The following is a 115,343-nucleotide window of genomic DNA, read 5'->3' as shown; positions in this document are numbered from 1 at the left end:
AACTTCTCGATGCGCTCCTCGACCGAGCGGCGCGCCTCGACGACGGCCGGGTCGTTCTCGTCGACCTTCTCGAACGGCCCCTCGGCGAGGTAGTTGCGAATCGTGTTCGGCAGGACGAAATAGCCGTCCGCGAGGCACTGCATCAGCGAGCTGGCGCCGAGACGGTTGGCACCGTGGTCGGAGAAGTTCGCCTCACCCGTGCAGTACAGGCCCGTGATCGAGGTCTCGAGGTCGTAGTCGACCCAGAGGCCACCCATCGTGTAGTGCACGGCCGGATAGATGCGCATCGGCGTCTTGTACGGGTCCTCACCGGTGATGCGGGCGTACATGTCGAAGAGGTTGCCGTACTTCTCCTTGACGGCCGCCTCACCCATGCGCTCCATCGCAGCGGTGAAGTCGAGGTAGACACCGCGGCGCATCTGGCGCTTCTCGCCGTTCTCGTCGACCTCGTCGACGAGCGGACCGACGCCACGGCCCTCGTCGCACATGTTCTTCGCCTGACGTGACGCGATGTCACGCGGCACGAGGTTTCCGAACGCCGGGTAGATGCGCTCGAGGTAGTAGTCGCGCGCCTCCTCCGGGATGTCGCGCGGGTCCTTGTCGCAGTCGGCTGCGTTCTTCGGCACCCAGATGCGACCGTCGTTGCGCAGCGACTCCGACATCAGCGTCAGCTTCGACTGGTGATCACCGGAGACGGGGATGCAGGTCGGGTGGATCTGCGTGTAGCACGGGTTGCCGAAGTAGGCGCCCTTCTTGTGTGCACGCCACGTCGCGGTGACGTTGCAGCCCATCGCGTTCGTCGACAGGAAAAACACGTTGCCGTAGCCACCCGTCGCGAGGACGACGACGTCGGCGAGGTGAGTGTCGATGGCGCCGGTGACCATGTCACGCGTGATGATGCCGCGCGCACGACCGTCCTTGATGATCACCTCGAGCATCTCGTGGCGCTTGTACTCCTTGACGGTCCCCTTCGCGACCTGACGCTCCATGGCCTGGTAGGCGCCGATGAGCAGCTGCTGGCCCGTCTGACCCGCGGCGTAGAACGTACGCGCGACCTGCACACCACCGAACGAACGGTTGTCGAGGTAGCCGCCGTACTCACGCGCGAACGGAACACCCTGGGCGACGCACTGGTCGATGATGTTCGTGCTGACCTCGGCGAGGCGGTAGACGTTGGTCTCGCGGCTGCGGTAGTCGCCGCCCTTGACCGTGTCATAGAAGAGGCGGTACGTGGAGTCACCGTCGTCGTTGTAGTTCTTCGCGGCGTTGATACCGCCCTGCGCGGCGATCGAGTGCGCGCGACGGGCCGAGTCCTGGTAGAAGAACGTCTTGACGTTGTACCCGGCCTCACCCATCGTCGCGGCAGCCGAGGCGCCGGCGAGACCGGTGCCGACGATGATGACCTCGAGCTTGCGACGGTTCGAGGGGTTGACGAGCTTGTCGTCGAACTTGTGCTGCGTCCACATCTGCGCGATGTCGACGTCGGGAGCCTTGGTGTCCTTGATCGGCGCGCCCTCGGTGAAGAAGGCGTGGGCGTCGTTGCGCCCGCCCTTCTCCTGGGTCGTGGTCGGCGTGTCGCCGGAGCCGCTTTGCGCCGTTTCCCCCATGGGAGTACTCATGGTGTCTTGTCTCCTGTCAGATGAGGTGGAAGAGGACGGCGAGCGGCGGGATGAGGAAGCCGACGACGACGACGGCGGCCGTCAGGTGCGCCACGAGCTTGGCCTTCTTGCGTGCCGCCGGGGAACCGGTCCACCCGAGGGTCTGCGCCGCGCTCCAGATGCCGTGCATGAGGTGCATGCCGAGGGCAATCATCGCCGCGATGTAGATGAGGGCGACCCACCACAGGCGGAAGCTGTCGTGGACGAGCCAGTACGGGTTGTTCGTGTCGTCACCGTTGAAGTTCACCTTGGGCAGGGTGAACTGGATGAGGTGGAAGATGACGAACAGGAGCAGGAACAGCCCGCCCCAACGCATCGACTTGTTGGCGTGCCCACCGAAGCCGAGCTGCGTCTTCTTCACGGCATAGCGCTGCGTGCGCGCCGTGCCGGCGCGCTGCCAGAGCTTGACCGCCGAGTAGACGTGCCCGATCAGCGCGAGGACGAGGAGAACCTCGATGATGTCGAGAAGCCCACGATGCGGGAGCATGGGCTCGCCGATCGTGCGCAGGTGATGGGCGTACGTGTTGAACGTCTCTTCGCCCCACAGGAGCTTGAGGTTTCCGTACATATGCCCAAGAACGAAGAGCACAAAGAAGAGTCCTGAGCCCGCCATCAGCGTCTTCAGGAAGAGGGTGCTCCCAGCCTTGCCAGTCCGCTTCGCGGGGAGAGTATTCGTTGCCACGCAGGGCACTTTACGCCGTCCGGGCGACGCCTCGGAGGCCGGGTGTTCCCAACGTGCGCAAATCGTGACATATCACACAGACCTTAGGAGGACCTAACCACCGGCTGCGAGATGCCTCACGCTCGAGGCGCGTTCAGGACACTCCGGCGCCCGAGCCGCGGCCCTGCAGCGTGAACGACTCGACGGGCGACCACACGCCGTCATCCTCCTGGAAGTAGAGGTGGAACTCGCTCACCGTGAACGCCGCCTCGTAGTGCTTGTTCACCTCGAAGGCATGCGTCAAGGCGCCGTCGTCGACGTGGTGGGCGATCGTCACGTGAGGGTGGTAGCGGAACTCGAGGTCGCGGCCGATGGGTCCGCTGCGCACCGCCGATTCCAGCTGCTCACACGAGTCGACGCCCTGCGCGAGCTGGACGAAGACGACCGGAGAGGTGGGCCGGAACGTGCCGGTGCCGCGCAGGATCATGTCGAAGGGCGCGAAGTCGCGCGCCACGTCGTGCAGGTGAGTGGTGAACGCGGGGATCAGCCCGTCCGCCACCTCCGTCGGCGGCATGAGCGTGACGTGCGGCGGCACCGCGTCAGCCTGGGGGTCGCCCGCGGCGCGACGCATCTCGCGCAGCTGCGAGAAGTACGGCTCGGGGACGGCGATGCTGACGCCGACGGTGCGCACGATCCGTCCCGCTCAGCGCGTCGCCGGCACCAGGCCGACGGCGTCGTAGGCGCGGGCGAGCGTCGGCGCGGCGATCTCGCGCGCGCGGGCCGCACCGTCGGCGAGGATGCGGTCGAGCTCGCCGCGGTCAGCCATGAATTCGAGGTAGCGCTCACGGAAGGGGCCCTGGACGGAGGCGACCACCTCGGCCACCTCGGTCTTGAGCGCGCCGTACCGGTTCTCCCCGGCGAAACGTTCGACGAGGGTTTCGATCGACTCGCCCGAGATGGCCGAGTGGATGCGCAGCAGGTTCGCGATGCCCGGCTTGTTCTCGACGTCGAACGCCACGAAGTTGTCGAGGTCGGTGACGGCCGACTTGATCTTCTTCGTGTTCTTCTTCGTCTCGTCGAGCATGTTGATCGAGGCGTTCGCGTTCTCGTCCGACTTGCTCATCTTCTTCGTCGGATCCTGCAGCGACATCACCCTCGCCGTGCCCTCCGGGATGTACGGCTCGGGCACGACGAACGTCTCGCCGAAACGGGAGTTGAAGCGCTGCGCGAGGTTGCGGGTCAGCTCGAGGTGCTGACGCTGGTCCTCCCCCACCGGCACGTACTGCGCGTCGTAGAGCAGGATGTCCGCGGCCATGAGGATCGGGTAGGTGAACAGCCCGACGCTCGTGTTGTCGTTGCCGCGCTTGCCGGCCTTGTCCTTGAACTGCGTCATGCGCCCGGCCTCGCCGAAACCGGTGATGCAGTTGAGCACCCACGCCAGTTCGGCGTGCTCACGCACGTGGCTCTGGACGAAGACGGCCGAGCGCGCCGGGTCGACGCCGCCCGCGAGGTATTGCGCAGCCGTCGCGTAGGAGCGTTCACGCAGCAGCGCCGGGTCGGGGCTGACGGTGAGAGCGTGCAGGTCGACGACGCAGAAGTACGGCGTGAACCCCTCCTGCATCCTCACCCAGTTGATCTGCGCACCGAGGTAGTTGCCGAGATGCAGCGAGTCGGACGTCGGCTGCATTCCGGACAGGATGTGCGGGCGGGTCTGGCCCGCCACGAGGGGTGAGGTGTTGTCGGACATGTGCCCCATTCTGACACCGCCGGCGCGTCCGCGCGCGTTCGGATCGTCGACGTACCCTCCACCGCGGCGGCTCGAGGGGTGACGCCGGCCGGCTGCGGCGCGGGCTCACGCCCGCCTGAGGGGCGGGCATCGACGCACAGGTTCGCACTTGCGTCTATGTTGGTTTCTGTTGAATCGACCGAACGCTCCGAGCCGCGGTCGAGCACGAGCGGGGCGCGCTGCGCCCCGGACCATCGGGAGGGTGGATGCTCGCACGACAGCGTCAGGAAGCGATCCTGCGCGGCATCGAGGACGACGGTGGGGTGCGCGTCAGCGACCTCGTCGAACGGCTCGGTGTCTCCGACATGACGATCCGTCGTGACATCGAGTTCCTCGCCGGCAAGGGTCTCGTACTCAAGGTGCACGGCGGCGCGACGGCCGTCGGGGATCACCCCATCGACGAGCCTGGCTTCTGGGTGAAGTCGGCGATGAACCCCGTGCAGAAGTCGGAGATCGCCCGTACTGCCGCGAGCCTCATCGGCAACGGCCAGACGATCGCGGTCAGCGCGGGGACGACGGCCTACGCCGTCGCCGTCGAACTGCGTCCCGTCAAGCGGTTGACGGTCGTGACGAACTCCCCCCGTGTCGCGGAGCTGCTCTACGACCCGGTGCGTGAAGATCAGAACATCGTGCTCACCGGCGGCGTGCGCACCCCGTCCGACGCCCTCGCCGGCCCCGTCGCGAACCAGATGCTCGCCGACATCCACGTCGACACGCTCATCCTCGGCATCCACGGCATCGACCTCGACGCGGGGCTGACGACGCCCAACCTGCTCGAGGCGGAGACGAACCGGCTGCTCATCGCGGCGGCGCGCAAGGTCATCGTCGTCGCCGACCACACGAAGTGGGGCGTCGTCGGGCTGTCGACCATCGCTCCCCTCGAACGCGTCGACGTGCTCGTCACCGACGCTCAGCTCGACGTCGAGGCACGACGCCTCGTGAGCGACAAGGTCGGCCAGCTCATCGTGGCCAAGCGTGATGACACCCCAGGCGATCAGGCCGACGGGTGACCCCCACCCCCTCGAGCGCAAACGTGAGACACGCAACCGGGCCTTGAAGCACCCGCATTCAGACGGCCGTCCTAGACTGACCCCGACCCTTCTCACCAGTGATACGTCGCCACGGGGGCACAACGTGGGCGACGACAGGAGCACCCGTGACCATTCTGGACCTGGTTCGTATCATTCGGACGAACCTCAAACTGCTGCTGCTCAGCATGTTGCTCGGCATCGTCGTAGCCGCTGGCTACACCCTGACCAGGCCAGTCGAGTATCAGGCCACCTCGACGGCCCAGATCATGGCCGGCGCCTCCAATGATGCGAGTGCCGCCATGGTCAACCAGCAACTGGCCAACCAGCGTTCCGGTGCGTACGCCCAGCTGGCCTCAGGATCGGGTGTCGCCGACCGCGTCGTCGCACTGTCCAATGGGGCCCTCTCGCCTGGTGACTTCGTGCTCGCAGGCGCTGGATCTGAGGGCACCTCGAATCTGTCGCTGACCGCATCCTCGAGTTCAGCCGCCAAGGCGCAGCAAGCAGCCAACCTGGCACCCGCGGCTCTCTCGCAGGAGATCAAGCACATCGAGACCCTCAATGGCGCCAAGTCGACGGTGTACGACGCCTATCCTCTCTCACGAGCAGGCCTGCCGGCGTCGCAGACGTCACCCAAGTGGCCCGTCAACCTTCTCATCGGCGCCTTTCTGGGCCTGGTCGCGGGGACGGTCCTGGTCGTGCTGCGCAAGCAGCTCGACTCGCGCATTCGTCACACCAGCGACCTGGAGAAGGTCACCGGCGTGGGCACCCTGGGAGTCATTCCGAAGGCCAAGAACCTGCAGACCAAGAGTCGGGGAGGCCTGGGGGCGCTCGGCAGCACGTCTGAGGCCTTCCGAATGCTGCGGACGAATCTGCGGTATGTCTCGGCTGAGCAGCCACCCCGATCCCTCGTGATCACCTCGGCCGTCCAGAGCGAGGGAAAGTCCACGGTCGCGTCCAACCTGGCGCGCGTGCTGGCTGCCGCCGGCCAGCACGTCGTCCTCGTGGACACCGACCTCCGCCGCCCCGTGATCCACGAGACATTCGACGTGGACAACGCCGTGGGTCTCACGGAGGTGTTGACGGGCCAGGCCTCGCTACGTCAGGCGATCCAGCCCGGCGACCACAAGAACTTGTCGATCATCACGTCCGGACGCATCCCGCCGAACCCCTCAGAACTTCTGGGCTCGCGCCGGATGAGTGCCGTCATTGATGCCCTGGAGGAGGAGTACTTCGTGGTGCTCGACGCGCCACCACTGCTCCCGGTCACGGACGCCGGTCTGCTGTCGGTGGCGGCCAGCGGTGCGGCCGTCGTCTACCACCACGGCACCACGCACAAGGAGCAGATCGCTCTGTGCACCAAGATCCTGGATCAGGTGGGAGCCCACTACTTCGGCTCGATCCTGAACATGACCCCGCCGCGATCCATGGGTTCCACGGTCTACGGCTACGGCGCCGGCAACTACGCCACAGCCGGTTATGGATACGGCTACGGGTACGGATACGGACACACGGACGAGCCGGACGAGGCGTCCGCACTGACCCCGGCGCACGAGCTCGCCGACATCACTCTTCACGCACCCGAATCGACGCCCGCAGCGGGCCCCCAGGTGGACCGAGGCAACGCCGGGGTCCCTCTCGACACGACGAGGCACGACCCGATGCGGGGAGAGTCGTCGCAGGCGCCGAGCGCCTCTGCGAACGTTGAGCGCGCCCCCCGCCAGGCCACACCTGCGACGTCAGACTCCGACGGTGCGCCTCCGAGCCGCCGTGCTCGTCGGTTCCGCGCGAACGACGACGCCTGAGCCGGCTCAGCGCTCTTCGACCAGCTCCGTCAACCTCCGGATGAAGTTGTGCTCGCCGAACGCTTCGGCATGGGCACGAATGGCGTCCGGGTCCCACGGCTGGGAGCGCACGGCGTCCATTCCTCGGTTGATGTCGGCGGGAGCGGGCCGTTCGATGAACACGCCGTTGACTCCCTCTACGACGGTGTCGAGGTACCCCCCGGCGCGCAACGCGACGACGGGTTTGCCGAAGGCATTGCCCTCGAGAGGTGTGAGGCCGAAGTCCTCGTAGGACGCCGCGACGAGGGCTGCAGCATGGGCGTAGGCCCAGCGCAGCTCGTCGTCGCTGATGTCGGAGACGATCTCGACGTTGTCGGGGCGGCTCGCCCGCAGAGGCTCAGCCATCGGCCCTGCGCCTACCACGAGCAAGCGCTCGGAGCGCCCACGCATCGCTTCGATGACGGCGTCGACGTTCTTGTACGGCATGAGGCGTGACACCACGAGGAAGTACGGTGTCTGACCCCAGTGCGCAACGGCGGCGATGGGGGCTCGACGACCTGTCTCGTCCACGCCGAACGGCGGCGGGAGGACGGCGACGTCGTAGCCGTACGCTCGCTTGATCCGTGTGGCGATGACGTTGGCGTTGGCGACGTAGGCGTCCGCCGTGGCGGCAGCCTTCACGTCCCACGCCAGCAACGGTCGCTTGAGCACCTCGAGAGCCGCGCCCTTGACGCTGCGGCGGCCGCCCGCGCCGAGATACTCGTCTGCGGCGTAGAGCCATCGGGCGGGCGAGTGACAGTAGACGATCTTGTGGCCCGTCGTGGGAAATCCGTGAGCCCACCCGCTCGACGATGCCAGGACCACGTCGGCGTCGATCGTCATGCGGTTCGAGGCCCATGGGAGCAGGGGCAGGGCGAGCCGGTGGTATCGGCGCAGCACCCCGATTCGGTTGAGGGGGGAGACGACGATGTTCTTGTCGGCGAACTCCGGGAACGTGGTCGACGGGTTGTAGAGCGTCGTGTGGATCGGCGCGTCGGGGAACGCGCGGCTAATGGCCAGGACCACGCGTTCGGCCCCTCCGCGTTGCGTGAGGTAGTCATGTGCGATGGCGACGCGGGGGCGGCTCGCCTCGGTCGCCAACTGATACAGCTGGGCGGGACCCGGGCCTGCCGCGGACTCCTGCGGCACGACATCGTTCGGTGGCGCGTCGGTCATCGTCAGGCTCCTCGGATCGCGCGCGCAAGCGTGGCGGCGGGTTCTTCGTCGAGCGTGCGCCAAGGCGGGGTCGGTTCGCCGCCCCACTCGGCGAGGCCGTAGCGGCGCCAGAAGTCGCGCACCCATGGGGGTGGATCGGTGGTCGTGACCCAGGCGGGCAAGCCCCGCATCGCGGCTTCGAGTGTGCCTGTCGAGAAGATGGAGACGACGGGCTGCGTGAGCTCGGTCAAGGCGGTGCTGGTCGACGCGAACTCGACGCCTCGCCGCCGCATGACTGCGTGAAGGGTTCGCGAGACGGCGTCCTTCTCGTTCGGGTGCGGTCGATAGAGCATCTCGCCCTGGGCGCACGCATGGAGATAGGTCGTCAGCGTCTCACGCCGCGTCAGCTCCGTTCCGTGCAGCTGCCCGAGCATGACGGGTCGATCTGTCGTCATCCGTGGCCGACCTTCGTGGGAGGCTGCCCACAACATCTGAGATCCGACGACCTGGGCCGTGACGTCGGGGCGTCCGCGCGTCCAGTATTCGGCGTCACTGTCGCACCAGGCGAGCACATGCGCTCCGGCCGGTGCAGGTGGCGACCAGGGAGTGAGTAGACCGTGCTGGACGAGATGTACGGTGACGTCGCGTGCTTCCGCCCAGCGCACGGCACCCTTGCTCCAGTGGAGGTAGGCCCCGAGTGTGAGCACGGAGCCGATCGTGGCCGGCAGATCGGCGGGTCCGTCATAGGGCCGCGATTCCCACGCGCCGCCGAGGCCCTCGAGCGGATCGATGTCGAGGTCGCGTGGGGCGAGCACCGCCGTTCGAGCGAGATCCAGGTGGCGCAGCGGCTCGAGGATCGCCGCCCGGCAGCTCGGCGTCGCCTTGTCGATGACGACGAGGGTGGTGGCGGCGCTGCGCGGCAGCCACAGGCAGGCACGAGGCTCCGCCACCGGCCGGAACCGGCCCTTGGCTCGACGGACCGTCTCGACACCCCGCCGCCGGCAATCAGCCCACTGCTGCCATGCGGCCAGGTCGGGCATCAGACCCGGCACGGTCTTCGTCATCCTGTTTCCCCTCGTCGTCCGAACGGATCAGGGCCATTCTGGCGTACCTCACCCCCATGGCGTGCGTGGGCGATGCGAGAGGATGGCCACGTGAACGATTCGTCCGCACCTGACTCCCTGGCCGCCCTGATCGCGGAACGCGACGTGCTGGTCCTGTCGCCGCACATGGACGATGCCATGCTCAGCGCCTCGTCGGTGGTGCTCGATCACCCGTGCGAGGTGTGGACGGTCTTCACGGGTGCGCCGCGCCCGCCACAGACGACGTCGTGGGACCTGAGTTGTGGGTTCTCGGACTCGGACGCGACTGTGCGTGCGCGCCGGATCGAGGATGACACCGCCTTCGCCGGCGTCACTGCGAGCAACCGGCGGCTCGGGTACCTCGAAGGCGCCTACGCCTCCCGCGAACAGCGTCGCCTGGAGCTCGTCGACATCGAGGGGGCCCTGCAGGCGTGGATGGATCAGCATCCGCACGGCCTCGTCGTCGCGCCGGTGTGCGCCGGCCGCCACATGCCGCCCGCCCCATGGACGAGCACGCTCGAACGTGGTCGCCGCCTGCTGAACGGGCTCAAGGGAAAGAGGCCCCTTGCCACAGCGTCGCATGAGGGCGTCCACAAGAACCTGGGCGACTCGACCGGCGTCAATCCCCCGCGCCGCGACGCGCAACCCGCCGCCGTCGCGGGCGCCTCCCATGCGGTCGCCCGCCTGAGCGCCGGCGGGAGGCGGATCCTGCGCAGCGGTGTGCAACGCGTCCTGCACGCGGAGTATCTCCACCGGCGGGCGAAGGCGATGGATGGCGGGCTGGCCGCCAACCCCGACCATGTCGTCCTGCGTGATCTCGCGCTCGACGTCGCAGTCCGCCATCCCGGGGTACGCATCGCGTTCTACGAGGACTTCCCCTATCTCTGGCATGCCCGTGGTGATGACGAGATGGCGCGGCTGCGACACGGCCGCGGCCTCGAGGCGGACCGGGTGGTCATGCCCGTCGACGTGTTCCGCAAGCACCAGCGCCTGGCGTGCTATGTCTCTCAGCTCCCCGTCCTCGACACAGACGATCGCCTGCTGGACCCGAACGAGCTTCCGACCGAGGAGATCTACTGGCTCGTCGGCGCGTCCGACAGCCCGAGTCCTCGGTCCTGACCGACGGGACGGCCGACGATTCGGTACTCGACGAAACCGACGAACTGGCCGAGACGAAGCCCGGCGCGGCTCGCAAGCCCCCGGCGTCCGGACGCGGAGCGGTCGCGGATCGCGGTCGTGACGAGTGCTCCGGGCAACCGCAGGAGATCTCTCCACCACTCGGGGTCGTGCAGGTGAGGAGAGACCGACCACAGGTCGTGTCCTGCGCACAGCCGCATGTGCATCCGCCCCCCGTCGAAGGAGCGTCGGAAGGCCCCGGTGGCGTTGGCGCGGGGCCGCTCCGCCAAGGTCATGTCCGGCACCCGCAGGAGCGTGAAACCCTGGGCCAGAACACGCAGCCCGAGATCGTTGTCCTCCGCGCCCGGCACATACCCCTGGTCGAAGCCGCCGACCTCCATGAACGCCGCGCGTTCGACGGCGGAGGCTCCCCCCATGAAGACCGGGTAGGCGTCACGGACGACGTCCCGCGGTCCGGGCGTCGCGCTGAGGCGCGACAGCTCTTTCCACACGGCTGGGCGGCCCGAGGCGAATGATCTCCCGTTCACGGTGTGCACTCCCCCGGTGACGAAGGGCGCCGCCTCCAGCGCACTCGCGGCGGCCTGGACGAATCGGGGCCCCGCGCAGTCGTCCGCATCACAGAAGATGATGCGGTCGGCGGCCGAGCGACTCACTCCGACGTTGCGGGCGTAGGCCACACCCTGATGTTCGCTCGCGCGCACCACACGGATGTCGAGCACGTCCGACCAGCCGCTCACCACCGCATCGGGAGCTTCGGGCGAATTGTTGTCCACGACGAGCACCTCGAAGGCCGGCGCTCCTTCTTGATGGGCGAGGGCCTCGAGCTGAAGCCCCAGCGTGTCGTTCGCGTCGTAGCACGCGATCACCACACTGACCTGCGCCGTCATCAGACCCCACCCCACTCAGTACGCCCCGCCTCGGACGCCCTGCGGCGTCGGCCGTCGGTCCAGGATAGCCAGGCACGACGCGCGGGCTGTGCTCTCGCCTAGGCTGGGCTCATGGCGAACCCCACTCCGGCCATCATCCCCGCACGCGGCGGGTCGAAGGGCATCCCCCGCAAGAACCTGAAGCTGCTCGAGGGAAAACCTCTCATCGTGTGGTCGATCGAACAGGTGCTTGCGACCCGGGGGCTCACGCCGTATGTCTCGACCGAGGACGAGGAGATCGCCGATGTGGCCCGCGGCGCCGGCGCGCAGGTCATCGAACGCCCCGAGGCACTGGCGGGCGACGCGACGGCGTCGGAACCCGTCATCGAGCATGCCATCGAGGTGATCACCGCCGAAGCTGGTCGACCGGATCAGGTGATGTTCCTGCAGGCCACCTCACCCCTGCGCCTACCGGGCACGCTGGCACGCTGTCTCGACGAGTTCGCCGTGACGGGTGCTGACTCGATGGTCGGGGTCGTGCCCGCCGAGATCTTCATGTGGCGGCGCGTGCCGCACGTCGAGGCGTTGTACCCCGTCGACGCGCGACCACGCCGCCAGGACCTGAAGCCAGAGCAGCTGCGCTATCGCGAGACGGGTTCGCTCTACCTGACGCGCACGGAGATCTACGAGCGGCACCACAACCGCCTGGGCGGGACGATCGAACTGTTCGTCATGGATCCCCTCGAAGGCATCGACATCGACGCGGAGCACGACTTCACGCTCGCCGAGAGCCTCTGGCGACGGATGAGCTCGCGCGGTGCGTGAGAGCGCGCGAATCGTGACGATGACCCACGCGACGCCCGGCGAGCGAAGGCGGCGCCCTTATGATGGGAGACACCGGGCTGGCCGCCACGGCCCGCCCAGATGCGCGCGGGGGTACGCGCATCTTCGTGTCACGGCCCGCCACAGCGGCCGCGGTGCCGAACGAGCACAGGAGCTTCATGACGACGACCATCGCCCGGGAGATCGCTCCCTATGTGGTGTTCAGCGACGACACGATCCTCGCGGCGCTCAACAAGATCAGTGACAACAAGGCCGGCATCGTCTTCTGCGTCGACGCACACGGCATCCTGCAGGGCGCACTGTCCGACGGCGATTTCCGCCGGTGGGTGACGGCGCACCCGAGCGTCGACCTGAACGCCACCGTCATCGCTGCGGCTCACACGTCGCCGGTGAAGCTGGCGTACGGCACCGAGACGTCGACGATCTCCCAGGCGTTCCGCGACGGCGTGCGCGTCATCCCGCTCGTCGACGAGCGCGGGCACGTGCGTGCGGTCGCGCGCAACGCGCTCGGTAGCGAGATCCGCATCGGGCGGCACACGATCGGTGAGGGCAACCGCTGCCTCGTCATCGCCGAGATCGGCAACAACCATCAGGGCGACATGGAGCTCGCGAAGCGGCTCGTCGACCTCGCCAAGAAGTCCGGCGCGGACGCCGTCAAGTTCCAGCTGCGCGATCTGACGGGCCTGTACCGTCAGGGCGACTTCGCCTCCAGCGCGGGCGAGGATCTGGGCGCGCAGTACACGATGAACCTGCTCGCCAAGTACTCCTTCACGAACGAGCAGATGGTCGAGATCCTCGACTATTGCAAGAGCGTCGACATCGACGCGTTCTGCACGCCGTGGGACGAAACGTCGCTCAGGGTGCTCGCCGACTACGGCGTGCCAGCGCTCAAGATCGCGAGCGCCGACATGACGAACCACGACCTGCTGCGCGCCTGCGCGGCCGAGCACCTGCCCATGCTCGTCTCGACGGGCATGTCGACCGAGGACGAGATCGTCGCGAGCGTCGACGTCATGCGTCAGGCGGGTGGCGAGTTCGCGCTGCTGCAGGTGCAGTCGACGTATCCGGCGCCGTTCAAGGACATCAACCTCAAGTACATGGATCGGCTCGCCGAGCTCGGCGAGTGCCCGGTCGGCTACTCGGGTCACGAGCGCGGATATCACGTGCCGATCGCGGCGGTGGCTCGGGGCGCGCATGTCGTCGAGAAGCACTTCACCATCGACAAGAGCCTCGAGGGTAACGACCACCAGGTGTCGTTGCTGCCCGAGGAGTTCGCGGAGATGGTGACGAAGATCCGCGAGGTCGAGCTGGCGCTCGGCAACGGCGAGACGCGCGCGGTGTCGACGGGTGAGTTGATGAACCGCGCCAACCTCGCGAAGTCGCTCGTCGCGACGCGTGACATCGCCGCCGGCGAGAAGCTGACGCGCGCGGACGTGACGATCAAGTCGCCCGGCCGCGGGCTGCAGCCGAATCGGCTCGAGGCGCTCGTCGGGCGCACGATGCGTCGCCCGATCGAGTCGGGTGATTTCTTCTACGCCACCGACCTGACGGACGCCGTCGCGCACGGGCGCGCGTACGAGTTCGAGCGTCCCTGGGGGCTGCCGGTGCGCTACCACGACGCGCGCAAGCTGCTCGGCGTCGGCGAGACGCTGACGAACCCCGATTTCCTCGAGTTCCACCTGTCCTACAAGGACGTGGAGATGAGCCCCGAGCAGATCGCGGACGCGTTCGGCAACGCGAAGTTCGACGGCATGTTCCACACCGTCCACTGCCCCGACCTATATGCGGGCGACTTCATCATCAACCTCGCGAGCGACGACGAGGCGACGTGGGAGCGTTCGATCCATGAGGTGCAGAAGGTCGTCGAGATCACGCGCGACCTCGGTCGCTGGTTCGACGGCAACGGCGAACCCCCGATCGTCATCTGCACGATGGGCGGCTTCACGATGGACGCTTTCGACACGCCGGCGCAGCGCACCGTCAAGTACGAGCGCATCGCGAAGGCTCTCGGGCGCATCGACGACGCCGACGTGCGCCTTACCGCGCAGACGCTGCCGCCGTACCCGTGGCTCATGGGCGGCCAGCAGCACCACAACCTGTTCATGGACGTCGACGACACGGTGTGGTTCTGCGAGCAGTTCGGCCGCCGCCTGACGTTCGACCTGTCGCACTCGAAGCTCGCGGCGAACTTCACGAAGAAGCCGTTCAGCGAGTACGTCGAGAAGCTCGCGCCGCTCAGTGATCACCTGCACGTCGTCGACGCCGAGGGTGTCGACGGCGAGGGCCCGCAGATCGGCGACGGCGAGATCGACTGGCCCGCCACGGCAGCGCAGTTGGACCGTCTCGCCCCCGGCGTTCCGTTCATCCCGGAGATCTGGCAGGGCCATGTCAACAATGGCGAGGGCTTCTGGACCGCCCTGAATCGGTTGGAGGCCTGGCTGTGAACACCTCTGCCCCTGTCGCCCTGTGGGTCTCCCCCGTCTCCAACCTTGCAGGCGTGGCGCGACACATCCTGGATGTCGCGCGCCACGGTCTGCCCGGATGGCGACTCGTCGTCGCGGCGCCCGAAGGCCCGCTGCTGGATGAGCTCCGTGGCCTCGACGTCCCCATTCTCACCCTCGATGTCGACCAACCCGCCCATAGGGCTGTGGCGGATCTGCGCGGAATCATCAGGCGGATGGACCCGCACATCGTGCACTCGCACCTCGCGAAAGCGGACTTCCTCGCCACGATGGCGGCTGTCGGTCTTCCTGCCACCCTCGTCTCCACCGAACATCACATCCCCGAAGACCCGAGAGTCTTCCACTCGAGCAAGGCGAAGGCGTGGTCGCGGCAGTCCGCGCACCACGCCCGGACGCGTCGCGCCGCGCGGCTCATCGCCGTCAGTGAATCCACGAAGCGCGACATGGAGAGGTACTGGCGTCCGAGCGCGCCGATCACCGTCATCAAGAACGGTGTGGATCGGACGACGGCGCCTCCTCGCTCCCCCGGGTTGCGGTTGCTCTCCCTGGCCCGACTCGATGCCGAGAAGAACATCGATGCAACGCTGCGCATCTTCCGTCAGGTTCGCGCCCAGCAGCCGGGGGCCACACTGACGATCGCGGGCACGGGCCCTGAGGCCGATCGGCTACGCGCTGTGGCGCGTGAGCTCGGAGTCGACGACGCCGCCAATTTCGCTGGGTTCGTCGATGCTCGTGAGGCGCTCGGGTCGCACGACGTTCTCGTCCAGCCGTCGAGGGCCGATAATCTCTCGTACACCCTGCTTGACGCGGTGAACTCCGGTCTCGGTGTCGTGGCCAGCGACATCGGGGGCAATCCAGAGATCCTGCCACCTCGATGCCTCGCACCCTTGAGCGACGAGTCGGCCATGGCGGATGCTGTGATCGACCAGGGTCTCGACGTGTCGAAGCGCCCTCACCTACCCGATGACATCCCGACCGTGAGCGAGATGGTCGACGCCGTCCTCGACGTGTATGCAGAACTAGGACTTGCCCCCGCTGATCTCGGCCGTGAGCTGGCCACGCCGGTGCGCGCTGCCAAGCCGGCGGTGAGCGTCGTCACCGCGTACTACAAGAATCACGCCACGCTCGGCGAGCAGCTCGACGCCCTCGTCGCGCAGGTGGACGCGCCGCCCTTCGAGGTCGTCGTCGCCGACAACGAAGGCTCTGCGAAGCTGGCGCGGATCGTGGAACGCTACCGCGGCGCGCTCGACATCCGCGTGGTGTCGGCCAATGACGTTCAGGGCCAGTGCCACGCTCGGAACGTCGGAGTGACAGCGGCCCGCGCGGAAGTCATCGCGATGTCCGATGCGGACGACGTCGTGGGCGAGCGGTGGGTGGCGACGCTGCATCGGGTGGTGTCTCGGACCGATGTCCTCGCCACCGGCATGAGGCGTCTCGACGTCATCAATACGGAGTTCGTGTGCCGTGCCAAGGCGGTCGCTGGTGGGCTCGACCAGGTGCCACATCCGTACGAGCAGGGCCCGTTCTCCTATCTGGGCTACGAGGTGTTCGTCTTCGGCTCCAACATCGGAATCCGCCGGAGCACGTACCTCGAGCTTGGCGGCATGAACGAAGCCATGCTGGGCGGCAGTGAAGACGTCGACTTCTCCTGGCGGTTGTTGGAATCGGGCCGCACGATCGTCGTGGACCCCGACGCCACGGTTCATTACCGGCTCCGCGCCGGCACCTCCGACGCGATGACGCAGGGGTATCGCTACAGCCGCGCCCAAGTGGGTCTGTGGCGCCGCAGTCAGCTGCTGGGCCGCCCGGTGCGCGGTATGTCGTTCCTGTGGGCGGTCACGGAGACGGCGAAGCTGCCGCTGGCCTGGGCCAGGGCGCCTGGGCTCAGCGCGGAAGAGCGTTTTGCCCTCGCAGGCCGAACAGGCTGGATCACCGGCAATCTGGCCGGGCAGATCGCCGTGCGCGCTCCCTGGTATCGGCCGCCGGAGGAACCGTGCTCCATCTGAATCTCTGCGCCAACCAAGGTGCGGTCGGCGGCGGGGAGGTCATGCTCTTGGCGATCGCGCAGGCGGCCCGGAGCCTGGGTCATGAGGTCACAATCATCGCGCCGGAGCAGCCTTGTGAGGTCGCCCGTGAAGCCGCTGCTCTGGGGTTCAGCACCGTCGCCCTCCACGGGGACTCGACAGCCGGGTACATGCGCGGTCTCCGACGGTGGGATGCCCGTGAGCGCACGGGCATCCTGTGGTGCAACGGGCTGCGGCCCGCCGTGGCCACGGCCGGTCACAGACGCCGCATCGTTCATCTTCACCAGGAGCCCCACGGAGTCCAACGTGTCCTGATGACGATCGCACGAGTCGGCTCCATGGTGACCCTGGTCCCCTCCGAGTTCATGGGCCGCAGAATTCCCCGCACCCGGGTGTTGGAGAACTGGGTGGATGAGCCGCCCAGCACCAGGGACAGTTCGGTCCGCCGAGATCTGAAGTCCCCGGTCATTGGATACCTCGGGCGCCTCTCGAGCGACAAAGGCGTACCGATCCTTTGCAGGGCAGTCGCGACGCTTCGCGAGGGTCATCGCAACCCGACGCTCCTGCTCGCCGGCGAATCACGGTTCGTGAGCGAGGCCGACGCCACGCGCGTTGACGCGGCTATCGCTGCGCTGGGCGCGACTGCGGTCCGAAAGGGGTGGATGGAGCGCGCCGAGTTCTTCGAGTCTGTTGATCTCGCCGTCTTCCCCTCGGTGTGGGACGAGCCCTTCGGACTTGTCGTGGCCGAAGCCATGGCCGCGCGCTGCCCGTTCGTCGTGAGCGATGCCGGGGCGCTGCCGGAGGTTGCGGGACCGGGCTATCCGTTTGTCGCAGCACGCGACGATGCCGGCTCTCTCGCCGCCGTCATCGAAGACGCTCTGAGTGAACCCACTGAGGACGTCGTGGACCGCGCTCAACAGAGGTGGCACGTGAAGTATTCACCGGAAGGGGGCCGGGAGCGTCTGCACCAATTGCTGATTGACATCCTCAGGAAAGGCGACGGCAAATCATGAAAGCATCTGTCATCGTTCCGTCCCGCGGAGGAGCAGAGCGCCTACCTCGGCTCCTCGATGCACTGAGCCGACAGACTTACGAGTCGTGGGAGGCCGTCATCGTGCTCGATGGTGACATCGACGGCTCAGCATCGGTGGTCGAGCGCTACTCGCATCTCCCGGTGCAGGTCCTCGTCTTTCCAGAGAACAGGGGCCGTGTAGCAGCACTGAACGCGGGTTTTGCCGCCGCTGACGGCGACGTCCTGATCCGGGCGGATGATGATTTCGAACCCTCCCCAACCCATATCGCGGCTCATGTCGAACCTCATCGGCGGGGTGTGTGCGGGGTGATCGGCTTACCACTGAACATCGCACCGAACAATGCCTACATGCGCGCCTACGGTACTGTCGCTGACGAGCGGGGCCGACAGGATGCATACGGGACCGCACCAGAGGATCGTTGGCGGCTCTGGGGAGGAAATACATCCGTCCGGCGGGAGATCTTCGAAGAAGTGGGCGGATTCGATCCACGCTATGTGGGGTACGGCTGGGAGGACCTCGACCTCGGATATCGCCTCCGCCGCCACGGGATACCGCTGCTCCTCGTACCCGGAGCGGAAGTGCGACACCACATGGCTGCCGTGACGACGACGGCACGGGCGCGCCGAGCTTTTCGGTCGGGGCAGGGCCGCCGACGATTCGAACACATCCACGGTCGAGGCTCCTCATCCTCGCCCCACTCGTCCCCCGCGACCGTGTGGAACACGGCCGTGTCGGGCCTAGGACGCATGCTCACGTACGACCGCACCGAACATCTGGCCTCGACCATCGATCGAATGCTCCCCCTGCTGCCGCGACCGGCCGCTCACAAGGCGATCGCGCTCATCGTCGAGAGTGCGGCCCGGGCCGGGTTCGTCTCCGGGGAAGAGACGAGCCACCATGTCTGAATCGGTCTCACACATCCGTTTCGTCGTCCCGCGGTTTCCCGACACCAGTGGCGGAGCCACTGTCGTGGAGAACCTCATGACTGCATTCCGACAGCGCGGGATCACGGTCGACGTCGTATCGATCTACCCGGGTTCCAAGAACCAGGAGGGCGCATCGCCGGCGGGTGCAGACGACGTCGTCACCGTTCTGGAGCGTGAGGACTTGCATCGATACCCCGTCTCCATCTCATACGGCCCCTTGCGCGCTGCCCCTCTTGCCCTGTTCAAGCGATGGGACCGGTGGCGCCGACTCTCTGCTCTGCGACGCACCATGGCCACGTTGCCCGCCAACAGCGTCGTCATCTACACCCACGTCCTCGGCAAGATGATGGTCGACGAGTCCGGTTTTGAGCGATCCCCGACCGGCCCACTGTTCGTCGGGCAGCACCATTCGTCGTTCGCAAGTCTCGACGACGAGCCATGGCTCCGGGAGGCTCTTCCGAAACACTTCGCTGACTGTGATGCCTTCGTCGCGCTCTCCGATGAGGACGCAGCCTCCTTCGGCTCGCTGCTCGCCGTGCCGTGCGTCGCAATCCCTAACCCGGCACCAGAGGGCCGCACTCTCACCACGCAACTGGCGAAGAGAGCGGTAGCATTGGCACGCTTCTCGCACGAGAAGCAGATCCCTCTCATGGTGCGTCTCTTCGCCGCGGCGATCACCGTGCCTGAGGCAGATGGATGGTCGTTGGCCATCTACGGCGACGGGGTCGAGCGCCCCCAGGTCGCCGAGGCGGTCGAGCGCTCTGGCATGAGTACGCGGATCGAATTGGCCGGTGTCGTCGACGATTCAGCCACCGCACTGTCAGACGCGTCGTTGAATCTCCTGACATCAAGCCTTGAAGGCTTCCCCATGACGATCTTGGAGGCCGCCTGCTCAGCGGTCCCGTCGATTGCGTTCGACTGCTCCGCGGGTGTGCGGTCTCAGCTCGAGAACGAGGCCGGCTATCTCGTACATTCGCAGAATGAGGATGCCTACGTCGCGGCCTTGCGCGGCGCGATGCTGGATGACATCGAGCGGCGCCGCCGCGGGGAAAACGCGCGTGCGCGTGCTGAGCGCTATGCACCTTCACGCATCGTCGATGACTGGCTCGCTCTTACGGAGGGGAGCCGCCGGCCACACCGAGCCACGACCGTTGTATCAGCGCCACAGCTTCGCTCCTAGCCGACGAACGAGGTCGACCGAGCGAGCTTTCGCGTCCTCGAGACGGCCGTACCGACTGCGATAGTGGCGAAGCTGCCGCTGGATCTGCAAATGACGAGCCATGATGTCGACGGCGTGGTCGGCCCACACCTCCACGTTCCTTGTCACGAGTTCCAGTTGCCGGGCGTCGATGTCAGCCTGATCCATGGTCCGGGTGACCTGAGAAGCGTGCTGGCGATAGAAGTAGCGCGGCTTGGGTAGTTCGATGGCTGTGCCTCCACCTGCGAGGATCCGCACCCATAGGTCGTAGTCCTCGGCCCAGCGCACGGACTCGTCGAAACCACCGACCCGGCTCCAGTCCTCGCGTCTGATGACAGAAGACACTGGGATCTTGTTCTCGAAGAGCACGTCGACGACGCCGCGGGGCGCGCCACCGTAGCGAATGAGGCGGTCGCACACACCAAAACACTGAAGCGGGCTAGACACGATAAGCACCTCGGGCTGGTCCGCGAGTATCGCCACGGCCTCCTGCGCGTATCGAGGATCCATCTTGTCATCCGCGTCGAGAAAGAGGATGTACTCGTTCTGGGTCGATGCGACAGCGTGATTTCGCGCCGCCGAGACACCTCTGTTGCGGTCGAGCCGCAGAATCGTCACCCGTGGGTCACCTGCCGCAGCGACTTTATCAAGCACGATGCGAGTTTCTGCGCCGGTGGAGCCGTCGTCGCAGATGATGACCTCCACGTCGATCGTCTGCGCGAGAGCCGAAGCGAGCGCTTCCTTCAGGAGGTCGCCAGCTTCGTAACAGGGGATGATCACGGCTACAGATCCTGCCAGGTTCGAGTTCATCCCTGTCCCCCCGGGTCGTTCCTCCCGCAGCGAACACGCATTTGAAATTCTCGCAGGCCTCGAACGGCCGCCTCGCAAGCCGTGAGCCACGCTGGTTGTTGGCGTGCTCCACACCGTAGGAGGAGAAGTCGCAGGCGCAGTGCGCGCGACGGGGAGATAGCATGCGCCGTCTCCAGCGCTTCCTGCACCAGGGTAGGGTCGCCGCCGAACTTCCACAGCCGAATGGCGAGCGGGGTCATGGCCTCACGGATGTAGGCGTCCCCACCAGCTGAGACCCCTACTTGTTTGGCAAATATGCCCACTCTCGCTTGGAGGAAGCCGATATCGCCCTGCGTGAACCGTTCGTGGCCGAGGGAAGTCTGCAACTCGCGAAACTCGACAAGCGGCTGGTCGACGACCAGGAAGGAGCCCGTCGCGGCGAGACGTAGCCACAGATCGTGGTCCTCGAAGAACCATCGCTCGTCGTACCCCTGGACGGCGCGAACTGCCTCGGTCGATACCAGTACGGACGCTGCAGGCAACCAGCAATGACGCAGCAGACGCGTGTGGATGTTGCCTTCGAGTGCCTCAGGATCGGAGGGCCACTCGTGCAGTGTGCGGTAGTCCGGCTGCAGCAATTGGCCGTCAGCGTCGATCCGCCGTGCGTTCGAATAGACCGCAACGGCATGACCGCCATCCTTGGCCCAGCGGTCGATGAGCGCGTCCAACCGTTCAGGAAGCATTCGATCGTCTGCCGAGATATAGGTATAGAACGGGGTAGAAATCGTTGCTAAGGCTTCATTCAAACCACAGCACAACCCGGTGTTTTGAGAGTGTACGACAAGCTCGTAACCGGCCTCCGGATGTAGAGAAAGCCAAGATTCTATCCGCGAAACAGTACCATCTTCGGAGGCGTCGTCGATGATGAGAACACGCTCGGGTGTACGAGTCTGCGCGAGGATCGAGTCGAGCGACTCCGTCACATACCGCTCGTGGTTGTAACACACAACGACGACCGTGACTCCGAGGTTGCCATCCATTCGCTTCACCGCTCCTCGAGACGGCCGAGACGCACCAGGCGTGCGAACGCGGGACTCTGGTTTTGTAGTTCACCAAAGGTACCGGACCCTACGATACGGCCATCCTCCAAGTAGATCACACAATCGGCATGCTTGACGGTCGACAATCGATGGGCCACGAGAATCACCGTGATGCTTCCGTGTAGGTCACGGATGACCGTGCTGATCTTGTCCTCTGTCTCGTTGTCCAGAGCCGACGTGGCCTCGTCGAGAACGAGGACCTGCGGGCGCCGATACAGTGCCCGCGCGATACCGACGCGCTGCTTCTGCCCACCCGACAATTGGGTTCCATGGAACCCGACGATGGCGTCCATACCCCCGGGCAGGGAATCAAGAAGCTCGCCGAGTTGCGCCAGGCGAAGGGCCGCTTCAACAGCGGTTCGGTCGACAGACTGCTCATCGGCCCCGAACGCGACGTTCTCCCACAAGGTGGCGGCTAACAGGTAGACGTCCTGCGGAACGTAAGCGACCCTGTCGAGCCACTGCGCGTGATCGGCGACGATGTCGAGCCCATCGAACGACACACGCCCAGTATTAGGTTCTATCAGCCCGAGGACGATGTCGATGAGGGTTGTCTTTCCCGAGCCGGACAGTCCGCACACGGCAAGTGACGATCCCTCCGGAACGACGAATGACACGCCCCTCAAGACGTCGTCGACCCCATCCGGGTAACGGAACCGCACGTCATCGACGAAGAGATCGCCGGATCTCATCGCACTCACCGCGTAGTCCGGGTTCGAGGCCACCTGGGCATCGCGCCGCCCGGCTTGCGTGCCCCCCTTGCGGGGGGCTTCGCTCAGTCCCCGCAAAGCTGTCGTCGTGACATAGAGGCCCTCGATGCCGAATCGGATGTTCCCCAGCGTGGCGGTGAGCGCTGTCAGCGACGGCAACAACTTCACGGCGGCCGCGACGAAGAGGGTGATGGTGGGCATTGTGTTGTCCGCCCCGCCGCTCAGCGCGCTCGAACACAGCAGAACCGCGATCCCGAGAATCGTGACGAATTCGAGGACATACTTGGGAGCCTGGGCATAGAAGTTGGCGTCCCGAGACGCGGCGGCATTACGTGTGGCCGCATCACTGTACGTCACGAGAAAGTGCTGCTCAGCCTTGTGCATTCGCACTTCGCGGGCCCCATAGATCGCTTCGAGCAACGCATGGCTCATCTGCCCCGCGGCCTCTTGCGCAGCGATACCCGCCCTTCGATTCCTCGGCGCCAAGAATCGCTGGACCAGCGCGACCGCCACGAGGGAGTACACGATGACGCCCAGGGTGGTGCCAGGGGCCACGGCGAAGAGGAAACCGGCAATGAGACTGATTGACAGGAGCTGCCCGAACACCCCGAGCACGCCTCCCAGAACGTTGGCGTGGGCGGCCTGCACCGCGGCACCCACCGTACGGACGACCGCGCCGACATCCCGTCGTCGTTGCACGAGATAGCTGTCGCTCAAGTAGCTGTGCAGCAGCCTGGTCGCTGTCAGGACTTGGAGACGGGCCACCAAGTCGAAGGACCAGCGCGCGACCGCGAGGGCAAAGATGCTCTTTGTCAAGAAAGCCAGCACCATGGCGACGCAAAGCATCACGGCGAAAGGGCCACGCTCAGGCGTGCCCGCAAGGCGATGGATGACCCCGAGGTATCCGGCCTCGAGGCTCGCCCCGGAAAGCACCTGCATGACGGGCAGGACGACTGCCAAGCCGGCGAGATCGAGCAATGAGACCACGAACTGCAGTGCAGCGTACAAGCCGAGCTGTGCGCGGGTGCCGCGTGGAAAGCTGGAGACTAGGTAGCGCAACTCGCGCACCCAGGAGGTCTCCGGTTCAACAGAAGTAGTCATGAACGAGGACTCCCGGTTTCGATGAGGGTCAGGAGGCGTGTCGCGAACGCGGCCTCGGAGAATTCTGCTGCTCGCCGCTGCGCGGCTCGACGCAAGCTGGCCATGTCTGTCGGATCGGCGCGGGCAATATTGCGTGTAGCCAGCCGCAACTCCTCCAAGCTCGTCCATCGCACGGTTCCTGGCACGTCTGCGACGACTTCTGCCGGGCCCGCGGTGTCGTACACCATGGCGATAGCTCCCGCGGACATGGCTTCCACGGTCGTGATGCCGAAGTGCTCCTGTGACTGCGGTGCCATGAGGTGTGACTCTCCGAAACCCTGTGCGTGCCAGTACACCGACGACTCGCGATAAAGCGTGTGCAGTTCTTCAAGAGAGGCATTGGGATGAAACGCGACGGGCAGGCCAACGGACATCTCACGCAGCCTGGCCAGCTCTGCCTCTGAACCAACACTCCCAGCCAGATGCAATTGCCAGCCTTCTGCGTGCAGGTCCGCCATTGCGCGGAAGGCCACGATGAGGGCTTCCTGGTTCTTGTACGGGTGACCCGGCTGCCGGTCCTGAAATCTTCCGACTGCGAGGATCGAAGGCTGCCGCCAAACCCGTCCTGCCCCGACGCCGCAACAGGGCGGGTAGAGGACGTAGGGGTCGACACCCCAACGCTGTCGCGCGTGAGAGGCGGTGAACCGTGAGTTGGCAAGGAATGACGTGTAGGTGGCTCGAAAGTCGCTCCCCCGATTCTGCAGGCGGCGCGCGTACTGCGTCCAGGAGACGTAACGTGCACGAAGACCCGTGAGCCCGGGCGTCGTCAACTGGTGCGGGAAGTGGATGTAATACAGACTGCGCTCGGCGAGTCCCGGCAGAGTCGCGCCGTACATGCACGTGAGAAAGACGTCCGGCTGCATCGAGCGCACGATGCGGGCCCAGACTAACTCTTCGATCACCGTTCGCAGCGCCTCGAAGCGTCCCATCCTCCCGACGCTGGGAAGTTCCTCGTACGCAACGCCGTCGAGGTCGATCCCGAAGTAATCGGCGTAAGCCCCGAGGTCATCAACCTGGCCGGGAGCCACGATCACCGTGTCGTAACCGGCTGCCTTGAGCGTTTCAGCTGCGACGAGCGCTACGCGCTCGGCGCCGCCGCGCGCGGCAAGCATCGGGGCGAGGACGACCGCTCGGCCCCTGTCACTCACGACCACGCCTCCAATAGAGCGTCCGCGCGGTGCGTGAAGGTGTGTTGGGCGAGAGTACGTCGACGTGCCCTCTCGCGCAGCATCATGAAGTCCTGCGGACGCGCCACCGCGTGTCGGCACAGGTCCACGAGCTCCTCGTGGCCGTCGTACACGAGGATCTCTTCGCCTGGATCGTAGAAATCCGCCACGTCGGCACGATCAATGATCTGCACCGCACCCACCCCGGCGGCCTCGAACGTTCTCATCGTGAAGCCGTCCTGATCCCCGTGGATGTTCAAGGTGGCCCTGCCGTTCCGCATGATGGCGTGCGCGGATGGGCCGGCCACGTCGCGTCTGGCCGGGATGCCGAGTGAGCGCACACGCCACGTGCGCGCGCGGTCGAACACGTGATCCGACCAGCCCCGCCCCCATGCCTGAACGGGGACACCCGCAGAGACAAGCGCCGCGAGCGCAGACTCTCTCTTGGGCAAGGGCGCACCGACGAAACTCACGAGCCCGGCGCCCGCAGTTGTGTTGTCGATGACGCTCGATGCATCGAAACCCAAAGGCACCTGCGCGATACGATGACCAGCCGCCCGGAGCGTTGCAGCGTCCTGGGCGCTGTACGTCGCCAACTGGGCATACCGCCCGACGAGGTCCGCGTCAAAATTGGTACGGCGGATCTCGTCATACATCCACACTCCGACGAGCCGGTCGTTCTCGGCGGCGAGGGCCCAGAACTCTTCTGTCAGAACATCCCCGCGAATGACGAGGACGAAGTCTGGAGACACTTCGCGAACCCGGGCCATGGCGCGGCGCGAGACCGTGGCGCCGGACAGATGCCCTCCGTCACCTCGAAGTTTGCCGGCTAGTTCGTGTGCGGTCTTGTTCCAGAGCTTCTCAGCGGGCGACGCGGCGACGTCGTAGCAATGGGTGAGCACCTCGTACCCCAACTCACCGAACGCCCGCCCGATGGCTGCGTAATAGCCGTGGAATGAAGGAGAGATGATGAGCAGTGACCGCGAGCGCGTCACGCTTCACCTCCCATCACGCGCGCAGGAACGCCGCCCACGACGGCGCCCGGCGCCACATCCTTGACGACGACGGCGCCGGCTGCAACAGTCGCCCCTCTGCCGATGGCTACTCCTCCGAGCACCACGGCGTTCTGGCCGATGAAGACGTCGTCCTCGATGAGGACGGGCCCGGTGCCGCGGACCTCATGCCGTGAGCCTCCTCGGGCATGGTCGGTCGACGTCACCATGACGTTGTCCGCGAAGACACAACCGCGACCGATGCTCACCGGGTCGATCGAGTGCAGGTGTACGCGATGGCCGATGTAGGTGTCCGCACCGATGGCAAGGTGCCCCGCGGGGCCTTCCGCCGCCAGCCAAGCGCCGTCTCGAATGATGACCCGATCCGCGACGCTGATCCTGTCGGTCCCCTGGATCATGAGAGGCGAAACCAGCACGCTGCCCGACCCGAAGTGCGCGAAGGCCCGTCGATACAAAGGGATCAGGAGTTGGGCCCGCCGATAGCGAACACCTGGGGTCTTCTCGATCAATGTTCGTGTCATCTTCACGCCTGGACCTCCGATCGCGAGGCGCCGACTGGAGCGCCGCGATGCAGCGGCGCCGCGCTGGATGCGCGTGGCGGGGCCATCTCGGCGGCCCGCCACGCAAGATTCGACGCGGCGGCGGGTTTGCCGAGACGGTAAGCGATGCAGATTCCGAGCACGATGAAGGCACCCACCGTCATGAACACCTCTCCCAGTTTCCACGCGCAGACGAGCACGACGATGACCGTCGCCTCTGCTGTGAGCATCTCCCATGAGACATGCAGTCGTCGATCGAGCAATCCCAGGCCGAGGAGGACGAAGGCCAGAACGGTTGACCAGAGAAAAACATGACCGCCCTCGACGAAAGCCTGCAGATACGAATCATGGAACCATTGCCGTCGATCACCGATCACCACGAACCCCTGATTGAGACCGAGGCCCGTCCACGGCGTCAGGGATGCTTTGATTTCCATCGCCTGATCGATCTGCGCCCTGTACCAATCGGTGCCTGTTCGGTCACCGAACGCGGAACTGGAGGCATAGTTGTTGATCGAGAAGACGAGAACCGCATACCCGATCGCCGCGAGGGCGATTCGATAGGCCACACCGATCCGGTTGCGGAGCAGGACCCACAGGGCGGCCAGCACGATACCTCCGAGCGCGGTTCGCGATCCGGTGAGAAAGACGAACCACGTCGAGAGGAGGAACCACGGTATGCGCCAACGCGGGGACAGAACCGCAAGCCCGAGGATCCCCCATATCGCGTAGTACATCCCTGCAACGTTCTTGTCCCCATAGAAACCGGTCAGATATGGCGGGTAATTATTCTCCGTCAGCCCGGCATAGAACAGGAGGACGTTGGCACATGCGCTCATGCATGCTCCGATGACGAACGACCGAATGTCGATCCGCCCGGTCGCGATGACAACGCACACGGCGAAGAGAATGAAGAACTTCAGGAGGCGCTGCTGCCACGGCATGCCGTGGAAGACGGAAACCAGGACGAGGAAGGCCATGAGTGCCAGGAAGGCGATGACCAGGAGACCACCGCCCGGTACGGTCAGCTTCGCTCGCCGGCAGGCACTGACGGCCACCATCACGACACCCGTTGCAAGACCGCCCACAAGACCCCCAGGCAGGGCGGTGGTGACGAACATCAGCGAGAAACCCATGACGAGGTCCAGGAGAACCACCGGCCCCCAGAAGCCGGCGACGGCCTGCCCGACCTTTTCCACGCGCGTCGAGGCGTGCGGTCCTTCCGTTGCGGCCTTGACGTTACGGGATTCAGGCACAGACGCACTTCGGCGGGTCTCAGCGCCGAGCAGGTGCTGCCACTCGGGAGCCATCCCCTCAGTTCGATTCATGGCCCGACCTCTCCTCCAGCAGGCCGTGATCGACCAAGGACATCACGAAGTTCTGCACGGGCTGCGCGATCTCGTAGGACGGCCATCCGTGCTCAGCAGCCAAGAGCGCCACGAGCCCCTCCGTGTCGGAGACCCGCGGGGACGCCCGCCAGACCAGCAACCCTACCTGCGGCAACCGCACGATGACTCCTCGAGACGCCCTGAGCACCCACACCGCAGATCGATCATCGGGGTCCGTCTCCACAGCGATGTCCTCAGGGATGGCCCATCGGCCCTGGGTTTCTTCACGGCGAGTCATCGCTCGGCCCTCGTACGCAGCCGCGTTTCAAGCCGGTGAAGCACATCACCGAGGGCCGTGACGAATCGCTGCCGGAAAGCGTGCACATATTCACGGCGCGTGGGAGGGTGGCCCAGCTCGTCGCTCAAGAGGCCCTTGTTGACCATGAAGAATGCACGGAAGACCCGCCCCTTCGCCAGTGGCCCGCGTGCCGCCCGGAAACGCCCGCCCCACTCGTCCAGACGTGATCCTTGCCCGCTGGAGAAGTACTTCCACAACGCGTAGGCAGGCAGCCCACGGAATTCCTCGAGACCACCGACGGCGGCAGCCAGCGCCAGCCGAGCCTCCATCTCGTCGGCGCGCCGTACCACTGCGGCGCGGCTCCCCTCCTCAGCCCCGCCCCAGGCAGCCTCGAGGTCCTCGATCCGGTGGCCGCCGCTACGCGCGAAGTGAAGAAGCAGCACCAGTCGCTGATCGTTCAGCGACGGCACATCACAGGCCACCCCGGCGAGGGTCCGGGTTGTGCGCTGTCCCCACATGGCTTCGAAGGCCGTCGCGGGCTCGACATCGAACCCGGGCCACCAGCGATGTACATCCAGAAGGCCGAGCTCGTGGCGGAGGTTCATCGCGTGACCGAAAGCGGAGCCTTCGTCGAAACCTGTGATCTCGCGCCAACCTCGCGCCCGGAGCGCCTCGACGAAGGCAAGCACGTGCTGGGGGCGAACGAGGACGTCCACGTCAACGCTGTGCCGCGCCGCCCGCTGCAGGCGGAGATCCACTGCTGGGCCTTTGACGTGGAGAAGGTCGCAACCGACCTCGTCAGCGATGAGCTGTACATAAGCATGCAGCAGCCGGACACGGACTGTCTGAGGGACCTCGACGCAGTTTGCCGTCATCGTGTCCATTCGTCATCCCCTATCCTGGCCTTGCACGTTTCACCACACAGGCGCGTAGCGCCATCTCGCCCTGCCTCACGGCGAACTCAGCTCGTCAGCCCCCGCTGCCGCAATTCGCGCAGGGCGACGTCCCATGCCTCCGAATCGGCGCCCGGCATGTCCCACGATCGACCGATGAAGTCGGCCACGGCCTGCTCACTGCTCATCAGAGGCAACGGCGCGCCTGCGCACCGGAGACCCTCCAGAGAGGCGACGGCGTGCTCGATGTCCCCGGCCCGGCCGACATCCACATACTCCACCGGCGCACTCGCGACCGGGGCCGCAGCAGCAGCGAACCGAGCCAGGTCAGTCAACGACGTACGCTCACCGGTGCCACAGTTGAGGACCCGCAGGCTCCCGAGTCGACCCGGGTGATCGATGCACCAGGTGATCAGACGCGCAACATCGTCGACGTGCACGAAATCCCTCGTCGCAGAGCCATCGCCATAGACCGACAACGGTCGACCCTCGCGGAGGCGCGCGAGGAACGCCGCCAGAACCCCCGTGTAGGGATTGTGGAGTGCCTGTCCGAAGCCCACCACGTTCTGCGGTCGTAGAACAGTGACCGGAATCGCGGCGGCGTACTCCGCGAGGATGGCCTCCGCCTCGGACTTGGTTTCTCCGTAGACGGAGACAGGGCGATGCGGGTCCTCCTCCCGGGACGGCGCGGCCTCGGCCTGGGGACAGCAACGTCCACCGAACCGAGTGCCGTGGCGCCGACACTCGTACCGTCCCTCGCCGTAGACAGCTCGGGACGACAGTGCGACCAGAGCGGCACCCCAAGAAGCCGCCGCAGCAGCCGCGAGCCGCGTCCCCTCCACGTTGACAGCCCTGTAGCGCTCGGCCTCGTACATGGATTGTGCCGTACCGGTTTCAGCAGCCAGATGAACGACGACATCGAACCCCGGCAATGCGTCCCACGTGCTTGCCTGACTGACGTCTGCGATGACGACTTGCCCCGGAAAGCGCTGCACGGCAGCTTCTGCATGCTGGTGCACCTGGGCATTCAAACTGTCGACGGCGACCAGTTCATGCTCCGAGGCCAGCATGACGGCGACATGTTGACCGATGAATCCGGCCCCGCCGGTGATGAGTATGCGCATGGCGCCCTTCGTTGTGACCCGTTGCTTCGTGCCACTCTAACGCCCCGGCATGACGGGCGTCAGAACAAGACGCCCCCGTCACATGTCCTTGAACACGCGACGGAGGGCGTCACCGGTGAGACCGCCGTGATCAGGCAGCCATGGCCTTGCTGAGGTTCTCGTCGATGGCGGCGAGGAAGTCCTGCGTGTTGAGGTACGGCTGGTCCTTGCTGATGAGCAGCGCGAGGTCCTTCGTCATCTTGCCCTCCTCGACCGTCTCGATGCAGACGCGCTCGAGGGTCTCGGCGAACTTCGTCACCTCGGGCGTGCCGTCGAGCTCACCGCGCTTGGCGATGCCGCGCGTCCAGGCGAAGATCGACGCGATCGGGTTGGTCGACGTCTCCTTGCCCTGCTGGTGCTGACGGTAGTGACGCGTGACTGTGCCGTGCGCAGCCTCGGCCTCGACCGTCTTGCCGTCGGGCGTCATGAGGACCGACGTCATGAGGCCGAGCGAACCGAAGCCCTGCGCGACGATGTCCGACTGCACGTCGCCGTCGTAGTTCTTGCAGGCCCAGACGTAGCCGCCCTCCCACTTGAGCGCCGCAGCGACCATGTCGTCGATGAGGCGGTGCTCGTAGGTGAGGCCGCGCTTGTCGAACTCGTCCTTGAACTCGCGGTCGAAGACGTCCTGGAAGATGTCCTTGAACGCACCGTCGTACGCCTTGAGGATGGTGTTCTTCGTGGACAGATAGACCGGAACGTTCCGCTCGAGGCCGTAGTTGAACGACGCGCGGGCGAAGTCCTCGATCGACTTGTTGTAGTTGTACATGCCCATCGCGACGCCGCCGTCCTCGGGGAACTCGGCGACCTCGTAGACGACCTTCTCGCCGCCGTCGGCAGGCGTGTAGGAGATCTCGACCTTGCCGGCGCCGGGAACCTTGAAGTTCTGCGACTTGTACTGGTCGGCGTGAGCGTGGCGACCGATGATGATCGGCTTCGTCCAGCCCGGCACGAGGCGCGGCACGTTGCTCATGATGATCGGCTCACGGAAGATGACGCCGCCGAGGATGTTGCGAATCGTGCCGTTCGGGCTCTTCCACATCTCCTTGAGGCCGAACTCCTCGACGCGGGCCTCGTCCGGCGTGATGGTGGCGCACTTGACGCCGACGCCGTACTCCTTGATCGCGTTCGCCGCGTCGACGGTGACCTGGTCGTCCGTCGCGTCACGGTTCTCGATGCCGAGGTCGTAGTACTTGAGGTCGACGTCGAGGTACGGGTGGATCAGGCGGTCCTTGATGAACTGCCAGATGATGCGCGTCATCTCGTCACCGTCGAGCTCGACGATGGGGTTCTTGACCTTGATCTTCTCCATGGCCTGTGCTGGCTCCTTCGATCAGTTGGTGCGACGAATGTTCGCTGGCCTCAGGCTATCGCCATCCCACCGGCTCCCCGCAACGTCATCCTGGCGCGCGCAGCGCCTCCCACCTGCCGGGAGGCGACGCACAACAGCGACATGATGTGACCTTCATCACCATACCTGCGGGTAGCCCATCTCACTCACACCCATACCCGCTCGCCCGACATGGCCAGATGCTTGGCAGACGCTGCGAAAACCCTTGGAACCCCATGCAACTCGCGACGAGGCACACTCAAGGGTGAGGTCGACTTAGTGTCATGACCACGTCAATGAATCAGGTCAGTTGTCCTAGATACAGACTTTGGTGTGGGTCACAGCCAGTCCGTAAGGTCTCCATGACACTCGCGCGCAGTGCGCGAACACAACAGGAGGCACTGGGTGGATCTTCAGTCGTACATGCGCGCCATCGTGAAGCGCTGGCGCATCATTGCCGGCTGCGTGCTCATCGCACTCTCCCTCGCCGTGCTCCTCACTCTCTTCACGCACAAGACGTACAGCTCGTCGGTGCGCTTCTTCGTCTCGACCGCGGATGCGTCGAACAACTCGCAGCTGGCTCAGGGCAACACGTTCACGCAAGATCGCGTCAAGAGCTACACCCAGCTCATGAAGACGCCGAAGGTGCTCCAGCCCGTCGCAGACGAGGTTAAAATGCCCGGCGGCGCGGCGGCGATCGAACCCAAGGTGACGGCCAAGGCGGCGCCGGACACCGTCATCATCGACACGAGCGTCGTCGACACGAGCCCGAAGCGCGCGCACGCCATCGCGCGGTCGCTCGGCGAGCAGTTCCCCAAGGCCGTCGACGAGCTCGAGAGCGTCTCGAAGGACAAGCCGAGCCCCGTCAAGGTGACGCTCGTGCAGCAGGCGACCACGAGCACGAAGGTGGGCCCGAGCTGGCCGACGAACCTCGTCCTCGCGGGCCTGCTCGGCCTGCTCGCCGGCACCGCGCTCGCGCTGTTGCGTGAGCGTCTCGACACGAAGCTGCGAACGAAGGACGACGTCCTCGAGGCCGCTGACGACGTCACCGTCCTCGGCGCCGTGCCGTTCGACAAGGACGCGAGCGCTCACCCGCTCATCGTCGCCGACGACCCGCACTCGACGCGTGCGGAGGCGTTCCGCTCGCTGCGCACCAACCTGCAGTTCATCGACGCGACGGAGCACCCGCGCGTCATCACCGTCACCTCGTCGCTGCCCGGTGAGGGCAAGACGACGACGACGGCGAACCTCGCGCTCGCGCTCGCCGAGTCGGGTGCCAGCGTCTGCCTCATCGAGGGTGACCTGCGTCGTCCGCGTCTGCTCAGCTACATGGGTCTCGAGGGTGGCGTCGGCCTCACCGACGTTCTCATCGGCCGTGTCGCCGTGCGTGACGTCGTGCAGCGCTTCGGCGAGCGCCGTCTCATGGTGCTCGGCTCCGGTGCGACACCGCCGAACCCGAGCGAGCTGCTCGGCAGTGAGCCGATGCGCGCAATGCTCGAGGATCTGCGCGGCCGTTTCGACTACGTCATCATCGACGCGCCCCCGCTGCTGCCCGTCACCGATGCCGCCGTCCTCTCGCGCGTCACGGACGGCACGCTGGTCATCGCGGGCGCCGGGATCGTCAAGCGCGACCAATTCCTCGACGCGCTCGACCACCTCGATGCCGTCGACGCGAAGGTGCTCGGTGTCGTGCTCAACCGTGTCGAGCGGGGCCCGCGCGGCAACTACTACGACTACCGCTACGACTACTCCCCCTCCACCGCCGCCGACGACGACAAGGGCCGCACCTTGATGAGCCGTCGCTCGCGAAAGGGCAACTGAGGCGATGTCTGCGCCGGGGGGATCAACCCAACTGCCTCTGAGGGAACGTGATCGCGCCGTTCGTTACGGCTGGTTCGCGACCGACCTCGTGCTCGTCCTGTGCGCCGCCTATGCCGCGGCGTGGCTGCGCTTCGACCTCGACGTCTCCGATTCGGCGTCCGTCGAGATCGCCATGTTCGCGTTGCTCGCGGTCGGGTTGTATGCCCTCATCGGCCTCGCCGTCGGCCCGTACCGCATCGGGCACGTGCGCGGTTCGTTCGAGGAGACCGCCGACATCGCCCGTGCGACGGTGGCGATGGGGCTCGTCCTCGCCGTGCTGCGTCTGGCCCTCGGGGTGCCGCACGTGCCGCGCAGCATGCCGTTCACGGCGCCCATGTTCGCGCTGCTCGGAATGTTCACGCTGCGTTTCCTCGTGCGCTCATGGCGCTGGGGCCGGCGCGTCTCGCGTGAGCAGGACGTGCAGGCCATCGTCTTCGGCGCCGGCCACAGCGGGCGTCAGCTCGTGCGCGGCTTGCACCGCGACACCTCGGAGGGCACGCGCTACGTGCCCGCCGCGCTGCTCGACGACGACCCGGGCAAGCGCCGCTTGAACGTCGACGGTCTGCGCGTCACCGGCACGCGTGAGGCCATTGCACGCGAGGCGGAGCGCACCAACGCGAGCGCGCTCATCATCGCGGCGTCCACGATGCAGGGCGAGGACGTGCGTGACGTCACCGAGCGCGCCCGTCAGGCCGGTCTCGACGTGCTGATCATGCCGCCGCTCAACGAGATGTTCCACTCCCCACGCGGCGCGGATCTGCGTCAGCTGAACCTCGAGGATCTACTCGGGCGTCAGAGGATCGAGTTGGACCAGACGGCGATTCGTCAGTCGATCGCGGGCAAGCGCGTACTCGTCACGGGTGCGGGCGGTTCGATCGGTTCGGAGCTGTGCCGTCAGCTCGACAAATACGGCCCGGCAAAGCTCGTGCTGCTCGATCGCGACGAGTCGGCGATGCATGCGGCGCAGATGTCGATGACGGGGCGGGCGCTGCTCGACGACGGCACGCTCGCGCTGTGTGACATCCGTGACCCGCAGTCGCTCGCGACGGTGTTCGAGCGGGAGCAGCCGCAGGTCGTGTTCCACGCCGCGGCGCTCAAGCACCTGACGTTGCTCGAGCAGTTTCCGATCGAGGCGTGGAAGACGAACGTCCTCGGCACGCTCAACGTGCTCGAGGCGGCGCAGGCCGTCGGCGTCGAGACGTTCGTCAACGTCTCGACCGACAAGGCGGCCTGGCCGTCGTCGGTGCTCGGGTATTCGAAGCGTCTCGCGGAGCGTCTGACAGCGTCGTTCGCGAGCGCGGCTGACGACACGTATGTCAGTGTGCGATTCGGCAACGTGCTCGGCTCGCGCGGCTCGGTGATCACGGCGTTCACGGCGCAGATCGAGCGCGGTGGGCCGGTGACGGTGACGCACCCGGACGTCGAGCGGTTCTTCATGCTCATCCCGGAGGCGTGTCAGCTCGTGCTGCAGGCGTCGGCGATCGGCACGGACGGCGAGGTCATGGTGCTCGCCATGGGCAAGCCGGTGAAGATCGTCGACGTGGCGCGCACACTCATCGAGATGGCGGGCCAGCACGACATCGAGATCCAGTACACGGGGCTGCGCCCGGGTGAGAAGCTCTCGGAGCAGTTGTTCACGCCCGGCGAGGAGATCAAGACCTCCGAGCACCCGCTCGTCTCGCACGTCGACGTGCCGGCGATCGACCCGCAGCTCGTGCGAGCGCAGTACTTCGACACGGACGCCGACGCACTCGCCTGGATGGTCGAGCAATCAGGCGGTCACCGCGACCACGACCCGAGCAAGGACATCGACATCACTGCCGGGGCGCCCAACGGCCCCGAGCCCTCATTTTCATCGATCGGATAGCTAAATGGACGACATTCCTTTTTCACCGCCTGACATCCGACAGGAGGACATCGACGCCGTCATCGAGGTGTTGAACTCCGGGTGGATCACGACCGGGCCGCGCACCCGGGAATTCGAGGATCGTCTCGTCGCGCTGTCCGGGGCGCAGGGCTGCTTAACAGTTAATTCAGCGACTGCGGCTATGACCGCGTGCCTCCGCTTTCTCGGCATCGGCGAGGGGGACGAGGTGATCGTCCCCGCGTACACCTACACCGCTACCGCGTCAGTCGTCCATCACGTCGGGGCAAGGGCAGTCATCGTCGACAGCGACCGGGACAGCATCCACTTGACGGCAGCCGCGGTCGACCGGGCAATCACCGATCGAACAAAAGCCGTTATCGCGGTCGATCTTGCAGGGGTACCCGCCCCGGTGACTGAGCTGCTGGCACTCTGTCGCTCGCGTCGTGCGACTTTCAGCCCATCCTCGCCCGCGCAGGAAGCACTGGGACGAATCGCTCTCGTCTCAGACGCCGCCCACTCTGTCGGTGCTGCAGCGGCCGAGGGGCGCGTCGGGACGCTCGCTGACTTCACGTGTTACTCCTTCCACGCCGTCAAGAACTTGGCGACGGCGGAGGGCGGCGCCATCGAGTGGCGCAGCGCCGAGGCCTTTGGCATCACAGGCCCCGAGCTGTACCAGACTCTCCGCCGCGGTGTGCTGCATGGGCAGACGAAGGACGCCCTGGAGAAGAGCCGCGGTGGCGCTTGGGAGTACGACATCGTCGAACTGGGTCACAAAGCAAACATGACTGATATCCAGGCTGCTCTCGGCGTTTCGCAGCTGTCGCGCTTGCCGCAGATGCTCGCTCGACGGCGCGACATCCTGCGTCGTTACCAAGCCGAGCTGGAAGGGAGCGGCGTCGAGCTCATCGACCACTTCTCGTGCAGGGAGTCAGCCGCGCATCTTGCATTGACCTTCTTGCCCGCGCAGATGGCCCCTCGACGAGACGGGATCATCGAGCAGCTCGCTGCCGCAGGAATCTCGACGAACGTGCACTACAAGCCACTCCCCTTGCTCACCGCGTACCAGAAACTGGGGTGGCAGCCCGCGGACGTGCCCAATGCACGACGAACGTTCGAACGAGAGGTCACGCTGCCGCTGCACACCCTCCTGACGGATGAGCAAGTGAGCCGCGTTGCTCAGGCATACCGAAGGGCGGTGGACGCGCAGTGAGCCGCATCCTCATTCTCGGGGCTGCGGCCGTCCAGGCCGACGCCGTTGCCTCGGCGAAGCGTGCCGGGCACACAGTCCACGTGTGTGCTGCGCTTCCCGGCCCGGCCACTCCCTTGGCGGACGCGACGGCCGACTTCTCCTTCACTGAAATCGACGACCTCGCCCGGTACGTCCGTACCCACGGCATCGACTGCGTGTATTCGGTCGGTTCTGATATCGCGATGCCGATCGTGGGGTGGGCCGGTGAGAATCTAAACCTGCCCTATTTCGTCGGCGAGAGTATGGCCCGTTCCTGCAACGACAAGACGCGAATGCGGGAACGGCTCGGGGCCGCTCACTTCGTCGGGAACCCATGGTTTCGACGTGTGGGCGCGGGTGAGGAGGCACCAGAGTTTCCGGGCTTTCCCGTCGCCGTGAAGCCCGCGGACTCACAGGGTCAACGGGGAATTTCGCGTGTTGAATCGAGTCATGACCTGCGAGGGGCCGTCAGTACAGCGCAAGGGTTCTCCCGCACAGGCGCCGCGATCGTCGAAGAATGGCTGGAGGGACCTGAGGTTTCGGTCAACTGCTACCTGCGCGGCGGGGAAACTATGTTCCAAGCAGTCAGTGACCGGCATGTCTGGTCTGACTACGTCGGTCTTGTCAGTGGCCACACCATGCCTCCCACAACGATCACGGCCGAGCAGAGTGAGCAGGCCGCTGCGGTCACGACGCGAGCAGCTGCCATCCTCGGTATCACAGAGGGCCCCGTGTATGCGCAGGTGAAGGTGTCACCTCCGGGAGCTCGGATCGTCGAGATCAGCCCACGTTTCGACGGCTGCCATATCTGGCGTCTCGTGGAGCGCACCTACGGGGTCAATCTTCTCGACGCCTTGTGGCCGCACCTGCTCCACGGGACTCCCCCGGAGCTGTCGCTCCGACCGGGAGGGCAGTGGAGCATCGATTTCATGTGCATCCCGCCGGGCAAGACCGCCGTGTACGACGCGCCGGCAAGTGAGGACATCGTGCGCTACTACGAGCCCGGTCAGATCGTGCGCGCCATCAACGGACGCTACGAAAAGATCGGCTACCAACTGCGAGCCGGGGCATGAAGCTGCTCGTCACGGGCGGCTCCGGGGCCGTGGGGCGTCGTCTGCTTCCTCAACTGCGCAGTGCTGGGCACGAGACGGTGTCTCTGACTCGTTCGACCGCGATCTCCGAGCACGAGCGTTCCACGGCGTACACCTTGGACGATTTACGCGAGCGCTGCGACGGGGTAGACGCGATCGTTCACTTGGCCTGGCGGCGAACACCGTCGCCGCGCCTCGACAGTTGGAACGCGAACGTGGCTGAACTCGACAACCTGCTCGAAGCAGCTCTGGACGTCGGAGTAAAGCGCATCATCGGCGCCAGTTCGATCTCTGTGTACTCCGGCGAGGACCTGCCCTGGACGGAAACGGGGCCCGCAGCGCCAGCCACCGCGTACGGCGCGAGCAAGATCACCGCGGAGCACGCACTGCGCTTGGCGGGAAGCAAGGGCATCTCGACGCTCTCGCTCCGCCTGGGACACATCTACACCGATGACGAGGACAACGACTACGCCGTCAACACATTTATCCGGAAGGCGGAGGCGGGTGATGCCATCACCGTCACGGGCGACGCAAATCGGCGGCGAGACATGGTGTATGTCCAGGACGTGTGCGATGCCATCCGTCAGTCGCTCGAGCGCCCGGATGTCACCGGCATCCTCAACGTCGGCTCTGGTACCAACGTCACCATGAGTCACATCGCGAAGGCTGCGGTCGATGCGTTCGGCGACCGCAGTGCCCTTGACCTGAACGAGACACCAGGTGCGGGGGCTCTCAGCACGCTGATGGACATCACCGAAGCCACCCGGCGCTTGGACTACCGTCCCCGTTACAGCATCCAGGACGGTATGCGGGACATCGCACAACGGAGGAAGAATCGATGAGCTTCTACCGCAGGGGCGGAAAGCGCGCCCTCGACATCGCCCTCGCACTCGCCGGGCTTCCGGTCGTAGGCACGACAGCTATCATCGCCGGGCCTCTGCTGCGCCGCGACGGCGGGCAGGCACTTCACCGCTCGACGCGTCTAGGGCTCGGCCAGGAACCTTTCACTATGTTCAAGTTCCGGAGCATGATCGTCAACGCACCAGATTTACGAAACGCCGACGGCTCGACGTATAACGCCGAGGACGATCCGCGTGTCACCCCTGTCGGCCGTGTGCTGCGGCGAACCTCCCTGGACGAACTCCCGCAGATCTTGAACGTCCTGCGCGGGGACATGAGCTTCGTCGGCCCCCGCCCGAGCCCCACCGGTAACCAATCTCGCTATGACGAGGTTGCCTTGCGCCGTTTCGAGGTAAGACCGGGGATCACCGGCCTGGACCAGGCCCTGAACCGAAACTCCGGCACGCTCGAGGAACGCTTCGCCAATGACGCCCGCTACGTCGAGGACTGCTCCTTCGCCCTGGACCTTTGGATTTTAGGACGCACATTTCTGGGCGTGGGACGTCAGGAGGGGCTGTATCGCAATGCCTGACGAAAAAAGCTTATTGCTAGTCACAAACCGTTACCCGTTCGCCCCCGGCGAGGAGTACTTGCACACCGAACTGCCCCACCTCGCGGAAGCGTTCGACAATGTCGCCATCCTTCCGCTCATGCGAGCACCGGGTTCGATGCTCGACCGCTCCCTACCGAGAAATGTCACAGTTCTGGATCTGTCCGTGCAGCACGGCTGGGGCAGCCGTCTCGCCCTCCTGGCGCGGGGCGCCTTGGCGCGCGACCTGCCAGCCGAAGCGCAGACGGTCAAACAACGCCTGTATGAGCGGTACTTCGCCGCTCGCACAAGCGCTCTCGCTCGGGCTGCGCGTCCCCATTTAGAGGACTACCTGAGAGAACATGACGTTCACACCATCTATGCGTATTGGTTCTACGTGACCACATCAGTTGCTATCCAGCTGCGTGACTCGGTTCCAGGACTAGCAGGGGTGCCGATCGTGGCCCGCGGTCATGGCTACGACGTCAACGAAGCGGCATCGCCCGTGCGCTACCTCCCCCACCGCCGGGCGCTCTTGGAAGCAGTGGAGCGGCTGCACCCCACTGCGGACACCATCACCGCTCGCATGCAATTGGAGTGGCCTGAATATGCGCATAAAATTAGCACCCGCCGTCTCGGAGTGGTCGCGCCTGGGCAACCCGCGCAGCGCGACAACCTCGGGCCGGTGCACCTGCTCTCCTGTTCGTCGCTGCACCCGCTGAAGCGCCCTGAACTCATAGCTGCAGGTGTGGCGACTTCGCGACGCCGAGGGCACGATACGCGATGGACGCACGTGGGCGAGGGCGACCAAGCGCAGGAAGGTCGCTTTACGCGTGCCATCCGAGCTCAGGGAATCGAGAGCGCCGTGACCCGTGCTGGCCAATTACCCAACGCCGAGGTTTATGAAGTGCTTCGCGACCCCCAGTACACGGCTTTCATCAATGCGTCGTCATCGGAAAGCGTTTCGTTCTCAATGTCGGAGGCGATGGGAGCCGGGCTACCCGTACTGGGAACGGATGTCGTGGGAACTCACGAGATTCTGTCGGACAAAAAAAACGGTCGATTGCTGTCGGCCGACCCGTCGCCGGACGATATTGCCGACGCCATCGACTGGGTTGCTGCCCTCCCACTTGAGGAGTATCGCGCGCTGTGTGAAGAGTCCGCGAGGGTGTGCGGTGCACTCTTCGATCCTGAAGAGGTATACACCGTCTTCGCCCAGGATCTCCGGCGCGTAGAGAGGTCCTAAGTAATGAGTGCATCCACCTCCCGTCGAACATATGCCGAACCACCGGTCAGAACTGCCGAGTTGACACTTCTCGCTCCGTTCTTGTTGGGGTTGGATCTCGTTGCATGGTTCAGCGATGCTCCGCAATGGGCTGTCGCCTCGACACTACTGTTGCAACTCGCCCTGTTCGCGATCGGCGTCCGAGCTCGGCCTGCCGGTTTGCTCCTATCCCTGTTTGTCGCGTCGATGTTCACGTTTCTAACCGGTCGAATCGTCGCAGTCGGCATCTTGGGGTATAAGGCGCAGTCGGCCGACGACTGGGGCATGCACCTGAACGATCCGGCCCTCGTGGCGCGCAGCCTATTCATGCAACAAGTGTTTTTGCTCGCAGCGCTCGCAGGCGTTGCGATAGCGACTAAGCGCTGGAGTGCAGGGGGCTTGGTGAGCCGCACTACGAGGGACATCCCGCTCCAGTACGCGGGGATAACTGGCATGCTCGCAGGCGTTGCCTTGTACATGGAGAACCGCATATCGGTGGTTTCTTCGGTCAATCAGACCTCATACCTCGACTACTACTCGTCACAGTCTTCCCTAGTCTCCACCACGGGAAGAATCGGCGAATCACTGATGATCGTTGGCTACGCCTTCGTCTTGGCCGCCATCCCAAAGTTCAGGGTCTTCGTGGGGGCGTCACTCGTCATTGTTGGCGCCCACGGATTCGACTTACTCATGGGGCGCAGGGCCCCTTTCGTCCTCACGCTGCTCCTCGTGATTTTCTACTCTCTGCTGCGCAGCGCGATCGCCGAAAGATCTGACATGGCCCAGCACTGGCCCACGATTGGAAAAATCGGCTTGGGAGCTCTTCTCTTGGCGCCCTTGCTCGAGCTGCTCAACGCCATAAATCAAACTCGTGGCGACGGCGCTACAGCAACCGCTGGGGAGTCGGGCAATCCCCTAGTGGAATTTTTCTATTCACAAGGGGTTAGCGCAAATCTTCTCGTGTATGCACAGACGGATGTTCTCAGCATCCCCCACGACAAAATCTATACTTTCGGCCCGTTAATCGAGTTCATCCAGGCTCGACTTCTCCCAGGCTTCGACAGTTCCGTTTACGACGGCCAGACGGCTGTCCGCGCGGTCGAGGGCTACAACTTCGCCGATATCGTGTCGTTTCGAATCATGCCCTCCATCTACCTCAGAGGTGGTGGCTATGGCTCGTCAGCTCTTGCCGAGCTCTTCTGGGACTTCGGGTGGGCTGGCCTCTTCCTGGGGGGTCTGGCGTTCGGGCTTATGTTCGCCTTCGGTGGCCGGGTCCTCTCGTTGAGCCCCCTCCTCGCCGCTGCCGCGCTCATCATGAGCCGGCAGCTTCTCTACGCGCCGCGGGCCCCCTACCTCGATTGGCTGGTTGGCACACTCAACGTCTTTAACATCGCAGCCTTCGCCTTCCTCGGGATGCTGTACAAGCTCCTACAGGAGCATGGACGAACAGAACGCAACAGCGCCAAGCACATGCCCCGGCTCCGGGCCGCACACTATGTCGAGTGAGCCGGAGACAGCTGCGAGGAGTGGCCGCGCTGGCCTCCTCCGAGGCTTGCCTTGGATATTCGTCGGCACCTCGGGGTACATGCTCTCCTTGGCAGTTCTCACCTTTGTCCTACCACGCTTCTTGTCGCCCTACGAGTTCGGCGAGTGGCAATTGTTTCAATTCTACGTTCTGTACCTGGGGTACATTACGTTCGGCTACTCAGACGGTCTCCTCCTTCGTCTGGCCGGCAAACCCTGGGGTAACTTGCCACACGGCCAGGTGGGTCCTGGCTTATTATTCCTGGCAGTGGCTGAAGTGGCATCGTTTCTTCTTCTGTCGGCAGTTCTGTGGTTCGTGTTGACGGAGTCCGACTGGCGATGGTTCGCCGCGGCCTGCATAGGAGTCGCCTTCTACGTCCCACGCGTTACTATCACGTTCCTCTTTCAAGCGACAGGGCGGGCGCAAACGGTGATGATTTCGATGCTCGTCGAGCGTGCCGTTCTTCTCGGCGCGGCTGTCGCGTTCTGCCTGCACCCCGGGCTCGGGCTTCCAGTACTGGCTTTAGGCGACATCGTAGGGAAAGCGATAGGGCTGACCTGGTCCCTATTCAAGGCTCGCGATGTAATAAGCCTCTCAACCTTCGACGAGGTGCGCCGCGCCTGGCCTGCGTTCCTCGCAGACTGCCGGTCCGGCATGTTCGTGGTGTTGAGCAACCTCAGCGCTCTTGCTCTGAACGGTGCGGTCCGTCTCACGATCGCTACGACCCTCGGAACGGTAGCCTTCGGGCAGGTCTCGCTAGCACTCCAGTTCTCCACCATCTTCCTCGTCGTGGTCAACGCGGTCTCTGTGGCGCTATTCCCCAACCTGAAAGCCGCTCACGAGTCTCAGTGGCCCGCACACTTCTACGCCATGTCTCGGGTTACGCTGCCGCTCGCGATGGTCTCGCTGTGTCTGGCGCTGCCCATCGGCTGGCTCTTGGATTGTTGGATGCCGGGTTTCGAGCGCGCTGTGACGTTGCTTATCCTTCTCATGCCCGTCGGGTATTTCGAGATCAAAAGCCGCGGAATCTTGTCAGTCTTTATGAAAGCGGTGCGCGCTGAGAAAGCGTTGTTCGTGGCCAACGTCATCTCAGCCGTGGTCGGCGCGTTAGCCTGTTACATCGCTGCTCGCTACCTCGAGAGCCTGACAGTTGCTGCTTGCACACTGGTTGGGGCGCTATGGCTCCGCTCGCTGGTAGTTGAACGCATGTTGCATAAGCGGCTCGGAGTCGGCCCACTGCCGACCTTATTGGAGGCGGCCTGCCTGGGGGCTTACTACATAATGGCCACGGTGTCGACGGCTGCGGGTTTTGCAGGCTTGTGCGTGCTTTCGGCATTGTTCCGCCGCCGCTTGATCGCTCCCGCGGACTACCGGGCATAGCTCCCGCCAACACGCTGGGTTGTGTCGCCGCCCCGATCACGACGCGAGGGGCTGAACGCCTGTTCTGGCTATTCGAACGCCATTACGCGTGGACGAGTTCGCCCATAACGCGGAAGGTGTCGATCACAACGCCCATTGGCGGCAGCGTCTGGCGCTTCATCTCGGCAAACACGTCCGGGCTCCGACGGAACGGGTCGACGATGTCGGCGTCCTCGTCGGTGCGGGGGTGCACGAGGTAATGGCGGTCTGCCGCGGCCGCGGCGACGCGGGCCACGAGCGAACGTCCACGCACACGCTCGATGTCGTCGGGCTGCAGTTCGGCGACGAGGTCGGCGAAGTCGACCAGCGTGAACGTCTTGCGCAACCCCAACGGCGCCTCCTGCACCACCGAGCGGCGGTGCGCGCGCGTCGCGGTCAGCACGAGGTCGGCGTCCTCGACCATGTCCACAGTGAGCTGCCGAGCCCGAAACGCCGTGGAGTCGATTCCTGCCGCGTCGAGAAGCGCCACGGAACCCGGGTCAACCGGCCACCCCGCCAAGGCGCCGGTTCCCGCGCTCGCCACCTCGATGCCCAAGCTTTCCAGCTCGGAGGCCAGACGTAGATGGATGTACGGCGAGCGACACACGTTGCCGGTGCAGACGACGAGAATGCGACCGCCCGGCGACGGAGAGGCATCGCGCTCGCTCCCCTGCCCCACGCCGCGATACAAGGCCAACGACGCGTCGTACTCCTGCCACATCCCGCCGAGACCGGGTGCGTCGGTCGAGAGCTCCAGACCGTGACGCGGCCGCGAAGCCCGGATCGGCAGGTCGGCCCACGGGTCGAACGACTGCTGCGACGGCTCCTGCTCGTCCTCCCGCCTGGGTGGGCGGGAACGCGGCGCGTCGGCGAACGGGTCGAAGTCGTCGCTCACGCGTCTGCTTCTCGATGCTCGCCGCCCTCGCTCTGAGCCGCCGCCATGCGCTCCGGGCAGAGCTCGTGGACGAGCGGCACGACGTCGGCGATCGATTCGCAGATGCGCGTCGGCACGAACGGGTAGCGGTCGACCTGATCGGGCTTCGTCGACCCGGTCAGCACGAGGATACTGCGCAACCCCGCCTCGAGGCCGCTGCGCACGTCCGTGTCGAGACGGTCACCGATCATCACCGTCGACTCCGAGTGCGCGTCGATGCGGTTGAGCGCACTGCGCATCATGAGCGGATTCGGCTTGCCGACGTAGTACGGCTTGACGCCCGTCGCCGCCGTGATGAGCGCCGCAATCGACCCCGTCGCCGGCAACGGCCCCTCCGTGCTCGGGCCCGTGACGTCCGGGTTCGTCGCGATGAACCGCGCGCCACCCTCGATGAGACGGATCGCGCGCGTGATCGCCGTGAACGAATACGTGCGCGTCTCCCCCAGCACGACGTAGTCGGGCTCGCGCTCCGTCATCGTGTAGCCGACGTTGTGGAGCGCCGTCGTCAACCCCGCCTCACCGACGACGTACGCGCTGCCACCGGCGCGCTGATCGGCGAGGAACTGCGCCGTCGCGAGCGCCGACGTCCAGATCGCCTCCTCCGGCACGTCGATGCCCGACGCGAGCAACCGCGCGCGCAGATCGCGTGGCGTGTAGATCGAGTTGTTCGTGAGCACGAGGAAGCGACGCCCCGTCTCCTGCAACGCCTGCAAGAACTCCGCAGCCCCCGGAATGGCGCGTTCCTCGTGCACGAGAACGCCATCCATGTCCGTCAGCCAGCACTCCACTGCGTGGTGGTTGCTCATCCGATCATCCTCACTGTCGTGCCGAATCGTTCAACCCATGATGCGACGAACGGCCGCCGCCACCGTCGCAAGCGCCGGATCGGCCTGCGCCGCCATCCTCGCAAAGACCTCGGGGCCCTGACGGAACGGGTCGAGAATCTCCGCCTCGACGTCCGATCGAGTGCTGTGCCGCTCGACGCTGCCCGCCGTCGACTGGGCGACGAACTCGCGCAGCCCGTGGACGCCCTGGGCTCGGGGCACGGGGGCCACGGTGCAGACGTCGGCGAAGTCGAGCAACGCGAAGATGCGCGACGCCGCCGTCGGCGCCTCTTCGGCGAGGACGCGCCGATGCTCGCGCGATGCCGTCAGCACGAGGTCTGCCTCGCGCACGAGCGCGGGCGTCACCTGACGCGGACGGTAGCGCGCGCCGTCGAGGCCGCGCTCACGCAGGAGAACCTGCGTCCCTGATGACATCCTGTCGATGAGCAACGCGCCCGTCCCGGCGCCCTCGACGCGTACCGGCAGGCCCGCCAGGTCGGCAGCCAGCACACGCTCGAAATACGGTGAGCGACAGACGTTTCCCGTGCACACGCCGAGGATGGTGAAGGTCTCGCGATCATCCCCGGTGGCCAGGCTGTCGACCTCATGGCCCGCCTGCTGAGGGCGAACCGGCGCCGGCCCAGCATCGCGGCTGAGCGAAACGTCCGGGCGGACTCGCGCTGCCTCACGCTCGCGCTTCGCGGCCTGCACCTGCGCGAGCCGTCGCTGATCGGCGCGCGTGCGGAACGTGCCCCACTGCCCGGGCGTGACGGGCTCGACGGCCTCGTCAGCCTGTGCCGGTTCGCCCGACGACGCGGCGTCGCGCGGTTCGCTCACGTCACTCCCCCGTCGTCTCGAGCGCGGCGAGGTCGTAGTCGACGACGACCGCCGCGTGGTCGCTCCACCGCTGATCGTAGGCTGCGGCGCGCCCGATCCACGGTTCGCGGGCGACAGCGGCGAGCGTCGGGCTCGCGAACTGGTAGTCGATGCGCCACCCGGAGTCGTTGTCGAACGCCTTTCCGCGCCACGACCACCACGAGTACGGGCCTGGCACGTCGCCGTGATTGGCGCGCACGACGTCGACCCAGCCGTTCTCGGTGAGCCGCGTCAGGTACGCCTGCTCGTCCTCGAGAAACCCGGCCTTGCCACGGTTTCCCTTCCAGTTCTTGAGGTCGTTCACCGTGTGCGCGACGTTGAAATCGCCCATGACGAGCGCCGGACGATCGACGAGCTGCGCCATCCGCGCCTCGAGCGCGTCGAGGAAGGCGTACTTCGCAGTCTGCTTGTCGGTGCCCGCCTCGCCGGTGTGCACGTAGACGCTCGCGATCGTGACGCTGCGCCCGTCGACGACGACGTCAGCCTCCACCCAGCGGCCGATCTCGTCGAAGCCGTCGATGACGCAGCTCGACGACGCGAGCGCATGCTTCGTCAGGATGGCGACGCCCTCACGGCCCGCAGCGGCCGACTCGGCGTGCGCGAGTTCGTACTCGGCGAGAGCCGAACCGTCGAGTGCGGTCGCGAACTGCTTCGCCGACGCGCGCACCTCCTGCATTGCGACGACGTCCGGCTCCTGCTGCGCCAACCACTCCAGACCCCCGCGACGCCGCGCTGCCCTGATGCCGTTGACGTTCGCCGTGATCACTCGCATGGGCTCATCGTTTCAAGGCCGCATGATCGTGTCGAACCCACCGACCGCAACCGCGCCCAGCCCGAAACCCTGCGTCCTGCGTCCAGGTGCACCCGCGTGCATCTGGACGCGGGGAAGAGGTCAGCTCGCGGGCGTGATCGTCGGGCGGCCGAGGGCGTGGACGGTGAAACCCGCCTCAGCCCACCGCCGACGATCCAACGCATTCCGCCCATCGATGAGCACACGACCCGCGACCTGCTCAGCAACATCGGCCGGGTCGAGATCGCGATACACCTGCCACTCCGTCAACAACAAGACCACCCGCGCCCCCACCAACGCCTCATCAACCGTGTCGACATAACCCGGCCCCGGACGCTGCGCCCGCGCCACAGCCAGTGCCTCCGGATCATGCACCCGCACATCCACACCCAAGGCCACCAAACGCTCAGCCACGTCCAACGCCGGACTATCCCGAATATCGTCCGAATTCGGCTTGAACGCCGCCCCCAACACCGCCACCGGCGCCCCCACGACGTCCTCACCCAGCACGTCACGCACGAGCTCCACCACCCGCGAACGACGACGCACGTTCGTCGCATCCACCGTCCGCAAGAACTCCACCGACTCCGCCAGGCCGAGCTCCTCACCACGCGCCATGAACGCACGAATGTCCTTCGGCAAGCACCCCCCACCGAACCCGACACCCGCACCCAAGAACTTGCGCCCGATGCGCTCGTCATGCCCGATCGCATCCGCGAGCGCGACGACATCACCGCCGCTCGCCTCACACACCTCAGCCATCGCATTGATGAACGAGATCTTCGTCGCGAGGAACGCATTCGCGCTCACCTTGACCAACTCAGCCGTCGCGAAATTCGTCACCAACCGCGGCGTACCCGCCGCCAATGCCCGCGCATACACCTCATCCAGACGCGCGACATTCGCATCCGCGAACTCCCCCTCCACGCCGTACACGAACCGATCCGGCGTCAACGTGTCCTTCACCGCGAATCCCTCACGCAAGAACTCCGGATTCCAGATCAGACGCGCATCCACCCCGTCACACACGCCGGCCTGCAGCACCTCCAGCACGCGCGGCACCGTCCCCACCGGCACCGTCGACTTGCCCACCGCCACCGACCCCGCCTTCATGTGCGGCGCCAACGACGCGAACGCACCGAACACATAATCCGTGTTCGCCGCATACTCCCCCGGCTTCTGCGGCGTCCCCACACACACGAAATGCACATCAGCATCCGCCACATCAGCGATGTCCGTCGACCACCGCAACCGACCCGACGCCTGCGCACTCACCAACAACTCCGGCAACCCCGGCTCGAAGATCGGACTACGCCCCGCTGCCAACGCCTCGATCTTCAACACATCCGTGTCGACACCCACCACGTCGTGACCCAACTCAGCCATGCACGCCGCATGCACCGCACCCAGATAGCCCGTGCCGATGACCGAGATCTTCAAACCCATGCCGCAGATTCTAGGGTGCCGCCCCTGCTGCGACGCTCATTTGCTGCGCGCGGCACCCGTCACTGCGTCGTTGTTCGTCGCGCGTCCACCGGACGGCGCGCTCACGCACTCGTCGGTGTGCTTCGGTATCTCGGGTACGCGTGCGAAACTGCGCCGCACACCGAACGAGCACCCGAGCAACACCGGGTACGTCCCCCTGCGGCATCTCGCGTCACCTGATCGGGTTGCGCGAGATACCGCGGCAGCCACCCTGCGAGCGTCGCCCACGCATCGCGGAGTGCACGATCCAGCTCGTCCGACGTGAACGGCAGCTCGCCACCACTGAACATCGGATGCGCGTCGAGGGCCATCGCGCCGTCACGCACCCACGTGGGGCCGACGACGTCGTCGGCGTCGCAGAACAGCAACCTCTCGGTGGTGGCGCGTTCGATGCCACGGTTGCGGGCGAACGCGGTGCCGGCCTGCCTGGTCGCGTCGACGACGGTGACGGCGAGGTGCGGCGCATGCACGCCGGCGAGCGCTCGCAGGTCGACGTTGCGCCCGTTGTCGACAAGGACGCGGACGATCGGCGGCGCGGCGAGCACGTTCAGCTGCACGGCCTCGCTCGCTCGCCTCACGGACGGGGATGATGACGCTCACCTCGACGTCCGAGGGACGTGTCATCGGCTGCGACCTAACCGAGCTTGACGCCCGTGAAGGCGACGAAGGTGACGATCGCACCGAGCGCGTACAACGCGACGTCCGTGCCCCTCGAACGCACCTTGAGATCGGGCACGACACGCTCGGGGAAGACGGCGCGCATGATCGCCCCCAGCAGCGGACCCACGGCCATGAGGATGCCTCCGACGCGCACATGCCCGCCGAAGACGACGGCGAGGCCCAACGCGACCGGCAGCACGACGACGAGCCACGGGACGCCGACCTTGAAGTGACTCACCGACCCCGAGCCTCGGCCTCACGCTCGGCGGCCTCCACGACGTTCGTCAGCAGCAGCGCACGCGTCATCGGGCCGACGCCGCCGGGGTTCGGCGACATGAATCCGGCGACCTCAGCGACGTCCGGTGCGATGTCACCGGCCACCTTGCCGTCGACGCGGCTGACTCCGACGTCGAGCACTGCGGCACCCTGCTTGACCATGTCCTTCGTGATGAGCCCCGGCACACCGGCGGCGGCGACGATGACGTCCGCGTTCTTCGTGTGAGCTGCGAGATCCTTCGTGCCGGTGTGGCACAGGATGGCCGTCGCGTTCTCGCTGCGACGTGTGAGGATGAGACCGAGCGGGCGCCCCACCGTCAGCCCACGCCCGACGACGACGACCTCCGCGCCGTTCAGCGGCACGTCGTAACGGCGCAGCAGTTCGATGACGCCCATCGGCGTGCACGGCAGCGGCGCCTCCTCGCCGAGCACGAGCTTGCCGAGGTTGACCGGGTGCAGACCGTCGACGTCCTTCTCCGGCTTGACGCGTGAGAGCAGCGCGACCTCGTCGAGACCCGTCGGCTGCTGGATGAGGAAGCCCGTGCAGTTCTCGTCGTCGTTGAGCTCGTCGATGACGGCCTCGACCTCGGCCTGTGTCGCGGTGGCCGGCAGATCCTTGCGGATCGAGGTGATGCCGACCTCCGCGCAGTCCTTGTGCTTGGCGTTGACGTACCACTGCGAGCCTGGGTCATCGCCGACGAGCACCGTGCCGAGGCCCGGCGTGATGCCGCGCGCCTTCAACGCAGCGATGCGCTCACGCAGTTCGCCCTTGATCGTCGCGAGGGTGGCCTTGCCGTCGAGCGTCGTCGCAGTCATGGCCCCAATCCTGCCAGACGCCCCGGGCGCGGTCGGCGCTCACACCGGGGTGTGACGGGACGCTCGTGATCGACCTGGGCTCACGCGTACGGTCGTCGTATGACACGAGCGTGCCGAGCGGAAAGTGGCGTGGCGCGTTCCCGCGCTCGTGGCACTCGTCGTCGGGGTGCTCGTCGTGGCGTTGTTCCTCGTCGTCGACCGCCGTTCGTCAGCCCCGGTCGCCGACGCGCCCTCACCCAGCCTGAGCGGACGCCCCGTGGTGGCCTTCGTCGGCGACAGCTACTCCGCCGGCTCGGAGGCGAGCTCACCGGACAAGCGATGGACCACCGTCCTGAGCGCTGAGCGCGGGTGGAACGAGATCAACGTCGCCGTGCCTGGCATGGGCTACGACGTGGGGCGTCCGACGCAGCACTACGCTTCCCAGGTCGCACGAGCCGCAGCGTCGAAGCCGGGCACGGTCATCATCTCCGGCCGATGGAACGACGTCGCCCGCGGCGTGCCGACGGCGACCATCGTCGAGGGCCTGCGCGAGACGCTCGCGGCGGTGAAGAAGCGTCCCCGAGGCGCGCGTCGTCGTCATCGCACTGATCGGACCGGCGAGTTCTCCCCCACCCGACCTCGTACGGCTGCGCGATGCCGCCGCACCCGTGGTGCGCAGCTCAGGTGCGACGTGGCTGGATCTCGACTTCCCGCTCACCGGTCACCCTGAGTGGATCAGCCCTGACGGCCTGCACCCCAACGACGCGGGCTACAAGCGCCTCGCCGAGCTCACGAACGCGCGTCTGAAGTAGCCCGTCGGCCACCGGAGCGTGCCGCCATGGCTGCCGCCGCAGCGGTGACGACCATGCCGACGACGGTGCGCACACCGACACCTTCGCGCGCCACCGGGTCGAGCAGGTCGATGACGAGCGCCGCGACGAGCTGCCCCATGATGCCCATGAGCCCGAGCACGAGCACGCTGATGTGCTCCGTCGCCCACGCCGACAACCCGATGAACGCGATGCCCAGCGGCGCACCGAGCCACGCCCACCAGGGAGCGTCGTGCGGCCACTGCCACTGCGTGAAGCCGAGGAGCACGCGCGCACCGGCGAACACCACGAGAGCGATCACGCCGACGAGGAAGTTCTGCAGCGTCGTCGCGTACGAACTACCTGCCCGCGCACTGACGCGCCCGTTGAGACCCTGCTGGAACTGCGTCATGACGCCCGCGATGATGACGGCGAGGGCCGGCAGGACCGCGATGCCACCCGGGACGTGCTGGCCGCTCACCGTGATGCCGACCCCGACGACGGCGAACGCTCCGGCGAGCGCGCGAGCGGGGGTGATCGGCGTGCGCCCCTTGGGGCCGGCACCGACGTGATCGGCGAGCAGCCCGCCGAGTGCCCGGCCACCGACGCTCGCGACGATGAAGACCGCTACCCCGAGGATGGCGACCGTGCTCGTCTGCACCGCCACGAACGCACCGCCGAGAACGCCGCCGAGGCACTCCCACCAGCGCAGACGCCCCGCCCGAATCGCGTCGACGAGCCGACCGGCGCCGCGGCGCAGGCTCGGCACGACGAGCGTCAGCACGAGCAGCGCGAGCCCCGAACCGAAGCTCCACACCGCCGCGACGAGCGGCTCGGACAACGGCTCACCGAGCGTCCCGTTGAAGCGCGCCTGCAACGACAGGCACGCCCCACCGAAGAACGCGGCAGTGAGGGCAAGCGCCTCGGAGGAGGCTCTGGCGTCACGCTTCATCGCAGGGCACCGCGACGATGGCAGGTTTGGCCGAAGATGGGGCCGACGTTCAGGCCATCTTGAGCCAAACCCGCCACCTGGGGGTTGTCGATCATAGGTGTCACTCAGTGCGCGAAGTGACGCGTACCGGTGAAGTACAGGGTGACGCCGGCCTTGTTCGCGGCGTCGATGACCTCGGCGTCACGAATGGACCCACCCGGCGCGACAACGGCCTGGACGCCCGCGTCGAGCAGGATCTGCAGGCCGTCGGCGAACGGGAAGAACGCGTCCGACGACGCCACCGAACCACGGGCCCGCTCGGCGCCCGCACGCGTCACGGCGAGGTTGCACGAGTCGACGCGGTTGACCTGGCCCATGCCGATACCGACCGACGCACCGTCCTTGGCGAGCAGAATCGCGTTCGACTTCACGGCGCGCACCGCACGCCACGCGAACTCGAGGTCACGCATCGTGGCCTCGTCCGCGGCCTCGCCGGCGACGAGCTGCCAGCGCTCGGGGTCGTCACCCGTGGTGCGACCGTCCTTGTCCTCGCCCTCTGCGTCGATCATGTCGCGCTCCTGCACGAGCAGACCGCCGCTGATCGGACGCATGTCGAAACCACCCGCAGTGGGCGCGGGCACGGTGACGAGGCGCAGGTTCTTCTTCGCGGTGAGTACCTCCAGGGCGTCGTCGTCGAACGCCGGCGCGACGACGACCTCGGTGAAGATGTCCTTCACCGTCTCGGCCATCGCCTTCGTCACCGGGCGGTTCGTCGCGATGATGCCGCCGAACGCGCTCGTCGAATCGCACTCGTGCGCCTTGCGGTGCACGCGTGCGATGTCGTCGCCGTCAGCCCCGACGGCGATGCCGCACGGGTTGGCGTGCTTGATGATGGCGACGGTCGGCGCGTCGCCGTGGTCGTACGCCGCACGGTAGGCGGCGTCGGCGTCGACGTAGTTGTTGTACGACATCGCCTTGCCGTGCAGCTGCTCCCCCTGGGCGATGCCGGCCTGACCTTCAGCGGTGTACAACGCCGCGCCCTGGTGCGGGTTCTCGCCGTAGCGCAGGCTCGCGGCCTTCGTGAACGTCGCGCCCATCCATTCGGGGAACTGATCGCCCGTCGCCTCGTCGTCCGAACCTGCGAGGTTCTCCCCCATCCACGTCGCGACGGCGACGTCGTACGACGCGGTGTGGACGAACGCCTCACGTGCGAGCTCGGTGCGCTGCTGCAGCGTGAAGCCGCCACCGTTGACGGCGGTGATGACGTCGTCATAGCGCGACGGGTCGGTGACGATCGCGACGGTGGGGTGGTTCTTCGCGGCCGCGCGCACCATCGTCGGGCCGCCGATGTCGATCTGTTCGACGCACTCGTCGATGCTCGCGCCGGACGCGACGGTCTCGGCGAACGGGTACAGGTTGACGACGACGAGGTCGAACGGTGCGACGCCGAGCTCACGCAGCTGCGCCAGGTGGTCGTCCTTGCGCGAGTCGGCGAGGATGCCCGCGTGCACCTTGGGGTGCAGCGTCTTGACGCGACCCTCGAGGCACTCGGGAAAACCGGTCAGCTCCTCGACGGGCGTCACCGGGATGCCGAGACCGGCGATGAGCTTGCTCGAACCACCGGTCGAGACGATCTCGACGCCGGCGTCGGCCAGGGCGCGTGCCAACTCCTCCAGACCCGTCTTGTCGTACACCGAGACGAGGGCCCGCTTGATGGGGCGCAAACCGTCACTCATTGATCAAAACCGTCCTGCCGTTGATGGACCAACCACGTGCGAACCTGCGGACGACGTCCACAAGCATGTCGCGCTCCTCGACCTTGATGCGTTCGTGGAGCGAGTCTTCGTCGTCATCGGCGCGCACCTCGACGGCGCGCTGCGCGATGATCGGGCCCGTGTCGACGCCGGCGTCGACGACGTGACACGTCGTACCCGTGATCTTGACGCCGTGGGCAAGGGCATCCCGCACACCGTGCGCGCCGGGGAAGCTCGGCAGCAGCGCCGGATGCGTGTTGATGACGGTGTGGCGCGCGAGCGTCGTCGCACCCAAGATCTTCATGAAGCCGGCCGAGACGACGAGGTGCGGCGGCGCATCGGGGTCGTCCGAGTCGTCGTCGAAGCTGCGCTCGATGGCGTCGGCGAGCGCCTCGTCCCAGGCGTCGCGGTCGGCGAAATGGGCGGTGTCGACGACGAACGTCGGGATGCCTGCGAGCATCGCGCGCTCGAGACCGGCGCACTCGCGGTCGGCACCGACGGCGACGATCGTGAACGGCGAGCGCTGACCGCGAGCGGCCGCGTCGGCCTCTGCGTCGATGAGCGCCTGCAGCAGCGAACCGCTGCCGGAGACGAGGACGACGACCTCGAGCGGTCGGGTGTCGGGGCGCAGCTGCGGCGTGGCACTCACGTGCATAACCCTACCGACCGTGCTTGACGAAGCAGCGACTGCGAACCCGGTAATCCTGAGGGGTGGAAAGCTGCACGCGCCCGCTCGTGAGGCACGGCTGCGACCTGCTGTGATGGGCGCAGCATTTCATGCTTCATATCGGCTCGACTCGGCCTATGCCGAGTACGCATCGCACGAGACAGGAGACGACCTCGAGCATGTTCGGAGCAATCGGGCGCGCCGCGATCAGCGCGAACGGCGTCGCTCGAACGACGAACACGCGGCAGGCTCACAGCGGTGACGATGCACCGGGGCCCGATCTACAGGTGCGACCTCGGCCACGGGGAGAAACCCTGGCCCGTCGCCTCGAACAACGCCCGTGACACCCATCTGCGCAGTGCTCTCGTCGTGCGCGTCACGACCTCGACGAAGCCGCCGCTGCCGAGCATCGTCCCGATCGAGCTCAGCGGCGCGAGTCGCGCGGGCCAAGAACTCCTCGGCAGCGTCCTCTGCGACGACATCGAGGTGCTCGACGACGACCACCACGTGCGCCCCGGGAGCGGGTTACCACCGCACATCATGCAGCGCGTCGATGCTGCCCCCACGGTGGCTCTGGCCCTCACGTGACCAGGCGATGATGCCGAGGACGCCACGCGGGGCTCAGTTGAAGAAGAACCTCTCGACCTCGTTGGGGTTCTGGCTGTAGGAGCTCTCGCAGGATTCGCGCGCCTGGTTGGTGTTGGCGCCCCACAGGCACTCTTGATAGCTCTTCGTGCGTTCGTAGTGCACGAGCGGCGCGGCCGTCATGGCGAGCAGGAGAGCCGTGAGCACGAGGCCGACGAGGTTCGGCCCGAACGCACCCGCGACGCCGGCGCGGCGCACGTCGCGCAGGTAGCGGATGCCGTAGAAGAGCGACAACGCCAACGGGATGGCGGCCAGGCCCGACGCGGGCAGCGGCAGCCACGACAGCAGGAACCCGAGCAGCAGATACCGCAGCGACAGGACGTTGTTGCGCAGACCGGGCGGCAGCTGGGGCATCTCACTCACAGCACTCCCAACGATCGAGAACGACGATTTGATCCCGCCGCGCGGGCCACGTGCATCGCGTCACTTCTGGTGGCTCGAACGCCAATGACGCGCCGCCGCCGTCGCGAGCGCGGGCAGCACGAGCAGTAGCGGCGCGACGAGCCACGCCTGCCACGACGGGCCGGCGTACTCGAGCAGCCCCCGCGACACCGAAGCCGTCGAGAACCACCACAGCAGCCACATCGTCACCGTCGTGACGGCGGCGGCGCTCGCCGCGACCGTCAGCTTCGCACGTAGACTCGCGAACCGGGTGAGTGCCCGGCCCGAGGCCCAGCCGATGAAGACGCCGACGCCGATGGGCACGGCGAGCGCCGCCCAGGCCCACGGCCCGACGTGGTCGGGCAGCGCCCCGAGGACGGGGACCATCGGCAGGGTGCCGGGCGTCATCCCGGAGTGGCCGATGCTGACGGCACCCGCCTCGAACGGCGCGCCCGTCGTCCACCCCGCCATGTGGGCGAGAAGGTTGGGCAGGGCCATCACCTGCCCCAGCACGAGCAGGCAGCCGCCAACGACGCCGGGCGCGAGCGCTTGGTGAACCGCCCACACACGCGGCGCATGCCAGGCGATGAGCACGACGAGCAGCAGCAGCGACAGCGCGGCGAACAGGCCGGCGCCGCGCAGGCCCGCAGACAGCGAACGGCGCAACAGCAGCGGGGTGGCCTCGACGACGACCTCGTCGAACGCCGCGAGTTCGGGCGAGTGCTTGCGTTCGTGCCAGGCCGTCCACGCCACGCCGAGCGCGGCCACGAGCGCCGGGCCCACGATGAGCGACCACCAGTGGATGTGGCTGTGGCCGAGCCCCGCGACGATGCCGAGCACCTGTGCCGCGACCACGTATCCCCCGACGTACGCGAGCATGATGGCGCGCAGGTCCGCGGCGCGCAGCCGTTCGTCGGGGAACGCAGCGCGCGCGCCGAAGCAAGCGGCGAGCACGCAACCGAGCGTCAGCAGCAGCGGGCTGAAGACGACCGTGATGCCGTCGACGACGACGTGCCCGCGATGTGCGAGCGCCCACAGGTCGATGGCGACGCCGAGTGTGTCGTTCCACGACGACGTCGACTGTGCATCGAGCGTCCATGCGGCGAAGACCGGGACCATGAGGACGATGAGTGACGCGAGCGCCGCGACGATGCCGTACCCGAAGGCGAGCGGGACGTGCGGGCGCCCGGCCGGTCGCGATTCGTTCGTCGAGCGACCATTCGCCCCGGTGCGCGCCGCATCTCGTTGAGACGGTCCTGTCGAACCTCGTGACGCCGAGTCACGAGACGCTGCGCTCTGTCGCGGCGGGCGGGAGCCGCCACCCACGCCGTCACGGGCACCCGCGCGCGCGGGTGAACTGCCGCCCGCACGCTGCGGGCGCTGCGGTCGAGGGCGTTTGTTCGCCGGAGACGAGGCGGACGAAGAACTGCGGGGGCGACGATCACTCATGGCCCGGCCATCCTCTCAGGCCGCGCTGGGCCGATGCTCGAGGCTCGCCGCAGGAACGACTGATCCCGCCACTTAGAGCAGGTGGCGGGATCAGCGAGAGGCGCGAGCCTCGGCCGCACGGGTCGAAGCCATATGGCGCCGAGAGCGCTCAGACCTGACGGAACGCAAACGTCACTTGGCCTGGATGCGGATGGCCTGCTCGTCGCCGTAACCGCACTTGACGTCGATCGTCTTGATCTTCTTGCCGTTCGGCACCTTGTAGACGACGTCACCCGTCGTCGTGTCGCCCTTGTAGAGGGTGCCGTAGTCGAGACGCTGCCCGTACGAGGCGAAGTCCTCGCGAGCGGACGTGTTGTCGTCGAGCCTCACCTTGAGGCACGTCGCGCCGGCGTTGAGATCCTTGTCGCCGAGGTTCGTCATCGTGATGTTGACGGCGACGAAGTGCTTGCCGTTGCCCGGCTTGTCGAAGTCGTTCTCGGGGGTGATCGGGTCGGCGATCTTGTTGACCTTGGCCGACATCTCCTTCGTCTTGACCTCTTCACCGACCTTGCCGGTCTTGGGGCCCGACGTGTCTCCCGAGTCGCCCGTACCGGTGTCGGAGGACGGGGACTCGCTCGTCGTGGGTGCAGCCGCGCTCGAGCTCTGATCCGGCGTGGAGGCCGGTGACGTGGCACTCGGGGCCGCCGAGGTGGCCTCGCCCGCAGCCGACGACGCGGCCGAGGCCACGGACGGCGCCGCGCTGTTCGCGGCCGACGTGGCCTGGGACGCGCCGCCCTCGACCTGGGTGCAGGCGCTCATGCCCAGCGTCATCGTTCCGGCCAGCAGGGCCAGGCCCATCCTGCGTGCGGTGGTCTTCATCTGGGTGTTCCTTTCGGTGCGTCCGAGCCGCGGCGGGCCCGGGCTGAGAGTGAAGTGGTCAGTGGGCGAGGTCGACGCGGATGGTGCGCTGATCCCCGGCGAAGTCGAGAGAGCATCGCACGTCGACGGACTTGAGCTTCTGGTCCTTCGGCAGCTCGAACGTCACGTCCCCGCTCGCGGTGTCACCCTTGTGCAGGGTGGACGAATCCATCGGCGAACCGTGATCGGCGAACAGTGACGCCGACGCCGCCCCGTTCGTCGTCGTCTTGGCGTTGATGCACATCAACGGGCTGAAGTTGATCGGCGTGCCGCCGACGTTCGTCACCGTCATCGACACGGCCGCCCACTTCTTGCCGGCCCCCGGCTTGAAGACCGCCGAATCGCCGACCGGCACCGGGTCGACGAGCTTGGTCACCTTCACCGACAACTTCGAGGTCTTCGCCTCTGCACCGACCTTCGTGGTGACGAGCCCCCGCTGGCCGGAGCCGAGCAGATCGGACGCCGGCGCGGACGACGCGGCCGCCTCGCTCGACGCGGCACCAGCGGACGTGGCGGGCGCCGACGACGACACGGGCGCGGCAGCAGACGTCGCCGCGCTCGGAGTCTGCGCGGCCGCGTTCGACGACACGGCGGCACTCGGCGGCGCAGACGCGCTCGACGCCGACGACGAACCGTCGACGCTCGTGCACGCACCCACCGACAACGTCACGCCCACAGCTCCGACGAGACCGCACCCCCGCTTCAAGTCCATGACGATCCCTCCCGGGTCGACGGGCTCCCGCCCGCGTGATAATTCATAACTTAACCGTCACTGGGACGCCGCTGCATCATCATTGGTTCCATTCGCGCGCCGATATCTCGCGGCCATGTCGCCGGCAACTCGGCGACACGACGAACGCCCCCGCACCAGCGCGAGCCGATGCGGGGGCGTTCGTCGAGATCACCGAAGCGACGTTCGGTGCATCCGCCTCACTTGCTGAGGTTGTTCATGATCTCCGTCATGAGAGCGGCCGTCTCGGACGGCGTCTTGCCGACCTTGACGCCGGCGGCCTCGAGGGCCTCCTTCTTCGCGGCAGCCGTGCCCGCGGAGCCGGACACGATGGCGCCGGCGTGGCCCATCGTCTTGCCCTCGGGGGCGGTGAAGCCCGCGACGTAACCGACGACCGGCTTCGTCACGTTCTCCTTGATGTACGCCGCAGCGCGCTCCTCGGCGTCGCCGCCGATCTCACCGATCATGACGATCGCGTCGGTGTCGGGGTCGTTCTGGAACGCCTCGAGCGCGTCGATGTGCGTCGTGCCGATGACCGGGTCGCCGCCGATGCCGATGGCCGTCGAGAAACCGAAGTCACGCAGTTCGTACATCATCTGGTACGTCAGCGTGCCCGACTTCGAGACGAGGCCGATGCGGCCCTTGCCGGCGATGTTCGCCGGGATGATGCCGGCGTTCGACTCGCCGGGGCTGATGATGCCCGGGCAGTTCGGGCCGAGCAGGCGCGTCTTCGAACCCTTGCTCAAGTTGTAGAACTCGGCCGAGTCCCTCACCGGGATGCCCTCGGTGATGACGACCGCCAGCGGCATCTCGGCCTCGATGGCCTCGACCGCGGCGCTCTTGGCGAAGGGCGGCGGCACGAAGATCACGGAGACGTTGGCGCCCGTCTCGGCCATGGCGTCCTTGACGGAGCCGAAGACCGGAACCTGCTTGGTCTCGCCGTTGACGTCGAAGTCAACCGTCTGGCCGGCCTTCTTCGGGTTGACGCCACCGACGACGTTCGTGCCCGAGGCGAGCATGCGCGCCGTGTGCTTCATGCCCTCGGAGCCGGTCATGCCCTGAACGATGACCTTGGAGTCAGCGTTGAGAAAAATCGACATGGAAGTCAGATCCCTTTCAGTTGGCCGCGGCCAGCTCGGCAGCCTTGCGGGCTGCGCCGTCCATGGTGTCCACGACCGTCACGAGCGGGTGGTTGAAGTCGGAGAGGATCGCACGGCCCTCTTCGACGTTGTTGCCGTCGAGGCGCACGACGAGCGGCTTCGTCGCCGCGTCGCCGAGCTTCTTCAGGGCGCCGACGATGCCGTTGGCGACGGCGTCGCACGCCGTGATGCCACCGAAGACGTTGACGAAGACGCTCTTGACCTGCTCGTCGTTCAGGATGACGTCGAGACCGTTGGCCATGACCTCCGCCGAGGCGCCGCCACCGATGTCGAGGAAGTTGGCGGGCTTGGCCTTGCCGCCGGTGAAGTCCTCACCGGCGTAGGCGACGACGTCGAGCGTGCTCATGACGAGGCCGGCACCGTTGCCGATGATGCCGACGTTGCCGTCGAGCTTCACGTAGTTGAGGTCGAGCGCCTTGGCCTTGGCCTCCAGCGGGTCGGCCGCGGCCTTGTCCTCGAGAGCCTCGTGGTCGGGGTGACGGAAGCCGGCGTTCTCGTCGAGCGTCACCTTGCCGTCGAGCGCAATGATGTCGCCATCCTCGGTCTTGACGAGCGGGTTCACCTCGACCAGCGTCGCGTCCTCGTCGCGGTAGGTCTCCCACAGCTTGACGAGCACGGGAGCGACCTTCGCGGCCGTCTCGTCGTCGAACCCGGCGGCCTTGACGATCTCGTCAGCCTTCGCGCCGTCGATGCCGACGTTCGGGTCGACCTCGATGCGCGCGAGTGCCTCGGGACGCTCGACGGCGAGCTGCTCGATCTCGACGCCGCCCTCCTTCGAGCACATCGCGAGGTAGCTGCGGTTCGCTCGGTCGAGCAGGATCGAGAAGTAGTACTCCTCGGCGATCTTGGCGCCCTGGGCGATCATCACGGTGCCCACGGTGTGGCCCTTGATGTCCATGCCCAGGATGTCCTTGGCGTACTGCTCGGCCTCGTCAGCCGACTTGGCTACCTTGACGCCGCCGGCCTTGCCGCGACCACCGGTCTTGACCTGGGCCTTGACGACGGTGACACCGCCCGACTTCGCACCGATCTGCTCGGCGGCTGCCTTGGCTTCTTCCGGGGTGGTGGCCGTCTGGCCGGCCAGCACCGGAACGCCGTGCGCCTCGAACATGTCGCGCGCCTGGTACTCGAAGAGATCCACGCGAATCCATCCTCATCGTTGAAAGGAGTGTTCCTCTTGTGACTTTAACGCGCTTTGCCGTGCGGGGGTAACCAGGGGTTCGCGCCGGTGCTCTTAGGCGTGTGCGGACGCCGCGTCCCCGACGTTCTCGCGCACCCACGCGACGACCTCGTGCGTCGGCGCACCGGGCGTGAAGATGCGCGCGACACCCATGTCGAGCAGCGGCTTGATGTCGCCCTCGGGGATGATTCCGCCACCGAAGACGACGACGTCGTCGATGCCCTGCTCGCGCAGCAACGTCATCAGGCGCTCGAACTGCGTCATGTGCGAACCGGACAGGATCGACAGGCCGATCGCGTCGGCGTCCTCCTGCACCGCAGCCGTGACGATCTGCTCCGGCGTCTGGTGCAGGCCCGTGTAGATGACCTCCATGCCGGCGTCGCGCAACGCCCGCGCGATGACCTTCGCACCACGGTCGTGGCCGTCGAGGCCCGGCTTCGCGACGACGACGCGGAGTCGATCGGAGCCGTTCGTGGCGGCATTCGTAGGGGTGGCGTTCGTGGCAGGCGCGTGCTGGACCATGACTCAATCCTCTCGGGCGGTTACTCGCACTGTAACGCCCGCCACAACCTCCGCTCAGTTGATGATCCTCAACTCATGCGTGTCACAGCTTCGTGACGGGCGCGTAGCGCAGGAGCAGGCGCTTGGGTGGGCCGTCGCCGAAGTCGATGTGAGCCATCGCTCGGTCGCCCTGACCCTCGACGCGCACGACGGTGCCGAGGCCGAAGCTGTCGTGCGTCACCTTGTCGCCGGCGTCGAGGTTCGGGATCTCGCGCATGCCGCGGCCGACGGCGGAGTTCTTCGTGGTCGAGAACGAACCGGCCCCGGAGCTGCGACCGCTCGACGACATCCGCGCCACCGGCGCGGAGCCGCGCCCGATGACGGGGCCGTCATCGTCGTGCCTGCTGCCACCCGAGCCGTAGGGCGAACCGCCCCCGCTGCCGAACGCGGCGTACCCGCGCGGCTGGGACGACGCGAACGCCGTGGCCTCGCGCTCCCAGTGGACGAACTCCTCCGGGATCTCGCCGAGGAAGCGCGACGGCGGGTTGTACTGCGGCGCACCCCACGCGCTGCGCACGGCAGCGCGTGACAGGTGCAGGCGCTCGCGCGCCCGGGTGATGCCGACGTAGGCGAGGCGCCGCTCCTCCTCGAGCTCCTTCGTGTCGCCGAGAGCGCGCATGTGTGGGAACGTGCCGTCCTCCATGCCGGTGAGGAATACGACCGGAAACTCGAGGCCCTTCGCGGTGTGCAACGTCATGAGGGTGACGACGCCCTGATCTTCGGCGTCCTTCGGTATCTCGTCCGCGTCGGCCACGAGGGAGACCTGCTCGAGGAAGTCCTCGAGCGTCGCGCCCGGGTAGTTGTCGTCGAACTCGTTGGCGACGGCGACGAGCTCGGCGAGGTTCTCGATGCGCGTCTCGTCCTGAGGATCCTTGCTCGTGCGCAGCTCCTTCAGATACCCCGTGCGCTCGAGGATCGCCTCGATGAGGGGGCCGACGCCGCTACCGGACTCGCGCGTCTGCCGCAGGCTCTCGAGGATCTCGGTGAAGCCCTTGACGGCGCTCACCGACCGCGTCGCGATGCCCGGTGCCTCGTCGGCCCGCGCGAGCGCCTCGATGAACGTGATGCGCTCCCGCTCCGCGAGCGCGCCGAGGCATGCCTCGGCGCGGTCACCGATGCCGCGCTTCGGCGTGTTGAGGATGCGGCGCAGGTTGACGGTGTCGGCCGGGTTCGAGATGACGCGCAGGTACGCGAGCGCGTCCTTGATCTCCTTGCGCTCGTAGAACCGCGTGCCACCGACGACCTTGTACGGCAGGCCGACGCGGACGAACACCTCTTCGAGCGCGCGCGATTGCGCGTTCGTCCGGTAGAACACCGCGACGTCCTTGGGCTTGACGCCGTGATCGTCGCCGAGCTTGTCGATCGTGCGCGCGACGAACGCGGCCTCGTCATGCTCGGAATCGGCGACGTACCCGACGATCTTCTCGCCGTCGCCCTGATCGGACCACAGGTTCTTCTTGCGACGCTCCGGGTTGCGCTCGATGACGGAGTTCGCCGCGCCGAGGATGTTCTGCGTCGAACGGTAGTTCTGCTCGAGCAGGATCGTCGTCGCGTTCGGGTAGTCCTCCTCGAACTCGACGATGTTGCGGATCGTCGCCCCACGGAAGGCGTAGATCGACTGATCGGCGTCACCGACGACGCACAGGTCGGCCATGGGTACCGCGCTCGTGGCGCGCGAATCGCCCTCGGCGTCCTGGCTCGCCATGCCGCCCGAGGCGTGCTCCCCGCCGGCGAGCTCGCGCACGAGGACGTACTGCGCGTGGTTCGTGTCCTGGTATTCGTCGACGAGGATGTGCCGGAAGCGGCGCCGGTAGTGCTCGGCCACCTGCGGGAACGCCTGCAGGATGGTGACGGTCGTCATGATGATGTCGTCGAAGTCAAGCGCGTTCGCCTGCCGCAGGCGCTGCTGGTAGAGACGGTAGGCCTCGGCGACCTTGCGCTCCTGATCCGTCTCGGCGCGCTTCGCGGCCTCCTCGGCGTCGATCAGCTCGTTCTTCAGGTTGCTCACCTGGAAACTGAACGACTTCGGCGGGTAGCGCTTCGGATCGAGGTCGAGATCGCGCGTCACCATCGCCATGAGGCGCTGACTGTCGGCCGCGTCGTAGATCGAGAACGTCGAGCGCAACCCCACATGCTTGGCTTCACGGCGCAGGATGCGCACGCACGCGGAGTGGAACGTGCTCACCCACATCGCGTTCGCCGCACCCCCGACGAGCTGCTCCACGCGCTCACGCATCTCGGCGGCCGCCTTGTTCGTGAAGGTGATCGCGAGGATCTGGCCGGGCTGCGCGCCACGCGCCGCCATCAGGTAGGCGATGCGATGCGTCAGCACGCGCGTCTTGCCCGAACCGGCGCCCGCGACGATGAGCAACGGCGTCCCGAAGTGCTCGACGGCCTGCGCCTGCTGCGGGTTCATGCCCTCGAGCAGGCTCGCAGGATCGGCCTCGAAACGTCGCGTGCCGCGCCCCGAATCGGGGCTACCCCAGTGCGATCCGCGACCCAGCATCGGCGCGTCGTCGCCCCATGTGCCGGCGTCGGCGGGGGCCTCGTCGGGCGGCGGTTCCTGCAGGGCCCACAACGGGATGCCGGACGCGTCGACCGCCCCCGGATCGACCGCGGCGGCCCCGGGAGCCTCCGTGCTCGGGGTACGCGACGGCGACGCGCCGGTACCGCTCCTGGAGGAGGGACGGGAGGCGTCGGCAGCGGTCAGCGGAAGGTCGTCGAAGAGGCCACTCATGATGAGGCCAGTCTAGGAGTGAGAAGCGACAACCGCTCAGTCGACGAGCGCGGCGGCCGCGCGGCCGAGGACGGCTGCGGGCATCGGGCTCGAGGCGGCAGGGGCGGGCGGCATCGTCGCCTACCCTTGGGGCGTGGATGTTCAGGCGATTCTCGATGCGATTCCGGCCCCGGCCGTCTACGTTCTGACCGGTCTCATCATCCTGCTCGAGAGCGTCGGCATCCCCCTGCCCGGCGAGATCATGCTCGTCACCGCGTCGCTGTTCGCCTCAGGGCCGCACCCGCACGTCAGCATCCACCTCGTCGCACTGGCCGCCATCCTCGGCGCCGTCATCGGCGACTCGATCGGCTACTACGTCGGTCGACACTTCGGTGAGCGCCTGTTCGCGTGGCTCGGCACACGCTTCCCCCATCACGTCAACGACGAGACGATCGGGTACGCCAAGCACGCCTTCCACACCCACGGCATCTGGGCGGTGTTCTTCGGACGCTTCGTCGCGCTGCTGCGCATCTTCGCCGGCCCGCTCGCCGGCTCGCTGCACATGAAGTATGCGCGCTTCCTGGCCGCCAACGTGCTCGGCGCCATCTGCTGGGCCGGCGGCACCGCCTACGGCGTCCACTTCCTCGGCAAGATCGCCGAGAAGTGGATGAAGAACTTCTCCTACATCGGGCTCGGCGCCGCCGTCGTCCTCGGCATCGTGTTGACGACGGTCGCCCGCAAGCGCATCAGCGCCAACGTCGCCGAGTACGCCGAACGCAAGCGCGCCGCCGGTGAAGAGATCAACCCCGCCGATCCGCGCGCGGTGAGCTGACGGACGCTCACCCGAGCATGGCTGGAGCGACGAACGCCTACCCTTGTGGCATGTCCACGCTCAACGAAATCCTCCTGCTCGTCCACCTGCTCGGCATGGCCGCCATCGTCGGTGGCTTCCTCGCTGTCCTCAAGGCGCCGCGCGCCATCCCCGCGATGGTGTGGGGCGCGCGCCTGCAGCTGCTCAGCGGGCTCGCGATGGTCGGCGTCGCCGAGTCGCAGCACTGGTCGCTCGACCACACGTGGGTCGCGGTGAAGCTCGTCATCGCCCTCATCGTCGCAGGTCTGCTCGAAGTCTCCTCGTCGAAGGAGAAGAAGGGCGACAGCGCCGCGCCGCTCGTCCAGGCCGCCGCTGCGCTCGCCGTCATCAACGTCATCGTCGCGATCTTCTGGCACTGACCGACCACCCCGCATGACGAGCGGGTGCGACGACGCATGAGGCGTCGACGCACCCGCTTCGTCGTCGGTGGCCACGCCCCGTCGACGCATCCGGTCGCCGGGCTCGGCTCGTGGGTGGCTCGGCGTCAACCTGAGGAGCCGAGCACCTGCCGCACCGATTCGAGCGCCCAGGGAGCCATGCCGCCGCTCGGGTAGCCGTCGGAGGTGGGGTCGACCACGTCGGCCGCCGCGAACCACGCCGCGTGCTGCGTCGAGCCCCCGACGTCGTGGACGGTGGGTTCGCTGGGCTCGTCGCAGCGGGCCGAGTAGATGAGGCGGACGGCGTGGAAGTCCTCGACCATCCCCTCCCTGCCATCGCCGACGCGGTGCGAGGACGAGACGTCCCACAACCGCGCGTCGCTGATGCGCTGCCCGGCCTCCTCCCAGACCTCGCGCGCGGCGGCCGCCTCGGGCGCCTCGCCGGCCTCGACCCCGCCCCCGGGCAGGATCCACAGCCCCGGACGCCCCGTCTCGCGCGACAGCTGCGTCAGCAGCACGCCCCTCTCGCTCGTCACGACCGCGTACGCAGCCAGGCGTTGGCGCACCAGATCGACCGGGCCGGCGGCGCGCGCGACACCCGCGAGGCGATGATGAGCCGCATGCATGCGCGCGACCTCGAACGTCAGCTCGACGCCGTCATGCACGAGTGTCGCCGTGCGTAGGGCGACCGGTTTGAACCCCGCGTCGCGCACCTGACGCCGCGGCGCGATGCCCTGCGCCAACCGGGCACGCAGCACCTCGCGACCGTCCTCCAGACCCCGCACGAAGATCGGGATGTCGGGGACGCCGTCGCCCTTCATCGCGCCGCTCGCAGTGCCGCGGCCCGTGCGTACTCGGCCTCGGCGAGACGGACGACCTGATCCCACGTCTGCGCCGGGCGATGCGTGCGGTTGTACTCGGCCATCGTCCGGCGCAGGTCGGTGTCGAGAGCGAGGCGGATGATGGCCTGCGCGAGGTCGTCGTCATCGCCCGCGAGCAGCCCGTTGACGCCCGAGGTGACAAACTCCGAGACGCCGCTCGTCGACGGCGCGACGACGGGCAGCCCTGACGAGCGCGCCTCGAGCGCCGCGATGCCGAACGACTCGAGCCGCGCCGGCGCGACGTACAGGTCTGAGGCGCGGTAGCGGTCGTGCAGTTGCGCGCGCGTCATGCGTCCTGGCAAGGAGACCCACTCGTGGGCGTCGGCGAGGTCGACGGCGCGCACGAGCTTCGGGCGCAGGTCGCCCTCCCCCGCGATCTCGAGCCGGACGTTCGGTGCCTCGCGGTGCACCGCCTTCATCACCGAGAAGAACTCGAGCGGACGCTTGCGCGTGGCCAGCCGCATCGCCGAGATGACACGCACCTCGTCGCCCGTGCGCGGCTCGCCGGGCGTCCACGCGTCGGCGTCGATGCCGTTCGGCAGCACGACGACCTCGTGGCCGCGGCCGGCCATGTCGCGGATCGGGCGCGCCGCGACCTGCGAGACCGCCGACAACGCAGCGCCGCCCTTGGCCCAGCGGCGTACGAAACCGAGCGGCTTGAGCAGCGGACCGGCCCACGCCATGACGGAGTGCCACGTCACCGCCGTCGGCAGGCCCAGATCGAGGGCGAGGCGGACGGCGTCGAAGGAGAACACGCTGATGACGCCGATGTGCGCGTGGACGACGTCGAAACCGCCGTTCGACAGCGCCAGGCGAAGCTGCGAGACGGCCATCGGATTGAGCGCGACATCGTGCGGCAACCCGAGCGAAAACCGATGCACCGGGATGCCGTCGACGATCTCGAGGCCGCTGTGCTGCTCACGGTGAGCCGGGGTGACGGTGTACGCAACGACCTCGTGCCCCTGCGCCACCAGGCGCTGCGCGAGGTCGTGCACCTGCACCTCGATGCCGCCCAGACGCGGCAGATAGCAGTCGGACACGAGGGCGATCTTCACGGCACGAGTCTTTCATGCGAGAGGATGAAGACGATGATCACCACCCCAGACGGCCAGCCGCGACGCACCCTCGTCGCATTCCATGCCCACCCCGACGACGAGGCGCTGCTCACCTCCGGCACCATGGCGAAGGCCGCGGCGCAGGGGCATCACGTCGTCCTCGTCGTGGCGACGGACGGCGCGCTCGGCCTCGCCGGGTCGGAATACGGCACGGCTGACGAGCTCGCGGCGCGACGTTGGGACGAAGTATCGGCCAGCGCCCGCGGGCTCGGCGTCGCCCGGCTCGAGACGCTCGGCTACGCCGATTCGGGCATGGGCCCGCAGGTGTTTCCCGACCCGCCGGGCAAGCGGCGCTTCGTCACGGTGCCCGTCGAGGAAGCAGCCGAGGCGCTCGCCGTCATCCTGCGCGAGGAGGACGCCGACGTCCTGCTCACCTACGACGCGGCCGGCGGCTACGGACACCGCGACCACGTGCGCGTCCATGAGGTCGGCGCGCGCGCGGCTGAGCTGGCGGGCACGCCGCGCGTACTCGAGGCGACGGTGCCCCGCGACCTGCTCGTGCGCGCGCTGCACCTCGTGGCGCGTTTCTACCGTTTCCCCGACGACTTCGACATGGCCGGCTTCGAACGCGCCTACTCGGCCCGCAAGGACATCACTCATCGCGTCAACGTCCTCCGTCAAGCGGGCGCGAAGCGAGCGTCGATGGCGGCGCACGCGTCACAGGCGAGTGCTGACGGTGACGCCGACCGCACCCTCGCCGCGTTCCTGCGCATCCCGCGGCCGCTGTACGACATCGTCTTCGGACGCGAATGGTTCCGCGACCCCGCCCACGTCGGCCCCGTCAGCCACGACATCTTCGCGGGGCTGACCGAGCACGAGGACCGCGCCGAGTGAGTTCGCCCTCGTCGTCCCGTCAGCCCGGGAGCACCTCGCCTGACGCCTCGTCCGGCCATGGATCCCGTTCCGAGGATTCACCTCTGTCGCCCGCGATGCCGCGTCCCAACGCGTGGCAGAGCGCGCAGGCCGTCATCGGCATCGGCCTGGCCGCGGCGATCCTGTACTGGGGCGTGCCGTGGTTCGGCGAGACGACATGGCCCGAGATCGGGCGGCATCTGCAACTGCTCGGGTGGGTGAGCAGCCTCGAACTGTTCGCGCTCGTCGCGTTCGGGCTGTGGCTCTACACCTTCGCGCTGACCGGCTCCATACCCGGGCTGGGGCACGTCAAGGCGCTCATCGTCAACGTCGCGGGGTCCGCGGCCGGCAACCTCCTGCCCGGCGGTGGCGCGGCCGGCGTCGCCGCGACCTACCTGATGCTGCGCTCCTGGGGGTTTCAGGCCGCAGCGATCTCGACGTCGGTCATCGTCACCGGCGTGTGGAACCTCGTGGCGCGCCTCGCGATGCCGCTGCTCGGCGTCGCGCTGCTCAGCTCGACGGACGCCCTGCCGAAGGGAGTGCGTCGCGGCGCGCTGACCGGCGGAATCGTCGGGCTCGTCATCATCGCCGCGTTCGTCGGTGTGCTGCTCTCCCCCGGTCTGACGCAGCGGTTCGGCGCGTGGCTCGATCGCCGCGTCGGTGGACGTGTGCGACGTCGCCGGCCCGGTTTCGAGATCGAGGCCACGCTCGTCGATCAACGACGCCGTCTGGCGGGCGTGACGGCGCACGGGTGGGCGCCGATGACGGTGGGCGTCGTCGGGTACCTCGCCGTCTATTTCGTGCTGTTCTGGCGGACGATGGAGGCGGTCGGCGTCGACATGCCCCTGAGCAAGTTGTTCGCGGCATACGCCGTCGGGCGCCTGCTGACGACCGTCGGCGTGACGCCAGGCGGCCTCGGCGTGACGGAGGCCGGCACCCTCGCCGTCCTCGTCGCATGGGGCGCTGACAAACCCGCCGCAGCTGCGGGCGTCCTCGTCTTCGCCTTGTTCACACACCTGCTCGAGGTGCCTCTTGGCGCACTGGGCTGGCTGGCGTGGTGGCTCATGCCGAAGCAAGCCGTCCTCGATGCCGCGACGTCGCCCAGGTCGTCATCGCCGACCTGATATGACCAAGAATCGCGAATGTGGACAGGATTCGCGGTTGCGTCAGGGCCCCACCCCACCTGCGATTCTCGACCTCATTCGCGAATCTCGTCGGCCTTCACGGCTGAGGTACACCCGACGTGGCGGGGTCAGTTCTTCTTCGTCAGACGTGCGACCTGGCGGGCGCGGGCTTCGTCGGCGAGGTGGTCGTCGATCTCGCCCGGCTCGAACGGACGGCCCGTCGCGCGCTCGGCGGCGACGGCGATGAGGAAGTCCGCGAGCTTCGGGTTCGACGGCAGGATCGGGCCGTGCAGATACGACCCGATGACGTTGCGCGTGCGCGCGCCCTCCTTGCCGTCCTCGCCGTTGTTGCCAAAACCGGAACGCACGTCACCGAACGCACGCTGGCCGTCGCCGAGCACCGTCGAACCCGAGTGATTCTCGTACCCGACGACGTCGCCGAACTCGGTCGACAGCACGACGGGCCCGATCATGCGCTTCGCGTTGCCCTGCGTCGTGACGTCGAGGATGCCGAGACCGGGCAGCGTTTCGCCCTCGACGGTGCGGAACGCCTTGCCGAACAACTGGTACATGCCGCAGATCATGAGCATCGGGACGCCGTCCTCAGCCATGCTGACGAGGCGCGGGCCGATGCGTTCGAGATCGGCCTCGACACGCGCCTGCCCCGAATCCTGGCCGCCACCGCCAACGACGAGGTGGATGCCGTCGGGCAGTTCGTCGCCGGGGTTGTGGCTCACGACGTTCGGTTCGTAACCGTGCCAGCGCAGGCGTGCCTCGAGGCAGCGCGTGTTGCCGAGGTCGCCGTAGATCGACATCTCCCGCGGGTACAGGTGCACGAGCGTGACGCGGCCCTTGCTCGGGCCACTCGGATCGCCCAGTGTCGTCGGGACGACATCCATCGCCGCCGGGTCCTCGTTGACCCGCGCCTGTACCTCACCCGACGTCGACGAGTCGGCTCGCACAGCATCCGTCGGCACCCCGCCCATCGCCGCGGGGTCGTCGTCGATCCGAGGGGCAGCCGTCGGCTGGGGGTTCGTCTGCTCGCTCATTCGGCGGCGTCCTCTCCGAAGTCGGGCAGGTCGTAGCGCTCGGCGAGCGTGCGACGCAGCGTCATCATGGCGGTGTACGTGCAGAAGATGCGCTTCGGTTCGTCGGCGTGCTCGGCGAGGAACCGATCAAGAGCGGCGTGCAGGTCGGGTTCGACCGCGCGCACCTCGACGCCGTCATAGGCGAGCCGCAGGGCCATGTCATAGGCGCGCACCCCACTCGTCAGTTCGACGCCGCGCTCGCGCAGCGACGCGAAGTTGACGTCGTAGAGCCATGAGACGTCGCGTCCGTCGGCGTAGTTGTCGTTGATCGCGACCATGCTCGCGACCGGCCGGCCCCCGTACGTCGACAGCGCGACGGTGAATCCGGCCGGGTTCTTGACGAGCACGAGCTCGAGTTCGGTGCCGTCGGCGTCGATCACCTCTCCGCGCCCGAACGGCGGCTGCACGGCTTCGAGTGCCGTCACCGCCGTCTCACCGCGGAACGCGTGGCCGAGCAGGCGGCGCGCCATCGACGTCGCCGCGGTCGCGTTGATCATCGCGGCCAGACCGTGCTGACGCATCTGCATAGGCCCCACGTTGCCGCTGCCGTCGGCACGGTCGGCGAACGTCACGAGGAAGCGACGTTCGTCGAGCGGCTTGAGCAGACCGTCACCCGGGCCGACGAGCGGCGCGACGAAGTCGTCGTCGCTGCGCACGTCCTGCTCCATGAGCTCGCCGAGGCGGTCGGCGATCGTCTCGTCGACACCGAAGTACGACACCTCGACGCCATCGGCCAGGCGCCCCGCGATGCGCGCGACGAACGAGTCGTCGCGGTTGAGGACGACGCCCTGCGTGGTCTGTTCCGCCAGCTGTGCGAGCAGTTTCGCCGTGTAGTCGATCTCGGCGAATCGGTCGAGCTGGTCGCGTGCGACGTTGAGTAGCAGCGCATGCGTGGGCTTGACGACCTTCGCGAAGTGCAGCGAGTGCGCCTCGTCCAGCTCGAGCACCGCGATGTCGGCGTCGAGACCACCCTTGAGGGAGATCTCTCCGAGCACCGACGAGATGACGCCACGCGTGAAGTTCGAGCCCGTCGGGTTCGTGAACACGCGCAGACCATGCGCGCGCAGCAGCGCGACGAGCATCTTCGTCGTCGTCGTCTTGCCGTTCGTGCCGGTGACGACGACGATGCCCTGCGGCAGTCCCGCGAGCGCCTGGGAGAGGAAACGCGGATCGATCTTCTCGACGACGAGACCGGGCAGGGCGCTTCCGCCCCCACGCAGCCTCGTCGCGATTCGCGCGGACTTGCCCGCGAGCACGGCAGCAGCAGTTCTCAACACCCGGCCAGCCTAGTGCGTGGTCCGCGCGACCTCCCGGACGGCACGCGCGGCGGAGGCGACGATCATCGTGACGCCCAGCGGGACGGCGACGAGTTCGAGCACAGCCGCGCCCACCCACCACGCACCGAAAGCGTTGACGTCCGTGCCCCACCCGAGGAACGTGACGACGACCCACGCGGCGCCCGCAGCCGCCGCGAGCACGTCGTGGGGCGCCGGGCGGGGCCAGGCACCCAACGTGCCACCCGAGGCCGGCCGGCTGACGGTGGCGCCACCGGGGTGCGCTGGGGTGCGGCGCTCCCCGCGCTGTCCAAGGCGGACGCCGGCGTCTTCCTCAGCATCGACACCTTCGTCAGGGATCGCCAGGTCGCCCAAGAACGGGTGCGGCCCACCCCCACCGCCTCGAGGCGCCAGCAGCAGATGCGCAACGCCCAGCCAGGCCGCGACGACGGCGATCGCGGCGACGACGTCGCCCAGCGCGTGCCAGTACGCCGCAATGACGCCGAGACACCCCAGCGTTCCCCAGGCTCCGGCGCCGACGAGCGCCGCACGCCGCCATCGCGGGGGCGTGAGGAGGACGACGGCGGCAGCGCTCGTCAGCGCGAGCGTGGCGTGCCCACTGGGCAGCGTCGCGACCTCAGGCGTGAGCGCCCGGGCGAGCAGCAACTTGGCCGCCTGCGTGCTCAGATTGGCGCCGGCGATGACGAGCAGAGCGGCGGCGGCGCGCGGGGGCGTCACGGCCCATGCGCCGCCGCGGCGCAGCAGCGAAACCGGGAGCGCCACGACCGCCACGACAGCGACCACGAGCGCCCCGCGCGGTACCCACCCGACGCAGGCCGCGATCGTCTCGAACGTGCGGCCCGTACCACTCAACGCGTGCATGCCGTCCCGGGCCCTGCTGACCCCGCCCGGGAGATCACGCGCCATCGCCACGATGCCGACCACGACGGCTGCGAGCAGCATCATGAACGCGGCCGGCACGAAGCGCCGACCCCACGACCGCACCGCGTCGCGCGTCACACGGGCCACCATGGTCTGCTCGAGACCTCAGCCGACGGCGTCGTCGGCGGCGGCGCTGATCCACGCCAGCGTGAGCGCCGCCGTCACGGCGATGCTCACCAGGGAGACGAACGCCAGGACGAGCGAGACGTCGTGATCGAGCGGACGCACCCCGAGCGCGACGAAGATGAGGCCGACGCCGATGCTGCCCGCCAGGCTGAGCACGGGTCGCACCGCGTACGACGTGTCGCGCGGATGACGGCCGTGCTGGACGCGCTGCACGACGCCCAGCGCGATCGCTGCGAGGAACGTGGTCAGCAGAAAGGCCGCGATGACGTCGGCGGGCCGGTGCCAGTGTCCGACGAGCGTGCCCGCGCCGACGAACGTCACCCCGAAGCCGGCGAACGGCAGCAGCCATCGCCTGGCGCCCACGGGCGCGACGATGAGGGCAGCCGTGGCGATGCTCATCGCTACCGTCGAGTGCCCACTTGGCAACGAGTTCGACCACCAGTGTGGTTGCGTGGGCCAATAGGCCTTGAACAGCTGCGTCGTCACGTTCGCCACAGAGACGACGCAGACGGCCGCCGCCGCGAGAGCGAAACGGCGTCGCACGAGTGCGATCACGACGAACGCGAGCAGGAACGCGCCTGTGCTCGCGATCGTGATGTACGTCAGGGGGTCGACGATGTGCGCCCAGGCTCGCGCGCTGGAACCGGTGCTCAGGCGCGCGCGTTCGTCCCACATCTGGCCGCGTGCCGTTCGCGTGAACACCCACAGCACCAGAAGGAACCCGGTGAGCGATACGAGCGCCATGGTCGTCACCGAGCAGACGAGACGGCGCACGGACTCCGGGATGTCGCCGGCCGGCTCGGCGTCGTCGCCAGCCCGTGTCGCGCCCACGAGGTCATCGGCGCTCATCGCGCACCACCGCCGGGGCGTGCCGACCCGACGGGCCGATCGTCCTGACCGCGTCGAGGACCACCGGGATGCGACGACGGCGCAACCGTGCGGGCTGCGCCGTCGTCGTGCGTGAGCTCAGGAGGCATCATGCCGTCACCTTCGAACTCACTCCCACTCGATGGTGCCCGGCGGCTTGCTCGTCACGTCGAGCACGACGCGGTTGACGTCGGCGACCTCGTTCGTGATGCGGTTCGAGATCTTGGCGAGCACGTCGTAGGGCAGGCGCGTCCAGTCGGCCGTCATCGCGTCCTCGCTCGATACGGGGCGCAGGACGATGGGGTGACCGTACGTACGGCCGTCGCCCTGCACGCCGACGGAGCGCACGTCGGCGAGCAACACGACGGGGCACTGCCAGATGTCGCGGTCGAGACCGGCGGCCGTCAGTTCTTCGCGGGCGATGAGGTCGGCAGCGCGCAGGATCTCGAGGCGCTCGGCCGTCACCTCGCCGATGATGCGGATGCCGAGGCCGGGGCCCGGGAACGGCTGGCGCCACACGATCGCCTCGGGCACACCGAGCTCGAGACCGACCTGACGCACCTCGTCCTTGAACAGGGAACGCAGCGGCTCGACGAGCGTGAACTGCAGGTCGTCGGGCAGGCCGCCGACGTTGTGGTGGCTCTTGATGTTGGCCGCGCCCGTGCCGCCGCCGGATTCGACGACATCGGGGTACAGCGTGCCCTGGACGAGGAACTCGACGGGGTGCTCGCTGCTCGACTCAGCGCCGACGATGTCGCGCGCGGCCTGCTCGAAGACGCGGATGAACTCGCGACCGATGATCTTGCGCTTCGTCTCCGGGTCGCTCTGACCCGCGAGCGCGTCGAGGAACTGCTGCGACGCATCGACGACGACGAGGTCGACGCCGGTGGCGGCGACGAAGTCCTCCTTGACCTGCTCGGCCTCACCGGCGCGCAGCAGGCCGTGGTCGACGAAGACGCACGTCAGTCGGTCGCCGATCGCCTTCTGCACCATCGCCGCGGCGACCGAGGAGTCGACACCACCGGAGAGGCCACAGATCGCGCGGCCCTCACCGATCTGCTCCCGCACCTGCTCGACGAGCTCCTCGGCCATGTTGGCGGCCGTCCACGTCGCCTCGAGGCCGGCGCCCTTGAGCAGGAAGTTACGAAGCACCTCCTGGCCATGGGCGGAGTGCAACACCTCGGGGTGCCACTGGACGCCGAACAGCTTGCGCGCCGGATCCTCGAACGCCGCGACGGGCGCGCCGGGTGTGCGGGCACACACCGTCATGCCCGCGGGAGCCTCGGTCACGCCGTCACCGTGCGACATCCACACGTTCTGCTCGGCGGGCTGCCCCGCGAACAGGACGGACTCGGTGTGCGTGATCGTCGCCGTCGTGTTGCCGTACTCACGACCACCCGTGTGGCCGACGGTGCCGCCCAGAGCGTCAGCCATCGCCTGGAAGCCGTAGCAGATGCCGAACACGGGCACGCCGGCCTCGAGCAGCGCGACGTCGAGCGACGGCGCCCCCTCGGCGTACACCGACGACGGCCCGCCCGAGAGCACGATGGCCGCGGGCTCCTTGGCCAGCATCTCGGCGGCACTCATCGTGTGCGGCACGACCTCGGAGTAGAGGGCGCACTCACGCACGCGTCGCGCGATCAGCTGCGCGTACTGCGCGCCGAAGTCGACGACGAGAACGGGATGATCCTGCAGATTTTCGGTCACGTCACTCATCCTATCGGCCGGGGCGACAACCCCGGAATCACGCGGTTATCGGACGCTGACAGCCGCTCAGCGGGTGGGGAGTGCCTCGAGATCGCGCTCGACCTCACCGCTGATGCGGCGCTCCACCCAAAAGGACAGGAACGGGACGCAGCCGGCCAGGATGACGAGCACCATCTTGCCGATCCCCCAGCGCATGGCGAAACCCAGATTCGCCGTCGCGGCGACATAGACGAGGAAGAGCAGACCATGCGGTTGCGGCCACCAGTCGAGGGCGTGGTTGTCGAAACCGTAGTGCAGCACCATCTCGAGCACGAGAACGAGCAGGCCGATACCGACGATGAACGCGGCGACCTTGAAGAACTTGAGGGCAGAGCGAGCCTTGAGTGCGTCGATGCGCACCACGGGGCGGCCGGGGGTGGGAGCAGGCTTTGTCACGGCGTTTCCTTTCGTGTCGCCGGGCGCATCGCGCCCTGTTCGGCGAGGGTTTCGGGAGCCGACGACGCCCGGGCGGCACCATCGTCGGGCTGGTCGAGATCGTCAGCGGCGTCGCCCTCGCTGCGTGCGGCGCGCACGTCGGGCGCATCTGTTGCCTGCGGCCCGTCGGAGATCGCGGCTTCGGCGGCCGCCCGGTCGTCGAGGTATTCCTCATGCAGGATTCGCAGCCACATGAAGACGGCGAAGATCGCGAAGATCCACCACTGCCACGCATAGGCCGCGTTGCGCAGATCGACCTTCGTGGCTTTCGGCACCGGCGGCGGAATGTGCTGCACGACAGCGGTTCCCGACTGCGGCGCCGCGGCCGGCACCTGCTTCGTCGAGAAGACGAAGCCGTTGTAGACCTTGCCGCCCCACTCGTTGAGCAGCCGGCCCATGTCGATCGTGCCGATCTGCCCCTCGGGAAGTTCACCGAGCGTAGAGACCGATTCCCCGGGCGCGAGCGCGCCCTCGATCGTCACCGTGCCTGACGTCGGCGCGGGCAGCTTCGTCGTCTGCGTGACGAACCCGCGCACCACCGGGATGCGCGCGCCCGTCGTGTCGACGACGAGCGGTGTCATGAGCCAGTAGCCGTTCTTGCCGTCGAGTACGCGGCCGGCGACCAGTTCGGTCTTCGCGGCGTCATAGTGGCCGGTCGCACGAATCGGCTGCAAGGAGCGCCCGTTGTCGAACGTCGTCTGCGGTTTCAGGACGTCGTCGAGTGGTTCCACAGCGCGCCCGTTGCTCTCCTCGAGGACCTGCTGGTTGGCCCTGTTGTGGGCCGTCTGCCACTGCCAGTTGCCCAACCAGACGAAGGCTGCCGTCAGAACGAGCATGACGACGAACAACCGCAGGAGGCGGGGTTTCATCGCGGTTCGCAGCACCGACTCAGCCTACGGGGTCGAACTGAACGTTGCCTCAGACGGGTCGCTCTGCATTGTGGAGCGTCATGGCGTCACCTCGACGGCGCCCCTTTCACCGCCGGCAAGCCCACCGATGCGCGGCATCCCGACGTCGACGACCTGCCCGGGCACACGACCCGGCGCCATGTCGAGCCTGACGTACTCCTCACCCGGCGCCGGGCGCTCGTCCCGCTCCCCCTTGGCCGGCCACGCACTCATCGCACGTTCGGCCTGGGCGGTGATCGTCAGCGAAGGATTGACGCCAAGGTTCGCGGAGACAGCCGAACCGTCGACGATCGACAGAGTCGGGTAGCCGTGGACGCGGTGATACGCGTCGATGACGCCCGTGCCCGGCCCGTCGCTGATCGGTGCGCCGCCGAGGAAGTGCGCCGTCATCGGCACCTCGAACAGCTCGTTCCATGTGCCGCCCGGCACCGCGGTGCCCTTGACGGCCTTCTGCAGCTCGCTCGCCATCGCGTGAATCGCCTTGTGCCCGCCAGCAATCCACGACGGATTGGGTTCGCCGTGGCCCTGCGCGGACGTCAGCTTCCATCCGCGGCGCGTGCGCTGCGGTGAGACGTCGATGGAGTTGTCGAGCGTCTGCATGACGAGGGCGATGACGGTGCGCTCACTCCATCTTCGCGGCACGACGGTCTTGAGCAGCGTGCCCGGGCGCTTGATGAACTCTCGCGCGAAGGCACGCGTGCGGCTCGGCACGTCGCCGGGGATGAGCAGGGTGGAGAAGAAGCCCATCGCGTTCGAGCCCTTGCCGTAACGGCAGTTCTCGACGTGCGTCGTGGCGTCGACGTGAAAGCTGGAGGTGATGGCGACGCCCTTCGTCAGGTCCGCGCCGCGCGGTACGTCGACGAGGGCCGCGCCACCGAGTTCTTCGGAGTTGGTACGCGTCAGCTTGCCCAGCCGCGGCGACAGGTGCCGCAGGCGTCCTTCGGCCCGCAGCGTGTGCAGCAACGACTGCGTCCCCCACGTCCCGGCGGCGAGGACGACGTGGCGGGCCGTCATCGTCCGGCGATCCCGACGCAGCCACGCGCCGGTGCGCTCACTCGTCACGCGCCAGCCGCCTTCGCCGTGCTCACCGATCGGTTCGAGATCGACGACGGTGCGCATCGCCTCGATGCGTGCGCCGGCCCGTTCGGCGAGGGGCAGGTAGTTCTTGAGCAGCGTGTTCTTCGCGCCGACGCGGCAGCCGACCATGCAGTTGCCGCACTCGGTGCAGCCGGTGCGCGCCGGGCCCTCGCCCCCGAAGTAAGGATCGTCGACGCGCTCGCCGGCGCGTCCGAAGTACACGCCGACCGGCGTCTTGCGGAACGTGTTCTCGACACCGAGGCTGCGGGCTGCGTCGCGCATGACGTTCTCGACGACGCCCTCGCACGGGTTGGCCTCGACGACGCCGAGCATCTTCTTCGCCACGGTGTAGTGCGGCGCGAGTTCTTCCTGCCAGTCGGTGATGTGCGCCCACTGCGGGTCGTCGAAGAACGTCTTCGGCGGCACGTAGAGCGTGTTCGCGTAGTTGAGGCTGCCGCCGCCCACGCCCGCGCCGGCGAGGATGACGGCGTGCGGCAGCTTGTGGATGCGCTGCACGCCGAAGCACTTGAGCTTGGGCGCCCAGACGTAGTTGCGCACGTCCCAGCTCGTCTTGGCGAACTCGTCGTCACGCCGCCGCGGGCCGGCTTCGAGCACGACGACGTCATAGCCCTTCTCAGCCAACCGCAGCGCCGCGACCGAGCCGCCGAAGCCGGAGCCGATGACGGCGACGTCGACGTCCATCGCCTGATCGCGCGAGGTGGTGTTCATGACAGGCCCGCCTTCTTCATGACGCGCAGACCCGTGCTCAGGGCGCGAGCGAACTGTCGCTGCGACACGCCCTTCGGCACGCCGAAGCCCTGCAACCGCTGCACGCTGACGTTCTGGATGTCGGTGTACTTCGTGATGCCCTCCGCGCCGTGACGCCGCCCGAGACCGGAGGCCTTCATGCCGCCCATCGGCGCGCCATTGCTCGCGTAAGCGGCCGCGTAGCCCTCGTTGACGTTGACGGTTCCGGTGCGGATGCGGGCGGCAATGGCGCGCCCGCGCGCGACGTCCTTCGTCCAGACGGAGGCGTTGAGGCCGAAGTCGGTGTCATTGGCGAGGGCGACGGCCTCGTCATCGCTGCTCACGCGGTACACGCTGACGACGGGCCCGAATGTCTCCTCGTCGCGGCACAGCATGCCGTCCGCGACGCCGTCGAGGACGGTCGGTTCGTAGCAGTACGGGCCGATGTCGGAGCGCGCCTTGCCTCCGGTCAGCACCGTCGCGCCCTTCGCGACGGCGTCGTCGACGTGCTGTGTGACGCGTTCGAGCTGGTCGGCCGAGATGAGGCTGCCCATGTCGTAGCCCCAGTCGAGCGCCACGCCGATCTTCATCGCTGCGACGCGTTCGAGGAAGCGTCGCAGGAACTCGTCGGCGATCTTCTCGTGCACGACGAGACGCTCGATCGAGATGCACAGCTGGCCCGCGCTCGCGAAGACGGCGCGCTGCGCGCACTCGGCGGCGCGCGTCAGGTCGGCGTCATCGGCGATGTACATGGCGTTCTTGCCACCGAGTTCGAGCGACGCGCTCTTGAGCCGCTCCCCCGCGTCGCGCGCGACGATGCGGCCCGTCTTCGTCGAACCGGTGAACATCACCGAGTCCGCGTGCTCGAGCACCGCCCCGCCGACGTTCGGCCCGTCGCCGAGGACGACCTGGAGCAGCCCCTCGGGCAGGCCCGCCTCGTCGCACAGTTCAACGGCGCGCAGGCACGTGAAGCTCGACTTCTCGTCCGGGCGCAGGACGACGGCGTTGCCCGCCGCGAGCGCCGGCAGCGCGTCCGTGATCGACATCGACAGCGGGTAGTTCCACGGCGCGACGATGCCGACGACGCCCTTCGGCAGATAGTGCGTGCGCGCCTGCGTCAGCACCGGAAGCGCGCCGAGGGCCTTGCGCTCGGCGAGATAGCTCGGCGCCTTCTTGGCGTAGTGACGGCACACGCCCGCGGTGTCGAGCACCTCCTCGAACGCCTGGATGCGCGCCTTGCCCGACTCGATCTGGATGAGGTCGAGCAACTCGTCCTGGCGATCGAGCACGAGGTCGTGCAGCCTCGTGAGGAACTCGACGCGTTCGCGGACGTCGCGCTGTGCCCATTCCTGCTGCGCTGCGCGCGCCCGTTCGTAGGCGGTGACGACGTCGTCGGGCGTCGACGTGGGCAGCGCGCCGATCGTCTCCCCCGTCAGCGGCGTCATGCGTTCCTGCGCCGGGCCGCTCGCGACGACGCGGGCGCTCATGCGTCGGACGGTCGCCTCGTCGAGAGCAAGCGGACGCTGAGGGCGCGGCTGGGTGTGCAGTGAAGGCGTCATCCCCCCACTGTAGATGTGACCTCCGACACCGTGGTTACTTTCGCGTACACCGTGCACATGGCGGGCGCCGTCGTGCGCTCTGCCGACGCGATGCCTCCCTCGACGCAGCACGCCCCCGCTCTTCGAAAGAGCGAGGGCGTGCCGGGTGGGGGGTCAGCTGCGCTGGTAGGGCGCGACGACGAGTTCGACGCGCTGGAACTCCTTGAGGTCGGAGTAACCGGTCGTCGCCATCGCGCGCTTGAGGGCGCCCATGATGTTGGTCGTGCCGTCGGCGCTCTGGCCGGGGCCGTCGAGGATCTGCTCGAGCGAACCGACGGTGCCGACCTCGACGCGCTCACCGCGCGGCAGCTGGCTGTGGTGCGCTTCGGGGCCCCAGTGGAACCCGCGGCCCGGCGCCTCCTCGGCACGCGCGAGGGCTGCGCCGAGCATGACGGCGTCAGCGCCGCACGCGACGGCCTTGACGATGTCGCCGGATGTGCCGACGCCGCCGTCCGCGATGACGTGGACGTAACGTCCGCCCGACTCGTCGAGGTAGTCGCGGCGCGCCGCAGCGACGTCGGAGATCGCCGTCGCCATGGGCGCGTGGATGCCGAGCGTGCGGCGCGTCGTGTGCGCGGCGCCGCCGCCGAAGCCGACGAGGACGCCGGCCGCGCCGGTGCGCATGAGGTGCAGCGCAGCGGTGTAGGTGCCCGCGCCGCCGACGATGACGGGGACGTCGAGCTCGTAGATGAAGCGCTTGAGGTTGAGCGGTTCGGACGCGCCGGAGACGTGCTCGGCCGACACGGTCGTGCCGCGGATGACGAACAGGTCGACGCCCGCCGCGACGACGGTGCGCCAGTGCTCCTGCGTGCGCTGCGGTGTCAGGGCGCCGGCGACGGTGACGCCCGCGTCACGGATCTCCTTGAGGCGTGCGGTGATGAGTTCGGGCTTGATGGGCTCGGCGTAGATCTCGCGCATGCGGGCGGTGGCCTCGTCAGGGCTGCACGTCGCGATCTGCGCGAGCTGCTTCTCGGGCTCCTCGTAGCGCGTCCACAGGCCCTCGAGGTCGAGCACCGGCAGGCCGCCGAGCTTGCCGAACGCGATGGCCGTCGCGGGCGACATGAGCGAGTCCATCGGCGCGGCCATGACGGGCAGCTCGAAGTGGTAGGCGTCGATCTGCCACGACGTCGACACCTCCCGCGGGTCGCGCGTGCGGCGCGACGGGACGATCGCGATGTCGTCGAGTGAATACGCGCGGCGACCGCGCTTGCCCTTGCCGATCTCGATCTCAGTCACGCGTCGATCCTATTCCCTCGCGCCGTCTTCCGGCGCCCGCCCGGGGGCGGGTTCGTCGGGCCACTGGCGCGCGACCTGCGCGCAGACGATGAGTTGCAGCTGGTGGAACATCATGAGGGGCAGCACGAGCAGTCCGACGCCGGAGGGGAACAGCACCGTCGCCATCGGCAAGCCGGACGCCATCGACTTCTTCGATCCGCAGAACACGATGGCGACCTGGTCGGCCCGCGAGAAGCCGAGGCGGCGCGCCGTCACGTACGAGCCGACCATGACGACGGCGAGCAGCACAGCGCAGATGAGAAGCAGCGCCACGACCTGCCACACGGTGACGTGACTCCACATGTGTTCGCGCATGCCGGCGCTGAATGCGGAGTAGACGACGAGCATGATGCCGCCGCGGTCGAGGTACGTCAGGCCCTGCTTGTGTTCGGCGAGGAAGCCGCCGAGGCGCTTGTGGCAGAACTGGCCGAGGATGAACGGCAGCAGCAGTTGGACGATGAGTTTCTCCGCCGAGTCGAGGCTGAACGCGGCCTGCCCGCCCATGACACCGATGACGAGCAGGGGCGTGAGCACGACGCCGAGCATGTTGGAGAACGAGGCGGCGCAGATCGACGCGGCGACGTTGCCGCGCGCGAGTGAGGTGAACGTGACGGACGACTGCACGGTCGACGGCAGCAGCGTCAGGTACAGCAGTCCGAGGCTGAGGGTGTGGGGCAGGAACGTGTCAGCGATGGGCCGGATGACGAGGCCCAGCAGTGGGAACGCGACGAACGTGAACGCGAGGACGAGCAGGTGGAGGCGCCAGTGGCGGAAGCCCTCTTTCGTCTCCTCGGTCGAGAGGCGCGCGCCGTAGAGGAAGAACAGCAGCCCGATGGCGATGTTCGTCGCCCATTCGACGGGCGCGACGGCACCGCCGCGTGCCGGCAGCAGGCACGCCAGGGCGACCATTCCGAGCAGGGCGAGGACGTATCCGTCGAGGTACTTGGTGATGAAGCGCACGGGTCATGAGTATCACCGGTCCTCGATGATGAAAACCTGCAGTGTCTTCCTCGGCGTGGCTACGCTCTTCGCATGGATGCCGCGAAGAAGCTCGACAAGGCCCGTATCGATCGCAGCCTCGTGGACGTCCATCGCAACCCTCGCTCTTCTGAAACCGTTTGGGGCTACGTGAGCGCCGTCGGCAAGAAGTGGGCTCTCATCGCGAACGCGCGCGACGGCGGGTACCCCGACGGGTTCACCGCTATTCGTCTGAAGGACGTGATCGCGGTGCGCAGACGCGCAGGCTTCGAGGACGCGTTCGCCAAGACGCGGACCGACTGGCCTGAGTCGCCGCTCCATCTCGATCTGGACTCGACGAGGGGTCTCCTGGAATCGGCGCCGACGCGGGGTCGGCTCATCGCGATCGAACGCGAGCGGAAGCTCGAGGACGCCATGTGGGTGGGCGTCCCGGTTCTGATCGACAAGCGTTGGACGTGGATGCACGAGGTCGATGCCGATGCCGCTTGGCGCGAGGAGCCTCTGGCCTACCGCACGACCAACATCACCCGCGTCACCTGGGGCGACTCATACCTCTGTGCGCTCGAGGCAGTTCTGCCCGCGCGTCCTGATGTGGGCGTCGTCGCGACGAAGAGGCTTCGTGACTGATCCGAGGTGCTTCACCGGTGACTCCATCCAACGCGCACCAGCGAGGCCAGCTGAACTGATCGTTGCCCGGAATGGCGTCATCCATGAGGCGTTTTCGGGCGACGTCCGTGGCCACCCGTACCAGCCGCTCCCTCCCACGACCGCACCACGACCGACACGGACGTCAGCGAGGCCCCGAACTCCGCAAGCGGTGGCCGAACCCTCCCACGACCGCAGCACCCGACGACGCAGACGCACGAAGGCGACCCCGTCGCGAGCTTGCGAGTGACCGGGGTCGCCTTCGTGGCGCATGACGTTGCCGCTCCCGGATCCGGACGGCACAAGTCAGCGAATGGAGTAATTCGGCGCTTCGACGATGCCTTGGACGTCGTGGGGGTGGCTTTCTTTGAGCCCGGCGGAGGTGATGCGCACGAATTGGCCGCGCTTCTGCAGTTCGGGGATCGTCGATCCGCCGACGTAGAACATCGACTGGTGCAGGCCGCCGACGAGTTGGCGGACGGCGTTGCTGACGGGGCCCTTGTAGGAGACGCGGCCTTCGATGCCTTCGGGGACGAGTTGGTCGTCGCTGATGACGTCGGCCTGGAAGTAGCGGTCCTTGGAATAGGACTTCTTGCCGCGTGAGCTCATCGCTCCGAGTGAGCCCATGCCGCGGTAGGCCTTGAACTGCTTGCCGTTGATGAGGACGACTTCGCCGGGTGATTCTTCGGTGCCGGCGAGCAGAGAGCCGACCATGACGGTGGAGGCGCCTGCGACGAGGGCCTTCGCGATGTCGCCGGAGTACTGCAGGCCGCCGTCGGCGATGACGGGCACGCCGGCGGGCTGGCAGGCCTGCGCGGCTTCGTAGACGGCGCTGACCTGCGGGACGCCGACGCCGGCGACGATGCGCGTCGTGCAGATGGAGCCGGGGCCAACGCCGACCTTGACGGCGTCGACGCCGGCGTCGACGAGTGCCTGCGCGCCTGCGCGGGTCGCGACGTTTCCGCCGACGATCTGCACATGCTTCGTCATGGGGTCGGCCTTGAGCTTGCGGATCATGTCGAGCAACAGCTTGGCGTGGCCGTGCGCGGTGTCGACGACGAGCACGTCGACGCCCGCTTCGATGAGCGTCGTCGCGCGCTGCCAGGCCTCACCGAAGTAGCCGACGGCGGCGCCGACGAGCAGGCGGCCTTCGGCGTCCTTCGAGGCGTTCGGAAACTGCTCGGACTTCACGAAGTCCTTCACGGTGATGAGCGCGACGAGACGCCCGTCGTCGTCGACGAGCGGCAGGCGCTCACGCTTGTGCTGACGCAGGATCGCTGTCGCGTCGTCGTTCGAGATGTCGACGGGAGCAGTGACGAGCGGCTGCGGCGTCATGACGTCGCGCACCTTCGTCGTCGCCCACTCCGCGACGGGCGTGAAGCGCAGGTCGCGGTTGGTGATCATGCCGACGAGCTTGTCGTCCTCGACGACGACGGGCAGCCCGGAGACGCGGTACTGGCCGCAGATCGCGTCGAGCTCTTCGAGCGTCTTGTCGGGGCCGATCGTCACGGGGTTCGTGATGCGCCCCGTCTGCGTGCGCTTGACGAGGTCGACCTGGTAGGCCTGATCCTCGATCGACAGGTTGCGGTGCAGCACACCCATGCCACCCTCGCGCGCCATGGCAATCGCCATGCGCGCTTCGGTGACGGTGTCCATCGCCGCCGAAACGAGCGGAATGTTGAGGGTGATCTCGCGCGTCAGCTGCGCCGTCGTGTCGACCTCGGACGGGATGACGTCGGTCTCGCCGGGCAGCAGCAGAACGTCGTCGTAGGTCAGGCCCAGCGTCGCGAACTTCGGGGGAACGTCAGTGACATTGTCAGAACCGAAAGCCATTCACCAAGTCTAGGACACTCCGGCCCCTGCCCTCACCGCGCGTGACGACGGCACAGGTGGCTGCACGACGAGCCCGCCGCAGCTCCGGTCAGTGCGAGCCGGCAACCGGGCTCCACGACGAACCGCGCCGCAGCTACCGTCAGTCGGATTCGGCCGACGGGCTTCCCGTCGCGGTGGCGCCGGCGCTCGTCTGCGCGGTGCCCGGGTCCGAAACCGTGTCGGAGGGCGTCGGCGTGCTCGACGCCGACGGCGTGGTAGGCGGCGTGGCCGGACTCGTCGGCGTCGCAGTGCCGGACGAAGGCGTCGTCGGGCTGGTCGGCGACGTGGGCTGCGAGTGCGACGGCGCCGGACGCGAACTGCTCGGCTTGGATGTGCTCGAGCTGCTCGGCTTGGACGTGCTCGAGGACGAACCGGGCAAGGTCGATCCGGACGAGCCCGTCGGACGCGAAGTGCTGGGCCGTGAGCTGGACGCCGAACCCGTCGACGGGCGCTGCGTCGTCGACTGGGACGAGCGCTGGCCGCGCGTTCCCGGCGTCGTGCGCTGCGGCGCGTCGCCGCGCGTCGTAGTCGTCATCGCCACGCTCGAGGGAACCTGCTCGGGAATCATCGAACCGGCGACTGAACCCTCACCCGAACGCTCGGCGCCCGATTGCGGGCCGGTTTCGGGTCGGGCTGCCTCACGACCGGCACTCTGGCCCTGACTCGGTCCACCATGCGCACTCGATCGCGCCGGTGCACCCGGCGCGGCGGCCATCGGTCCGGGCAGTGTCGTCGGGGTGGGAACGGCCGTGGCCTGCACTCGGGGGACGTCTGGTTCGGCGACGGCGCGCGCGTTGCTCCAGTCGAGGTGCAGCGGCGCGAGAACGGTCGACAGGCTTCCGCCGTTGACGGCAGCGGCGACGCTGGACAGTGCGACGACGGCGCCGGCGGAGACGGCCGTGAGACTGGCACGTCCACTCCAAGCACGCCGCGTACGGCGCTTCGAGGTAGGTCGTCCGGTCGCGAGGTAGCGGCCACCGCCGGCGAACTCGTTCTCGCGCGAAGCTGTGATGTTGGTGTCGATGACGGGGTGGGCCGACACATCCTTGTCGTGTACCTCGGGCCGGCGCGTCACCTCGGGACGCGACGGCCGCGTCACGGCCTCGCAGGTCGCGTCGATCTCACGTGTCCAGGCGGTGAACAGGTCGCTCAATGCCTGCTCGCCGGGGCTGCGCTCCAGGTCGTCGTCACCTTCGCGGGCCGGGGGCTCGACAACGGGCCGCAACCGGGCGGGGCGCAGGGCGGAGACGCAGCGCGCCTCCGAGGGGGGAACCGTCGTGCCGCGTGAGCACGACGACTCGACGACGGAGCGGGCTCCGAGAGCGTCGAGCAGGGCGTCGTCCTCGGCGATGTCACGCAGGTTGGCCTCGACGTCGAAGCGGGTGGCGGGCGGTGTCATCGCAGCTCCTCCCCCGAGGTCTCGTGCAGGGTGCGCAGTCGCGCGAGCGCACGGTGCTGGGCGACGCGGACGGCGCCCGGCGACATGCCGAGGCTCGCGCCCGTCTCCTCGGCGCTGAGGCCGACGGCGACGCGCAGCGTCAGGATCTCGCGCTGCTGCGGCGTCAATTTCTCCATGAGCACGGACAGCCGCCGCGCCGTGTCGAGGTTGAGCGCCGCGTCCTCGGGGGTGAGGCCGGGGTCAATCGTGTCGGGCACCTCGTCCGTCGGCACGGCGGAGCGGAAGGCGCCGCGCTGGACGTCGGCCACCTTGCGCGAGCAGATCGAATACACGAACGCTTCGAAGGGGACACCACGCTCGACGTAGCGGGGCAGAGCCTTGAGCACAGCCACGCACACCTCCTGAGCCGCATCCGCTGCGAGTTCGCGGGAGCCACTGAAGGCCCCCAACCTTGCCGAGGCATAGCGAAGTGCACGTTGGTGCACGTCGTCGAGAAGTGTCTCCCGTGCCGCGTCGTCACCGGATCGCGCTGCTGAGACCAGCGCGGCGATGGACGAGGCTTCCCCGTTCACTTCCTCCATCGCTGTTGGGGTCGTGAGCGTTACATGGCGGCGCGCGGAACTCACCCGGGGCCATTCGGCCTCGGGTGAGGAGTATCCGGTCTCGCTCGTCATGCGGGCCTCTCCAAGGGGCTGCTGCGTGCTGTCGGACGGGGTTCTGCCTGCTCGTTTCTGGGCGTGCGGTCGCGCTTCAGTGTTCCGATCCGACGGTACTGCCTGTCGTGCTCGGACGGTGTGTGGGGCTGTAGATCGACGCTCCACGCTAACGAAGCTGGGGCCGCGGCGCCACCTCAGCGCCGCCCGCGATGGGACAATGGGGGCAGTCTCAGAAAGGAGTGCGTCATGAGCGCACACGCCGATGTTCAGATCCGTGACGAGTCGATCAAGCTCGGTCAGTTGCTCAAGCTCGCGAATCTCGTGGAGGACGGTGCGGAGGCGCGCGTGGTCATCACGGAGGGTCTCGTGACGGTGGATGGTGAGGTCGACACGCGTCGTAGCGCGCAGATCAAGGTCGGCAGCGTCGTGTGCCTCGAGGACGAGTGCGTGCGCGTCACGAACTGACGCCCGCTCCGCACCCCCGGCGCGAAGCCGGCTCCGGAACAACCTCGCACGTTCCCGCCACCACACGACGGCTCGAGCCCCCCGGGCGAACAACGTCCCACGCTCCCACCATCGCACCACGGCGCGACGCCGGCGTCTGAACAACACCGCACGCTCTCGCCACCGCACCGCGGCGCGACATGGACCCGTGACAGACGAATCCCGCCCCGCCCCACACTGAGCTTGCGAAGTGTGGGGCGGGGCGGGATTCGTCTGTCACGCCCGAAGCATCGTCGCGCCGAGCGGGGTCTGAGCGGGGCGCATGCGCCCCGCTCAGACCGCCGCCGGAAGACGAAGCGAGGGAAGGATCAGTGGCTGTGGCCGTGGCCGCCGGCGGCGGGGGCCTCTTCCTCTTCCTTCTTCTCGACGACGAGGGTGTCGGTCGTGAGCACCATCGAGGCGATGGAGGCGGCGTTGGTGAGCGCGGAGCGGGTCACCTTGACGGGGTCGATGATGCCGGCGTCGACGAGGTCGATGTACTCGCCGGTCGCGGCGTCGAGGCCCTGGCCGACGGGCAGTTCGCGCACCTTGGAGACGGCGACGTAGCCCTCGAGGCCGGCGTTCTCGGCGATCCAGCGCAGCGGCTCGGCGATGGCCTTGCCGACGAGCGTGGCACCCGTCGCCTCGTCACCCTCGAGCGAGAGGGAGTCGAGAGCGGACGACGCGTGGATGACGGCCGAACCACCACCTGCGACGATGCCCTCTTCGATGGCCGCACGCGTGGCCGCGATGGCGTCCTCGATGCGGTGCTTCTTCTCCTTCATCTCGACCTCGGTGTGCGCACCGACGGCGATGACGCAGACGCCGCCGGCGAGCTTGGCGAGGCGCTCCTGGAGCTTCTCGCGGTCCCAGTCGGAGTCGGTGCGCTCGATCTCGGACTTGAGCTCCTTGACGCGGCCCGCGACGTCATCAGAGGCGCCGGCGCCGTCGATGATCGTCGTGTTGTCCTTCGTCACCTGGATGCGGCGTGCCTGGCCGAGCGAGTCGAGGTCGGCGTTCTCGAGCTTGAGCCCGACCTCCTCGGCGATGACCTGGCCACCGGTGAGGATCGCGATGTCCTGCAGCATCGCCTTGCGGCGGTCGCCGAAGCCGGGGGCCTTGACGGCGACGACGTTGAACGTGCCGCGGATCTTGTTGACGACGAGCGTGGAGAGGGCCTCGCCCTCGATGTCCTCGGCGATGATGAGCAGCGGCTTGCCGGACTGCACGACCTTCTCGAGGACGGGCAGCAGGTCGGCGATGGCCGAGATCTTGCCCTGGTTGATGAGGATGTAGGCGTCCTCGAGGACGGCCTCCATGCGCTCGGGGTCGGTGACGAAGTACGGCGAGAGGTATCCCTTGTCGAACTGCATGCCCTCGGTGTACTCGAGCTTCGTCTCGGCGGTCGAGGACTCCTCGACGGTGATGACGCCGTCCTTGCCGACCTTCGCGAACGCCTCACCGATGAGGCCACCGATCGTCGCGTCCTGAGCGGACAGCGAGGCGACCTTGGCGTAGTCGTCCTGACCATCGACGGGGCGCGCGTTGGCGAGCAGCTGGTCGTTGATGGCCGTGACGGCCTTGTCGATGCCGCGCTTCAGGCCGGACGGAGCAGCGCCCGCAGCGACGTTGCGCAGGCCCTCCTTGACGAGCGCCTGGGCGAGAACCGTCGCGGTCGTCGTACCGTCACCGGCGACGTCATTCGTCTTGGTGGCGACCTCCTTGGCGAGCTGCGCACCGAGGTTCTCGTACGGGTCCTCGAGCTCGACCTCGCGGGCGATCGTCACACCGTCGTTCGTGATCGTGGGGGCGCCCCACGCCTTGTCGATGACGACGTTGCGGCCCTTGGGGCCGAGCGTCACCTTGACGGCGTTGGCGAGCGCGTCGACACCGCGCTCGAGGGACTTGCGGGCGTCGTCGTTGAATTCAAGCGTCTTGGCCATGGTTCAACCTTTCGTTCGAAGGCTCCGCGCGGCGCATGACGCGCGCAGCGGAAGAGTGTGGAATGCGAGTGAGCGGAAAGGACGAGCCCGGCCCGGCCGTCAGACCTGAGCCGGGCTCGTCGTCACCTGCTGGCTCGACGGATCGTCAGGAGACGACCGCGAGCACGTCGCGAGCGGAGAGGATGAGGTACTCGGTACCGGCGAACTTGACCTCGGTGCCGCCGTACTTCGAGTAGATGACCTTGTCGCCGACGGCGACGTCGACCGGAACGCGGTTGCCGTGGTCGTCGATGCGACCGGGGCCGACGGCGATGACCTCGCCCTCCTGCGGCTTCTCCTTGGCGGTGTCCGGGATGACGAGGCCGGAGGCCGTGGTCTGCTCGGCCTCGACGGCCTTGACGACGATGCGGTCTTCGAGCGGCTTGATGTTGACCGACACGGTAGGACCTTCCCTTTCGCAGACCGCCCGATCTTCTCGGGCGGGACGGATGCTTTCGTTCCCTGGCCACACCACCCACCGGTGGCGGTGTGGCATGCATGTGGGCCGATATCGCCTCGCCGTCGCGGGGGTCGAGGGATGAGCTCACTGGCACTACCCAGGGGTGAGTGCTGGAACCGAATCTAGTAATGCCGTTGGCACTCGGTCAAGCCGAGTGCCAACTCGTTTCCGATGTTCGCCCACAGCGCATCGGGGGCTGCTCCGGGGGCCCCCGATGACACAATGGCGGCCATGGATGCGAGCGTCGTGCACGAGTTGTTCACCGACGACGGACGCGCGCTGCTCGCCTCGCTCCCGCCCTACGAGGAGAAGAACGTCGTCATGCTGACGACGCGGCTGCGCGCCGCAGGGCACTCCCCCGAACTCGTCGCCGCTGCGCTCACCCAGTCCCGGCTGCGGGCCAGGGCCGTCGACAAGTTCGGTGATGCGGCGGCGTCGATGTTCTTCACCCCCGACGCCCTCGAACAGGCCACGCGCGCACCCATCGCCCGTCTGCACGCGCAGCGGTTCCTCGACGCCGGGGCGAGCCTCGTCATCGACGGTGGCTGCGGAATCGGTTCCGACGCCGTCGGATTCGCGCGAGCCGGGCTCGACGTCATCGGCGTCGAAGCGGATCCGGAAACCGCGGCTCTGGCCGCCCAGAACCTTGCGTCGTTTCCCGGCAGTCGCGTCGTCACGGGGCGGGTCGAGGATGTCGCGGCTTCGCTCGACCAACCCGGGGCCGCCCGGTGGTTCGACCCGGCACGCCGCACGCCCGGCGTCGCCGACATCCGCGGGCGCACGAAGCGCACGTTCTCCCTCGCGGCGCTGACGCCGACCTGGGAGCTGATCCAGCACGTCGCGGCTGCCGCCCCCGCGGCAGGCGCCAAGCTCTCGCCGAGCCTGGCCCATCACGACGTGCCGAGCGGTTGCGAGGTCGAGTTCGTCTCCTACGCCGGCGGCGTCGTGGAGGCGAGCGTGTGGTGGGGCGCCGCCGTCCGTGACGTCGGTAGAACTGCGACGATCGTGCGCCCCCGACCGGGCGGCCCGAGGTCGTCCGGCGATCGCGTCCCGCCCGACGTCCTGCACGTCATCGAGGCCGACTTCGACGGCATCGACGCCGCGCCCGCAAGCCGCGCGTCACTGGGAGCGTACTTCTACGAGGCCGACAAGGCGTTGACGCGCAGCGGCCTCGTCGGGGCGCTGCTCGACGCTACGGGCGGCCACGAGTTCACGCCTGGACACGGCTACGTCACGGCCGATGCGCTCGTCGACATCGGGCTGCTGGGGCGCGCCTACCGCGTGCTCGACTCCGTGCCGCTGCACGAGAAGACGCTGCGCGCCTACCTGCGCGAGCGCGCCGTCGGGCGCCTCACGATCAAGAAACGCGACGTGGACATCGACGCAGACGCGCTGCGCCGCTCGCTCAAGCTCAAGGGCTCGAACGCCCTGACGGTCGTGCTCGTGACGCTCGACGACGAGCGCCTGGCACTCGTCGTCGAACCGCTGTGACGCTCGCCGCCCCGCTTCCCTGACGCCCCGCCCCATGACGCATCCGTGAGATCGAGCGATGTGGGCGAATTCGAGCACCACAGCGCTCGGGCTCTCCCGTATCGCTCGATCTCGAGGATGGGCGTGCGAACCGTGACCTGACCGAGATCCACGCCCCAGCTCGGACGCACTCGGGCCGTAGATACTGACGAACATGCAAACGTCCGAGGCGGGCGCCCTCTCCGAAGGCTCGACGCCTGTGCCACCTGCTCCTGCCGAAACCACAGGCCGACGACCGTCCGCGCCCGGGCGCAGCGGCACGGCTACCTGGCTGATGAGCATCGCTCTCATCCTCTGGGCAGTGTGGGCCGTCAGCATCCTCGCCTCGCCGATGCGTTCCGGCAGTGTGGCCGACGCGGCCAGCGCCCTGCAGCGGCACGACGACGTGCACTGGCTCGTCGTGCAGCGCCCCTCCGACGACGGCCCGAGCGGTCACTTCACGCCGGGCCTCGCCGACCCCCTCTCCCAGGAATGGCAGGATTCGCGTTTCACGACCCCGCGCGAGAACGGTGGCGACGGCGCGGGCACGCTCTCGTCGACGCAGGAGCAGCAGATCGCCTGGAGCGACAGCTCGGGGCTGCACGTGACGCGCGACTTCAGCGTCACCGGCTGGCGCACCGCCGAGGACGGCTGGCCCGACCCCGCGTCCAGCCCGTCGGCCGCCCTCTACCGATCGCTCGCGACCCAGGCTGCGTCGACGCGCGTCACGACGGTCCGCGCGCTCACGCCGCTGGGCACGATCAGCTACGCCGACGGCTCGGGCACCGTCGAGACCTACGGGGTCGTCATGCTGCTCAGCGTGCTGATCGCGCTGGGATCGCTGTACGCCCGCCAGCCCCGTTTCGGCACCCGTTGGAGCTGGTTCTGGATCTTCGGCTGCCCCATGGGCGTCGGCCTCGTGTGGTACCTGATGCGCGAGGGGTGGTTCGGCCGTTCCACGGCCCCTGCGCCCGATCAGCGACGTTCAGGCTTCGCCGGCTTCGCGGCGTTCGTCGGCATCAGCTGGGTGCTCGGTTCGCTCGTGCATGCTTGGCTGTTTCGCTGACGCCGTGTCAGCGAGTTCGAGCGAAATGGGGCGCACGCACGGGGCATGACGGTCCGCCGGAAGGCGGCACGCTCATCGACACGCTGAAGAGCCCACCCCGTCCTTGCCGACGGCGACGGGCAGCGTCCCACCGGCCTTGGCCTTGTCGGTCAGGACGTCCGCGAGCGCCGCGAACGTCGGCTGCGTCGAACCGTAGGCCGCGAGTCCGACGGTGTCGGAGCCGCGCAGAGCGAGCGGGTAGGGCGTGTCGAGGGCGATCTGCACGCCGCTGTTTCCGGCCTTGATCGCTCCTGACGTGCCGGGCGACGTCGCCTCCGCTCCCCCGCCGGCGGACGATTCGCCGGCGTTGTACACGCCCCCTTCGAGCAGGTTCACCCGCGTGCCCTGCAGTCCGACGTCGACGCCGCGGGCCTTCAGCTCCTTCGTCAGCGTCGCTCGATGTTCCGCCGTCCCCCCTTCGACCCGCACACGGCTCCCGACGAGGTCACGCCCGCAGCGCCCGCCGAGCTGGGTGATCGACGCCTTCGCGAGACGGCGCGCGTCGTCGTCATGGGAACCGCGCACCGACGCGTCGGGCGCACTGACGTGCTGGTGCCGCGTCGTCGCGACGATGCGCGCGGCGGATTCGATGAGCCGCTGGCGCGTCAGTTCTCCTGAGGCGACGGCCTTCTCGATCGCGCTCACCGACGCGCTCGCGTCGGCGGGCATGAGCACGACATCGGCTCCGGCCTCGAGCGCCGACACCGCTGCAGCGCCGCCGCGATCGAACTTCTTGACGATCGCGCCCATGTTCATGCCGTCGGTGACGATGAGCCCCTTGAACCCGAGCTTGTCGCGCAACTGGCCCGTGAGCACCTTCGGCGAGAGCGTGCTCGGCACGTTGGGGTCGACGTCCTTGACGACGATGTGCGCCGTCATGATGGCGGGCACGCCGGCCTTGCTCGCCGAGGCGAACGGCACCCAGTCGCGCTTCATGAGCTGCTCGACCGACTGAGCCTGGACGGCGTAGTCGACATGCGTGTCCGTCGTCACCGAGCCGTGGCCCGGAAAGTGTTTGATGACGGGCACGATGCCGGCCTGCTGGTAACCGGCGACCTGCGCGTTGACAGCTCGCGCGACGCGCTGCGGGTCGCTGCTCGGCGAGCGCACGCCGATCGTCGGGTCGCTCGGGCCGACAGTGACGTCCGCGTCGGGCGCGAAGTTCATCGTCACGCCGAGCGAACGCAGCTCCCGGCCTTCGTCCTTGGCGAGCTGCGTCGCGAGCGCCGCATCGTCGGCGGCGCCGTAGGCCATCGCACCCGGCAGTGGGGTGACGCCGGAGGTGATGCGGGTGACCGGACCGCCCTCCTGATCGATGCCGATGACGGCCGGCCACGAGCGTCCGCTCTCCTTGACGGCGCCCTGCACCGCCTTCGTGACGGCCGGCAAGCCCGCTGACTCGGCCGTGGGGTTGCTCGGAACGTTGTCGCCCATGATGATGACCCCGCCGAGGCCATTGCGACGCACTGCATCAGCGGCCGCCTGCGGGCTCGTGCCCTGGTAGTACCCGACGATGACCTGCCCGGCGAGCTGCTTCGTCGTCAGCTTCGAGACGTCACCCGTAGCGGCGTCGAGCTCTGCCTGTGTCGGCAGGCCTGTGTCGGCCTGGGTGCGATTTCCGTCAGCCGGCGCCGATGCGCCGGCCGAACCGGACGCCTTCGACGATGCCGACGATCCGGACGATGACACGGGCTTGCCGTCGTCCGACGAACTGCACGAGGCGAGCGTCATCGACAACGTTGCGGCGGCGACGACCGTCAGGCGGACGCGGCGTCGACGGCGCGCGAGTCGGGCCTGGTCGGCGGCGAAGGCGACGCCCGCGGGGGCGACGTCAGGCGTGCCGGTAACAGGGGTGGTTGCGGGGGTGCGCGGGGTCATCCCATCACCTGTCCGATCGGCATGGAGGAGTCGGCGGGCACGGCGAGCGTCGACGGTGCGATGCCCTTCGCGACGAGGTGCGCGCCGAGCGTCGCGACCATCGCGCCGTTGTCGGTGCACAGGCTCAGTTTCGGCACGCGGATCGAGATGCCCGCCGACGTGCAACGCTGCTCGAGCACCGTGCGCAGCCGCGAGTTGGCCGAGACGCCGCCGCCGACCATGAGGTTGTCGCACTTGTAGTCGCGGCAAGCCATGACGGCCTTCTTCGTGATGACGTCGACGACGGCCTCCTGGAAGGACGCGGCGACGTCGGCGACCGGAACCTCTTCCCCGGCAGCCTGTTTCGTCGCGACCCAGCGGGTGACGGACGTCTTGAGGCCGCTGAACGAGAAGTCGTACCGGTGCTTCTCGAGGTCCTTCTTCGTCGACAACCCACGCGGGAACGGGATGGCCTTCGGGTCGCCGTCCTTGGCCGCCTCGTCGATCGCCGGGCCGCCCGGGTAGGGCAGGCCGAGTACGCGCGCCACCTTGTCGAACGCCTCGCCGCACGCGTCGTCGATCGTGTTGCCGAGGCTGCGCACGTCCGTCGCGATGTCGGGCACGTAGAGCAGGTTCGTGTGGCCGCCGGAGACGAGCAGCCCCATCGTCGGTTCCGGCAGCGGGCCGTGCTCGAGCATGTCGACGGCGACGTGCGCCGCGAGGTGGTTGACGCCGTAGAGCGGCTTGTCGAGGGCGATCGACAGGGCCTTCGCTGCCGCGACACCGACCATGAGCGCACCGGCGAGACCTGGGCCGACGGTGACGGCGATCGCGTCGACGTCGGTGAGCTTGACGCCCGCCGTGTCGCAGGCGCGACGCAGCGACGGGATCAGCGCCTCGAGGTGCGCGCGGCTCGCGATCTCGGGCACGACGCCACCGAAGCGGGCGTGCAGATCCATCGAACTCGCGACCTCGTTGGCGAGCAGCGTCGTGCCGCGCACGAGGCCGATGCCTGTCTCGTCGCACGAACTCTCGATGCCGAGGACGAGGGGTTCGCGGGTGGCGGTGAGGCTCATCGGGTCTCCTTCAGGAGCTTGCGCATGATGACGGCGTCGACGTCACCGGGTTGGTAGTAGCGGCGGCGCACGGTGAGGCGATCGAACCCGGCGCGTTCGTAGAGACGCAGCGCAGGGTCGTTGTCTGCGCGTACCTCGAGCAGCAGGGCTTCGGCGCCCGCGTGCGTGGCGGCGGTGACGAGGTGATCGAGCAGCCGACGCCCCAGCCCGGTGCCGCGCGCCTCGGGGGTGACGGCGATCGTCATGACGTCGGCAGTGCTGCCGGCCACGTCGAGCCCGGCGTAGCCGAGGATGTGTTCTGGGTGACAATTCGCCGAGACGTGAGGTGCGCCGTCGTTTCGCGGCATCGACGGTGCGCTTGGCTCGCGGTCATCGGCGTCGTCCGGCGAGGCCTCTGGGGCGTGCGCCGTGCCGTCAGCCACGACGCGCTGCTGCGGCACAGCAGCGCCCACTGCGACGACGTATTGACGGCGCGGGCGTGCGGCGAACTCGTCCCACCACGTGCGTTCGCGCCACGCGTCGTGCTCGAACAGCTGCGCATCGAGGGCCGCGAGGGTCTCGATGTCGCGCCAGGTGGCGGGGCGCAGGGCGACGTCAGCACTCGCCGTCGCCGCGGCAGGCTGCGCAGCGGGCTCTGGTGACGGGGTGTGGTCCGCGAGGCGGGCCACTGACGAATCGCTCGAAGGAATAGCCGACAAACCCTGCGGTGCAACGCTGTTCATCGACCGAGAACGCGCGCGATGGGTGCCGCAGCAGCGGGCACGGCGTCAGGGCGGCGCAGGTAGAGAGGTTCGGTGTCGAGCAGGCGCTCCCCCGCCATGACGCGCTCGTGCGCGACGATCGCGAGGTCGGCAGCGTCGACGTCGAGCAGCACCTCAGCCTCGCCTGCTCCCGTCAGGGCCGCGTCGCCGGACGTGTCGACAGCGCCGGCCGCGGCTGCCCGCGTCGCGTCATGGAGAACGTCGGCGTAGAGCCTCGCACCGCGACCGACGGCGGGAGTGTCACCGAGCTGTTCGGCGACCGCGGCGGCCTTGTCGACGGCCGGGTCGCCCGGGACGATCGGCCCACCGTCGAGGTCGTAATGCGCCCAGTAGATCTCCTTGCGGCGCGCGTCCGTCGCGACGAGTAGCGGGCCGCGCATCCCGAGCGTCTGCGCACGATGCGCGAGGGCGTCGAGGGAGCACACGCCCCCGATGGGCAGGTCGAGGGCGTAGGCGAACGTCATCGCCGTCATGACGCCGACGCGCAACCCGGTGAACGGCCCCGGCCCGACGCCGACGGCGACGCGCGACAGGTCCGCGGGCGCCACGTCGGTTTCCGCGAACATCGCCTCGATCGCGGGTGCCAGGATCTCGGTGTGACGCCGCGCGTCGATCGTCGAGGTGCGGGCGACGACGTCACGCCCGTCGTGAAGGGCTGCCGTGACGGCGGAGGTGGACGTATCGATCGCGAGAAGCACCCGTCCAGCTTATCGGCGGGACGCAACTCGCCTGACGAAGCTGCCGGCTGGCTGGGCGCGGAGGGCTCACGTCGAGCAGCTCCGGGCGAGGTACCGGCCGACGCGGAACGCACACGTTGCCCGAGGCTGCGGCTGCGACTGCAGCACGGTCACGACCGCTGCACGAGAAATGTGCATCTGCAGGACGAATGTGCGTGACATTCCTCGTGCAGATGCACATTTCTCGTGCAGCGATGCAGGTGCTGGCTGCGATGCTCAGTCGGCGACGAGCCCCAGAGCCGCGACGAGGTCGATGTCCGCCCAGCGCGGCCCGGCCGTCTCGACGGTGACGGTGCGGTCGTCGAGCCCGGTCAACGTGAGGTGCATCCGGTCCTCGGACAGCCCCTCGGCCATCCCGGCGCCCCATTCGACGACGGTGACGGCGTCGTCGACGAACGTGTCGAGGTCGAGGTCGTCGAGTTCACCGAACCCGCCGAGTCGGTAGGCGTCGACGTGGACGAGGGCCGGCCCGTCACCCAGCGACCGGTGCTCACGCGCGATGACGAACGTCGGGCTCGTGACATCACCCCGCACGTTCAGTGCCGCACCGAGGCCGCGCGTCATCGTCGTCTTGCCTGCTCCGAGATCGCCCGTCATGACGACGACGTCCCCCGCGCGCAGCACACCCGCGAGCGCCGCACCGAACGCGGTCGTCGCGTCGGCGTCGGGCAGGTGCTTGCTGCCGCGAATCACCAGGTCATTCACAGTCCGAGCTCCTTCGCCAGGCTTCCCGTATAGACGCGCGGCAGCCGCGTGCTCATGCGCGTGACGATCTCGTAGCTGATCGTGCCGGCGGCGTCAGCCCAGTCCTGGGCGCTCGGGCCCTGGGTGCCGTCGGACGCGCGCCCGAACAGCACGACCTCATCGCCGGCCGCGACGGCGGCGTCCCCGGCGTCGGTGACGATCTGGTCCATGCAGACGCGGCCGGCAATGGTGGTGCGCGCGCCCGCCACCAGGAGCGGGCCGACGTTCGACGCGGCGCGCGGCACGCCGTCTGCGTACCCGACGGGGATGTCGGCGAGCGTCGTCTCACGCGGCGTCGTGTACGTGTGGCCGTAACTCACGCCCTGCCCGGCCGGTACGCGCTTCGTCACCGTGACGTTCGCGGTGATCGACATCGCGGGGCGCAGCGTCAGCTCCTCGCTCGTCGCGAGGTCGGGTGCGGGCGAGAGCCCGTAGAGCGCGAGCCCGGGGCGGACGAGGTCGAAGCGCGCCTCTGGCAGGAAGAACGTCGCCGGCGAGTTCGACATGTGCCGCACCTCGAGTTCGAACCCGGCACTTTCACAGTCGGTTGCGGCGGAGGTGAACCGTTCGATCTGGGCGGTGTTCTCGGGGTGGCCGGGTTCGTCCGCGCGCACGAAGTGCGTCATCAATCCGACGACCTCGACATCACCCGTTGCCTGAGCAGCCTTCGCAGCCTCGACGAGGCGCGGCCAGTCGTCCCCATAGGCGCCGTTGCGGGCGAGGCCCGTGTCGACCTTGAGGTGCACGCGCGCCCGACGCCCGACGCGGCGCGCCGCGGCAGCGATCCCGTCGAGTTCGCCGACGGACGGCGCCCCGAGATCGATGCGCGCCTCGATGGCATCGGCGAACGGTGAGCCGGGAGCGTGCAGCCACGACAGCACCGGAACATCGAGGTCGCCGGCGCCCTCGGCGGCCGCGCGACGAAGCGTCATCGCCTCAGCCAACTGCGCGACACCGAGCCACGTCGCGCCCCCGTTGACGGCGGCGCGGGCGCTCGGCACGAGACCGTGACCGTACGCGTCGCCCTTGACGACACCGAGAACGGAGGCGCCCTCGGCGCGACGCGTCATCTCGTTGGCGTTGTCGGCGATGGCATCGAGATCGACGACGACGCGCGCCGGCGCGTTGCCGAGCAGTGCTGGGGCGGCTGAGTGAGTCATGATGCGCCCATTTTCTCACCCACCCCGCCCGCACTCAGCACCCCGACCCGCCCCAACGGCGATTCCCGTCCACATCGGCGATTTTCGCCCACATCCAACAGACGTTGCCATGCCAGGTTCGAGGTGCGCCTGCAGCCGCCGTCACCACATGAGTGTGGACACGAATCGCCGACGGGGACGGGAATCGCGAAGGGGGACGCCGTTCGCAGGGCGGACGCGGTGGTGCACGGACGTCAGAGGCGGCCGGCGTGCAGGTCGTCGTCGAATCTCGTCTTGATCTCGACGAGCTCGGCGATGGCGCGTCCGACGTTCGAGGCGACGTCGAGCGCCCGCACCGGGCCGCCGGGGTTGGCCAGGTGCGCCGCCCGCCCGTGGATGTACGTCGCGACGGTGCATGCTGCCGACGCCTCGATCCCCGCTGCGAGCGCCACCCCGACGATCCCCGCGAGGACGTCGCCCGTCCCGGCCGTCGCGAGCCAGTTCGGTGAGCGGTTCTCGACGAAGACAGCCCGGTCGTGCGTGATGCCATCGGCTGATCGTTGCGCCGGACGCGCGATGACGGTCGCGCCGCCCTTGAGCAGCACGACGTATCCCGTCTCGTCGGCCATGCGACGAGCCCACCGCACGGGGTCGGCTTCGACGGCCTCACGCGTCACGTCGTCACCGTCGTCGGTGATGCCGAGCAACGCCAGCGCTGACGCGAGTTCCCCCGCATGCGGCGTGATGACGGTGACGCTGCCCTCGGGCCGCTCGATCTCCTCGAGCCACGTCAGCGCGCCGGCGTCGATGACGACGGGAACGGCCTCGCCGAGCACCTCTATCGCGCTCTCGTAGCGTTCGGAGTTCTTCTCGCGCTCGCTCACGCCATCGATGCCGGAACCAACGACCCAGGCCTGCACCCGGCCCATGCCGTGGACGGCCTCGGGGACGGCGGCGAGCACGAGGTCGGACGGACGTGACGGCCCCACGTACCGCACCATGCCGGCGCCGGCCGTCGCGGCCGCCACCGTCCCGAGTACCGCCGCACCGGGAAACGCGTTGCTGCCCGTCGCCATGCCGACGACGCCGCGCGTGTACTTGTGGTCGTGCGGTCCAGGAATCGGCCAGCGTCCCGCGTACTGCTGCACGCTCCATCGCAGCGCATCGGTGCTCAGACCGTCGAGCTCGGCGAGCCCGATGTCGACGACTACCACCTCACCCGCCGCGCGTGGGTCGAGCAGCATCGACGTCTTGAGTGCTCCGAACGTCACCGTGCGGTCAGCCGTGATGCCAGGTGTCGGGCAGTCGACGGCGACGACGTGCGTCTCGCGCCCGATCGCCCGTACGGCAGATGCCCACGGCGCCGCGTCCGAGTCGTCCTCGCCATGCGAGCCGCTCGAGCCCCGCGAGGCGCGCGCGCCGATGCCCAGAATGCCGTCGACGACGAGGTCCGCGGCCGTGATGGTCTGCAGCGAGCGTGGCCCGTCGCAGTGTTCGCCACCGCACTCGCTGTGCGGCCCCTGCGGGTGCTCGATGACGTCGAGACCCGCGTCGCGCACCGCGGCGAGACCCTCCTCGTGCGCTCTGCCGGCGACGAGCACGACGTCGGCACGCACTCCGAAGTCGCGCGCGAGGTCACGGGCAGCGAACAGCGCGTCACCGCCGTTGTTCCCAGGCCCGACGAGCACGACGACGCGGTCAGCGCGCAGCCTGCGCACCTCATCGGCGACGACGCGCGCCACCGCAGCGGCAGCGCGCTGCATGAGCGTGCCGCTCGTCAGCAGCTCGCCGCTCGCCTTCTCCGCCTCACGAACCCACGTCACCGACGCCGTCCGCAGCAGGTCGTCACCGTCGAGCCGCCCGACGTACTCGATGTCGTTCTCCATCGTCATGCCTCCTCGCCCGACGGCCGACGCGAAGCCACCGTCGCCCCAGCTGCCGTGACCCGTAGTGCAACTCATCGTCATGCCTCCGCGATGACGACGGCCGACGCGATGCCACCGTCGTGAGTCAGCGAGAGGTGCAGAGCGTCGACACCGAGGTCGTCCATGCGGGAGGCGACCGTCCCGCCCGTGCGCAGGAACGGTTGCCCCTGCGCGTTGGTGTCGACCTCCGCGTCCTGCCAGCTCATCCCGGGCGGCGCGCCGAGCGCCTTGCTCAACGCCTCCTTCGCCGCGAACCGGGCCGCGAGCGAGCGCACGTGCAGATCACGCTCCAGCGGTGTGAACAAGCGCTCACGCATTCCGGGCGAGCTTTCCAGTGTCTCGGCGAACCGGTCGATCTCGACGACGTCGATGCCCACTCCCACGATCATGAGTTCAGTCAATCACTTGTCGCCTCGAGACCGAGCCCCGAGCAACACGGCGCCGTCGTTGACGAACGGGGCGACCGGGCCTCGCGACGCAGGCCGCCTGCATACGACGGGGCGCCCCCACATGATGGTGGGAGCGCCCCGTCGGCGTCGGCGCGCATCACTCCACGGTGACGCTCTTGGCCAGGTTGCGCGGCTGGTCGACGTCAAGGCCCTTGGCCGTCGACAGTTCGAGGGAGAACACCTGCAGCGGCACGATGGCGAGCAGCGGTGCGAGCAGCGGAGCCGACTTCGGGATGCGGATGACCTCGTCCGCGAACGGCATGACGGCTTCGTCGCCCTCCTCCGCGATGACGAGCGTACGTGCGCCGCGCGCACGGATCTCCTGGATGTTGGAGACGACCTTGCCGTGCAGACCGTGCGGCGTGTCGGGGCCGGGCACCACGATGAACACCGGCTGCCCGGCGTCGATCAGCGCGATCGGGCCATGCTTGAGCTCACCGGCGGCGAAGCCCTCGGCGTGGATGTAGGCGAGCTCCTTGAGCTTGAGCGCACCCTCCATCGCGATCGGGTAGCCGACGTTGCGGCCGAGGAACAGCACCGAGCGGGTGTCGGCCATGAAGCGGGCGATCTCGCGGGTGCGCTCGAGGTGGCCGAGCACCTCCTCGATCTTGGCCGGCATCTCCTGCAGCTCGCCCATGACCTTGGCCGCGTCGTCGGCGTACGTGCCGCCGCGCAGCTGCGCGAGGTAGAGGCCGAGGATGTAGCAGGCCGTGATCTGCGCGAGGAACGCCTTCGTCGAGGCCACCGCGATCTCCGGGCCGGCGTGCGTGTAGAGCACGGCGTCGGACTCGCGCGGAATCGTCGCGCCATGCGTGTTGCAGATCGACAGCGTGCGGGCGCCGAGCTCCTTGGCGTGCTTGACGGCCATGAGCGTGTCCATCGTCTCGCCCGACTGCGAGATCGACACGACCAGCGTGCGCTCGGAGACGATCGGGTCGCAGTAGCGGAACTCGTGCGCGAGCGACACCTCGACCGGGATGCGCGTCCAGTGCTCGATCGCGTACTTGGCGACCATGCCCGCGTACGCGGCGGTACCACACGCGACGATCGTGATGCGGTCGATGGCCTTGAGGTCCTCTTCGGAGATGCGGATCTCGTCGAGCGTCAGGCGCCCTGCCTCGTCCGTACGGCCGAGCAGCGTGTCGCGCACCGCGTCCGGCTGGTCGAAGATCTCCTTCTCCATGAACGTGTCGTAGCCGCCCTTCTCGGCGGACGCCGCGTCCCAGTCGACGTGGAACGTCTTGCCCTGCGCCGCGGAACCGTCGAAGTTGCACACCTCGACGGCCTCGGGGGTGATGACGACGACCTGGTCCTGGTCGACCTCCATCGCCTCCTTGGTGTACCCGATGAAGGCGGCGACGTCGGAGCCGAGGAAGTTCTCGCCCTCACCGAGGCCGATGACGAGCGGCGAGTTGCGGCGCGCCGCGACGACCTGGTTCGGGCTGTCGGCGTGCACGGCGAGGAGCGTGAACGCGCCCTCGAGACGGTTGACGACCTCGAGCATCGCGTCCTTCAGATCGCCCGCGTACGCCTTCGCGAGCAGGTGCGCGACGACCTCGGTGTCCGTCTCGGACGCGAACTCGACGCCGTCCTCGAGCAGCTGCGCGCGCAGCGGGTGGAAGTTCTCGATGATGCCGTTGTGGATGAGCGCCAGCTTGCCGTCCGTGCCGCCACGGTGCGGGTGGGCGTTCGCGTCCGTCGGGCCACCGTGCGTCGCCCAGCGCGTGTGACCGATGCCGGTCGCACTCGCGGGAAGCGGGTGGTTCTCCAGCTCGGCGCGCAGGTTGGCCAGCTTGCCGGCCTTCTTCGCCGTCGAGACGTGATCGCCCGTCACCAGGGCGATGCCGGCCGAGTCGTAGCCGCGGTACTCGAGGCGGGCGAGGCCCTCCATGACGACGGCCTCAGCGCGCTCGTCGACCTTCGAGCCGACGTATCCAACGATTCCACACATGCGATTCAGACTACCGGCACGCGCGCGCCGCCCACGAATCCCCCAACGTTCACGAAGCCGTCCCCGCACGGACTTGGCACAATGACACCGTGACCCGCGCCCACCACCCGCCGCTGCCGAGCCCCTACGTCGAACTCACCCGAGCCGACTGGGCCCGCCTGCGCGACACCCACCCCATCGACCTGACGAGCGACGACGTGCGCCGCCTCGCCGGGCTCGGCGAACGCATCGACCTCGCCGAGGTCGAGGACGTCTACCTTCCCCTTTCGCGCCTGCTCAACTTCTACGCCGCCGCGACGCAGAACCTGCACCGCACGACGACGGACTTCCTCCAGGAACGCCCCGCCAAGACACCCTTCATCATCGGCGTCGCCGGCTCCGTCGCCGTCGGCAAGTCGACGACCGCCCGCGTCCTGCAAGAACTGCTCGCGCGCTGGCCCGACACGCCCCGCGTCGAACTCATCACCACCGACGGCTTCCTCTACCCCAACGCCGAACTCGAACGCCGCGGCATCATGGACCGCAAAGGCTTCCCCGAGAGCTACGACCGACGCGCCCTCGTCCGCTTCGTCGCCGAGGTCAAGGGCGGCAAGGCGGAAGTCGAAGCGCCCGTCTACAGCCACCTCGTCTACGACATCGTGCCGGACGAGAAAATCGTCGTGCGCCAACCCGACATCCTCATCGTCGAAGGCCTCAACGTCCTGCAACCACCTGTCTCGACGCCCGGGCAACCCACCCGCTCGACGCTCACCGTCAGCGACTTCTTCGACTTCAGCGTCTACGTCGACGCCCGCGAAACCGACATCCGCGAGTGGTACATCAACCGGTTCCTGCGCCTACGCGAAACTGCGTTCGCCGACCCCGACTCCTACTTCCACCGCTACGCCCGACTCGACGACGACGAAGCCGTCACCCTCGCCACCCGCATCTGGGAGAGCATCAACCTGCCCAACCTCATCGACAACGTCCAACCCACCCGCGGCCGCGCCACCGCCATCCTGCGCAAGAGCAGCAACCACGCCGTCGACAGCGTCAAACTGAGGAAGCTGTGATGTCCCTCGCCGCCATCACGCAAGGTTGCCTGCGCAATGAGCGGTCGGCGAGCGGGACGTCAGAGCAACTCGCGCACCTGCACCGGCGCGTACCGATGCGGCCGTCAAGCTGGTGGTCTGCGGGCAAGGCGGTCCTGCACCCCTGACGGGTCAGTGGGTGCGGGCGTGCTCGTCGGAATCGAAACGGTCGCGGACGTCGTCGCGCCCGAAGACCTCGTCGTCCTGGTCGAAGGCCCCGTGGCGGCGCTCGGCTGCGTCGAAGTCGTCATCCAGATCGTCGAGAGTGTCGAAGTCGTCGCGCGACTCCTCATCCGGGTGACGACGGCGATCCGCCGCCCACAACGCCATCCAGACGACGGCGAACAGCGCCGCCACCGCGAGACCCGCGAGCAAGCCACCCCCCGCGCCGAACAGGAACTGCGAGCCGACGCCCGTGCGCTTGCTCTCCCCGAACTCCGGCGCCGCACCCGACGACGCCTTCCCGGCACTGACCGCGGCGAAGACCGTCGCGACGAACGCGACAACCCAGTACGCGATCCCGAAGAGCTTGTTCTGGACGAGACGCACGGTCGAGCCTTCCTCACGATCGGTGACCCGCCACCTCCCCGCGGCGGATCGTCGAAGCACACGCTACCCAGTCACGAGCCCACTGCGCGCGCGCCACACCGACACCGCCGCCACCGGCTCACATCGGACGCAGCGTGCACGCGGCCAGACCCCGTCAGGCCCCACGCGTCGGCGACACGATCAGCCCACGCGCCGGCCGTCAGTTCGCGAGCACCGGCGCGACGATCAGCCCACGCGCCGGCCGTCAGTTCGCGAGCACCGACGTCACGAGCGCCGCGATGGGGCTGCGTTCCGACCGCGTCAACGTCACGTGCCCGAACAGTGCGTGCCCCTTAAGCTTCTCGACGACCGCGGCGATGCCGTCATGGCGCCCCACCCGCAGGTTGTCGCGCTGCGCGACGTCATGCGTCAGCACGACGCGCGAGTTCTGGCCCATGCGCGACAGCACCGTCAGCAGCACGTTGCGCTCCAACGACTGCGCCTCGTCGACGATGACGAACGCGTCGTGCAGCGAACGCCCACGGATGTGCGTCAGTGGCAGCACCTCGAGCAGGTCGCGCGCGATGATCTCGTCGACGACCTCCTTGCTCACGACGGCGCCGAGCGTGTCGAACACCGCCTGAGCCCACGGGCCCATCTTGTCGTTCTCACTGCCCGGCAAGTACCCGAGCTCCTGGCCGCCGACGGCGTACAGCGGGCGGAAGACGATCACCTTGCGGTGCGCGCGACGCTCCATGACCGCCTCGAGGCCCGCGCACAGCGCGAGCGCGCTCTTGCCGGTGCCGGCCTTCCCGCCGAGGCTGACGATGCCGACGTCGAGGTCGCTCAACAGGTCGATGGCGATGCGCTGCTCGGCGGAGCGGCCGTACAACCCGAACAGGTCGCGGTCGCCGCGCACGATCTTCACCACGTTTCCCGGCATGACGCGCCCGAGCGCCGAACCGGACGCCTCGCCGTCGGCGCTCAGGATGACGCCGGTGTTGACGGGCAGATCCTCGAGGCCGTCGAGCGTGACGCGCCCCGTCGCGTACAGGGTGTCGATCTCACTCGCGTCGACGCTGCGTTCGACGATGCCCGTCCACCCCGAGTCGGGCACCCCGTCGGCGCGGTACTCATCGGCCGACAGCCCGGTTGCGGACGCCTTGATGCGCATCGGCAGGTCCTTGCTCACCACCGTCACGTCGTGGCCCTCGGCCGCGAAGTTGGCGGCGACCGCGAGGATGCGCGAGTCGTTGTCACCGAGTCGGAAACCCGCGGGCAGGGCGCCGGGGTCGGTGTGGTTGAGTTCGACGCGCAGCGTGCCGCCATCACCGATCGGGACGGGGTGGTCGAGGCGGCCGTGACGCACGCGCAGGTCGTCGAGCAGGCGCAGGCACTCACGCGCATAGTAGCCGAGCTCGGGGTGATGACGTTTGGCCTCGAGCTCGGTGACGACGACGACTGGGAGCACGACGTGGTGCTCGGCGAACCGGGTGAACGCGCGCGGGTCGGACAACAGCACGGACGTGTCGAGCACGTACGTCTTGACGCGCTGGGCGACGGCGGCGTTCGTCGTCGCGCCGTCATCGGTTCCGGGCCTGAGGCCCGATTCGAGCTGGGTGGTCGAGGTGAGCGCGCCCGCGGCGCCCCCCGTCGTGAGGGTGTCCGCCAGGGTCATCGTCGATTCCTCGGGTCACGGGTGCGAACGCGCCGGCCGGGCGCCCGCGAGGAGCCGTCGTGCACCCCTCGTCCTCGACGCTAACGGCGGCGCCACCGCAGGTCGGCGGCCAGCCTGAGAAGCCTGCATGAACTTCACGTGAATGGCCGCCGCAGCGACGCGTCACGACCCGAAACGACGCTCGCGTTCGGCGTAGGCGCGCAGCGCGCGCAGGAAGTCGACGCGACGGAAGTCGGGCCAGAACGCTTCGCAGAAGTAGAACTCGCTCTGCGCGGACTGCCACAGCAGGAAGCCGCCGAGGCGCTGCTCCCCCGAGGTGCGGATGACGAGATCCGGGTCGGGCTGGCCCTTCGTGTAGAGGTAGTCGCCAACGCTGTCGATCGTCAGACGCTGCGCGAGCTGCGTCATGTCCTCACCGCGCTCGGCCGCGTCGAGCAGGATGGCGCGGAAAGCGTCGACGATCTCCTGACGCCCGCCGTACCCGACGGCGATGTTGACGACCATTCCGTCGCCGTCCTGCGTCGCGCTGACGGCGTTCTCCAGCCGGGTGCGCGTCGCCTCCGGCAGCAGCCCGAGGGCGCCGACGAGGTTGAACCGGCGGTTGCCGGCTGCGGAGAGTTCGTCGACGACGTCCTCGATGATGGCGAGCAGTGGCGCGAGCTCGGTCTCGCTGCGCTTGAGGTTGTCGGTCGACAGCAACCACAGCGTCACGACCTCGATGCCGAGCTCCTCGCACCACGTGAGCAACGGTTCGATGTTGTCGGCGCCCGCCTTGTGACCGTGCGCGGTGTTCGCGCCCCTCTTCTTCGCCCAGCGACGGTTTCCGTCGAGCATGAGGCCGACGTGACGCGGGAGACGCTCGGGAGGCAGGCCCTTGACGAGTTGGCGCTCGTAGGCGGTGTACAGCACGTCGCCCGGTCCGCGCATGGCTGCCTCCTCGTGGTGTGGCGCTGGGTTGACGATATCAACGCCGGAGCAGGTGGCCTGCCCCGGCGCCGCGACGATCAGTGCTGTGCGCTGCCGATCGGGTCGTCGTCCCCGCGCGGCGCGGAGTCTGCCTCGCGTGCGCCGACGCTCTGCTCGCGCTCGGTGAACGTCATCTTGCGCAGGTGCGTGTTCATCGAACGGAACAGGAACCAGCACGCGAGCGCCAGGCCGAAGAGCACGAGGAAACCCCAGATGCCTGCGGTGACCTCGACGGATTCGTTGCCGCCCATCAGTGTTCCTTCCGTTCGACGACGTCGTCGATCACCATTGTGACAGCGCCGCTCGTCGCGAGTGCATCCGCCTGCTCGGGTGATCCGAGCCCGGCGAACAGGTCGTCCTCGTCCGGGGTGAGCGGCACCGCGCTCAGTGCGAGATCCCATTCCTCTGTCGGCCACGCCTTGCCCTGCTCGCGCGCGTCGAGCGCGAAGAACATGCCGTCGGGGTCGATCTGCGTCGCGTGGGCGAGCAACGCCCGCGAGCGCACGTCGAACCACTCGTCGCAGCGCACCCGCGTCGTGACGCGCCCCTCGGGCCGGTCGCTGCGGCGCTCCAGCCATTCGGGGTACGGCGAATCGCGCCCGTCCTTCACGAGGGCCTCGTGGTAGGCGCTCAGCTTCGCGCGGGTGAAGGTGCGGTCGTAGTAGACCTTGAGCGGCTGCCACGGCGCACCGGCGTGCGGGTAGGCGTCCGGATCGCCCGCCGCGCGGACGGCGGCGATCGTCACGACGTGCGTCATGATGTGGTCCGGGTGCGGGTAACCGCCGTTCTCGTCGTACGTCGTGACGACGTGGGGGCGGCGCTCGCGGATGACCCGCACGAGCGCCTCGACGGTGATGTCGAGCGGCTCCAGCGCGAAGCATCCGTCGGGCAGCGGCGGCAGCGGGTCCCCCTCGGGCAGACCCGAATCGACGAAGCCCAGCCAGACGTGCTCGAAGCCGACGACCTCGCGCGCCTTCGCCATCTCCGCGCGACGCAGCGCGACGAGGTCACTCTTGACCTGCGGGTCGTCGACGAGGCGCGGGTTGAGCACGTCACCACGTTCGCCGCCGGTGCAGGTGACGACGGTGACGTCGTCCCCCTCGGCGAGGTAGCGCGCCATCGTCGCTGCGCCCTTGCTCGATTCGTCGTCGGGGTGCGCGTGCACCGCCATGAGCCGGAATCCGCCTGCCACCTGACACCTCGTATCGTGAGACCTGTTGAACTGCTCCGCAGGCGAACCCGCGAAGCACCCATTGTGACAAAGGAGAGCGAGTGCCCCTCGAACGCCCACGGGCCGAACAACGCAAGTGGTGGATCATCGGCACGCTCGGCGTGGTCCTCATGACGGCGTTCTGCATCTGGTTCGGCATCCAGTGGACGTCGAACACGGTCACCGCGAACCAACACGGCTTCAAGGTGCTCTCCGACGATCGCATCCAGGTGAGCTGGGACGTCATCCCCAGCGACAAGGACAAGCCGGTGACCTGCACGCTCATCGCGCTCAATGACCGCCGCGACGTCCTCGGTTCGAAGTCGGTCTCGCTCAAGCCGAGCCCCTACGACTCGACGACGTACACCGACGTCGTGCGCACCACGTCGCGCGCCGTCTCGGGCACCGTCAAGGAGTGTCACTACACGGGCGAGGAGGCTCAGGCCGAGTGACGTCGCGGCGTCGATGCCGCGGCACACTCTGCCGCTGACGACGCGCGCAAGAGCCGTCGACGACGTGCGTTCTCGCGCCATGGCGCTAGAATGGTGGTTTCACCTGGGCTGAGACGCGCACCGCCGCCGGCGGACACCGCAGCGTCTTGGCCTTGTTCTTTCGTGCGGGAGACCGTGCGAGACCCGAAAGCACAGCAAGGAGAAGACCGTGAGCGAGACCACCACCTCCTCCAGCTTCCTGACGCAGGACGCATACGACCGTCTCTCGGCGGAACTCGAGCACCTCAAGGGAGAGGGCCGTTCCGACATCGCGAAGCGCATCGAAGCCGCGCGCGAGGAGGGCGACCTCAAGGAGAACGGTGGCTACCACGCCGCCAAGGAGGAGCAGGGCAAGATGGAGGCCCGCATCCGCCAGCTCGAGTCGCTGCTGCGCGACGCCGTCGTCGGGGAGGCACCGAAGGACAACGGCATCGTCGACTCCGGCATGGTCGTCACCGTCGAGATGTTCGGTGACACCGAGACGTTCCTGCTCGGCAGCCGTGAGATCGCCGGGGACGCCGACATCGACGTCTACTCCGAGCAGTCGCCGCTCGGTGAGGCGATCATGGGCAAGAAGGTCGGCGAGGAGACCTCCTACGACGCCCCGAACGGCAAGACGATCGAGGTCAAGATCGTCGACGCGAAGCCGTACGCCGGCTGACGCATCGTTCGGCACGACACGAAGAGGGCAGCCCCGTGGTGGGGTTGCCCTCTTCGTGCATCCGACGCGACGCGTGCGCCGGCTCCGGTGTGCGCGGCCGGCTGGTCCGCCTCAGACGGTGCCAGTCGTCACCTGCGCCGCGACGGAGATGGCCAGCAGCGCGCTGACGCCGAGCAGCAGCCAGCCCCAGACCCATTCGGCCTGGGCCGGCCGTGGCCGACGCAGATCACTGCGCGGGCCCCGCGCCCCGAGGTGGGCGACGACGTCGGCCGGAGGCTCGGGGCGGTCCTGGTCGAACGGGCCGCCCTGCGTGTCGGCCCACCACTGCTCCGCCCGCGTGATGCCGGCCTCGTCGCGCGCCCACGCGGCGCGCGCCGCCCGCGCGCGACGCAGCAGGTACAGCGCCGCGACGAGCGCCACGCCCGCGAGGACGAGGCGCACGACGACACCCGTCATCGCGTGGAGTCGAGTGCGTTTCGCAGGTCGGCGACGAGGTCGTCGGCCTCCTCGATGCCCACGGAGAGACGGATGAGGGCGGCCGGTACCTCGAGGTCCGTGCCGGCGACGGAGGCGTGCGTCATCTTCGCCGGGTGCTCGATGAGCGACTCGACGCCGCCGAGGCTCTCGCCGAGGGTGAAGATCTTCGTGGCATTGCAGACCTCGAGCGCGCGCTCCATGCCGCCGGCCACCTCGAAGCTCACCATGCCGCCGAAACGTTTCATCTGCTTGACGGCGACGTCGTGGCCCGGGTGCGAGGCGAGGCCCGGGTAGTAGATCTTCGTGACGTCATCACGGCTCGCCAGGAACTCGACGATCTTCTCGGCGTTGTCGCAGTGACGCTCCATGCGCACCGACAGCGTCTTGAGACCGCGCAACGTCAGCCAGCTGTCGAACGGACCGGAGATGGCGCCGATCGCGTTCTGGTGGAAGCCGATGCGCTCCGCGGCGTCTTCGAACTCGGGCACGCCGATGTTCTTCGCGACGACGACCGCTCCCCCGACGACGTCGGAGTGGCCGCCCGAGTACTTCGTCGTCGAGTGCACGACGATGTCGGCGCCGAGCGCGATCGGCTGCTGCAGGTAGCTCGAGGCGAACGTGTTGTCGACGACGAGCAGTGCGCCCGCCTCGTGCGCGACGGCCGCGAGCGCCGTGATGTCGGCGATGCCGAGCTTGGGGTTGGTCGGAGTCTCCACCCAGATCAGCTTGGTCTTGTCGGTGACGGCGGCGCGCACGGCGTCGACGTCGGCGATGGGTGCCGTCGAGTACTCGACGCCCCAGCTCTTCGTCACCTTGTCGACGAGGCGGTAGGTGCCGCCGTAGGCGTCGGTGGGGATGACCATGTGCTCACCCGGGCGCAGGATCGAGCGGATGACGGTGTCCGAGCCCGCGAGACCAGAGGCGAACGCGAAACCCTTGGCGCCGCCCTCGAGAGCGGCGATGCACTCCTCGAGCGCCGTGCGCGTCGGGTTGGCCGAGCGGCTGTACTCGTAACCCTCACGCAGACCGCCGACGCCGTCCTGCTTGTACGTCGAGGTCTGGTAGATGGCCGGAACGACCGCGCCCGTGCGCGGGTCGGGCTCCTGCCCTGCGTGGATCGCGCGGGTCGTGAAACCGAGGGTCGAGAGGTCGGAGAGGTCTGCGTTCTCGTTGTCGTGCGTCATGCCGACAAGCCTAGTGCTGCGCACCGGCAACCCCGAAAGTCGTGCGAATCCGGCACCGAGGCCGCACTGCACACGGCGCATGAGGACGCGACGACGGCCCCACCTCGTCGACACGGGGTGAGGCCATCGGGTTCGCTCGGGTCAGACGTCGAGCGCCCGGTCGAGTTCCTTGTAGTCGATGCCGGCCGGCGCCTTGGCGATGACGCTCTGCAGCAGGCCGAGGCGAGCGGCCTTGAGTGCCTCGTCGTCAGCCATGACGAGGACGTCGTCGAAGAACCTGTTGAGCGGCTCGGTGAGACCCGAGGCGTCCGCGAACCACTGCGTCAGCGAGTCACCCGAGTGGTCCGGCAGTGCCTCGACGAGCGGAGCCAGCGTCGTCTCGGCCTCGTCGGTGAGCACGGACGCATCGAAGCCCGGCTGGGTGCCCGCAGGCACGATGCGCGTGATGCGCTGCGTCACCTGCACGAGGGCGCGGAACGCCTCGTCATCGCGCAGAGCCTCGACGTCGGCGAGCACCGCGGCCGCGCGACCGGGCGTTCCGGCGCTCGGGCTGAGGGCCGTGACGAGCGCCGCCGAGACGCCTTCGTCGCGCAGCTGCTGGCCGAAGCGGCCCTCGACGAACTCGAGCGCCGACGCGAGCGCCTCGCCCGAGACCTCGACGCCCTGCTCACGCAGTCGCGCGGCGGCAGCGTCGAAACCGTCGCTCACGCTGATGGCGGCCACGGCCGGCACACCGCGCAGGATCGACACGACGCCGAGCGCCGCGCGGCGCAGCGCGAACGGGTCGGACGAGCCGGTCGGCTTCGCGCCGATGGCGAACATCGCGGTGAGCAGATCGAACCGGTCGGCCAGCGCGAGCAGCGCGCCCGGCGTCGAGGAGGGCAGCGAGTCGCCCGCCGAGCGCGGCTTCTCCATCTCGAACAGGGCATCGGCCACAGCCGGGGCCTCCCCCGCCTTCAGCGCGTATTCGCGCGCCATCGTTCCGGCGAGGCTCGACAGTTCGACGACCATCGCCGTCGACAGGTCGAACTTCGCGAGCGCGCCGGCACGCGACAACGTTGCCTGCTCATCGCCCGTGAGTTCAACGGACGCAGCGAGTTTCGTCGACACGTCCTTGATGCGGTCCGCACGCTGCGCGAACGAACCGAGACGGTTCTCGAACGTCAGCTTGTCGATCTGCGCGCGGAAGTCGTCGAGCGGAACCTTGAGGTCGGCCTCCCAGAAGAACGCCGCGTCCTCATAGCGGGCCCGCAGCACTGACTCGTTGCCGGCGCGCACGACGTCGTCGTCGATCGAGCCGTTGGCCATCGTGACGAAGTACGGCATGAGCGTGCCGGAGGCGTCGCGCACCGGCAGGTAGCGCTGGTGCTTGCGCATGACGGTGGTAAGGATCTGCTCGGGCAGCTCGAGGTAGCGCTCCTCGAAGGTGCCGAGCACACCCTGCGGCTCCTCGACGAGGTTCGTGATCTCGTCGACGAGGCTCGCCTCGCCGTCGATGTCGATCGTGCCGCCGACGCTTTTCGCGAGCGCCAGGGCACCGTCGACGACCTGCCGGCGTCGCGCGGTCGGGTCAAGCACGAAACCGGCCGTTTCGAGCGTCGGGACGAGCTCGTCGGCAGCCCCGCCTTCCTGGGCAGCCAGCAGGTCGACACCCATGGCCTGGACGCCGTGGTGGAGGCCTACCGTCGTCGTGGTGCGACCGCGATCGTCGTGGCCGTCGACGGCCGGCCGGCCAGTGTGATGGCCATCGCTGACCCGCTCAAGGCGACCACCGCGCGGGCGATCGAGGACCTGCGTCGGCGCCGGATGAAGGTCGTCATGCTCACCGGCGACAATGCCACGACTGCCCGGGCCATCGCCGACGAGCTGCACATCGACCAGGTCGTCGCCGACGTCCTGCCCGACCAGAAGCACGGCCACGTGCAGGCCCTGCAGGCCCAGGGCCACGCCGTCGCCATGGCCGGCGACGGCGTCAACGATGCCCCCGCCCTTGCCGCGGCCGATGTGGGTGTGGCCATGGGCACCGGCACCGACGTGGCCATCGAGAGCGCCGACGTGACCCTGCTCGGCGGCGACCTCGCTGCCCTGGTCAAGGCCCGCGACCTGTCGGTCGACACGATGCGCAACATCCGCCAGAACCTGGTCTTCGCGTTCGTGTACAACGTGGTCGGCATCCCGCTGGCCGCTGGCGCCCTCTACCCGGCCTTCGGCTGGCTCCTGTCGCCCGTCATCGCGGCAGCCGCCATGGCCCTCAGCTCGGTCAGCGTGATCACCAATTCCTTGCGGCTTCGTCGCCGCCGCTGACCCCAAGAGCCCAGCCGGTCGTTGTTCACCCCATCACAGATGCCGTGCGCGGGTGTGGGCGAGGCGGTAGGAGTTGGTGCCGGTTTCGATGATGGTGGCGTTGTAGGTGAGACGGTCGACGATCGCTGCGCACAGGCGGGGGTCGGTGAAGGTGTCGGTCCAGGCGGAGAAGGACTGGTTGGACGCGATCGCGATGGCGTTCTTCTCCTCCCGCTCGGTGAGGACCTGGAACAACAGCTCCGCGCCTCGCCGGTCGAGTTCCATGTAGCCGAGCTCATCAATCACGAGGAGGTCGACGCGGCCGTAGCGGTTGATGGTCTTGGTGAGTTGTTTCTCGTCGGCGGCTTCGACGAGCTCGTTCACGAGCCGGGTGGCGAGGGTGTAGCGGACGCGGTAGCCCTGTTCGGCGGCGGCGGTGCCGAGCGCGATGAGTAGGTGGGATTTGCCGGTGCCGGAGTCCCCGATCAGGCACAGCGGGTCGCCGCGGCGGATCCAGTCACCGGTGGCGAGCTCGTTGATGGTGGCGGGGTTGATGTTCGGGTTCGCGGTGAAGTCGAAGTCGGCGAGCCACTTGTCGCGGGGGAAGCCGGCGCTCTTGATGCGGCGCAGGGTGGAGCGCCGGTCGCGGTCGTCGACCTCGGTCAGGAGCAGCTCGGCGAGGAAGCCCTGGTAGGTGAGTTGTTCCTTGGTGGCGGCGGTGATGGCCTCGTCGACGACGGAGCGGATGGTGGGCAGTCGCAAGCGGCGGCAGGCCTGGTCGATCGCGGCCTGGGCGGCTTGTTCGGTGAGGCCGTGACGACGGCGAAGACCTGCCGGACGGGGGCTGGTGGTGGTGGTCATGGGGTTCCTGTCGGGGTGTGGTGGTGGGCTTCGACGGTGGCCGAAGCGGGGTCGGGTTGGCGACGTCGCAACAGCTCGTCGTAGGCGGTGACGGTGGGCAGGGGTCGAGTGTCCTCGGGTAGGTGCGCGATGACCTGGTGCGGGTCGGTGGGGCGTCGTGGTGGCAAGTTCACGACCGTCCCCCGCCTGGTCGGGGTGGTAGGGATGGGTGTGTGGGTGGTGGCGTGGCGGCGGGCTTCGACGGCGACGACGTCGGGGCTGATCGCGCCGACCGACAGGGCGCTGGTGATGCCGGCGATCACCGCCTCGGCGGGGAGGGAGCGGTGGAGCAGGAGCACGTCGATGAGTTCTTGGGTGCCTGCGACGTCACCGCTGGTCTTGCGGGCTGCGGCCCAGAACGCGTCGTGGGCTGCGGTGAATGCCCCCGCCGCTCTGGCTTGGGCCAGGGCGGTGGAGCCTGGGAACGCGCCGGGCTTGTGGCGTAGGACTTCTAGGTAGTGGTCCAGCTCGACCCGGGTCACCCCACGGGTGCCGAGGCGTCGGTGGGTGGCCACTATGGTGCGGCCTTCGAAGACGACCACGCACGAGGCCCGCAGGCTGACGCGGACGCGTTGCCCGATCAGGTGTGCGGGGACGGAGTACTTGACCATGCGGACGGTGATCAGGGCGGAGCGATCGACGCGCGGGTGGAGGATCAGGCCAGGGTCAAAGTCCTCGGCCGGCAACGGCGCCAGGTGGTCGAGTTCGGCGTGGTAGTCCTGCCCGATCGTGTTCGCATGGCCGGTGATGCGGCGGGTGTTGTCATCGTGTTCCCAGGCACGGATCTTGTCGTTGAGTTCGTCCAGGCTGGGGACCTCGGGCATGGGGGTGAGGTGGTTGCGGCGGAACCAGCCGACCTCGCCCTCGACGCCACCTTTCTCGTGGGCGCCGTCGATGCCTGGCTGGCAGTAGAACGCGTCGAAGCCGTAGTGGGAGCGGAACAGCACCCAGCGTTCGTTCTCGTCGCGTAGCCGGTCGCCGCCGTGGATGACCTGCACGACGGCGGAGGTGAGGTTGTCGTAGCGGATGTGTCGGGTGGGGATGCCGCTCAGGGCGTGGAAGGCCTCGATGTGTCCCTCGAGGAAGGCTTCCTGCCCGCCGGTCGGGTAGACGCGGTGGATGGCCTTGCCCGAGTGGGACAGGCGGTAGACGAACATGTGGCACTTGGTCTTGACGCCGTCGAGGATGACGTAGACCTCGCCGAAGTCGACCTCGGCCTCCGCGCCGGGGGCGTGGTCCTGCGGCACCATCGCCTCCACCCGACGCCCGGCCTCCAGATCGATCTGCGCGCGCCGGACCCGCACGTAGTCCCGCACCGTCGAGTACGACAGGTCCGTGGCGCCGTGTTCGTCGCGTAGCCGGGCCAGGATCCTGGTCGCGGTATGACGCTGCTTGCGTGGCGCAGTCAGGTCATAGCGCAGCATCTCGTCAATGGCCGGCTTGTACGGGTCCAGACGCGGTGCCGTACGAACCGGCCTCTTGCGGGGCGGGGGTTCGGCAGCGGCGAGTGCCTGGCGGACGGTGCGGCGA

Annotated in this window: 105 protein-coding genes and 3 pseudogenes (1 of these 108 running past the window's edge); 34 read left to right on the top strand and 74 right to left on the bottom strand. The window is 67.9% G+C overall.

Annotation, left to right across the window (positions count from 1 at the left end):
• The 4 genes from AX669_RS09235 to trpS all read right to left on the bottom strand — a co-directional run.
• On the bottom strand, window positions 1–1,466 hold the 5' portion of the coding sequence (locus AX669_RS09235) for a fumarate reductase/succinate dehydrogenase flavoprotein subunit (RefSeq protein ID WP_231729529.1). Its footprint begins 469 nt before the window's first position; only the first 1,466 of its 1,935 coding nucleotides appear in the window; its start codon is at window positions 1,464–1,466; its stop codon lies beyond the left edge, outside the window.
• Between the two features lie 169 nt (window positions 1,467–1,635).
• Window positions 1,636–2,340, bottom strand: coding sequence for a succinate dehydrogenase cytochrome b subunit (locus AX669_RS09230; RefSeq protein WP_062258005.1), 705 nt, complete (start codon window positions 2,338–2,340; stop codon window positions 1,636–1,638).
• Between the two features lie 133 nt (window positions 2,341–2,473).
• The gene (locus AX669_RS09225; RefSeq protein ID WP_062258003.1) at window positions 2,474–3,010 is read right to left on the bottom strand and encodes a 2'-5' RNA ligase family protein; all 537 of its coding nucleotides are present in this window, start codon (window positions 3,008–3,010) and stop codon (window positions 2,474–2,476) included.
• A gap of 12 nt (window positions 3,011–3,022) precedes the next feature.
• Window positions 3,023–4,066 carry a tryptophan--tRNA ligase gene (gene trpS, locus AX669_RS09220; protein WP_006944447.1) on the bottom strand — a complete coding sequence of 348 codons (1,044 nt, stop codon included), beginning with the start codon at window positions 4,064–4,066 and terminating at the stop codon, window positions 3,023–3,025.
• A 245-nt stretch (window positions 4,067–4,311) separates the two neighbouring features.
• On the opposite strand from trpS, the gene AX669_RS09215 reads away from it, so the two are divergent.
• Window positions 4,312–5,115 (top strand): DeoR/GlpR family DNA-binding transcription regulator, encoded by an 804-nt coding sequence (locus AX669_RS09215; protein ID WP_062258002.1) that lies wholly within the window; start codon window positions 4,312–4,314, stop codon window positions 5,113–5,115.
• Window positions 5,116–5,261: 146 nt separating this feature from the next.
• A complete protein-coding gene (locus tag AX669_RS09210; RefSeq protein WP_062258000.1) occupies window positions 5,262–6,938 on the top strand; it encodes a polysaccharide biosynthesis tyrosine autokinase in 1,677 nt (558 codons plus the stop codon).
• 6 nt (window positions 6,939–6,944) lie between these two features.
• Here AX669_RS09210 and AX669_RS09205 read toward each other — a convergent pair whose 3' ends face one another.
• Both AX669_RS09205 and AX669_RS09200 read right to left on the bottom strand, forming a co-directional pair.
• Window positions 6,945–8,132, bottom strand: coding sequence for a glycosyltransferase (locus tag AX669_RS09205; protein ID WP_081873709.1), 1,188 nt, complete (start codon window positions 8,130–8,132; stop codon window positions 6,945–6,947).
• A gap of 2 nt (window positions 8,133–8,134) precedes the next feature.
• A complete protein-coding gene (locus AX669_RS09200) occupies window positions 8,135–9,175 on the bottom strand; it encodes a hypothetical protein (RefSeq protein WP_062257999.1) in 1,041 nt (346 codons plus the stop codon).
• 90 nt (window positions 9,176–9,265) lie between these two features.
• Between AX669_RS09200 and AX669_RS09195 the strand changes: the two genes are divergently transcribed.
• Window positions 9,266–10,312 (top strand): hypothetical protein, encoded by a 1,047-nt coding sequence (locus tag AX669_RS09195; protein WP_062257997.1) that lies wholly within the window; start codon window positions 9,266–9,268, stop codon window positions 10,310–10,312.
• Here AX669_RS09195 and AX669_RS09190 read toward each other — a convergent pair.
• The gene (locus AX669_RS09190) at window positions 10,267–11,217 is read right to left on the bottom strand and encodes a glycosyltransferase family 2 protein (RefSeq protein ID WP_062257995.1); all 951 of its coding nucleotides are present in this window, start codon (window positions 11,215–11,217) and stop codon (window positions 10,267–10,269) included. The genes AX669_RS09195 and AX669_RS09190 overlap by 46 nt on opposite strands.
• 111 nt (window positions 11,218–11,328) lie before the next feature.
• Here AX669_RS09190 and AX669_RS09185 point away from each other — a divergent pair, with 111 nt between their 5' ends.
• From AX669_RS09185 to AX669_RS09160, 7 genes and pseudogenes are all read left to right on the top strand, one after another.
• Window positions 11,329–12,021 carry a cytidylyltransferase domain-containing protein gene (locus AX669_RS09185; protein ID WP_062257993.1) on the top strand — a complete coding sequence of 231 codons (693 nt, stop codon included), beginning with the start codon at window positions 11,329–11,331 and terminating at the stop codon, window positions 12,019–12,021.
• Window positions 12,022–12,197: 176 nt separating this feature from the next.
• A complete protein-coding gene (locus AX669_RS09180; RefSeq protein ID WP_062257991.1) occupies window positions 12,198–14,483 on the top strand; it encodes an N-acetylneuraminate synthase family protein in 2,286 nt (761 codons plus the stop codon).
• Window positions 14,480–14,992: pseudogene (locus AX669_RS14230) on the top strand (glycosyltransferase family 4 protein); the annotation flags it as partial. The gene AX669_RS09180 and the pseudogene AX669_RS14230, both read left to right, overlap by 4 nt.
• A gap of 45 nt (window positions 14,993–15,037) precedes the next feature.
• The gene (locus AX669_RS13050) at window positions 15,038–16,507 is read left to right on the top strand and encodes a glycosyltransferase (protein WP_231729524.1); all 1,470 of its coding nucleotides are present in this window, start codon (window positions 15,038–15,040) and stop codon (window positions 16,505–16,507) included.
• Between the two features lie 332 nt (window positions 16,508–16,839).
• Window positions 16,840–17,538: a glycosyltransferase gene (locus AX669_RS09170; RefSeq protein ID WP_160126225.1), complete on the top strand. Its 699-nt coding sequence runs from the start codon at window positions 16,840–16,842 to the stop codon at window positions 17,536–17,538.
• Entirely contained in the window at window positions 17,535–18,464 is a 930-nt protein-coding gene (locus tag AX669_RS09165; protein WP_062257989.1) for a glycosyltransferase family 2 protein, read from the top strand. Before AX669_RS09170 ends, AX669_RS09165 begins: the two co-directional genes overlap by 4 nt.
• Entirely contained in the window at window positions 18,457–19,665 is a 1,209-nt protein-coding gene (locus tag AX669_RS09160; protein ID WP_082740774.1) for a glycosyltransferase, read from the top strand. Before AX669_RS09165 ends, AX669_RS09160 begins: the two co-directional genes overlap by 8 nt.
• Here AX669_RS09160 and AX669_RS09155 read toward each other — a convergent pair.
• The 11 genes and pseudogenes from AX669_RS09155 to AX669_RS09105 form a co-directional block, all read right to left on the bottom strand.
• Entirely contained in the window at window positions 19,642–20,493 is an 852-nt protein-coding gene (locus AX669_RS09155) for a glycosyltransferase family A protein (protein ID WP_082740771.1), read from the bottom strand. The genes AX669_RS09160 and AX669_RS09155 overlap by 24 nt on opposite strands.
• A complete protein-coding gene (locus AX669_RS09150; protein ID WP_050786469.1) occupies window positions 20,490–21,512 on the bottom strand; it encodes a glycosyltransferase in 1,023 nt (340 codons plus the stop codon). The genes AX669_RS09155 and AX669_RS09150 overlap by 4 nt, the downstream gene beginning before the upstream one ends.
• A 5-nt stretch (window positions 21,513–21,517) precedes the next feature.
• Complete coding sequence (locus tag AX669_RS09145) at window positions 21,518–23,383, bottom strand: ABC transporter ATP-binding protein (protein ID WP_062257985.1); 1,866 nt, start codon at window positions 23,381–23,383, stop codon at window positions 21,518–21,520.
• Window positions 23,380–24,570 carry a glycosyltransferase gene (locus AX669_RS09140; RefSeq protein ID WP_006944481.1) on the bottom strand — a complete coding sequence of 397 codons (1,191 nt, stop codon included), beginning with the start codon at window positions 24,568–24,570 and terminating at the stop codon, window positions 23,380–23,382. Before AX669_RS09140 ends, AX669_RS09145 begins: the two co-directional genes overlap by 4 nt.
• Complete coding sequence (locus AX669_RS09135) at window positions 24,567–25,583, bottom strand: glycosyltransferase (protein WP_197418879.1); 1,017 nt, start codon at window positions 25,581–25,583, stop codon at window positions 24,567–24,569. Before AX669_RS09135 ends, AX669_RS09140 begins: the two co-directional genes overlap by 4 nt.
• Window positions 25,580–25,750 (bottom strand): annotated as a pseudogene (locus AX669_RS14060) (DapH/DapD/GlmU-related protein); the annotation flags it as partial. The gene AX669_RS09135 and the pseudogene AX669_RS14060, both read right to left, overlap by 4 nt.
• Before the next feature lie 374 nt (window positions 25,751–26,124).
• A complete protein-coding gene (locus AX669_RS13685; protein WP_197418878.1) occupies window positions 26,125–27,468 on the bottom strand; it encodes an O-antigen ligase family protein in 1,344 nt (447 codons plus the stop codon).
• Window positions 27,455–27,766, bottom strand: a complete 312-nt coding sequence (locus AX669_RS14225) for a PqqD family protein (protein WP_062257979.1) — start codon at window positions 27,764–27,766, stop codon at window positions 27,455–27,457. Before AX669_RS14225 ends, AX669_RS13685 begins: the two co-directional genes overlap by 14 nt.
• Window positions 27,763–28,650: a nucleotidyltransferase family protein gene (locus tag AX669_RS09115; RefSeq protein ID WP_051806060.1), complete on the bottom strand. Its 888-nt coding sequence runs from the start codon at window positions 28,648–28,650 to the stop codon at window positions 27,763–27,765. The genes AX669_RS14225 and AX669_RS09115 overlap by 4 nt, the downstream gene beginning before the upstream one ends.
• Before the next feature lie 77 nt (window positions 28,651–28,727).
• Window positions 28,728–29,783 (bottom strand): NAD(P)-dependent oxidoreductase, encoded by a 1,056-nt coding sequence (locus AX669_RS09110; protein ID WP_062257977.1) that lies wholly within the window; start codon window positions 29,781–29,783, stop codon window positions 28,728–28,730.
• 130 nt (window positions 29,784–29,913) lie between these two features.
• Window positions 29,914–31,134: an NADP-dependent isocitrate dehydrogenase gene (locus AX669_RS09105; RefSeq protein ID WP_062257975.1), complete on the bottom strand. Its 1,221-nt coding sequence runs from the start codon at window positions 31,132–31,134 to the stop codon at window positions 29,914–29,916.
• A 423-nt stretch (window positions 31,135–31,557) separates the two neighbouring features.
• On the opposite strand from AX669_RS09105, the gene AX669_RS09100 reads away from it, so the two are divergent.
• The 9 genes from AX669_RS09100 to AX669_RS09060 all read left to right on the top strand — a co-directional run bounded on the left by AX669_RS09100 (window position 31,558) and on the right by AX669_RS09060 (window position 42,796).
• Window positions 31,558–32,973: a polysaccharide biosynthesis tyrosine autokinase gene (locus tag AX669_RS09100; protein WP_062257972.1), complete on the top strand. Its 1,416-nt coding sequence runs from the start codon at window positions 31,558–31,560 to the stop codon at window positions 32,971–32,973.
• Window positions 32,974–32,977: 4 nt separating this feature from the next.
• Entirely contained in the window at window positions 32,978–34,879 is a 1,902-nt protein-coding gene (locus AX669_RS09095; protein ID WP_062257970.1) for a nucleoside-diphosphate sugar epimerase/dehydratase, read from the top strand.
• A gap of 4 nt (window positions 34,880–34,883) precedes the next feature.
• A complete protein-coding gene (locus tag AX669_RS09090; RefSeq protein WP_062257968.1) occupies window positions 34,884–36,089 on the top strand; it encodes a DegT/DnrJ/EryC1/StrS aminotransferase family protein in 1,206 nt (401 codons plus the stop codon).
• Window positions 36,086–37,180, top strand: a complete 1,095-nt coding sequence (locus AX669_RS09085; RefSeq protein ID WP_062257967.1) for an acetyl-CoA carboxylase biotin carboxylase subunit family protein — start codon at window positions 36,086–36,088, stop codon at window positions 37,178–37,180. The genes AX669_RS09090 and AX669_RS09085 overlap by 4 nt, the downstream gene beginning before the upstream one ends.
• Window positions 37,177–38,040 (top strand): NAD(P)-dependent oxidoreductase, encoded by an 864-nt coding sequence (locus AX669_RS09080; protein WP_062257964.1) that lies wholly within the window; start codon window positions 37,177–37,179, stop codon window positions 38,038–38,040. Before AX669_RS09085 ends, AX669_RS09080 begins: the two co-directional genes overlap by 4 nt.
• Entirely contained in the window at window positions 38,037–38,630 is a 594-nt protein-coding gene (locus AX669_RS09075) for a sugar transferase (protein WP_062257962.1), read from the top strand. The genes AX669_RS09080 and AX669_RS09075 overlap by 4 nt, the downstream gene beginning before the upstream one ends.
• The gene (locus AX669_RS09070) at window positions 38,623–39,873 is read left to right on the top strand and encodes a glycosyltransferase (RefSeq protein WP_062257960.1); all 1,251 of its coding nucleotides are present in this window, start codon (window positions 38,623–38,625) and stop codon (window positions 39,871–39,873) included. Before AX669_RS09075 ends, AX669_RS09070 begins: the two co-directional genes overlap by 8 nt.
• A 3-nt stretch (window positions 39,874–39,876) precedes the next feature.
• On the top strand, window positions 39,877–41,397 hold the full coding sequence (gene wzy, locus AX669_RS09065) for an O-antigen polysaccharide polymerase Wzy (RefSeq protein ID WP_082740765.1): 1,521 nt from the start codon (window positions 39,877–39,879) through the stop codon (window positions 41,395–41,397).
• A gap of 88 nt (window positions 41,398–41,485) precedes the next feature.
• Entirely contained in the window at window positions 41,486–42,796 is a 1,311-nt protein-coding gene (locus AX669_RS09060) for a lipopolysaccharide biosynthesis protein (RefSeq protein WP_156444969.1), read from the top strand.
• An 82-nt stretch (window positions 42,797–42,878) separates the two neighbouring features.
• Here the strand turns inward: AX669_RS09060 and AX669_RS09055 are convergent, their stop codons facing one another.
• The 8 genes from AX669_RS09055 to AX669_RS09020 form a co-directional block, all read right to left on the bottom strand.
• Complete coding sequence (locus tag AX669_RS09055) at window positions 42,879–43,535, bottom strand: low molecular weight phosphatase family protein (RefSeq protein WP_156444968.1); 657 nt, start codon at window positions 43,533–43,535, stop codon at window positions 42,879–42,881.
• Between the two features lie 170 nt (window positions 43,536–43,705).
• Window positions 43,706–44,554 (bottom strand): HAD-IIA family hydrolase, encoded by an 849-nt coding sequence (locus AX669_RS09050; protein ID WP_062257952.1) that lies wholly within the window; start codon window positions 44,552–44,554, stop codon window positions 43,706–43,708.
• Between the two features lie 30 nt (window positions 44,555–44,584).
• Entirely contained in the window at window positions 44,585–45,409 is an 825-nt protein-coding gene (locus AX669_RS09045; RefSeq protein WP_062257950.1) for a hypothetical protein, read from the bottom strand.
• A gap of 1 nt (window position 45,410) precedes the next feature.
• Window positions 45,411–46,220: an exodeoxyribonuclease III gene (locus AX669_RS09040; protein WP_062257948.1), complete on the bottom strand. Its 810-nt coding sequence runs from the start codon at window positions 46,218–46,220 to the stop codon at window positions 45,411–45,413.
• Between the two features lie 120 nt (window positions 46,221–46,340).
• Window positions 46,341–47,684, bottom strand: a complete 1,344-nt coding sequence (locus AX669_RS09035) for a UDP-glucose/GDP-mannose dehydrogenase family protein (protein ID WP_062257947.1) — start codon at window positions 47,682–47,684, stop codon at window positions 46,341–46,343.
• Between the two features lie 101 nt (window positions 47,685–47,785).
• Window positions 47,786–48,280, bottom strand: coding sequence for a glycosyltransferase family A protein (locus tag AX669_RS09030; protein ID WP_197418877.1), 495 nt, complete (start codon window positions 48,278–48,280; stop codon window positions 47,786–47,788).
• 77 nt (window positions 48,281–48,357) lie between these two features.
• Window positions 48,358–48,621 (bottom strand): DUF3017 domain-containing protein, encoded by a 264-nt coding sequence (locus AX669_RS09025; RefSeq protein WP_062257943.1) that lies wholly within the window; start codon window positions 48,619–48,621, stop codon window positions 48,358–48,360.
• Window positions 48,618–49,475 carry a bifunctional methylenetetrahydrofolate dehydrogenase/methenyltetrahydrofolate cyclohydrolase gene (locus AX669_RS09020; protein ID WP_006945588.1) on the bottom strand — a complete coding sequence of 286 codons (858 nt, stop codon included), beginning with the start codon at window positions 49,473–49,475 and terminating at the stop codon, window positions 48,618–48,620. Before AX669_RS09020 ends, AX669_RS09025 begins: the two co-directional genes overlap by 4 nt.
• Window positions 49,476–49,599: 124 nt before the next feature.
• Between AX669_RS09020 and AX669_RS09015 the strand changes: the two are divergent.
• A pseudogene (locus tag AX669_RS09015) lies at window positions 49,600–50,266 on the top strand (SGNH/GDSL hydrolase family protein).
• Here AX669_RS09015 and AX669_RS09010 read toward each other — a convergent pair.
• The 3 genes from AX669_RS09010 to purN form a co-directional block, all read right to left on the bottom strand.
• Entirely contained in the window at window positions 50,244–51,215 is a 972-nt protein-coding gene (locus tag AX669_RS09010; RefSeq protein ID WP_062257940.1) for a DMT family transporter, read from the bottom strand. The pseudogene AX669_RS09015 and the gene AX669_RS09010 overlap by 23 nt on opposite strands.
• Window positions 51,216–51,319: 104 nt before the next feature.
• Window positions 51,320–52,930, bottom strand: coding sequence for a bifunctional phosphoribosylaminoimidazolecarboxamide formyltransferase/IMP cyclohydrolase (gene purH / locus AX669_RS09005; protein ID WP_062257938.1), 1,611 nt, complete (start codon window positions 52,928–52,930; stop codon window positions 51,320–51,322).
• Entirely contained in the window at window positions 52,923–53,603 is a 681-nt protein-coding gene (purN, locus tag AX669_RS09000; RefSeq protein ID WP_062257936.1) for a phosphoribosylglycinamide formyltransferase, read from the bottom strand. Before purN ends, purH begins: the two co-directional genes overlap by 8 nt.
• Window positions 53,604–53,879: 276 nt before the next feature.
• Here purN and AX669_RS08995 point away from each other — a divergent pair, with 276 nt between their 5' ends.
• Window positions 53,880–54,203, top strand: coding sequence for a type II toxin-antitoxin system PemK/MazF family toxin (locus AX669_RS08995; RefSeq protein WP_349676090.1), 324 nt, complete (start codon window positions 53,880–53,882; stop codon window positions 54,201–54,203).
• A 33-nt stretch (window positions 54,204–54,236) separates the two neighbouring features.
• Here AX669_RS08995 and AX669_RS08990 read toward each other — a convergent pair whose 3' ends face one another.
• Both AX669_RS08990 and AX669_RS08985 read right to left on the bottom strand, forming a co-directional pair.
• On the bottom strand, window positions 54,237–54,623 hold the full coding sequence (locus AX669_RS08990) for a hypothetical protein (RefSeq protein ID WP_156444967.1): 387 nt from the start codon (window positions 54,621–54,623) through the stop codon (window positions 54,237–54,239).
• Window positions 54,624–54,683: 60 nt separating this feature from the next.
• Window positions 54,684–55,760 carry a DUF6350 family protein gene (locus tag AX669_RS08985; protein ID WP_062257925.1) on the bottom strand — a complete coding sequence of 359 codons (1,077 nt, stop codon included), beginning with the start codon at window positions 55,758–55,760 and terminating at the stop codon, window positions 54,684–54,686.
• Between the two features lie 7 nt (window positions 55,761–55,767).
• Here AX669_RS08985 and AX669_RS14055 point away from each other — a divergent pair, with 7 nt between their 5' ends.
• Window positions 55,768–55,890: a hypothetical protein gene (locus AX669_RS14055; RefSeq protein WP_255356545.1), complete on the top strand. Its 123-nt coding sequence runs from the start codon at window positions 55,768–55,770 to the stop codon at window positions 55,888–55,890.
• Between the two features lie 371 nt (window positions 55,891–56,261).
• Here AX669_RS14055 and AX669_RS08980 read toward each other — a convergent pair whose 3' ends face one another.
• The 6 genes from AX669_RS08980 to pcrA form a co-directional block, all read right to left on the bottom strand.
• A complete protein-coding gene (locus AX669_RS08980; protein ID WP_143181542.1) occupies window positions 56,262–56,948 on the bottom strand; it encodes a DUF4352 domain-containing protein in 687 nt (228 codons plus the stop codon).
• Window positions 56,949–57,006: 58 nt separating this feature from the next.
• Window positions 57,007–57,699: a DUF4352 domain-containing protein gene (locus AX669_RS08975; protein ID WP_156444966.1), complete on the bottom strand. Its 693-nt coding sequence runs from the start codon at window positions 57,697–57,699 to the stop codon at window positions 57,007–57,009.
• A 218-nt stretch (window positions 57,700–57,917) separates the two neighbouring features.
• Window positions 57,918–58,817, bottom strand: coding sequence for a succinate--CoA ligase subunit alpha (sucD, locus tag AX669_RS08965; RefSeq protein ID WP_062257917.1), 900 nt, complete (start codon window positions 58,815–58,817; stop codon window positions 57,918–57,920).
• A gap of 16 nt (window positions 58,818–58,833) precedes the next feature.
• Window positions 58,834–60,018 (bottom strand): ADP-forming succinate--CoA ligase subunit beta, encoded by a 1,185-nt coding sequence (gene sucC, locus AX669_RS08960; protein WP_006945596.1) that lies wholly within the window; start codon window positions 60,016–60,018, stop codon window positions 58,834–58,836.
• A gap of 93 nt (window positions 60,019–60,111) precedes the next feature.
• A complete protein-coding gene (locus AX669_RS08955) occupies window positions 60,112–60,579 on the bottom strand; it encodes a cobalamin B12-binding domain-containing protein (RefSeq protein WP_006945578.1) in 468 nt (155 codons plus the stop codon).
• Between the two features lie 82 nt (window positions 60,580–60,661).
• Window positions 60,662–63,355 carry a DNA helicase PcrA gene (gene pcrA, locus AX669_RS08950; protein ID WP_006945592.1) on the bottom strand — a complete coding sequence of 898 codons (2,694 nt, stop codon included), beginning with the start codon at window positions 63,353–63,355 and terminating at the stop codon, window positions 60,662–60,664.
• A gap of 133 nt (window positions 63,356–63,488) precedes the next feature.
• Between pcrA and AX669_RS08945 the strand changes: the two genes are divergently transcribed.
• Both AX669_RS08945 and AX669_RS08940 read left to right on the top strand, forming a co-directional pair.
• Complete coding sequence (locus tag AX669_RS08945; protein WP_006945586.1) at window positions 63,489–64,166, top strand: DedA family protein; 678 nt, start codon at window positions 63,489–63,491, stop codon at window positions 64,164–64,166.
• Between the two features lie 50 nt (window positions 64,167–64,216).
• Window positions 64,217–64,564 carry a hypothetical protein gene (locus AX669_RS08940; RefSeq protein WP_006945590.1) on the top strand — a complete coding sequence of 116 codons (348 nt, stop codon included), beginning with the start codon at window positions 64,217–64,219 and terminating at the stop codon, window positions 64,562–64,564.
• A gap of 125 nt (window positions 64,565–64,689) precedes the next feature.
• Here the strand turns inward: AX669_RS08940 and AX669_RS08935 are convergent, their stop codons facing one another.
• Window positions 64,690–65,403 (bottom strand): NUDIX hydrolase, encoded by a 714-nt coding sequence (locus AX669_RS08935; protein WP_006945591.1) that lies wholly within the window; start codon window positions 65,401–65,403, stop codon window positions 64,690–64,692.
• Window positions 65,400–66,518, bottom strand: coding sequence for a glycosyltransferase family 4 protein (locus AX669_RS08930; RefSeq protein WP_006945566.1), 1,119 nt, complete (start codon window positions 66,516–66,518; stop codon window positions 65,400–65,402). Before AX669_RS08930 ends, AX669_RS08935 begins: the two co-directional genes overlap by 4 nt.
• A 24-nt stretch (window positions 66,519–66,542) precedes the next feature.
• Here AX669_RS08930 and AX669_RS08925 point away from each other — a divergent pair, with 24 nt between their 5' ends.
• A complete protein-coding gene (locus AX669_RS08925) occupies window positions 66,543–67,412 on the top strand; it encodes a PIG-L deacetylase family protein (protein ID WP_062257915.1) in 870 nt (289 codons plus the stop codon).
• A gap of 95 nt (window positions 67,413–67,507) precedes the next feature.
• Window positions 67,508–68,554: a lysylphosphatidylglycerol synthase transmembrane domain-containing protein gene (locus AX669_RS08920; protein WP_231729523.1), complete on the top strand. Its 1,047-nt coding sequence runs from the start codon at window positions 67,508–67,510 to the stop codon at window positions 68,552–68,554.
• A 128-nt stretch (window positions 68,555–68,682) separates the two neighbouring features.
• On the opposite strand, the gene AX669_RS08915 is transcribed toward AX669_RS08920, so the two are convergent.
• The 11 genes from AX669_RS08915 to AX669_RS08865 form a co-directional block, all read right to left on the bottom strand.
• On the bottom strand, window positions 68,683–69,603 hold the full coding sequence (locus AX669_RS08915; RefSeq protein ID WP_082740758.1) for a type 1 glutamine amidotransferase: 921 nt from the start codon (window positions 69,601–69,603) through the stop codon (window positions 68,683–68,685).
• The gene (locus AX669_RS08910; RefSeq protein ID WP_062257911.1) at window positions 69,600–70,919 is read right to left on the bottom strand and encodes a Mur ligase family protein; all 1,320 of its coding nucleotides are present in this window, start codon (window positions 70,917–70,919) and stop codon (window positions 69,600–69,602) included. Before AX669_RS08910 ends, AX669_RS08915 begins: the two co-directional genes overlap by 4 nt.
• A 9-nt stretch (window positions 70,920–70,928) precedes the next feature.
• Complete coding sequence (locus AX669_RS08905; RefSeq protein WP_156444965.1) at window positions 70,929–71,936, bottom strand: phosphatase PAP2 family protein; 1,008 nt, start codon at window positions 71,934–71,936, stop codon at window positions 70,929–70,931.
• Window positions 71,937–71,963: 27 nt separating this feature from the next.
• Window positions 71,964–72,833, bottom strand: coding sequence for a phosphatase PAP2 family protein (locus AX669_RS08900; RefSeq protein WP_062257908.1), 870 nt, complete (start codon window positions 72,831–72,833; stop codon window positions 71,964–71,966).
• 147 nt (window positions 72,834–72,980) lie between these two features.
• Window positions 72,981–74,567 carry a glutamine-hydrolyzing GMP synthase gene (gene guaA / locus AX669_RS08895; RefSeq protein ID WP_040014547.1) on the bottom strand — a complete coding sequence of 529 codons (1,587 nt, stop codon included), beginning with the start codon at window positions 74,565–74,567 and terminating at the stop codon, window positions 72,981–72,983.
• A 57-nt stretch (window positions 74,568–74,624) separates the two neighbouring features.
• Window positions 74,625–74,993 (bottom strand): DUF3817 domain-containing protein, encoded by a 369-nt coding sequence (locus AX669_RS08890; RefSeq protein ID WP_006944851.1) that lies wholly within the window; start codon window positions 74,991–74,993, stop codon window positions 74,625–74,627.
• Window positions 74,990–75,916 carry an SURF1 family protein gene (locus tag AX669_RS08885; RefSeq protein ID WP_131941485.1) on the bottom strand — a complete coding sequence of 309 codons (927 nt, stop codon included), beginning with the start codon at window positions 75,914–75,916 and terminating at the stop codon, window positions 74,990–74,992. Before AX669_RS08885 ends, AX669_RS08890 begins: the two co-directional genes overlap by 4 nt.
• Before the next feature lie 63 nt (window positions 75,917–75,979).
• Window positions 75,980–77,746 (bottom strand): GMC oxidoreductase, encoded by a 1,767-nt coding sequence (locus tag AX669_RS08880; RefSeq protein ID WP_038569104.1) that lies wholly within the window; start codon window positions 77,744–77,746, stop codon window positions 75,980–75,982.
• Window positions 77,743–79,323 carry a succinic semialdehyde dehydrogenase gene (locus AX669_RS08875; protein ID WP_062257905.1) on the bottom strand — a complete coding sequence of 527 codons (1,581 nt, stop codon included), beginning with the start codon at window positions 79,321–79,323 and terminating at the stop codon, window positions 77,743–77,745. The genes AX669_RS08880 and AX669_RS08875 overlap by 4 nt, the downstream gene beginning before the upstream one ends.
• Before the next feature lie 153 nt (window positions 79,324–79,476).
• A complete protein-coding gene (locus tag AX669_RS08870) occupies window positions 79,477–80,598 on the bottom strand; it encodes a GuaB3 family IMP dehydrogenase-related protein (protein ID WP_062257903.1) in 1,122 nt (373 codons plus the stop codon).
• Window positions 80,599–80,607: 9 nt separating this feature from the next.
• Window positions 80,608–81,597 (bottom strand): bile acid:sodium symporter family protein, encoded by a 990-nt coding sequence (locus AX669_RS08865; RefSeq protein ID WP_062257902.1) that lies wholly within the window; start codon window positions 81,595–81,597, stop codon window positions 80,608–80,610.
• Between the two features lie 72 nt (window positions 81,598–81,669).
• Here AX669_RS08865 and AX669_RS08860 point away from each other — a divergent pair, with 72 nt between their 5' ends.
• Window positions 81,670–82,242, top strand: coding sequence for a hypothetical protein (locus AX669_RS08860; protein ID WP_147286951.1), 573 nt, complete (start codon window positions 81,670–81,672; stop codon window positions 82,240–82,242).
• Between the two features lie 324 nt (window positions 82,243–82,566).
• On the opposite strand, the gene guaB is transcribed toward AX669_RS08860, so the two are convergent.
• The 3 genes from guaB to shbA form a co-directional block, all read right to left on the bottom strand.
• Complete coding sequence (gene guaB, locus AX669_RS08855) at window positions 82,567–84,093, bottom strand: IMP dehydrogenase (protein ID WP_062257899.1); 1,527 nt, start codon at window positions 84,091–84,093, stop codon at window positions 82,567–82,569.
• A 139-nt stretch (window positions 84,094–84,232) separates the two neighbouring features.
• A complete protein-coding gene (locus AX669_RS08850; protein ID WP_062257897.1) occupies window positions 84,233–85,531 on the bottom strand; it encodes a hypothetical protein in 1,299 nt (432 codons plus the stop codon).
• On the bottom strand, window positions 85,528–86,205 hold the full coding sequence (shbA, locus tag AX669_RS08845; RefSeq protein WP_082740756.1) for an RNA polymerase sigma factor ShbA: 678 nt from the start codon (window positions 86,203–86,205) through the stop codon (window positions 85,528–85,530). The genes AX669_RS08850 and shbA overlap by 4 nt, the downstream gene beginning before the upstream one ends.
• Window positions 86,206–86,433: 228 nt before the next feature.
• Between shbA and AX669_RS08840 the strand changes: the two genes are divergently transcribed.
• Window positions 86,434–86,652 carry an RNA-binding S4 domain-containing protein gene (locus tag AX669_RS08840; protein WP_006944081.1) on the top strand — a complete coding sequence of 73 codons (219 nt, stop codon included), beginning with the start codon at window positions 86,434–86,436 and terminating at the stop codon, window positions 86,650–86,652.
• Window positions 86,653–86,999: 347 nt separating this feature from the next.
• On the opposite strand, the gene groL is transcribed toward AX669_RS08840, so the two are convergent.
• Both groL and groES read right to left on the bottom strand, forming a co-directional pair.
• Window positions 87,000–88,613: a chaperonin GroEL gene (groL, locus tag AX669_RS08835; protein ID WP_062257893.1), complete on the bottom strand. Its 1,614-nt coding sequence runs from the start codon at window positions 88,611–88,613 to the stop codon at window positions 87,000–87,002.
• A 145-nt stretch (window positions 88,614–88,758) separates the two neighbouring features.
• Window positions 88,759–89,052 carry a co-chaperone GroES gene (groES, locus tag AX669_RS08830; protein ID WP_006944132.1) on the bottom strand — a complete coding sequence of 98 codons (294 nt, stop codon included), beginning with the start codon at window positions 89,050–89,052 and terminating at the stop codon, window positions 88,759–88,761.
• Window positions 89,053–89,343: 291 nt separating this feature from the next.
• On the opposite strand from groES, the gene AX669_RS08825 reads away from it, so the two are divergent.
• Both AX669_RS08825 and AX669_RS08820 read left to right on the top strand, forming a co-directional pair.
• Window positions 89,344–90,603 (top strand): SAM-dependent methyltransferase, encoded by a 1,260-nt coding sequence (locus AX669_RS08825; protein WP_062257891.1) that lies wholly within the window; start codon window positions 89,344–89,346, stop codon window positions 90,601–90,603.
• A gap of 313 nt (window positions 90,604–90,916) precedes the next feature.
• Entirely contained in the window at window positions 90,917–91,687 is a 771-nt protein-coding gene (locus AX669_RS08820; RefSeq protein ID WP_062257890.1) for a hypothetical protein, read from the top strand.
• A gap of 72 nt (window positions 91,688–91,759) precedes the next feature.
• Here the strand turns inward: AX669_RS08820 and AX669_RS08815 are convergent, their stop codons facing one another.
• From AX669_RS08815 to glmS, 9 genes are all read right to left on the bottom strand, one after another.
• Window positions 91,760–93,604, bottom strand: a complete 1,845-nt coding sequence (locus tag AX669_RS08815) for a glycoside hydrolase family 3 protein (RefSeq protein WP_062257888.1) — start codon at window positions 93,602–93,604, stop codon at window positions 91,760–91,762.
• On the bottom strand, window positions 93,601–94,659 hold the full coding sequence (tsaD, locus tag AX669_RS08810; protein ID WP_062257886.1) for a tRNA (adenosine(37)-N6)-threonylcarbamoyltransferase complex transferase subunit TsaD: 1,059 nt from the start codon (window positions 94,657–94,659) through the stop codon (window positions 93,601–93,603). Before tsaD ends, AX669_RS08815 begins: the two co-directional genes overlap by 4 nt.
• Window positions 94,656–95,327 carry a ribosomal protein S18-alanine N-acetyltransferase gene (gene rimI, locus AX669_RS08805; protein WP_062257884.1) on the bottom strand — a complete coding sequence of 224 codons (672 nt, stop codon included), beginning with the start codon at window positions 95,325–95,327 and terminating at the stop codon, window positions 94,656–94,658. The genes tsaD and rimI overlap by 4 nt, the downstream gene beginning before the upstream one ends.
• 50 nt (window positions 95,328–95,377) lie before the next feature.
• A complete protein-coding gene (tsaB, locus tag AX669_RS08800) occupies window positions 95,378–96,118 on the bottom strand; it encodes a tRNA (adenosine(37)-N6)-threonylcarbamoyltransferase complex dimerization subunit type 1 TsaB (RefSeq protein ID WP_062257883.1) in 741 nt (246 codons plus the stop codon).
• 255 nt (window positions 96,119–96,373) lie between these two features.
• Window positions 96,374–96,862, bottom strand: coding sequence for a tRNA (adenosine(37)-N6)-threonylcarbamoyltransferase complex ATPase subunit type 1 TsaE (tsaE, locus tag AX669_RS08795; protein WP_062257881.1), 489 nt, complete (start codon window positions 96,860–96,862; stop codon window positions 96,374–96,376).
• Window positions 96,859–98,061, bottom strand: coding sequence for an alanine racemase (gene alr, locus AX669_RS08790; protein WP_062257879.1), 1,203 nt, complete (start codon window positions 98,059–98,061; stop codon window positions 96,859–96,861). Before alr ends, tsaE begins: the two co-directional genes overlap by 4 nt.
• Before the next feature lie 233 nt (window positions 98,062–98,294).
• Window positions 98,295–99,926 carry a bifunctional ADP-dependent NAD(P)H-hydrate dehydratase/NAD(P)H-hydrate epimerase gene (locus AX669_RS08785; RefSeq protein ID WP_082740785.1) on the bottom strand — a complete coding sequence of 544 codons (1,632 nt, stop codon included), beginning with the start codon at window positions 99,924–99,926 and terminating at the stop codon, window positions 98,295–98,297.
• A gap of 77 nt (window positions 99,927–100,003) precedes the next feature.
• A complete protein-coding gene (locus tag AX669_RS08780; protein ID WP_038569133.1) occupies window positions 100,004–100,354 on the bottom strand; it encodes a holo-ACP synthase in 351 nt (116 codons plus the stop codon).
• 157 nt (window positions 100,355–100,511) lie between these two features.
• Complete coding sequence (gene glmS, locus AX669_RS08775; protein WP_062257873.1) at window positions 100,512–102,365, bottom strand: glutamine--fructose-6-phosphate transaminase (isomerizing); 1,854 nt, start codon at window positions 102,363–102,365, stop codon at window positions 100,512–100,514.
• 89 nt (window positions 102,366–102,454) lie between these two features.
• On the opposite strand from glmS, the gene coaA reads away from it, so the two are divergent.
• The gene (gene coaA / locus AX669_RS08770) at window positions 102,455–103,417 is read left to right on the top strand and encodes a type I pantothenate kinase (RefSeq protein WP_006944139.1); all 963 of its coding nucleotides are present in this window, start codon (window positions 102,455–102,457) and stop codon (window positions 103,415–103,417) included.
• A gap of 150 nt (window positions 103,418–103,567) precedes the next feature.
• Here coaA and AX669_RS08765 read toward each other — a convergent pair whose 3' ends face one another.
• The 5 genes from AX669_RS08765 to mca all read right to left on the bottom strand — a co-directional run bounded on the left by AX669_RS08765 (window position 103,568) and on the right by mca (window position 107,799).
• Window positions 103,568–103,984 carry a hypothetical protein gene (locus AX669_RS08765; RefSeq protein WP_062257871.1) on the bottom strand — a complete coding sequence of 139 codons (417 nt, stop codon included), beginning with the start codon at window positions 103,982–103,984 and terminating at the stop codon, window positions 103,568–103,570.
• Between the two features lie 244 nt (window positions 103,985–104,228).
• A complete protein-coding gene (locus tag AX669_RS08760; RefSeq protein ID WP_062257870.1) occupies window positions 104,229–105,641 on the bottom strand; it encodes a PhoH family protein in 1,413 nt (470 codons plus the stop codon).
• 162 nt (window positions 105,642–105,803) lie between these two features.
• Complete coding sequence (locus AX669_RS08755; RefSeq protein ID WP_062257868.1) at window positions 105,804–106,568, bottom strand: isoprenyl transferase; 765 nt, start codon at window positions 106,566–106,568, stop codon at window positions 105,804–105,806.
• 77 nt (window positions 106,569–106,645) lie between these two features.
• Window positions 106,646–106,858 (bottom strand): hypothetical protein, encoded by a 213-nt coding sequence (locus AX669_RS08750; protein WP_006944099.1) that lies wholly within the window; start codon window positions 106,856–106,858, stop codon window positions 106,646–106,648.
• The gene (mca, locus tag AX669_RS08745; protein WP_062257866.1) at window positions 106,858–107,799 is read right to left on the bottom strand and encodes a mycothiol conjugate amidase Mca; all 942 of its coding nucleotides are present in this window, start codon (window positions 107,797–107,799) and stop codon (window positions 106,858–106,860) included. The genes AX669_RS08750 and mca overlap by 1 nt, the downstream gene beginning before the upstream one ends.
• Before the next feature lie 80 nt (window positions 107,800–107,879).
• Here mca and AX669_RS08740 point away from each other — a divergent pair, with 80 nt between their 5' ends.
• On the top strand, window positions 107,880–108,269 hold the full coding sequence (locus AX669_RS08740) for a DUF4307 domain-containing protein (protein ID WP_062257864.1): 390 nt from the start codon (window positions 107,880–107,882) through the stop codon (window positions 108,267–108,269).
• Between the two features lie 208 nt (window positions 108,270–108,477).
• Window positions 108,478–108,969: a transcription elongation factor GreA gene (gene greA, locus AX669_RS08735; RefSeq protein WP_006944071.1), complete on the top strand. Its 492-nt coding sequence runs from the start codon at window positions 108,478–108,480 to the stop codon at window positions 108,967–108,969.
• A gap of 111 nt (window positions 108,970–109,080) precedes the next feature.
• On the opposite strand, the gene AX669_RS08730 is transcribed toward greA, so the two are convergent.
• From AX669_RS08730 to glyS, 3 genes are all read right to left on the bottom strand, one after another.
• Complete coding sequence (locus AX669_RS08730; RefSeq protein ID WP_062257861.1) at window positions 109,081–109,425, bottom strand: hypothetical protein; 345 nt, start codon at window positions 109,423–109,425, stop codon at window positions 109,081–109,083.
• Window positions 109,422–110,630 carry a cystathionine gamma-synthase gene (locus tag AX669_RS08725; protein WP_062257859.1) on the bottom strand — a complete coding sequence of 403 codons (1,209 nt, stop codon included), beginning with the start codon at window positions 110,628–110,630 and terminating at the stop codon, window positions 109,422–109,424. The genes AX669_RS08730 and AX669_RS08725 overlap by 4 nt, the downstream gene beginning before the upstream one ends.
• Window positions 110,631–110,771: 141 nt before the next feature.
• Window positions 110,772–112,286 carry a glycine--tRNA ligase subunit beta gene (glyS, locus tag AX669_RS08720; RefSeq protein ID WP_231729518.1) on the bottom strand — a complete coding sequence of 505 codons (1,515 nt, stop codon included), beginning with the start codon at window positions 112,284–112,286 and terminating at the stop codon, window positions 110,772–110,774.
• Here glyS and AX669_RS08715 point away from each other — a divergent pair.
• Window positions 112,179–112,934 carry an HAD-IC family P-type ATPase gene (locus AX669_RS08715; RefSeq protein WP_231729528.1) on the top strand — a complete coding sequence of 252 codons (756 nt, stop codon included), beginning with the start codon at window positions 112,179–112,181 and terminating at the stop codon, window positions 112,932–112,934. The genes glyS and AX669_RS08715 overlap by 108 nt on opposite strands.
• Window positions 112,935–112,967: 33 nt before the next feature.
• On the opposite strand, the gene istB is transcribed toward AX669_RS08715, so the two are convergent.
• The gene (gene istB / locus AX669_RS08710) at window positions 112,968–113,774 is read right to left on the bottom strand and encodes an IS21-like element helper ATPase IstB (protein WP_062257856.1); all 807 of its coding nucleotides are present in this window, start codon (window positions 113,772–113,774) and stop codon (window positions 112,968–112,970) included.
• A partial coding sequence (gene istA / locus AX669_RS08705; protein ID WP_062258012.1) for an IS21 family transposase occupies window positions 113,771–115,343 on the bottom strand: 1,573 nt, incomplete at its 5' end. The genes istB and istA, both read right to left, overlap by 4 nt.

This window comes from Dermacoccus sp. CCH2-D9 (assembly GCF_001556795.1).
GTDB lineage: Bacteria > Actinomycetota > Actinomycetes > Actinomycetales > Dermatophilaceae > Dermacoccus > Dermacoccus nishinomiyaensis.
The sequence above is the reverse complement of the archived record's forward strand: the minus strand, read 5'-3'. Positions and strand labels throughout refer to the sequence as shown.

Coding starts and splice junctions, on each gene's coding strand:
- trpS (WP_006944447.1), bottom strand. CDS start 4,066: ATGTCCGACAACACCTCACCCCTCGTGGCGGGCCAGACCCGCCCGCAC.
- AX669_RS09215 (WP_062258002.1), top strand. CDS start 4,312: ATGCTCGCACGACAGCGTCAGGAAGCGATCCTGCGCGGCATCGAGGAC.
- AX669_RS09205 (WP_081873709.1), bottom strand. CDS start 8,132: ATGACCGACGCGCCACCGAACGATGTCGTGCCGCAGGAGTCCGCGGCA.
- AX669_RS09200 (WP_062257999.1), bottom strand. CDS start 9,175: ATGACGAAGACCGTGCCGGGTCTGATGCCCGACCTGGCCGCATGGCAG.
- AX669_RS09190 (WP_062257995.1), bottom strand. CDS start 11,217: ATGACGGCGCAGGTCAGTGTGGTGATCGCGTGCTACGACGCGAACGAC.
- AX669_RS09185 (WP_062257993.1), top strand. CDS start 11,329: ATGGCGAACCCCACTCCGGCCATCATCCCCGCACGCGGCGGGTCGAAG.
- AX669_RS09180 (WP_062257991.1), top strand. CDS start 12,198: ATGACGACGACCATCGCCCGGGAGATCGCTCCCTATGTGGTGTTCAGC.
- AX669_RS09170 (WP_160126225.1), top strand. CDS start 16,840: ATGACGATCGCACGAGTCGGCTCCATGGTGACCCTGGTCCCCTCCGAG.
- AX669_RS09165 (WP_062257989.1), top strand. CDS start 17,535: ATGAAAGCATCTGTCATCGTTCCGTCCCGCGGAGGAGCAGAGCGCCTA.
- AX669_RS09160 (WP_082740774.1), top strand. CDS start 18,457: ATGTCTGAATCGGTCTCACACATCCGTTTCGTCGTCCCGCGGTTTCCC.
- AX669_RS09155 (WP_082740771.1), bottom strand. CDS start 20,493: ATGAACTCGAACCTGGCAGGATCTGTAGCCGTGATCATCCCCTGTTAC.
- AX669_RS09150 (WP_050786469.1), bottom strand. CDS start 21,512: ATGGATGGCAACCTCGGAGTCACGGTCGTCGTTGTGTGTTACAACCAC.
- AX669_RS09145 (WP_062257985.1), bottom strand. CDS start 23,383: ATGACTACTTCTGTTGAACCGGAGACCTCCTGGGTGCGCGAGTTGCGC.
- AX669_RS13685 (WP_197418878.1), bottom strand. CDS start 27,468: ATGAATCGAACTGAGGGGATGGCTCCCGAGTGGCAGCACCTGCTCGGC.
- AX669_RS14225 (WP_062257979.1), bottom strand. CDS start 27,766: ATGACTCGCCGTGAAGAAACCCAGGGCCGATGGGCCATCCCTGAGGAC.
- AX669_RS09115 (WP_051806060.1), bottom strand. CDS start 28,650: ATGGACACGATGACGGCAAACTGCGTCGAGGTCCCTCAGACAGTCCGT.
- AX669_RS09110 (WP_062257977.1), bottom strand. CDS start 29,783: ATGCGCATACTCATCACCGGCGGGGCCGGATTCATCGGTCAACATGTC.
- AX669_RS09105 (WP_062257975.1), bottom strand. CDS start 31,134: ATGGAGAAGATCAAGGTCAAGAACCCCATCGTCGAGCTCGACGGTGAC.
- AX669_RS09095 (WP_062257970.1), top strand. CDS start 32,978: ATGTCTGCGCCGGGGGGATCAACCCAACTGCCTCTGAGGGAACGTGAT.
- AX669_RS09090 (WP_062257968.1), top strand. CDS start 34,884: ATGGACGACATTCCTTTTTCACCGCCTGACATCCGACAGGAGGACATC.
- AX669_RS09080 (WP_062257964.1), top strand. CDS start 37,177: ATGAAGCTGCTCGTCACGGGCGGCTCCGGGGCCGTGGGGCGTCGTCTG.
- AX669_RS09075 (WP_062257962.1), top strand. CDS start 38,037: ATGAGCTTCTACCGCAGGGGCGGAAAGCGCGCCCTCGACATCGCCCTC.
- AX669_RS09070 (WP_062257960.1), top strand. CDS start 38,623: ATGCCTGACGAAAAAAGCTTATTGCTAGTCACAAACCGTTACCCGTTC.
- wzy (WP_082740765.1), top strand. CDS start 39,877: ATGAGTGCATCCACCTCCCGTCGAACATATGCCGAACCACCGGTCAGA.
- AX669_RS09055 (WP_156444968.1), bottom strand. CDS start 43,535: ATGTGGCAGGAGTACGACGCGTCGTTGGCCTTGTATCGCGGCGTGGGG.
- AX669_RS09050 (WP_062257952.1), bottom strand. CDS start 44,554: ATGAGCAACCACCACGCAGTGGAGTGCTGGCTGACGGACATGGATGGC.
- AX669_RS09040 (WP_062257948.1), bottom strand. CDS start 46,220: ATGCGAGTGATCACGGCGAACGTCAACGGCATCAGGGCAGCGCGGCGT.
- AX669_RS09035 (WP_062257947.1), bottom strand. CDS start 47,684: ATGGGTTTGAAGATCTCGGTCATCGGCACGGGCTATCTGGGTGCGGTG.
- AX669_RS09020 (WP_006945588.1), bottom strand. CDS start 49,475: ATGACTGCGACGACGCTCGACGGCAAGGCCACCCTCGCGACGATCAAG.
- AX669_RS09010 (WP_062257940.1), bottom strand. CDS start 51,215: ATGAAGCGTGACGCCAGAGCCTCCTCCGAGGCGCTTGCCCTCACTGCC.
- purH (WP_062257938.1), bottom strand. CDS start 52,930: ATGAGTGACGGTTTGCGCCCCATCAAGCGGGCCCTCGTCTCGGTGTAC.
- purN (WP_062257936.1), bottom strand. CDS start 53,603: ATGCACGTGAGTGCCACGCCGCAGCTGCGCCCCGACACCCGACCGCTC.
- AX669_RS08995 (WP_349676090.1), top strand. CDS start 53,880: ATGCACCGGGGCCCGATCTACAGGTGCGACCTCGGCCACGGGGAGAAA.
- AX669_RS08985 (WP_062257925.1), bottom strand. CDS start 55,760: ATGGTCCCGGTCTTCGCCGCATGGACGCTCGATGCACAGTCGACGTCG.
- AX669_RS14055 (WP_255356545.1), top strand. CDS start 55,768: ATGAGTGACGCGAGCGCCGCGACGATGCCGTACCCGAAGGCGAGCGGG.
- AX669_RS08980 (WP_143181542.1), bottom strand. CDS start 56,948: ATGAAGACCACCGCACGCAGGATGGGCCTGGCCCTGCTGGCCGGAACG.
- AX669_RS08975 (WP_156444966.1), bottom strand. CDS start 57,699: ATGGACTTGAAGCGGGGGTGCGGTCTCGTCGGAGCTGTGGGCGTGACG.
- sucD (WP_062257917.1), bottom strand. CDS start 58,817: ATGTCGATTTTTCTCAACGCTGACTCCAAGGTCATCGTTCAGGGCATG.
- AX669_RS08955 (WP_006945578.1), bottom strand. CDS start 60,579: ATGGTCCAGCACGCGCCTGCCACGAACGCCACCCCTACGAATGCCGCC.
- pcrA (WP_006945592.1), bottom strand. CDS start 63,355: ATGAGTGGCCTCTTCGACGACCTTCCGCTGACCGCTGCCGACGCCTCC.
- AX669_RS08940 (WP_006945590.1), top strand. CDS start 64,217: ATGTCCACGCTCAACGAAATCCTCCTGCTCGTCCACCTGCTCGGCATG.
- AX669_RS08935 (WP_006945591.1), bottom strand. CDS start 65,403: ATGAAGGGCGACGGCGTCCCCGACATCCCGATCTTCGTGCGGGGTCTG.
- AX669_RS08925 (WP_062257915.1), top strand. CDS start 66,543: ATGAAGACGATGATCACCACCCCAGACGGCCAGCCGCGACGCACCCTC.
- AX669_RS08920 (WP_231729523.1), top strand. CDS start 67,508: ATGCCGCGTCCCAACGCGTGGCAGAGCGCGCAGGCCGTCATCGGCATC.
- AX669_RS08915 (WP_082740758.1), bottom strand. CDS start 69,603: ATGAGCGAGCAGACGAACCCCCAGCCGACGGCTGCCCCTCGGATCGAC.
- AX669_RS08900 (WP_062257908.1), bottom strand. CDS start 72,833: ATGAGCGCCGATGACCTCGTGGGCGCGACACGGGCTGGCGACGACGCC.
- guaA (WP_040014547.1), bottom strand. CDS start 74,567: ATGAGTGACGTGACCGAAAATCTGCAGGATCATCCCGTTCTCGTCGTC.
- AX669_RS08880 (WP_038569104.1), bottom strand. CDS start 77,746: ATGAACACCACCTCGCGCGATCAGGCGATGGACGTCGACGTCGCCGTC.
- AX669_RS08875 (WP_062257905.1), bottom strand. CDS start 79,323: ATGACGCCTTCACTGCACACCCAGCCGCGCCCTCAGCGTCCGCTTGCT.
- AX669_RS08860 (WP_147286951.1), top strand. CDS start 81,670: ATGGATGCCGCGAAGAAGCTCGACAAGGCCCGTATCGATCGCAGCCTC.
- guaB (WP_062257899.1), bottom strand. CDS start 84,093: ATGGCTTTCGGTTCTGACAATGTCACTGACGTTCCCCCGAAGTTCGCG.
- AX669_RS08850 (WP_062257897.1), bottom strand. CDS start 85,531: ATGACACCGCCCGCCACCCGCTTCGACGTCGAGGCCAACCTGCGTGAC.
- shbA (WP_082740756.1), bottom strand. CDS start 86,205: ATGACGAGCGAGACCGGATACTCCTCACCCGAGGCCGAATGGCCCCGG.
- AX669_RS08840 (WP_006944081.1), top strand. CDS start 86,434: ATGAGCGCACACGCCGATGTTCAGATCCGTGACGAGTCGATCAAGCTC.
- groL (WP_062257893.1), bottom strand. CDS start 88,613: ATGGCCAAGACGCTTGAATTCAACGACGACGCCCGCAAGTCCCTCGAG.
- AX669_RS08825 (WP_062257891.1), top strand. CDS start 89,344: ATGGATGCGAGCGTCGTGCACGAGTTGTTCACCGACGACGGACGCGCG.
- AX669_RS08820 (WP_062257890.1), top strand. CDS start 90,917: ATGAGCATCGCTCTCATCCTCTGGGCAGTGTGGGCCGTCAGCATCCTC.
- AX669_RS08815 (WP_062257888.1), bottom strand. CDS start 93,604: ATGACCCCGCGCACCCCCGCAACCACCCCTGTTACCGGCACGCCTGAC.
- tsaD (WP_062257886.1), bottom strand. CDS start 94,659: ATGAGCCTCACCGCCACCCGCGAACCCCTCGTCCTCGGCATCGAGAGT.
- alr (WP_062257879.1), bottom strand. CDS start 98,061: ATGACTCACTCAGCCGCCCCAGCACTGCTCGGCAACGCGCCGGCGCGC.
- AX669_RS08785 (WP_082740785.1), bottom strand. CDS start 99,926: ATGGAGAACGACATCGAGTACGTCGGGCGGCTCGACGGTGACGACCTG.
- AX669_RS08780 (WP_038569133.1), bottom strand. CDS start 100,354: ATGATCGTGGGAGTGGGCATCGACGTCGTCGAGATCGACCGGTTCGCC.
- glmS (WP_062257873.1), bottom strand. CDS start 102,365: ATGTGTGGAATCGTTGGATACGTCGGCTCGAAGGTCGACGAGCGCGCT.
- AX669_RS08760 (WP_062257870.1), bottom strand. CDS start 105,641: ATGACCCTGGCGGACACCCTCACGACGGGGGGCGCCGCGGGCGCGCTC.
- AX669_RS08755 (WP_062257868.1), bottom strand. CDS start 106,568: ATGCGCGGACCGGGCGACGTGCTGTACACCGCCTACGAGCGCCAACTC.
- AX669_RS08750 (WP_006944099.1), bottom strand. CDS start 106,858: ATGGGCGGCAACGAATCCGTCGAGGTCACCGCAGGCATCTGGGGTTTC.
- AX669_RS08730 (WP_062257861.1), bottom strand. CDS start 109,425: ATGACGGGTGTCGTCGTGCGCCTCGTCCTCGCGGGCGTGGCGCTCGTC.
- AX669_RS08725 (WP_062257859.1), bottom strand. CDS start 110,630: ATGACGCACGACAACGAGAACGCAGACCTCTCCGACCTCTCGACCCTC.
- glyS (WP_231729518.1), bottom strand. CDS start 112,286: ATGGGTGTCGACCTGCTGGCTGCCCAGGAAGGCGGGGCTGCCGACGAG.
- istB (WP_062257856.1), bottom strand. CDS start 113,774: ATGACCACCACCACCAGCCCCCGTCCGGCAGGTCTTCGCCGTCGTCAC.